The sequence below is a fragment of the Streptococcus sp. HMSC065E03 genome (genome assembly GCF_001815045.1).
In the GTDB taxonomy this organism is placed as follows: Bacteria; Bacillota; Bacilli; order Lactobacillales; family Streptococcaceae; genus Streptococcus; species Streptococcus parasanguinis_AD.
In genome coordinates this window covers 12177-114682 of sequence record NZ_KV818853.1, presented here as the reverse complement: position 1 = coordinate 114682, position 102506 = coordinate 12177, and the positions used below count along the sequence as shown (strand labels likewise).

Here is a 102506-nt window from a genome sequence, read left to right as displayed (position 1 = left end):
TTCTAGCACTTTTCTCACGGCGGAAAGTTTCAATGTATACTTGAATGTGCCTTATATATTCTTTTAGTTTTTCACCACAACTTAGACTCTAAAGTTATTGGCTTTAGGGTCTTTCTTTTGAAACTAGTACCCAAATCCAAACTTTAGTAAAAAAACGTAGCAGAAATTTTTCTTTTTTGTCAGTCAATGCTATACTGAATGTAGCATATCAATATACGGAGTGAACTATGAATCCAATCATTTTTTCATTGACAGTTTTTCTTGCGGGTATTCTGTCTTTCTTTTCTCCCTGTGTCTTTCCTTTGCTACCGGTTTATATTGGAATCTTGCTAGGAAGTGATCAGGAAAAGGCTATCCGATTGTTCGGGAAAAAAATTCGCTGGCATGGCTTGTTGAAAACCCTTTGTTTTATTGCCGGTATTTCTGTTATTTTCCTCCTCATTGGTTTTGGAGCGGGTTTGCTAGGAAAGATCATGTACACCAATTGGTTCCGTTATCTGATGGGAGCCCTCATCATTATCCTTGGTCTTCATCAAATGGAAGTCTTTCATTTTCATTTCCTTGAAAAGCAAAAATCAGTAGATTTTGGAGCCAACAAACAGAAGAATGAATTGTTTTCAGCTTTTCTCCTTGGTCTTGGCTTTAGTTTTGGTTGGACGCCTTGTATTGGTCCGGTATTAGGATCAGTTCTTGCTTTAGCAGCATCAGATGGACAAGATGCTCTTATGGGAGCTATTTATCTCCTTGTTTATACCTTGGGAATGGCTCTTCCGTTTTTACTGTTGGCCTTAGCATCTAGTCTGGTCCTACCTTACTTTAATCGTCTCAAACCCCATTTGTTATTGCTGAAGAAAATCGGCGGAGCCATCATTATTCTGATGGGAATTCTCTTACTTTTGGGACAATTGAACAGTTTGTCATCTATCTTTTCATAAAATAATCCGGAGGTTTAACGCATGATGAAAGGTTTTAAATACGCTTGTTTCTCAGTAATTTCTCTAGCTTTGCTGTCAGCTTGTTCCATGAATCAATCCAGTGAGAGTGGTATGGACAATCAGCCAACAATGAATACAACAACGAATAAGAATCCTTTGGTGGGAAAAGACGCCAGTGACTTTGAACTAAAGGATATGAAGGGGAATACGGTCAAACTTTCAGACTACAAAGGGAAAAAGGTTTATTTGAAATTTTGGGCAACCTGGTGTGGCCCTTGCCGGCAAAGTATGCCCGAATTAGAGAAATTGGTCAAGGATACAGATAGAGACTTTGAAATTCTGACCATTATGGCACCAGGACTCCAAGGTGAAAAAACAGAAGAAGAATTCGTCAAATGGTTTGATCAACAAGATTACAAGTCAGTACCGGTCTTGTACAATCCAGATGGTTCTGCATTTGCAGATTATCAGGTTCGCTCTATTCCTACAGAAGTCTTTATAGACAGTCATGGGAAAATTGGACATGTCCAATTAGGGGCTATTTCAAACGAAGATGCTAAGAAGATCATCAAGGAGTTACAATAAAAAAATGAAGCACGAAGCTTCATTTTTTCTAGTTTCTTAGTTGCTTGCACCAGAAGTGGCATCGGCATCTCCGTGCCCTCCGTCACCATGTCCTCCAGCATCAGAAGCACCAGAAGTTGCATCTGCACTACCGTGTCCACCAGCAGGAGCAAATGGACCGCTTCCGCCAACTAGACGTTGACCTGTTGTTTGCAGGTACCAGTCCAACCATGGTTTGAAGTTGAAGACAATCTCATTGATACCAGCGTAAGAACCATCTTCATAGTACATAGCTTGGTAGTTGTGAGTGTTGATCACGCCTTCAGGAGATCCTGGAACAATGGTCCGAACATAGTCTTGGTTACCGTTACGAAGGGTACCAATCACCCATTCCACGTTTTTCATACGTGCTGGTGGTAGGGAGCCGTGAACGGTTGACATCCGGCTTCCTGATTGAGGTGGCACGCGTTTAGCAAACATGGTATCTGGATCTTGATGGGCATTGTTGTAGTAGAGGAATTGGTTGTTATCATCGGCATAAGTCAATTCAAATGGCATAGCCTTTAAGAACATATCAATTTGGTTAACAGTTAGGATACCGTGGTCGAGTTTGACATAGGTATCGCCAGAAACGGCACCAGTGATTTCAGCTACTTTTTCTACCCAATCTGGATCGTCAGGATCGACTTCAGTAACAGTTGTAGCGATTGGATGATTACAATCCAAGTCTTCTGGTTCAATTGGTTTTGGTTTTTTCAATTTCGATACAACCTCAACGTATTTCATAAAATTATCCAAGCAGGTTTCAAGGAATTTGACGGTTCCCTCGTTGATGATATTGCCGTTTTCGTCAAAAGCTTCTTTTGCTTTTCCAAGAAGGAATTCATTTCCTGGAAGGGTATAAGCATTGACACCTGGGGCATCGAGGATCTTACGGAGGTGAACTTGTGCACGTGAAGTCCCTTGATCGTAGTAAGAAGCACCGACGATCATGACTGGTTTGTTTTCAAATGGATGCACCTCGAAAGATAGCCATTCAAGAACAGACTTGAGAGCAGCAGAGATCGTATGGTTGTGCTCTGGAGTGGCAATGATAACACCATCTGCACGAGTGATTTTGTTATATAAGAGACGTAATTGGAAACTTTCGTCCCATTTTTCATCTTGGTTAAACATTGGAACTTCGTCGATTTCAAGAACTTCCAATTCAAATTTGATCTTAAATTGGCGGCGAATGAATTCCAAAAGTTTACGGTTATATGATTGATCGTAGTTCGATCCTACAAGTCCAACAAATTTCATTCTTTTCTGTCTCCTATCTTACAAGTTTTCCCAGTCAAATTCTTCAGCATCTTTGCGAAGCAATTCTTGGGCGTTGCGCAATTTGTCTGTGATTTTCACAAACACACGGAAATCATCAAAGATGGCATCTAATTTTTGAATGACATCTAAATCCACCAAGTCTCCATTTTGATCAAAGGCTTGCAATGAATGAGAGAGCAAGAATTCATCTGGCAAAACAGTCGCTTTAATTTCTGGAGCATTTAAGATTTGGCGAAGTTGGAGTTGGGCGCGTGAAGATCCCAACGTACCGTACGAAGCCCCAGTAATCATGACTGGTTTATTCAACAATGGGAAGACTCCGTATGAGAGCCAAGCGAGTGCACTCATCAATACAGCTGGAATAGAGTGGTCGTATTCTGGAGTCCCAATAATGACCCCATCAGACTCCTCAATTTTTGCAACAATTTCCAAAACAGCTTCAGGCACTTGTTTGTCAGCTGGTTTATTAAAGACAGGAATATCTTTGATTTCAACTAATTCAATCTCAGCTTTATCAGCAAAATGTTTTTGCATGTATTGAAGCAGTTGACGGTTTGTAGAACGTTTGGAGTTAGTCCCCACAATCGCAATAAGTTTTATCATGGAAAATTCCTTTCTGATAGGAGAATTATAAATAAGATTGAAGCCCACTTGTATAGGCGATCTTGCCTGATTGAGAAACCAATAAGGTATCTATACCAGGAAGTGATTCAACAGTGTTGAGGATAGAAGCAGGAGATTCCCCGAACAGGCGGGTAGTCCATATCTCCCCGTCTACGGATCTATCAGATATGATGGTGATACTGGCTAAGTCTGTCTCAACCGGATAGCCCGTCGCGCTATCAAAGATGTGGTGAAACGACTGGCCGTCAACTTCTAAATGACGCTCGTAGATGCCAGAGGTGACAATAGATTTATCCTTGACTGAGAGGACCAGTAGGTGTTGGCCTCTTTTTTCGACTGGGTTTTGAATACCAATCCGCCAAGGTTGTTGTTTGATGGGGTGTTGACCGACAGTGAGGATATTGCCTCCCAGATCAATCAAGGCATCTGTTACTCCCTGGCTCTTTAAAAAGGTCGCAATGCAGTCTGCACTATAGCCCTTAGCCAAGGCTCCCAAATCAATCTTCATTCCAGGACGCGTCAGAAAGACTGTATGGTTTTCTGGGTCGAGCTGGATTTGGTGAGGATCAATCTTGGTCAGAGCTTGATCAATTTCCCCTTGCTGGGGACGTCTAGCATCTGAAAATCCAATTCGCCAGGTCTGTACAAGAGGACCAATGGCGATGTTTAAATGGCTGTCTTGAGCTTGACTATGCAAGGTACCTAATGCAATCAGTTCAAAAAGATCTGGATGAACTTGGACAGGAGCAATACCAGCTTGGTGATTGACCTCCATGAGTTCAGAACTTGCATCATTAGCACTGAAGCGATGTTCGTAGGAGCGAAGAAGTTCAAAGCAGCGGGCTAAGAGTTCATTCGCTTGTGGGTGACAGATCGAAACAGTGATGGTCGTACCCATCAAACGTTCGGATCGACTACTTAGGTCCACTAAAAATCTATCCTTTCCTATTTTCACTCACTTACAGTATATCAAAAAGATATCGTTTTCACAATCCTTTCAAGCATATTGTTTGACATTTTTTGAAACATGTGAAGTGTGATTTTCTGGAAAATTGAAAAAAAGATCACAAATTCTGAGCAAAATAATTGTAACCGATATCATTTTTATGATATACTCAAGAAGTAAATTAAATTAAAGGTAGGATTTATTCTATGAGTAAAATCGTTGTTGTAGGGGCTAACCATGCCGGAACAGCTTGTATCAACACTATGTTAGATAATTTCGGAAATGAAAATGAAATTGTAGTTTTCGACCAAAACTCTAATATTTCATTCCTTGGGTGCGGAATGGCGCTTTGGATCGGTGAGCAAATCGATGGTCCAGAAGGTCTCTTCTACTCTGACAAAGAAAAATTGGAAGCAAAAGGTGCAAAAGTCTACATGAACTCTCCTGTTCTTTCAATTGACTATGACAACAAAGTGGTAACTGCAGAAGTTGATGGAAAAGAACACAAAGAATCTTATGAAAAATTAATTTTTGCGACTGGATCAACACCAATCATTCCTCCAATTAAAGGAGTTGAAATTGTTCCTGGTAACCGTGAATTCAAAGCAACTCTTGAAAATCTTCAATTCGTTAAATTGTACCAAAACGCTGAAGAAGTGATTGAAAAATTGAAAGACAACAGCAAACACTTGAACCGTATCGCCGTAGTTGGTGGTGGGTACATCGGTGTTGAACTTGCTGAAGCTTTCGAACGTCTTGGTAAAGATGTTGTCTTGGTGGATATCGTGGACACTGTTTTGAATGGTTACTACGACAAAGACTTCACTGACATCATGGCGAAAAACTTGGAAGACCACAACATCCGTTTGGCACTTGGACAAACTGTTCAAGCGGTTGAAGGAGATGGTAAGGTAGAACGCCTTGTAACCGATAAAGAAACCTTCGATGTAGATATGGTTATCTTGGCTGTTGGTTTCCGTCCTAATACAGCTCTTGCTGATGGTAAGATCGAACTCTTCCGCAACGGTGCCTTCCTTGTTGACAAGAAACAAGAAACATCAATTCCAGGTGTCTATGCAGTTGGTGACTGTGCAACAATTTATGACAATGCACGTGGTGAAATGAGCTATATCGCTCTTGCATCTAATGCAGTTCGTTCTGGTATTGTCGGTGCCTACAATGCGACTGGTCATGAATTAGAAGGAATCGGTGTTCAAGGTTCTAACGGTATCTCTATCTATGGCCTTCACATGGTTTCAACTGGTTTGACTCTTGAAAAAGCGAAAGCTGCAGGCTTCAATGCCACTGAAACTGGCTTTAACGACCTTCAAAAACCTGAATTTATCAAACACGATAACTACGAAGTTGGTATCAAGATCGTCTATGATAAAGACACTCGTCAAATCCTTGGAGCTCAAATGGTATCACGTGATAGCGCCATCTCAATGGCTATCCACATGTTCTCACTTGCGATTCAAGAACACGTGACGATTGATAAATTGGCCTTGACAGACTTGTTCTTCTTGCCACACTTCAACAAACCTTACAACTACATCACAATGGCAGCTTTAACTGCTGAATAATAGCTAAAGTTCTATTAAAAACTTTCCTTAGGTGAGTACGGACGTCAGCGAACTTCGAAGAAGTTCCATGACTAATTATTGAGCCTAAGGTCTCAATAATTCCGAGTGCCTGAAACGTTATTGTTTCAGGCACTTTTCTCACAGCGGAAAGTTTTGACTTTTCTTTATTCGTTCCATAAATAGAACATATTTATATTTCTTTGTAGAATTTCTTAACTTATTTTTATTGGATAAAATGGTTTGTCTACATTCTAAACAAAACTAACAAGGGTGGTTTTGTTTTTTTCTGTCTTTAAATGTATTCAGAGGCAGTGAAATAAGGTATAATGAATAGGATAAGAGTTTGAAGGAGTTAGGGAATGTCTGCAAAAGAAGAAGCCTTAAAAAAGGAATTTCATTTTGCCTCTAGTTCGATTGTGGCCCATATTGTCAGAGGTGTCCTGGTTGGGATTGTTGTAGGCTGCATCGTCTCGAGTTTTCGTTTTTTGATCGAACATATTTTTCATTTTGTTCAAGGCGTTTACAAGGAGATGTCTGGTCAACCATTTTATTTGTTTGCGATGCTGTTGGGGTATGGGGTGATCGTACTGATTGCTGGTCGTCTAATAAGCACCAATCGGGATATCAAGGGATCGGGAATTCCGCAAGTCGAAGCAGAGCTCAAGGGTCTTTTGGCGGTGAGCTGGTGGGATACCTTGTGGAAGAAGTATATTCTAGGTGTCTTGGCCATCGGAAGTGGCTTGATGCTTGGTCGTGAAGGTCCTAGTATTCAATTAGGGGCTATGGGTGGAAAAGGAGTGGCCCATCATTTGAAGGTCAGCCCAGTTGAGGAGCGGTCTTTGATTGCAAGTGGGTCTGCCGCTGGTCTTGCCGCTGCCTTTAATGCACCTATAGCGGGGCTTTTATTTGTGGTTGAAGAGGTCTACCATCATTTTTCACGTTTCTTTTGGATTTCGACCTTGGCTGCTAGTTTGACGGCTAATTTTATTTCACTCAATGTCTTTGGTCAAACACCAGTGCTTCATATGCCACAAAATATTCCACCTCTCCATCTGTCTCAGTACTGGATTTATCTTTTTCTTGGAGTCTTTTTAGGGGCAGCGGGTTATGTGTACGAAATAGTGGTTCTCAATATCGGCCGACTCTATCGTTTGCTAGAGAAGATTTTCCATGTTCCTTCTCATTATTCTTCTTTATTTGCCTTTATCTTGATTCTTCCAATCGGCTATTTTCTTCCTCAAATTCTTGGTGGTGGGAACCAATTGGTCTTGGATTTAGCTCGAGTACCGTATCCAGTGCTGACCATCCTTCTCTATTTTGTGATCCGTTTCATCTGGAGTATGTTGAGCTATGGTAGTGGCTTGCCAGGCGGCATCTTCCTGCCTATACTAGCATTAGGGTCACTTTTAGGGGCCATCGTTGGAACCTTCCTCCAAAACATTGGCTTTATCTCTCAAAATCAGCTGCCTCTCTTCATTATTTTAGGCATGAGTGGGTATTTTGGGGCTATTTCAAAAGCACCTTTAACAGCGATGATCTTGGTGACAGAGATGGTCGGTGATATTCGCAGTTTAATGCCCCTAGGTATGGTGACTTTACTGGCTTATATGATCATGGATCTCTTCCATGGAGCGCCAGTCTATGAAGCCATGCTGGAGCAATTGTTGCCGGATAAGGCGCAAGAAGAAGGAGAGTTGACTTTAATTGAGATCCCTGTATCAGAAAAGATTGCAGGAAAGCAAGTTCATGAACTGCACCTCCCTCAAGATATCTTGATCACTACGCAAATGCGAAGCGGTAAGAGCTATACGGTCAATGGTGCGACCCGCTTGTATCTAGGGGATAGCATCTTTGTGGTGGTGAAAGAATCCGAAATCGGACGGGTCAAAGATATTCTTTTGTAAAAGACTGATTCTCAGAAAAGTTTTTCTATTATTAAATTTTCAGACAATTATTGAAAAATGAGAAAATATCTGGTAAAATAAGGGCAAGAACAAATGAGGAGAAGTCTTTCATGAAAAAATATAGTCTACTCTTATTGAGTGTTGCTCTTTTAGCAGGGTGTGCGAATTCTAGTAGCAAACAGTCCAGTCAAAAGACGCAAACCAGCTCAACGGTGCAGTTGTCAAAGGCTGACCAGAAGACCTTGGACAATGCGACAGCTGAATACAAAGACTTTGTTGAAATGCAAATCGACCAATTGCTCAAGGATACAGAAGGTTTCCGAGATACCCTAAAAGCTGGGAATTTGGAAGAAGCTAAAAAACAATATCCCTTGATCCGCATGGCCTATGAACGCTCAGAACCGATTGCTGAAACCTTTGGGGAGTCTGATGTGAAGATTGACTACCGTTTGGTGGACTATGTGGATGAAAATAAATCAGAAGAAGGCTGGTCTGGCTTCCACCGGATTGAGCGCATCCTTTGGGAAAACAATACCACAGATGGCACAGAAAAATATGCAGACCAACTGGTGAACGATATCAAGGAGTTGAAAGCTAAGATCGCAACCGTTGATGTGACTCCTGATGTGATGCTAACTGGGGCTGTTGACCTGCTCAATGAAGTGGCAACGCAAAAGATCACGGGTGAAGAAGAAATCTTCTCTCATACAGATCTCTACGACTTCCGTGCAAATATTGAAGGAGCTGAAAAGATTTTCTCTCTCTTTAAACCTTTGATTGAGAAAAAAGATGCCAAGTTGGTTAAAACCTTGGAAGCAGAATTCAAAAATGTCAATGATTTATTGGACAAACACATGACTGATGAAACAAATTACAAGTCTTACACAGATTTGACCAAGGAAGATACTAAGGAATTGGCTGAAGCTGTGACCAAACTTGGTGAACCTTTGTCTCAAATGGGTGTGATTTTAGATGGGAAATAAGAAAAATGGCTGACGAAAAATTTTTAGATAAAAAAATGGACCGTCGTGAATTTCTTAAAAAAGCAGGTATTGGAGGGGCCGGTCTAGCACTAGGCCTCTCTGGTGCATCTGCTTTTTTCGCTAATCAAGACAGTTCCATTAAAAAAGCTTATGATGGGGATGAAGACATCTCCTTTTATGGCAAGCACCAAGCCGGGATTACGACGGCCATGCAGAAGACTTGCTACTTGGTGGTGCTGGATCTTCACACGACGGATAAAAAAGAAGTCATCCAGCTTTTTAAAGACTGGACCGACTATAGTAGTAAATTAGTCGAAGGAGAATTGGTCAAAAAAGATGGTTCCAATGCCCTCTTGCCTCCAACAGATACAGGTGAAACAGTGGGACTCAACCCCTATCGCTTAAGTCTGACGTTTGGGGTATCGGCTTCCTTTCTAAAGAAACTGGGCTTGGAGTCCAAACGTCCCAAACTCTTTCGTGATTTGCCTCCATTTCCAAAGGAGCAGTTGCAGGACAAATATACAGGTGGCGATATCGTTATTCAGGCCTGTGCAGATGATGAGCAAGTAGCCTTTCATGCGGTGCGAAATCTGATTCGTAAGGGTCGCAATACCATTACCATGAAGTGGAGCAAATCAGGTTTTGCGGCCATTGGTGACCGAAAAGAAACACCCCGCAACCTCTTTGGTTTCAAGGATGGAACGGCAAATGTCACGACTGAGAAAGACTTTGACAAGGTCGTCTGGACTGACAGCAAGGATTGGATGAAGGGTGGTTCTTATATGGCTCTTCGCCTAGTGCAAATGCACTTGGAAACTTGGGATCGAACCAATTTGCAGGAGCAAGAAAACACCTTTGGTCGCTACAAGGAGTCCGGTGCTCCCTTTGGTAAAACCAACGAATTTGATGAAGTAGATTTATCTAAACTACCAGTAGATTCACATGTCCGTTTGGCCAAAGAAGTGGATCGACCGATTTTACGCCGGTCATATTCCTATTCGGATGGCATCAATGAACAGACTGGGCAATTTGATGCTGGCTTGATCTTTATCGCCTTTCAAAAAGATCCGAACAGCTTTGTCAAAATCCAAACCAACTTAGGCGCAGTAGACAAAATGAACGAGTACATCACCCATATCGGAAGTGGACTCTTTGCTTGCTTTGCAGGCGTTGAGAAAGGAGGGTATCTTGGTCAAGCACTCTTTGAATAAATTCTTGATCTTATTAGGCCTTCTTGCCTTGTTCTGGACTCATCCAGTGGCTGCGGACTCTTATAGCGATCTCTTTATCAAGATCACGGATGCAACAACCGCTGTAGAAAATAAGAATCAGGATAAGGCCAAGGCATTAATCGCTGCGATTCAGTCTGATTTTGAATCAAAAGACCACCATGATTCCAAGGCAGGGAAAAAAGTTAGCCAAGCCTTAGCAATAAAAGGGGAGGTAAGAAAAGAGGATCTTACCAAGATCTCATCAGCCTTGCTCGCTTTTGAAAAAGAGCAAAATCCGGTCGATTTAGAGGCGGAAAAAGACAAACTCGTGAGTCACCTCGCACCTTATTTTAAGAACCTACAAGAGGCCATTACAGCTAAGAATCTGGATAAAACTCGTCAAACCTATGCAGATCTCAATAATACCTGGACCCGTAACGAAGCGGTGGTAAGAGATCACAGCACAGCCTACTATGGCAAAATCGAGACGGCCATTTCGCTCTTGCGCAGTAGTATTGAAACAGAGCCTACCGATTTTACCAACATCCAGTCCTCTTATGATGACCTCAAAAATGGGATTGATGCCTTTGTAAAAGGAGAAGCCATTAGCAGTGCTAGTACGGATTTGACGTTGAACGATGGGATCAAGCTTTTGGAGAAGGCGCAAAGCCAATTCCAATCCGGCGACGATAAGTCTGCTGCAGCGACTATGAAGCAGTTCATCACTATCTGGCCAACTATCGAAGGGGATGTCAGCACGACCAATCCCAGTCTCTACACGCGCGTAGAGAGTGAATCTCCGATTATTATGGTCAAGGGGAAAGAAAAAGCCTATCAAGAGAAATTACAGGCCTTGATCCAAGACCTTTCTGCGATCGATACGACAGCTTCTTACAACGCTTTTGATGCCATGTTGATTCTTCTGCGAGAAGGAGTAGAAGCCCTTCTGATCGTTATGGCGCTTGTGACGACCCTTAAGGCTGCTAAGATGAGGAAAGGCCTCAAATGGGTCTACGGTGGAGCCATTGCTGGTGTTCTTGCCAGTGCAGCGATCGCTCTTATTCTTCAAGTAGCATTTCCAGCTGTTACTTCGGGCTCTAACCGGGAAATCATTGAAGGTGGCGTTGGGATTTTCGCTGTGGTCATGATGATCCTCATTGGAATTTGGCTCCACAGCAAGTCCTCTGTCAAACAGTGGAATGCCTTTATGGACCGTCAGATGAAGACCGTGACGGCTACAGGAAGCTTTGTCTCGATGTTTGCCCTCAGTTTCTTAGCAGTCTTTCGTGAAGGGGCTGAGACTATTCTCTTCTATGTCGGGATCATTCCGCGGATTACAACCGCGAATTTCTTACTGGGAATCGGGCTTGCCATAGCCGTTCTCATCATCATTGCAGTGGCGATGACCAAGGCTAGTCAAGCTATCCAACCTCATCGAATCTTTTTCATTCTGACGTGGTTGATTTACGCTTTGGCCTTCAAGATGCTCGGTGTCAGCATCCACGCCCTTCAGTTGACCAATATCCTACCTAGCCATTTGGTCAATGGACTTCCAACCATCGATTGGGCGGGTATCTATCCAAGCTGGGAAGTTCTTCTTCCTCAATGTATCTTTGTAGCCTTGATCGCACTCGTTACGGTGAGACAACATGGCAAAGAGTAGAGCAGATGAAATGACCATTGTTGAGCATTTGGTTGAATTTCGAAAACGATTGATCGCAGTGGTCTTGTGTTATATTATCGTCTTCATCCTAGCCTTTGTATTTGGTGGAGAACTCTATCAAGCCTTGACGGCTAGCCTCCATCAAAAACTGCTGGTACTGGGACCGAATGATATCCTCTGGATCTATGTATCGCTGGCAAATCTCACAGCTTTTAGCCTGACCTTGCCCTTTATTGTCTACCAGATTTGGCAATTTGTAAGACCGGCTTTGAAGGAGAAGGAGGCGCGTGCAGTCTTTGCCTACATCCCAGCTAGCTTTATCTGCTTTGTGCTGGGACTTGCATTTGGTTATTTCTTTGTCAGCCCAGCTATTTTAGAGGTCCTGATGCGCTTGGGAGAAGGGCTGTTTGATACCCAATTGACGGCACAAAATTATCTAACCTTCTTATGGCACACCACCTTGCCTTTAGGGGTCTTGTTTGAGTTACCAGTTTTGGTCGCTTTTCTGACCTCGATCGGGCTCTTGACACCACAGTTTTTAATAACCTACCGACGTTACGCTTACTTTGTCCTGCTGGTCTTAGCCGTCGTGCTAACCCCTGCAGACTTTATCAGTGACTTGGCCATGACACTCCCTTTGATCCTCTTATTTGAAGTCAGTGTCGCCATCAGTAAAGTCATCTATTCAAGAAAAAGGAGAAACTAATGGGAATTTTACGTGATATTGGAGCACCAGGATTGATCATCATCATCCTAGGCGCCCTCTTGATTTTTGGACCAAAACGCCTGCCTGAGTTGGGCCAGTCCATCGGCAAAATGTTTGCTGAATTTAAGACAGCTGTCAACAAAGGCAGTGAAGAAGCCGATCAAGACACCAAAGAAGCTAAAGAAGAAAAAGAATAATCAGACAATTTTCAAAATTCTATTGAGTTCGATTGCATAAAAAGGTATAATAAGACAAGTACTTGCAATCGACGAAGGAGGAAACCATGATTATTACGATTTTGTCACTCATTTTCTATTTCAGCTATATCGGATTCTTATGCTGGTTGGTCGTAAAAATTGTCGAAAAATTGTTCAATTTCTTGTTGAACCGTTAATAAAGAAACAATCCATTTCACCCTGAGTGAGTGGATTTTTTTGTGTATCGTTCATTCAGTATAGAAGCAAATATCAAGAGAGAATTCAATGGTCTCAGATTGAAGAGCTAGTCGTATTAAAAACTTTCCTTAGGTGAGTACGGACGTCAGCGAACTTCTACGAAGTTCCATGACTTAGTTTTGGACCTAAAGTTCCAAAACTCCCGAGTGTTAGAAACACAATTGTTTCTAACACTTTTCTCACAGCGGAAAGTTTCGATATTTTCTCAACTTATTTTACTTTAAGATAGTTTGTTTACATTCTAAGAAACCGTGTGGTCTCTTTTTGTTTATCTAATTCCCTAGCTAGTGACTAACTTGAACTTCAAACTGTATTTCGGTATGATAGTAGGTAATAGATTTACGGTTTGTTTGTTTAGTTTTATGTAATGCCTATGAAAATCTCTATATAATTATTGGAGGATAAGCTGTGAAAAGAGATTCTATTTTTATTGAAGAAAAAATTAATGAACTAATTCAAATTAATAAATCATCCATAGATGAGTGTACTGAAGAATTGGAAAAACTAAAGCAAGGTGTCAATCCATACAAGCGCCCGATAGAAAAAGTTATCAGATCAATACAGCTTGATAACTCTGTTTGCCAAAAAGAAAATATGATAGCCACCTACACTGCAGGATATTCTATTGAGAGATTCAAAGAAGAGTACCTTAAATATGTTGATAGCCTAATACCTGTTTGGCATAGCAATTCAGGATATGATGCAATGCTCTGGGCTCTTTCCATTGGTATTTTGTTAGAGGTTGATGAAACGACTTTTGATAAATTGGTAGATTTGGTAAGGAAAGATGATCCAGAGGACTATTTGATCGATTACCTTATCCAGTCTCGTCATCCAGAGTGGACAATTCGGATAAACTATAATTTCCCAAGACCTTATGGCTTTACCCGAAAGATTATAGAGGAAGAAAATTCTGAAAAGGCTGTATCTCTCTTGAAAGAATACTTGACTAAAAAATGGTATCAGGGATGTAGAGCTGAAGGCTGGTATGATTTGCATAAGCGCAACATTGATAATTATTATGGTTACTGGTCCTTTGAATCAGGCGCTCTCTGCAAGATTAAGGGCTTAGATTATAAACAGTTAGAAGAATTTCCATATTTTCCATATGATTTGGTTGCAGAAGGTGGAATATATAGATAATCTATATAAGGACATAGAAAGAAGATAGAGTTGGAACTAAGAGACACGTTTTCAGATAAAAATAATATCAATGGTCTAATCCAAGTTTTTCAAAAAGCTATTCAAGATTCTGAAGAAAGAATTCAAGCAATTGAACAGGATGAGAAAGAAGGAATCCAAAAATTTTCTTTGGACAATAAAGTTGTCATTTCGAATATAAGATCATCAATATGTCGGTACCAAAAAGAAGTTATGATAGCGACTTATACTGCGGGTTATTCTATTGAAGATTTCAAGGGTGAGTATTTTAAGTATGTAGAGTGTTTGCAACTATCTTGGCATGGCAATTCTGGCTATGAACAAATGGTCTGGGCCCTCTCTATTGGTATTTTGTTAGAGATTGATGAGGAGACTTTTAATCAGCTAGTAGATTTAGTTAAGAAGGATGACCCAGAGGACTATTTGATTGACTATCTTATTAAATATCGTCGTCCAGAGTGGAAGATTCGACTGAATTATAATTTTCCAAAGCCTTATGGTTTTGCCAGAAAAATTATTGAAGAAGAGGATTCTGAACAGGCTCTAAAATTGCTTAAAGAATATGTGGCTAAGAAATGGTACCAAGGGGGCAGAGATACAGGATGGTACAATTTACATAAAACCAATAACAGAAGTTATTATGGTTATTGGTCCTTTGAATCAGGCGCTATTTGCAAGCTCAAAGGCTTAGATTATAAACAATTAGAAGAACTTCCATATTTTCCATATGACTTGGTTGCGGCAGGTGAGACGGAAGAATAAGTCTCATGATGTATGAGTCATTAAATTAAAAAAAGAGAGGAAATAAATTATGATAGAACCTAAGTACGGTGAAAATATTGTTGTTCTTTTTAAACATGAAAATAAATATACTTGGTATGTTTCGGATTTGGAATTCTGGTATATTGATTATGAGGTAGCACGCTATTCACTTGAAACTCTGTATGATGAGCGAAAACGTTCTTCGAAACTGACTCATGAAACATTGCCATATTTCTTAGAAGATATGGAAGCATACAAATGCGAGCGAAATGAGCTAGGCGAAGCTTTTGCTAAATCGTATCAGGAAGATAGATTGAACGCGGTTTATAATTTTAAACCTTCCTTGTTTATTGATATGGATGAGATGGAATTATACTCGCAGTACGCAGAATACGTATCATTTGAAGAATATGTTTCGGAACCATGGAAAGGCCAATATAAATCGTTTTGGGATAAGATTCCAGAAGAAGAAAAATTCTGGTTGACTAGTGGCACCGATGTATACGGTAAAGATTGATTAAAGTCGAAGAACAGAGAGGATAAATATAGGAGTAGGTAGAAGGAGGGGCAACTGATGAGAAGGAAATGGGTAAAAATCATTGCTATTTTAATTTTAATCCTATCCGGTAGTTACTTTGTCTACAATAAACTAACGAAGCCGAATCTTGGACCCAAAACAACTAGATTATACAAGCGAGGCTTTCGACTTCTTGAAGAGCAAATTGGAACCTATATCAAAGACCACTATACTGGGATCGAAAAGATTGAGTTCTCCCCAATCTACGTTACTGAAGAAGGGTCAACATTCTCAAATGCCTATGTGCGTCCGACGATCTATGACAAGTATGGAAATAAAGCTACTCTGGGAGATAAAATAAAGAAATTTATTCCATTAAGTTATGGATTGATTTCAGACATTGTTCTTGATTTTGATGGAGGTGGCAATGAAGTCATTGAGTTACCGGACTCAAACGACAAACCTGTAGACGTTTCAAATGAGGAGCATTTACCTAAGAAAGCTATACTCACAGAGGCAAGAAGTACAGATGAGAACATCTCCTTGTTGGTTGACAATGGTCATTTGAGAGGAGTCGTGAAGGATAAAAAAGGAAGTCCAAATGCTGAAATTGTTTATAATACGGAACTCCACAAAGGAGACGCGAGAGAATAGCGCTAACCAATGAAATAGAATTAAAAACGAGGAAAAAACACATGCAATATTATTTTATCGGTGGCCTCGGTGGTAATAGCTACCATCTGGCGCCACTTATCGATGAGCTCGGCTTTCCGGTAACCTTTCTAGATCCCTATAGGGAAATGATTGAGACAGAAAACGATCTTCGTGATTGGTTTCAAGGTCAGATCGGCCAAGCAGAAGAGATCTGTTTATTGGGGCATTCCTTGGGTGGAGATTTGGCTCGTTTTCTTGTTGCTAAGTTTCCTCAGATTCAGGCTCTGATTCTCTTGGATGGTGGCTATCTGGATATGGAAAAGATCCTGCCTCTTGAAGAAGAACTAGAAGGAACGGCGTCCTACATGCAGCAGCAAGTCTTTGCAACTTTAGAAGAAGCTGTGTTATCAGAACTTGGTGAGGAAGCAGATCCGATGCCTATAGCGCGAAAAGCAGTAGAGGCTAGCTATCGTTGGAATCCAGCGAGTGAACAATATGAATTAAATCTGGATCTTGAAAAGGTCTTGGCCTTATTGCGTCTACGGCGTCAGATCAAGACTTACCATATTCCACTGGCGGACCTTCCTGTCCTCTTTATTGGACCTCGATACCAAGAAGAACCTGAATGGAGAAAAGAAGCTCTGAAGCAACTAGATCCCCAGATCAAGCAAGTCTTGCTAGATGGTTTGGGGCACGAACTGTATACAGAGGCGCCTGAAATTGTAGCTAGAGAAGTGAACAATTGGCTCCAAAATGTTCATAAATAAAACCTGTTTCTCTTTTTGAAACGGGTTTTGTCTTGTAATTTCCGAACGTTATTTCCTATAAAATCATTCCCGTTGCATTAGGTCCGTATCTTTGGTATAATCTATCAAGGAAACGTCAAGAGACGTAGCGATGCGCTTGCGCATAGGTAGGTCAGTTTTTAGAAAAGAGATTTTTCAATCTATGTTAAATGAATTTCCTATTTTCGACTATGAAGATATTCAGTTGATTCCCAACAAATGTATCATCAATAGCCGGTCAGAAGCAGATACAACTGTCCAATTTGGAAACCATACCTTCAAGCTTCCAGTTGTTCCTGCCAATATGCAGACAATCTTGGATGAGAATGTGGCAGAGCAGTTGGCGCGTGGTGGTTACTTCTACATCATGCACCGTTTTGATGAAGCGGGACGGATTCCTTTTGTCAAACGCATGCATGATCAAGGTTTGATCGCTTCCATTTCGGTCGGTGTTAAGGAATACGAATACGACTTTGTGAGTCAATTAAAGGCAGATGCTCCTGAGTATATCACTATTGATATCGCACACGGTCATGCGGATAGTGTCATTCGGATGATTCAACACATCAAGAAAGAATTACCAGATACCTTTGTCATTGCTGGAAATGTTGGAACTCCTGAAGCTGTTCGTGAATTGGAAAATGCAGGAGCTGATGCGACTAAGGTCGGAATCGGTCCTGGTAAGGTTTGTATCACCAAAGTGAAGACTGGATTTGGTACAGGTGGTTGGCAATTGGCTGCTCTTCGCTGGTGCTCAAAAGCAGCTCGTAAGCCAATCATTGCGGACGGTGGTATTCGGACCCATGGAGATATTGCTAAATCGATTCGTTTCGGGGCGTCTATGGTCATGATCGGTTCTCTCTTTGCAGGACATATCGAAAGTCCTGGTAAAACAGTAGAGATTGATGGAGAGTCTTTCAAAGAGTACTATGGATCTGCTTCAGAGTACCAAAAAGGCGCTTATAAGAACGTCGAAGGTAAGAAGATTTTATTGCCTGCCAAGGGTCATTTGCAAGACACTTTAACGGAAATGGAACAAGATTTGCAAAGTTCGATCTCTTATGCAGGAGGCCGGAAATTAGCAGATTTGAAACATGTTGACTATGTGATCGTTAAGAATTCTATCTGGAATGGCGATGCACACTAATTGAATTACTTATTTATTTCACGAATGGGCGTGATGTTTCTACAAGGTGCCGGAACACCTAACAATAAGTAAGTCGGGATTATTTCTCTTTTTAGAGAGATTTCAAGGCTTGCTTAGCAGGCTTTTTTGTGTTTTGTGAATGAAGTAGAGGATTTTTTAAAAAGTAGGAGGAAGTATGAAATTACTTGAAGAGCGCATCTTAAAAGATGGTAATGTTTTAGGTGAGAATATCCTCAAGGTGGATTCCTTTTTGACCCACCAAGTGGATTTTAAATTGATGAAAGAGATTGGTCAGACTTTTGCGGACCGGTTTAAAGATGCTGGTGTGACGAAAGTCGTAACCATTGAAGCATCTGGGATTGCACCAGCCCTTTATGTAGCTGAAGCCTTGGATGTTCCCATGATCTTTGCTAAGAAGGCTAAAAACATCACCATGAATGAGGGTATCTTGACGGCTGAGGTTTATTCCTTTACCAAGCAAGTCACCAGCACCGTTTCAATTGCGGGTAAATTTTTGGATCCATCAGATAAGGTTTTGATCATTGATGATTTCCTTGCAAATGGCCAAGCAGCCAAAGGCTTGATTCAAATCATCGAACAAGCTGGTGCTCAAGTAGAAGCGATTGGGATTGTGATTGAAAAATCCTTCCAAGATGGACGGGGATTGTTAGAAGAGTTGGGATATCCAGTTGTATCCCTCGCACGTTTGGACCGTTTTGAAAATGGTCAGGTTGTATTTAAGGAGGCAGACATCTAATGCAAAAACAAGAAAGCCATTCACAGGCGGCCATTCTAGGCTTGCAACACCTTTTGGCCATGTATTCGGGATCTATTTTGGTGCCGATTATGATCGCAGGAGCTTTAGGCTATAATGCTCATCAACTAACCTACCTCATCTCTACAGATATCTTCATGTGTGGGGTTGCGACTTTCCTTCAAGTGCAGCTCAATAAATACTTTGGGATCGGTCTTCCGGTAGTCCTTGGGGTTGCCTTCCAGTCTGTGGCACCTCTCAGCATGATCGGGGCTAGCCATGGTAGTGGGGCCATGTTTGGTGCCTTGATTGTTTCAGGGATTTATGTCATCCTTGTCTCTGGTTTCTTCTCTAAGATTGCCAATCTCTTCCCATCAATTGTAACGGGATCCGTTATTACAACCATTGGTTTGACTTTGATTCCAGTAGCGATTGGAAATATGGGAAATAATGCGCCAAAACCAACCGTTCAAAGCTTGATTTTGGCTGTGGTGACTATTCTCATCATTTTAGTCGTTAATATCTATACGACTGGTTTTATTAAATCCATTTCAATTTTGATTGGTTTGATCGTAGGTACTGCCATTGCAGCTTCTATGGGCTTGGTAGACTTCACACCTGTGACGCAAGCACCAGTCGTTCACGTTCCAACACCTTTCTTCTTTGGAGCTCCTAAGTTTGAAATCACCTCCATCTTAATGATGTGTATCATCGCGACAGTTTCTATGGTGGAATCAACAGGTGTCTATCTTGCTCTTTCTGATATTACTAAAGATCCAATTAATAGCACGCGCCTTCGCAATGGTTACCGTGCTGAAGGGTTGGCCGTTCTCCTCGGTGGTATCTTCAATACCTTCCCTTACACTGGATTCTCACAAAACGTCGGCTTGGTGAAATTGTCTGGTATCAAGACTCGTCTTCCAATCTACTATGCGGCTGGTTTCCTTGTTCTTCTTGGTCTCCTGCCTAAGTTTGGAGCTCTGGCACAAATCATTCCAAGTCCAGTTCTTGGGGGAGCGATGCTAGTGATGTTTGGTTTTGTATCGATTCAAGGGATGCAGATTCTTGCGCGTGTTGATTTTGAACACAATGAGCACAATTTCTTGATCGCTGCTGTATCGATTGCTGCAGGGGTTGGTTTGAACAACAGCACCCTCTTCAATGGCCTTCCAACAGGATTCCAAATGTTCTTTGCTAACGGAATTGTTGTTGCCAGTGTCTTGGCGATCGTTCTCAATGCTATTTTAAACCGCAACAAACACTAATCTCACATGAACCGGAGGTCCTTGGATCTTCGGTTTTTTGACTTTTAAGGAAACATATAGTAGAGTGGAAGAGGAGAAAATCTTATTTGATGAGAAGAGAGTTAGAATCATGTATGTAACCTATCACTTTAAAGAGCGCTTGCGCTTGTTTTTGAGTCTATTTTTGCCGATTTTAATCTACCAATTAGCCAATTATTCAGCCAGCTTTGTCGATACAGCCATGACTGGTCAGTACCGGACCCTTGATTTGGCTGGTGTTTCTACAGCTACCAGTCTGTGGAATCCATTTTTTACTTTCCTGACAGGGATTGTCTCTGCGCTGACGCCGATTGTTGGGCATCATTTAGGCAAGGGAAATAAAGAACGGATTGCTGGCGATTTTTACCAATTCCTCTATATGTCATTTGGTATGGCCATTCTCTTAATAGGCTTTGTTTGGGGGATTGCGCCCATGATTCTCAGGCAGATCGGTTTAGAAAATGTTGTTGCCCAAATAGCCATTCGCTATTTATATTTCCTTTCTCTAGGAATCTTACCTTTGTTGCTCTTTAGTATCGTGCGGACCTTCCTCGATACTTTGGGAATGACGCGTCTATCCATGTACTTGATGCTCTTGCTCTTGCCTTTGAATGCTTGTTTTAACTATATCCTGATCTATGGGGCATTTGGTTTTCCTGAGATGGGAGGAGCAGGAGCAGGACTTGGAACCTCTCTGGCCTACTGGGTCTTGCTGGTTATTGCGGTTTTGATCTTGTGCAAGCATCCCAAGGTAGCACCTTTCCAATTGTGGAAGCCGCAGCCTTATGATTTTAAAGGGATGAAAGAAGTATTGCGACTTGGGCTTCCAATCGGTGGAATTGTTTTTGCAGAAGTCATCATCTTCTCGTTGGTTGGTCTGTTAATGGCAAAATTCCCATCACTGACCATCGCGAGCCACCAATCAGCCATGAATTTTTCTACCCTGATGTATGCTTTCCCGGTTAGTATCTCTAGTACCATGGCGATTATCGTATCTTACGAACTGGGAGCAGGAAGACCAGAAGTGGTCAAACAATATTGCCGTTTGGGACGACTGACAGCCTTTGGATTTGCCATTGTCACTCTCGTCTTTCTCTATACATTCCGCTTCCAACTAGCAGGGCTATATGGCAAGGATCCAGTCTTTGTGCAGCAAACAGCGATTTTCATGACCTATAGTCTCTTTTTCCAAGTAGCCGATACTTTTGCAGCACCCCTGCAAGGGATTTTGCGGGGCTATAAGGATACAACCGTTCCATTCTTATTAGGCGTTTTTAGTTATTGGTGTATCTCTATCCCACTAGGGATTTTCCTTGATCATGTGACCAACTTGGGTCCCTATGCTTATTGGATCGGCCTTATTTCTAGCCTTGTCGTGAGTGGAATTTGTTACCAGCTTCGGCTTTGGCAGATCGAAAAAAAGCAGGCAAACTAAAATGAAGTCTGGGAAACCAGGCTTTTTATGTGCCGTGAATATTATAAATTTTCTGAAAGTTCTTGACAATTGATGTCAAAGTGGTAAGATTAGGAGGTGGAAATGAAGAACTAGAAGGAGAACAAGATGAGAAGTGATATGATCAAAATGGGGATCGACCGAGCACCAGCGCGTGGTCTCCTTTATGCAACAGGGCAAGTAAAATCAGCAAAGGATATGCAAAAGCCCTTTATTGCCATTTGTAACTCCTATATTGATATCGTTCCAGGCCATGTTCACCTGCGTGAATTAGCAGATGTTGCTAAGGAAGCTATTCGCGAGGCTGGTGGAATTCCTTTTGAATTTAATACCATCGGTGTCGATGATGGGATTGCGATGGGCCATATCGGGATGCGTTATAGTTTGCCATCTCGTGAGTTGATCGCAGATGCTGCTGAAACGGTCATCAACGCCCACTGGTTTGACGGTGTTTTCTATATTCCCAACTGTGACAAGATTACACCAGGAATGATTTTAGCAGCTATGCGGACCAATGTGCCAGCTGTATTTTGTTCTGGTGGCCCTATGAAGGGTGGCGTTGACATGACGGGGCATCAGGCGACTCTCTCAAGTTTGTTTGAAGCTGTCGGTACTTATCAAGCTGGTGATATGGGCATGGATGAGCTGGATTTCTTGGAAAAAAATGCCTGCCCAACTTGTGGCTCTTGCTCTGGTATGTTTACTGCCAATTCCATGAACTGTTTGATGGAAGTATTAGGTCTTGCTCTTCCTGGAAATGGTACCATCCTAGCGGTTTCAGATGAACGTCGTGAATTGGTTCGTCAAGCGGCCAAACAATTGGTAGAGAATATTAAAAAGGATATCCGTCCACGGGATATCGTGACCAAAGAGGCTATTGATGATGCCTTTGCGCTCGATATGGCTATGGGGGGGTCTACCAATACGGTGCTTCATACGCTCGCTATTGCGCGTGAAGCAGGGATTGACTATGATCTCAAAGATATCAACGAGATTGCTAAGAAGACACCTTATCTTTCTAAAATTGCACCTTCGAGTGTTTACACCATGCATGATGTGCATGAGGCTGGTGGTGTTCCAGCCATTATCAATCAGTTGATCAAAAAAGGTGCCATTAAGGGTAATCGTATTACAGTTACTGGTAAAACCTTGAAAGAAAATGTAGCTGGTGCTGAAATCAAAAATGAAGAAATTATCCATCCAATCGAGCATCCGATTTCACCTGTAGGTGGTTTGTCGATCCTCTACGGAAATATTGCTCAGGATGGAGCTGTTATCAAGGTCGGTGGGGTCGATCCATCTGTGACCACTTTCCGTGGTAAAGCTATTTGTTGCGATTCACAAGATCAAGCCCTTGAGTTGATTGACAATGGAACTGTCAAGAAGGGCCATGTCGTTGTCATTCGTTACGAGGGTCCTCAAGGTGGACCTGGTATGCCAGAGATGCTAGCGCCAACCTCTAAGATTGTCGGACGCGGTCTTGGTAAGGATGTGGCACTGATTACGGATGGTCGTTTCTCAGGAGCTACTCGTGGGATTGCTATCGGTCACGTTTCTCCAGAAGCAGCAGAAGGTGGGAATATCGCCCTAATTGAAGATGGGGATGAAATCGTGATCGATCTTCCAAATCGTACCATTGATTTGCTTGTTGATGATGCAACCCTTGCAGAACGTCGCAAATATTTGAAACCTTTCAAATCAAAAATCTCTAGCGGTTGGTTGCGTCGCTATACAGCCTTTGCCAAATCAGCCAATGTCGGCGGAACCTTGATGAGTGACGAAGAATTCGAAGAACGGAAAGCAGAACGTCAAGCACAAGAAAAATAAGAAAAAACCTTTCCTGCTATGTGATATCACAAGCAAGAAAGGCTTTTTTAGTGGAACCATTATTTGGTGCGCATTTCACCTTGAGGGAAGTAGGTTCCTTCAGGCATATCGTTAATGATGACGTGAACAGCTGACTGAGGAGCGCCAGTATTGCGGACAACAGCTTCGGTTACTTCCTTGGCCAAGGCTTTCTTTTGTTCCAAGGTGCGTCCTTCAAATAGGTCAATTCGTACAAATGGCATATGGCCACCTCCTAAATTTTTTATAGGACTATTTTATCACATTTTGGGATACAAAGCTTAGCAAAATTATGGTAAAATGATAATGAAACACATTTTAGAGAGAACAAAAGGAAAATGGCACAATTATATTATAAATATGGGACCATGAACTCGGGGAAAACCATTGAGATTTTGAAGGTGGCCCATAATTATGAAGAGCAAGGCAAGAGCGTCGTCATCATGACCTCGGCAATCGATACACGAGATGGAGTAGGAGTGGTTTCTAGTCGGATCGGTATGAAACGAGAAGCCGTTGCAATTGAAGACGATACGGATATCTTTGGCTTTATTAAAAACCAAGCAATCAAACCTTACTGTGTCTTAATCGATGAAGCTCAGTTTTTGAAACGCCACCATGTCTATGACTTGGCAAGAGTCGTGGATGAACTGGATGTGCCGGTCATGGCTTTTGGCCTCAAAAATGATTTCCGAAATGAACTCTTTGAAGGTTCCAAACACCTCCTCTTGTTAGCCGACAAGATCGAGGAGATCAAAACCATCTGCCAATACTGTTCCCGCAAGGCAACCATGGTCTTGCGTACCCAAGCAGGTAAACCTGTCTATGATGGAGAGCAGATCCAGATCGGTGGACACGAGACCTATATCTCCGTTTGCCGCAAGCATTATTTTAATCCAGACATTCCAACTGAAAGCGTCTAGAACGTTTTAGAGAGGATAATAATGTCTATTTGTTTAAAAGATATTACAATAGAGAATTATTTTGACGTTTTAAATCTAGAAGTTCATCCAAACCAAAGGAATTTTATTGCATCCAATTCCATTAGTTTAGCTGAAGCCTATGTATATGATAAAAATGGTGATTTTATAGCTCCCTTAGCAGTTTATGATAAGGAAGTATTAGTTGGTTTTGTTATGATTGCCTATGACCGGAAAATTGGGATCAGTAAGGGGAACTACTTGTTATTTCGTTTTATGATAGATAAACGATTTCAAGGTTTAGGCTATTTTAAACCGACTATGGATGCAGTCATTGACTTTGTTCGAACAGAGCCAGCTGGAAAAGCAACAAGTCTTTGGTTATCTTATGAACCGGAAAATAATCAAGCGAGATCTTGCTATCTCCATTATGGATTTAAAGAAACTGGCCAAGTCATAGAAGACGAAATTATAGCAATCTATGATCTAACAACCTAGAATTAAGGAGCAAACATGAATATCTATGATCAACTACAAGCTGTAGAAGACCGTTATGAAGAGTTAGGGGAATTATTGAGTGACCCAGATGTGGTCTCTGATACCAAACGCTTTATGGAGCTTTCAAAAGAAGAGGCTTCCACTCGTGACACGGTGACAGCTTACCGGGAATACAAGCAAGTGCTTCAAAATATCGTCGATGCTGAAGAAATGATCAAGGAAGCAGGCGGCGATGCAGATTTGGAAGAAATGGCCAAGCAAGAGCTGAAGGATGCCAAGGCTGAAAAAGAAGAGTATGAAGAAAAACTGAAGATCTTACTTCTTCCAAAAGATCCAAACGATGACAAGAACATTATCTTGGAAATCCGTGGGGCAGCAGGAGGAGACGAAGCACAGTTGTTTGCTGGTGACCTCTTGCAGATGTACCAAAAATATGCAGAAAGCCAAGGCTGGCGCTTTGAAGTCATGGAAGCTTCCTACAATGGCGTTGGTGGGATCAAAGAAGTCGTAGCCATGGTTTCTGGTCAATCAGTCTACTCGAAACTCAAGTATGAATCTGGTGCCCACCGGGTGCAACGGGTTCCAGTGACAGAAAGCCAAGGTCGTGTCCATACTTCAACTGCCACAGTTCTGGTCATGCCAGAAATCGAAGAAGTCGAGTATGACATTGATCCAAAAGACCTTCGGATTGACATCTACCACGCATCTGGTGCGGGTGGACAGAACGTCAACAAGGTCGCTACAGCCGTTCGTATCGTCCACTTGCCAACCAATATCAAGGTAGAGATGCAGGAAGAACGGACACAACAGAAGAACCGCGAAAAAGCCATGAAGATCATCCGTGCGCGTGTGGCTGACCACTTTGCTCAGATTGCCCAAGATGAGCAAGACGCTGAGAGAAAGTCTACTATCGGGACTGGTGACCGTTCAGAGCGGATCCGGACTTACAACTTCCCTCAAAACCGTGTGACCGATCACCGGATTGGCTTGACCCTTCAAAAACTGGATACCATCTTATCTGGTAAATTAGATGAAGTGGTCGATGCTTTGGTCTTGTATGACCAAACACAAAAACTAGAAGAGTTGAACAAATAATGTTGTTGGGACCATTATTAGCCCAGTATGAAGAAGAATTAATAGCCGTTGGAGAGGAAGCAGAAAGCCTCTCCTTCGCGTATCGTGCTTTAAAAAACTGGACTTTTACAGACTTTGTCCTTGCCTTGCAAAAAGAAGTTAAAGTAGAGGATCAGGCCTTGCTTCTATCCATCTTTGAGCAGCTGAAACATCACGTTCCTGCCCAATATATTATTGGTAGCGCAGATTTTTTTGGCCATATTTTTACAGTGGATGAGCGCGTGCTGATTCCACGCCCAGAAACAGAGGAGTTGGTGGCTCTAATTCTCGAAGAAAACGATGAGAAAGCCTTACGAGTTCTGGATATTGGTACAGGAAGTGGTGCTATCGCTATTAGCTTAGCCCTTGCTAGACCTACCTGGCGGGTTCAAGCTAGCGATGTATCAGAAGAGGCTTTAGCCCTGGCTCAAAAAAATGCCAAGCAGCTAGAAGCAGTCCTTGCCTTCAAGTCGTCAGATGTACTGGACGAACTAGAAGGTCCTTATGACCTGATTGTATCCAACCCTCCCTATATCTCTCGGGATGATGTAGAAGAGGTTGGAGCCAATGTTTTAGCCTCTGAACCCCACTTAGCTCTCTTTGCAGACCGTGATGGATATGCTATCTACGAAAAGATTACCCAGCAAGCACCAAGTGTTTTAACACCAGACGGAAAGATCTATCTAGAAATTGGCTATAAGCAAGGAGCCAAAGTAAAAGAGCTCTTTCAAGAAGCGTTTCCTAACAAACGAGTTCGCGTTCTGAAAGACCAATTTGGACAAGATAGAATGGTAGTAGTAGACAATGGATCACATTGAGAAAGAATTAGAAGCAGGACGTGCAGTTATTCTGCCAACTGAGACAGTCTATGGTATTTTCGCCAAAGCTTTGAATCAAGAGGCAGTCGATTATATATACGAATTAAAACGTAGACCGAGAGACAAGGCTCTGAATTTAAATGTAGCCGATGAAAAAGCGATTCGACTTTATTCGAAAAATCAACCTAGTTATTTAACAAAACTAGTTGATTCATTTTTACCAGGACCTCTGACTATTATTCTTCAGGCGAATGACAAGGTGCCAGACTGGATTCATTCAGGATTGGATACAGTTGGTTTCCGTATACCGGCTCACCCAAAAACGTTGGAATTAATTCGTAAATATGGCCCTTTGGTTGGTCCCTCGGCTAATCTTTCAGGTCATGCAAGTGGAACAAAGTATAAGGCTATTATAAGCGAATTTGATCAAGTGGTTCCTGGTATAGAGGATGATGACTTCTTGACTGGCCAAGATTCAACTATTTTGGATATCTCTGGTTCTAAAGCTAGGATTTTGAGGCAAGGTTCGATTACCAAAGTTGATTTGCTTGCACAAGTGCCCGAGATTTCCTTTGAGGAAGATGAACTTCCTCAGTGATAATGTACATAAATAATTTTTTATAAAGGAGTAGACCGATGATTTTTGATAAAGAAGATTACAAAGCCTATGATGCAGACCTATGGAATGCGATCGCTAAAGAGGAAGAGCGTCAACAAAACAATATTGAGTTGATTGCTTCTGAAAATGTCGTCTCTAAGGCAGTGATGGCTGCTCAAGGGTCTATTCTGACCAATAAATATGCCGAAGGCTATCCTGGTCGTCGTTACTATGGGGGGACAGATGTGGTCGATGTGGTCGAAAGTCTCGCGATCGAACGGGCCAAAGAAATCTTTGGCGCTAAATTTGCGAACGTTCAACCGCATTCAGGAAGTCAGGCAAACTGTGCTGCCTATATGGCCTTGATTGAGCCTGGTGATACTGTCATGGGGATGGATCTAGCTGCTGGTGGGCATTTGACGCACGGAGCTTCTGTGAGCTTCTCTGGCCAAACCTATAACTTTGTGTCCTATAGTGTAGATCCTGAAACAGAGCTCTTGGATTTTGACGCCATCTTAAAACAAGCCCAAGAAGTGAAGCCAAAACTCATCGTTGCTGGTGCCTCAGCCTACTCTCATATCATTGATTTCTCTAAATTCCGTGAGATTGCAGATGCAGTAGGAGCTAAGCTCATGGTTGATATGGCCCATATCGCTGGTCTCGTGGCAGCAGGTCTTCATCCAAGTCCAGTTCCTTATGCCCATATCACGACCACGACCACTCACAAGACCCTTCGTGGACCTCGTGGAGGCCTAATCTTGACCAATGATGAGGAATTGGCTAAGAAAATTAACTCTGCTATTTTCCCTGGTATTCAAGGAGGACCGTTGGAGCATGTCATTGCAGCCAAAGCTGTCGCCTTCAAAGAAGCGCTGGATCCTGCCTTTAAAGAGTATGCAGCTAACGTGATTAAGAACAGTCAGGCCATGGCTGATGTCTTCTTGCAAGATCCAGATTTCCGAGTTATTTCAGGAGGAACAGAGAACCACCTTTTCCTTGTCGACGTCACTAAAGTCGTTGAAAATGGGAAAGTGGCGCAAAACTTGTTGGATGAAGTTAATATCACTCTCAACAAGAACTCTATTCCTTATGAAACCTTGTCTCCATTTAAGACCAGTGGGATTCGGATTGGTGCAGCAGCTATCACCGCTCGTGGTTTTGGTGAAAAAGAAAGTCACACCGTTGCTGAACTGATGATCAAAGCGCTGAAGAATGCGGACAAGCAAGAAGTATTAGACGAAGTACGTAGCCAAGTCAAAGCCTTGACAGACGCCTTTCCACTTTACGAGGTCTAAACCATCTTATGGATATTTACGTAAAAAAAGCCATCATTCATCAATTTAGCCCTGACGATACCGATCTCTATCTGGCAGATAAATTTCTCAATATCACGCCTAAAATCGAGGAATACTTGCGTAAGAAGATTGAACGGGTCTATTCCGATGAAGCCAGGACCGGTATTTTCGAAGAGGACAATCCTTTTCTTGAGATGATCTCAGATGACCTATTAGAAACTTCGGTCGCAGTAGCGAATCGCTGGAAGGAAGAATTTGTCGTCTCTGAGAATCAAAAGACCAACGATTTGGTGTTCATTCAATTCTCAAAAGAAGGGGTGGACCATTTTGCCTTTCTTCGGATCGCCTTACGGGAAACCTTGACGCATCTTGGCGGTGAAGTGGACAATCCGATTAAGTTGACGCAAAATAATCTACCTGGTTTTGGGACTGGTGCAGATGAAGCTTTGGTCATCAATCTTCAAAGCCGCAAATACCACTTGATTGAAAAACGGATCAAGTACAATGGGACGTTCTTGAATTATTTTTCTGAGAATCTGTTGCAGGCGCAACCCAAGATCTCTCCAAAAAAATCGATCAAGGCACTGGAAAAAACAGCCCAGAAGATTGCGGAAAGCTTTAACACAGATGATTTTCAATTTCAATCAAAGGTTAAATCAGCTATTTTTAACCATATTGAGGAAGAAAATAAACTCTCTCCTGAGAAATTAGCGGATGATCTCTTCGACGACAATCTGACAGCTCGCCTCAGTTTTATTGACCAAGTCAAAGAAGCTGTACCAGAACCTGTCACCTTTGAAGAGATTGATGCAAGTCGCCAGTTGAAGAAGTTCGAAAATCAGAAATTGTCATTGTCAAATGGAATTGAACTGATCGTTCCGAATAATGTCTATGAAGATGCAGAATCTGTTGAATTTATTCTAAACGAGAACGGGACCTATTCTATTCTGATCAAAAATATTGAGGATATACAGAGTAAATAATGATTAAACGTATAGTGAAGATCTTCTTATTCATCTTACTAATATTTGGAATCTACAAGGGTGTTCAGATCCACCATGATGTCAAACAAGTCATGCAGTACCGCTCCCTGGTTAGAGAAGTCCTTGCTGAGGAGGACACCACGGCCAATGAAAACCTCATTCTGGCTATGATCTATACGGAGACCAAAGGCAGAGAAGACGATGTCATGCAGGCGAGTGAGAGTGCAAGTGGTGAGACCAATACTATTAGTGATAATAAGGCCAGTATTCGCCAAGGAATTCAAACTCTTTCAGATGAGTTAAAAGAAGCCAAGAAAAAAGGCGTTGATAGCTGGACTGCGGTTCAAGCCTATAATTTTGGGAAAGACTACATCGATTACGTCGCAAAACACGGTGGAACAAATTCCCTAGAGTTGGCCCGCGCTTATTCACGGGATGTAGTAGCGCCAAGTCTTGGCAATGTAACCGGTGAAACTTATCTTTACCTCCACCCTATCTCTCTTTTAAACGGGATGGAACTCTACATTAATGGGGGTAACATTTATTATTCTCGTTTAGTAGAAACCAATATGACGATTATGAAGTTATTTTCATGGTTTTAATCATTTTCCAGAGAGCCAATTGGCTCTTTTTTTAAGCTGATCAGTTCTGCCTCCAGTTTTTAGGGAAAATAAAAATGTCATGCATTCTTAAAAAAACTGTAAGCTAGTTTTAAGAAATCAACTGTATAATAAAAATCGAAGTGGGTAAACTCTTTATTTACTTCTTTTTTCATCTCTAGTGAGGTGAGAAAAGTAATAAGAGATGCCCAGAGTTGATTTGAGTTAGAAAGAAGAAAAAGATGAAATTAAAGAAGATTGCATTGTTTGTAACGACGACTTTAGCCTTGTTTACCGCTGTCCCTCGGGTTTCTGCAGATAACAATGTGCAGAAAGTCATCGACGAAACCTATGTCAAACCAGACTATGTTTTGGGCTATTCACTAGACCAAAGTCAAATCGAACAAACTTTGAGTCTCTTGAACTACGATAGTTCGAAAGATAAAGAAGAGTGGAAGACCATGACACCAGAGGTTTATTCTTCGATTATGAACGTTACCAACGATGATAGTTTGGAACTTTATTCCTCTGTTAAAATTCAAAAATTAGGCAAAAATAAGCCACTAGAAGTCAATATCGTGACGCCTCAAAACATCACCAAGGTCACTGCAGATATGTATCGTAATGCAGCCGTTACACTTGGATTGGAGCATGCTCAAATTACAGTAGCTTCACCTATCCAAGTGACTGGAGAAAGTGCTTTAGCTGGGATCTATTACTCGCTTGAGAAAAATGGTGCCAAAGTTTCTCAAGAAAGCAAAGATCTGGCTCAAGAAGAGTTAAAGACTCTATCCGGGATCAATGAAGAAAACGCGGGAAAGAAAAACTTCGATGCGGATAAGTTAAACGTAGCATTGACCGACATAAAAACGGCAGTAGCCAATGCCAAACAGAACAATCAGGATTTAAGCAAGGATGATATTCGAAAGATCGTCGAAGAAACCCTTAAAAATTATAAGCTGGATACAACTGTGACAGGTAATCAGATCAATTTGATCGTAAATTTCGCAGTCAACCTCTCAAAGAGTAGCGTCATCAGCAGCAAAAGCTTTACCAAAACCTTGTCGGATCTGAAAGATAGTATCGTAGACAAGGCAGGCGATACCTTTAACAATATCAATCTCAATTTTGATACCAATGCTATTCTAAAAGACAGTGGAAATTTCTTCACAAATGCGTGGAATGCCATTGCCGGCTTCTTCGGAGCCATCTGGAATGCCATTGTCAAATTCTTTAGTGGTTTAGTTGGCTAAAAATAGCAGGAAAGCACTCTTGACAAGAAGTCAGAGTGCTTTTTGTGTGTTTGCTAACTTGAAATGTATTGAAAATAGTTGCTGCATAGAAGAGAACAGTTGCAAAGAATTGAAAAACATAGTATACTTTGAAAAGCAAATTAAAGGAGGACTTATGTTAAAAGCTTATAAAAAATTTTGGGAAGGCTATGCAGATTTTACTGGTTACTCAACGGTATCTGAATACTGGTGGCCACACTTCATTCATTTGCTTATTACAATGCCATTGTTTTACGCTTTAATACAACTTCAAATCGATCCTAATGATGTGTCTGCTTATCAATTGATTTTTTCGTTACGCCCACTTTATTCTGTATTTGGACTCATTATTTTCCTACCTTCATTAACTCTTTCAGTTCGGCGTCTAAGAGATGCAGGATTGCACTGGTTATATCTTCTTGTTGCCCTTATTCCATACGTAGGTTGGCTTTTCATGCTTCTTTTTATGATCTTACCAACAAATCGAGATGAGGAAGTAGAACCTGATTAAGTTAATAAAAGATCTTGAAATCATAATCATTTCAAGATCTTTTATTGTATAAGTCTTTGCTATTTTTAGGCTCGTGAATCAAGGTCCCCCGGACCTTTAACTCGCTCTGTTATTTCTAAGCTCGTAAAAAAAAGGTCCCCCGGACCTTTTTTTTATTCCCACTCTACAGTTGCAGGTGGTTTACTTGTGATATCGTAGACGATGCGGTTGACGTGGTCAACTTCGTTTACGATACGAACTGAGATTTTTTGGAGGACTTCCCATGGAATCTTCGCAAAGTCAGCTGTCATTCCGTCGATAGAAGTGATAGCACGAATGGCAATAGTGTAGTCGTAGGTACGGCCGTCTCCCATAACCCCAACAGAACGAACGCCTGTGTTAACAGTGAAGTATTGCCAGATATCCCGGTCAAGACCAGCTTTAGCGATTTCTTCACGCAAGATAGCGTCTGATTCACGAACGGTTTCGAGTTTTTCTTCAGTGATTTCTCCCATAACACGGATGGCAAGACCTGGTCCTGGGAATGGTTGGCGCCATACGATGTGGTCTGGCATACCAAGCTCAGTACCAAGCGCACGAACTTCATCTTTATAAAGAGTGTTCAGTGGCTCGACCAGTTCAAATTGCATATCTTCTGGAAGTCCACCCACATTGTGGTGAGACTTGATGGTTTGAGCAGTATCCGTACCAGACTCGATCACGTCAGTGTAGAGAGTTCCTTGCGCCAAGAATTTCACATCTTTGAGTTTGCTTGCTTCGTCATCAAAGACATAAACAAACTCGTTCCCGATGATCTTCCGTTTTTGTTCTGGATCAGATACGCCAGCCAATTTGTCTAAGAAACGTTTGGCAGCATCTGCTTTGACGATGTTCAAACCAAACTTGCCACCAAGCATTTCCATCACTTGATCGGCTTCGCCTTTACGAAGAAGACCGTGGTCTACAAAGATACAGATCAATTGATCGCCGATAGCTTTTTGAAGGAGAACCCCAACAACAGAAGAGTCAACACCACCTGAAAGACCAAGAAGGACACGTTTGTCTCCGACGGTTTCACGGATTTTTTTGATCTGCATGTCAATGAAGTTGTCCATAGTCCAGTCACCTTTAGCACCACAGATGTTCAAGGCGAAGTTACGCAAGATGTCATAACCGTGAACAGAGTGACGTACCTCAGGGTGGAATTGGATTCCGTAGATTCTCTTGTCAGGATTTTCAATCGATGCAAATGGACAGTCAGCAGAAGTACCTGTACGGATAAAGTCAGCTGGAATTTCTGTAACAGCGTCTCCGTGGCTCATCAAGACCAATTGTTTGTCTGGTGTGTCCGCAAAAAGAGCAGAAGATTCTGTCAAGCTGAGTTCAGATTGACCATATTCACGGTTACCAGCGTCACCTGCTGGAACGACCTTCCCACCCAATTTATGGGTCAACAATTGCATCCCGTAACAGATTCCAAGGATTGGAATACCGAGTTCAAAAATTTCAGGATCGATATCAAAAGACCCTTCCTCGTATACTGAGTTTGGTCCGCCTGAAAGAACGATCCCAACTGGATTGATTGCACGAACTTCATCAGCAGAAATCTTGTGGCTCTTCAACTCTGAGAAAACACCAATTTCACGAATCCGCCGTGAAATAAGCTGATTGTATTGGCTACCGTAGTCAAGCACGATGATTTTTTCAACATCATGCAAATCAGTTGATAGGTTTGTCATCTTATCCCCTTCTTAAAGAAATTTACTTTCCTCTATTCTAACACAAAAGCCTTGTCTTTACCAATCTCTGATTGAAGAATTAGGAATTTTACGCTACAATAGAGATAACACAGAGAAAGAGCAAGGTTATGATTCCAGCTTACATTCAAATTCATGATCAGATTAAGTCTGAGATTGATCAAAAAATATGGAAAATCGGGGAGCGTCTTCCCAGCGAACGCGATCTGGCTGAGAAATTTCAGGTGAGTCGGATGACGCTGAGGCAGGCTATTACCCTTCTGGTTGAAGAAGGAGTGCTTGAAAGACGAGTAGGAAGTGGCACCTTTATCACCAGCACGCGCGTCCAAGAAAAAATGCGAGGCACAACCAGTTTTACAGAAATTATGAAATCGCAAGGCAAGGAACCTTCTAGCCAAGTGATATCATACCGTAAAACCATTCCTAGCCTCCAAGAAGTGGACAAATTGGGCATCGATAAGACTGAGACCATCATTCGGATGGAGCGGGTCCGGTATGCTGATGGGATCCCTGTCGTTTATGAAGTGGCCTCTATTCCAGAGAAATTTATTAAGAATTTCAATCGCGAAGAGGTAACCAGCCATTTCTTCCAAACCTTGGAGCGCCATGGTTATAAGATTGGAAAGTCCCACCAGACCATCTATGCGCGATTGGCCAAGGATAAGATTGCGGACTACTTACAGATTTCAAAAGGACAGGCTATTTTAGGTCTGACACAGGTTTCCTATTTTGAAGATGGGACGGCCTTTGAGTATGTAAAAAGTCAGTATGTCGGCGAGCGGTTCGAATTTTATTTGGAAAACAACTAAGCTCGCAATTCACAGTAATAAAAAACTCTTCAGATGTGTGAGAGGCTCACTCTCTTTGGCATTTGGGAGCTTTTTTTAGGTTGAAGTCATTCTTTCTAAATAGTGATAGTACGGTCAAAAATAAAAGATTTAAAAAATTTTAAAAAAATTTTATTTTTTCTTCAATTTTTGATTTTTTTTTACGAATTAATAGATAGAAGCAGGTTTTAAAGCTTAAATAAGAGATATAAGGCAGGAAAAAATGAAAAAAATAAAAATTGATGTGGTAGCTGTTCCCTTGAGTGGGCATCTGTACCCAACTTTAAATCTCGTTAAACCCTTGTTAGATGATCCTTCGATGGAGATCCGAGTTTTCACAGGACCTCAGAAAAAAGCCGTCGCAGAAAGTCTCGGCTTCACAGTCGTTCCGATTCTAGAGGACAAAGTAGAAGAGTTTGAACGTGCGGCTAATAACGATAAGAAACACAATCTATTTTCAGCTTATCGGCAATTGTCTAGGAGTCTTGATTTGATTAATCATGTATCGGATCAATTGCTAGAGGAGTGGCGTGTCAATCGTCCAGATATTGTCATTGCTGACTTTATCACTCTATCAGCTGGTTTTGTGGCAGAAGAGTTAGAAATTCCTTGGATTACCACCATGGCGACCCAATTTGCAATCGAAACTCCTTATGGTCCTCCTTGCTTCTTCGGAGGGATGGGAGTCGCGCGCACGAAGAAGGAAGAGAAGATCCAAGCACTATGCCGTAAACTCACGCGAATTGGAAAATACTGTGGCGCTTTCCTCTTACGCAAACGCTTAAAACGTTACAATTTCAAGTTGTACAATCAAAATGGAGTGGAGACCATCTACTCTCCTTATGCCATCTTTGGAATTGGTATGATGGAGCTAGAGTTAAAAACACACTTCCCTCATCAATATGCCTGGCTTGGCCCTTTGGGGACTTCTATTGAAAAAGCAGAAGATTATCCTTTGGATCTCAGCCCTTATGAAGACAAAAAGAAGGTTCTCGTGACTTGTGGGACTCAGTTACCGTGGGCAAAAGAAAATTTGCTCCATCAAACCAAGCAGTTAGCCAAAGAGCATCCAGAATGCCACTTTTTTGTCACACTAGGAGACGGAGCAAAAGAATTTTCTGAAGAAGAAGTGGCTTCAAATGTGACTCTCGTAACTTATCTCCCTTACAAAGAATACATACCGCAAATGGACTATGTGATTCACCATGGAGGGGCTGGAATCTTTTATCAGTGCATCGAATTTAAGAAACCAGCCTTGATCTTGCCGCATGATTATGACCAATTTGACTATGCCATTCGAGGAGTAGAAGCAGGGATTGCTTTTCAAGCTCATCGAAATCGCACTGAAGAAATTCAAGCAGGTTTTAACGCCCTGTTAGAAAAAGAATCTTGGGAAGAGTTAGCGAGACTAAACAAACTATCAAAAACCTATAAACCGTTGGATACCTTAGAATTTGAAATTCAACGATTATTAAGACGTGGAACGGATGGAAAACTATGAAAATTCTTGTAACAGGCGCGACTGGCTTCCTTGGAAAATATGTGATTAAGGAGTTATTGGATCACGACTATTCCATTGTAGCCTTTGGCCGAAACGAAAAAGTTGGGAAGGCTCTGGAAAATGAGCGCGTCCAATTTGTTAAAGGAGATTTGGGCTCTATCGAGGAACTAAGACAAGCTTTTCAGGAAATTGATGCTGTTGTTCATGCAGGAGCCTTGTCCACTGCTTGGGGACCTTGGAAGGCTTTCTATCAGGCAAATGTCATCGGTACTCAAAATGTCCTTGACTTGTGCCGTGAATATGCGGTAAAACGCCTAGTTTATGTCTCTTCTCCTAGTATTTATGCAGCTGGAAAAGACCAATTAAACATCAAGGAAAGCGATGCTCCAACAGAAAACCACCTCAACAATTACATCCGAAGCAAATTGGCTTCTGAAAAACTATTTCCTGACTATCCAGATGTGCCAAGTATTATCTTGCGTCCGAGAGGATTATTTGGTGTAGGAGATACCAGTATCTTGCCTCGGGTTTTACGCCTTAGTCGAAAAATTGGGATTCCGTTGATTCGAGGAGGAGAGCAGCTCATGGATATGACCTGTGTGGAAAATGTCGCCCTAGCCATTCGTTTGGCTTTGGAAGCAAAAGAAGCACACGGACAGGTTTATAATATTACAAATGGAGAACCAAAGACCTTTAAGTATTTGATCGAAACAACACTAAAAGGATTAGGAGAACCTATCCACTATCGGAACATTCCAGCAGCTCTAGTAGCAGGTGTGGCGTACAGCCTTGAAGGGGTGTATCGATTATTTCATATAAAAGCTGAACCCCCCTTGACTCGCTACACCTATTATCTCCTTCGCTATAGCCAAACTCTTGATATTCAAAAGGCCCAAACCGAACTTGGCTATTATCCAAAAATGACCATTGAAGAAGGGATTGACAACTATGTCCAACATGATCGAGCACATTGATTATTTTCCAGCAGGTTTTTGTAGCAGTCATTCTGGACTCTTATTCAAAGGGATTCCGAATGAAAAAATGCAATTTCCAGCAGGTGTCTTTTTGATTCATCATCGTGAAAAAGGCTATATTTTGTACGATACTGGCTATCATTATGAGATCAAGAAAAAAGCACGGTATTTCTGGTACCGCCTAGCAACGCCTATGCAGATGAAAAAGGAAGACCAGATTGACTACTTATTGCAAGAGCGTGGAATTGATCCAGCAGCCATTTCCTATGTGTTTCTTTCGCATTTGCACCCTGATCATCTCGGCGGAGCAGCACTTTTTCCAAATGCTCATTTCTTTGTAACTCAGGAAGTCTATGAAGTGTACCTGAAGCCGAAATTCAAAGATCTGATTTTTAAAGAGTTTCTTCCAGCTGATTTCAAAGATCGTGTGACTTGTCTCAAAGCAGATCAAACGCATCCTGCTTTCCCTTACCGCCCGACTGCGGACCTATTTGGTGATGGGAGTATTCTCGTATCATCTATCGATGGGCATGCAAGAGGGCAGGGGTGTCTGTATATGGATGAGCTGAAACTCTATATAGGTGCAGATCTATGCTGGGGAGTGGATCTCTTGCCTTACACACGAAAAATGCGTCTCATTCCTTCCTTTGTACAGGACAATAAGAAGGCCTATCTCCAGGGGGCAGATTTGCTAGAGAAACTATTACAAGAGGGCATTCAAGTTGTGGTCAGCCACGACCCGCAAGAACGGATTGAAAGGATTTTAAATGAAAAAAACAGTCTTTCTGAAAACCTTTATTGAAACGAGATGGTGCCATCGATTCCGTTCAAAGGAAACCTTAGAAAAGTACCAAAAAAAGCAATTATCTCGTTACCATGCTTTTATCACTTCTCACTCTCCCTATTTTCAAACCCATTCTCCTGAATCCTTTGGGACTATGGATAAGAATTTCATGATGACGCATTTCAATGAACTTAATACCCTGGGCGTGGATCGAGATCAGGCATTAGAGATGGCCATACGTGGAGAACAAACACGAGATTTTACCGAAATGAATGGAGAAGTAGCAGTAGGCTTGTCCTCTGGAACCTCCGGTCACCGAGGGGTCTTTGTCACCACAGAAAAAGAAAGAAGTATGTGGGCTGCAGCAATCTTAGCTAAGATGTTGCCAAAAGGAAACCTGTTTGGTCATCGCATTGCTTTTTTCTTACGTGCTGATAACGAACTCTATCAAACCATTAATTCGTCCCTTATTCGATTAGAGTATTTTGATATCTTCAAGGATAGTAAGGAGCATTTAGAGCGTCTCAAAAACTATCAACCAACCATTGTAGTGGCGCCAGCTTCCACCTTGATTGAGTTAGCTAACTATGTCACTAATCAGCAACTTGCGATCCAACCCGTCAAGGTTGTCTCTGTCGCAGAGATCCTAGAGGATAGAGATTCTCAGACAATCGCTAAAGCCTTTCAACTAGAAAAAGTTGATCAAGTCTACCAAGCGACAGAAGGTTTTTTAGCTTGTACTTGTTCAGAAGGTAATCTTCACCTCAACGAAGATATTTTGTATGTCGAAAAAGAGTATCTGGATGATAGCCGCTTTTATCCGATTATTACTGATTTTAAACGAACGAGTCAACCCATCTATCGCTACCGACTCAATGATATTTTAGTAGAAGAAAAGTCTCCCTGTCCTTGTGGATCCGTTTTTACTCAAATCTCGAAAATCGAAGGACGATCGGACGATATCTTCTATTTCAAAAAAGTTGATGGAAACAGCCAAACCATCTATCCAGATTTTATTCGCCGGTGCATTTTATTCGTTGAAAATATTCAGGACTATCAAGTAACTCAGTTGGCAGATGGATCCATTACCATTGCCTTGAGTCACCGGACAGAGTCTATGGAGCAAGCGATCTTTACTCAATTTGAACTCTTAGCTCAGCAAAAACAATTCATTCTCCCAAGTATTCAATTTATCGATTACCAATGGGACCCAACACGTAAATTAAAACGTGTTCAACGACTTCAATAAAAGGAGAATCCTATGACTACTGTAAAAAGACATTTGCAAATTAAAGGCTATGGAACAGCGCTTCCAGCTCATACCGTAACTTTCAAAGACCAGACTCGTTACCGCGTGAAAGAAGGAGAAGAAACACAGATTGATCTTGCAGCGCGTGCGATTGAAGCGGCTTTAAACCATGCGGGACTTGAGATGGCAGACATCGACTGCCTGGTTTCGGCTAGTGCTGTTGGCGTTCAGCCCATTCCTTGTACAGCTGCTCTGATCCATGAGCGCGTGGCCAAGGGACTAACGATTCCTGCTATGGATATCAATACCACCTGTACCAGTTTTGTATCTGCTTTAAGCACTGTTTCTTATCTGATTGAAGGTGGTGAATACCAACGGGTTCTGATTGTATCAAGTGAAGTAGGAAGCCTAGGGCTGAATCCCAAACAAAAAGAAAGCTTTGAACTGTTTAGCGATGGAGCTGCAGCCTTTATTTTTGAAGCAACAAAGGAAGATAAAGGAATCATTGCCAGTATGCAACGTACCTGGTCTGAGGGAGCCCATGATACTGAAATTCGTGGTGGTTTGACAGCTTATCATCCGAAATTGTACTCTGAAGCAACCAAGACTGATTTCATGTTTGATATGAAAGGGAAGAAGATTCTTTTGCTTTCTGCCCGTGTTATTCCAGAAATGTTCCAAGAATTCCAAGAGAAATCAGGCATTTCTAAAGATGCTGTAGACTACATTATCCCTCACCAAGCAAGTCGTGCCTTACCACTCGTCATGGACAAATTGGGAGTTGGCAAAGACAAATACCTCAATATTGTCAGTGATTATGGAAATATGGTTTCGGTGGCCGTGCCTTTCGGCCTAGCCTATGCACTGGATCATGGCTATGTGAAGGAAGGAGATACTATCTTCTTGATGGGAACTGCAGCTGGGATGACGGTCAATATGTTGGCACTGAAACTCTAATGATGTATCCTCTTATTTCAAGCTCAAAAAGCATCAAGTCCCGCTAGTCTTTAGCGGGCTTTTTTGATATAATGAAAGGTATGGAAATTGAGAAAACCAACCGAATGAATGCGCTCTTTGAGTTTTATGCAGCGCTCTTGACGGACAAGCAGATGAACTACATCGAGCTCTACTACGCTGATGACTACAGCTTGGCTGAGATTGCAGAAGAGTTTGGAGTGAGCCGTCAAGCGGTCTATGACAATATTAAACGTACAGAAAAGATTTTGGAAGATTACGAAATGAAACTCCATATGTATTCCGATTACATTGTACGCAGCCAGATTTTTGATCAGATTTTAGAACGCTATCCGGAAGATACTTTTCTACAAGAGCAGGTTGAAATTTTATCAAGCATTGACAATCGGGAGTGATTATGGACAGTCTCGTCATTTATCAAGGGATACCTTGCAAACTATTAGTCGCAGAGGAAGTATTTCCTACTCGACTACAGATTATCTCGCCCAATGATATCTCCAAAGCTATGCAAATAGGTTTTAGCTGTTGGGGATATCCAAATGAAATCATGAAAGAAGTCACACCCGAAGAACTAGAATGTTTGCAACATTTCGGACGATTTCCACTGAATTGAAAAAATAGGAGAAAATAATGGCATTTGAAAGTTTAACCGAACGTTTACAAAACGTCTTTAAAAATCTTCGTAAGAAAGGGAAAATCTCTGAAGCGGATGTCCAAGAGGCAACCAAAGAGATTCGTCTAGCCCTCTTAGAGGCCGACGTTGCTCTCCCTGTTGTAAAAGACTTCATCAAACGGGTCCGCGAACGGGCTGTAGGTCATGAAGTCATCGAAACCTTGAACCCTGCCCAACAAATCGTGAAGATTGTCGATGAAGAATTGACAGCGATTTTGGGTTCAGAAACAGCAGAAATTATCAAATCTCCAAAGATTCCAACCATTATCATGATGGTCGGTCTTCAAGGGGCTGGTAAAACAACTTTTGCGGGTAAATTGGCTAACAAATTGGTCAAGGAAGAAAACGCACGTCCTTTGATGATTGCGGCCGATATCTATCGTCCAGCAGCCATCGACCAGTTGAAGACCCTTGGTCAACAGATCAATGTTCCTGTCTTCTCACTTGGTACAGAAGTCCCTGCAGTTGAGATCGTTCGTCAAGGTTTGGAGCAGGCGAGAGCCAATCACAATGATTATGTCTTGATCGATACGGCTGGTCGTCTGCAAATCGATGAAAAACTTATGGGCGAGTTGCGGGATGTTAAAGCCCTTGCCGAGCCAAATGAAATCCTCTTGGTTGTCGATGCCATGATTGGTCAAGAAGCAGCCAATGTGGCGCGTGAGTTTAACGAACAACTCGAAGTGACCGGGGTCATTTTGACCAAGATCGATGGGGATACCCGTGGTGGTGCAGCCCTTTCTGTCCGTCAGATTACTGGGAAACCAATCAAGTTCACTGGTACTGGTGAAAAAATCACTGATATCGAAACCTTCCACCCAGACCGTATGTCTGGCCGGATCCTCGGTATGGGGGATATGCTGACGCTGATCGAGAAGGCTTCTCAAGAATACGATGAGAAACGCTCCCTTGAACTCGCTGAGAAGATGCGGGAAAATACCTTCGATTTCAACGATTTCATTGATCAATTAGACCAAGTTCAAAATATGGGACCAATGGAAGACCTGCTCAAGATGCTTCCAGGTATGGCCAACAATCCAGCCATGAAGAACCTCAAGGTCGACGAACGAGAAATTGCTCGCAAACGTGCGATCGTATCATCCATGACCCCAGCTGAACGAGAAAATCCAGATTTGTTAAATCCAAGCCGTCGTCGTCGGATTGCTGCTGGTTCAGGAAATAGCTTTGTCGAAGTCAATAAATTCATCAAGGACTTTAACCAAGCCAAACAGATGATGCAAGGCGTCCTCTCTGGCGATATGAACAAGATGATGAAACAAATGGGGCTTAATCCAAATAACATGCCGAAGAATATGCCTGGTGGAATGCCTGATATGTCTGCCCTCGAAGGTATGATGGGACAAGGTGGCATGCCTGACTTGTCAGCTCTTGGTGGAGGCGCTGGAATGCCTGATATGAGCCAAATGTTTGGTGGTGGTCTCAAAGGAAAAGCCGGCGAATTTATGATGAAACGGGCGATGAACAAGATGGCCAAACAAATGCGCAAGAATAAGAAAAAACGGAAATAATCGTTTCTAATATGGGCCTGGAACACACTGTTCTGGGTTCTTTTAGAAACTACTACTAGAGGAAACATGTTAAAAAAACTATTTCAACAAGTCATTCGTTTCTTTGCAAGATTGTTTTCTTCGCACAGCAAGCCCTTTGAATTCCCAAAAGGGTCGAAGAAACCTCCGATCAGACCGATTATCTTTGTACCTGGGAGTTCAGCCAGTATCCAGCGATTCAATGGAACCATCCGCATGCTCCATCGATTTTCTAGAAAAAAGCAAAGTCTTTTAAAAATAAAAGTCAACAAAGATGAGTCTATAGAGATGGAAGGAAGACTGAATACGAAAGAGCCGAATCCGATGATTGTGATTGGCTTTGAGAACAATCGAGATGGCTACAGCAATATCAAGCAGCAAGTTGAATCCCTTAAGATAGCTCTAACCTACCTTCTTGATCACTATCATTTTTCAGAGTTCAAGGCAGTAGGGCATTCTAATGGTGGACTGGTTTTGACTGGTTTATTGGAAAGTGGCTTTTTAGAGAAAAAGAAGGTAACCGTCAGCAAGTTGGCTATTATTGGCAGTCCTTACCAATTCAATCAAGAAATGTTTGACGATTTTCAAAAATGGAAGCATCGCCTGGGAAAAGAAGTACAAGTCCTTAATTTTGTCGGTAGCTTTGCTGGAAAATCAGATGGCATCGTCCCTCTTTCTAGCGCACAAGCAGCACAATCTATTTTTGACAATCAGGCCTATACAGAAGTGAATTTAAACGGTCGTAAGGCTCATCATTCAGCTTTACCCACTAATCCAGATCTAGTGAAACAATTAAGTCTATTTTTGAATCTATAATTAAATTACATAATTTCGGTTATGTAATTTTTATTTGTCTCTTGCAATCCTTAAGTAAATATGGTACATTTTTGGTAGCGATTACACATACCTAAGGAGGATTTTATGAAGGATCCTAAATTACTAGAGACAATGAAAGTTTACAAGGGACGGGATGATGTTCCTGATGATTTTGATAGCTTTTGGGATCAAGCCCTAGCAAAGATGACTGAACTGCCTGAATACAAGCTCGAAGAACGAGATTTCAGCATTCCAAATGTTCAATGTTATGAATTAACCTTTAAAGGAACACGAGATGGGCTTGTTTATGCGCGGGTTGTTCTCCCCAAAACGGATCAAAAAGTTCCCGTTATTTTCCATTTTCATGGCTATATGGGCCGTTGTTGGGATTGGACAGACATGCTGCCTTATACACTAGCTGGCTATGGAGTTGTGTCTATGGACGTAAGAGGTCAATCAGGCTATTCAACAGACGGAGATCGCTCACCACTTGGAAATACGGTAAAAGGACAGATTATCCGCGGAGCTGTGGAAGGTCCAGATGAGCTATTTTATAAGGATGTCTACTTAGATCTTTACCAGTTAATAGAAATTGTAGCTAGCTTTCCTCAAGTTGATAACAGCAAACTTGCCAGCTACGGAGCCTCTCAAGGTGGTGCCCTGGCCCTGGTAGCCGCCGGATTGAATCAAAGAATTCAACGAACAGTAGCCATTTATCCATTCTTATCAGATTTCAGACGGGTATTAGAGATTGGAAATACTAGCGAGGCCTATGACGAGCTTTTCCGTTATTTCAAGTTCCATGATCCTTTTCATGAAACGGAAGATCGTTTGATGCAGACTTTAGCCTATATTGATGTGAAAAATTTTGCTCATCGGATCAAAGGACAAGTTCACATGATTACAGGACTAGATGATGATGTTTGTTATCCTGAAACGCAGTTTGCCATTTATAATCGCTTAGAATGTCCAAAAGAGCATTTAATTATGCCAGAATATGCGCATGAAGCTATGAATGTTCAAGTCAATGATCGAGTCTTTAATTGGCTCTGTGGTAGCAAGATTCCATTTCGATATGTAGAAAAATAAGTTAGAGAAGAAAACAATCAGTAAATCCATGAGGTTTGCTGATTTTATTGTGTTTAAAAGGGATCTAGTATAGAAAGGGATACAAAACAGTCCTATAGATACCCTATGACATCTTTCCGAAAAACTATAATTTTCTTGAAAAATATATCCGGCTATGCTATACTACTAGTATAGAAAGATTTGGAGAAAAACATGAAACGCGAGATCTTATTAGAACGGATTGATAAACTCAAAAAAGTCATGCCTTGGTACGTTTTGGAATATTACCAATCGAAACTGGCTGTTCCATACAGTTTTACGACCTTGTACGAATACTTAAAGGAATACGATCGATTTTTTACCTGGGTCTTGGAATCTGGTATTTCGAATGCTGACACCATGGCCGAGATCCCTTTAGACGTTTTGGAGCACATGACCAAGAAAGACATGGAATCCTTTATTCTTTACTTACGTGAACGTCCTCTGCTCAATGCCAATACGACAAAAAACGGGGTTTCCCAAACAACGATTAACCGTACCCTTTCTGCACTGTCTAGTCTTTATAAGTATTTGACCGAGGAAGTTGAAAATGAGCAAGGTGAACCTTATTTCTACCGCAATGTAATGAAGAAGGTTGCTACTAAGAAAAAGAAAGAAACCTTGGCGGCCCGAGCTGAAAATATCAAGCAAAAGCTCTTTTTAGGAGATGAAACAGAAGGTTTTCTAAACTATATCGACCAGGAGTACCCTCAAACACTCTCAAATCGCGCCTTATCCTCTTTTAATAAGAATAAAGAGCGAGATTTAGCCATTATCGCGCTCCTTCTTGCATCTGGTGTCCGTCTCTCTGAAGCAGTTAACCTAGACCTTCGTGATCTCAATCTTAAGATGATGGTCATTGATGTCACACGAAAAGGTGGAAAACGTGACTCGGTTAATGTTGCTGCCTTTGCTAAGCCTTATCTAGAGCAATATCTTGCTATTCGAGACAAACGTTATAAGACAGAAAAGACTGATACAGCCCTCTTTCTGACCCTGTATCGAGGTGTTCCAAACCGAATTGATGCTTCTAGCGTTGAAAAAATGGTGGCCAAGTATTCAGAAGACTTCAAAGTCCGCGTGACGCCCCATAAATTACGCCATACGTTAGCAACGCGTCTCTATGATGCAACCAAATCACAGGTTTTGGTCAGCCACCAGCTGGGACATGCTAGCACCCAAGTTACAGACTTGTACACGCATATCGTTAATGATGAGCAAAAAAATGCCTTGGATAGTTTATAAGATACATAATATAAATTATGTAATATTTTGGTGTTAGAAAAAGAGCGTAAGATTTTTTATGGAATCTTACGCTCTTTTATACTTTCTATAAAAATTCGATCCAATAATTTCGGTGTGGCTCAATAATAACTGGCTTTCCCCAAAATGATTTTAGATAGGCCAGATTTGCTGGGGTGACTGGTCTTTTTTCACCATTATACTTTTCTGCACTTTCTTCCGTTAAAAAGCATTTAACTGCTTCATATTGTGTTCCGTCACTCGCTATTCGATCAATTCCTAAATAAGCAATTTCATCACCGGCCTTCGGAAAATCTGTAAATAGTTTACCAATAAAATAAACCGTCTTATCTTTCATTAATTCATAAGCTTTACTATTTTCCAATCTGTTATTCGCTGCAGCGTACATAATACAAAAGCTATCCACAATATCTTTCAAAGGCATTAATTCTTCTTTGCTGACTATAATTTCGTCGGGAGCAAGTCCACCAATGATTAAGTTTTCATAATGAGGTTGCTGGATGATATTATCTAAAGCCATTCCTAATGGTAGTTTGACAGCTTGATAGCCTAATGGTTCGAGCTCTTGCTTTTTCTGGTCAAGGTGTTCTTGTGTAATACTGACATTCAAATCATAAGGACTTGAAGATTGTTGCTTTCTAAAAAAAGCCACGACTATACGATCTAACTGTTCAAATAGACCAAGATTTTCCACTGGAACTCTCATCATCGAATATAATCCCCTTTTGTGTTCAGATTTCCTCTATATTGTACACTCATAGTTTTCGAATATCAAGAAAAGAGACCGTGTCATGAACTAACTTACGTTTTACGACTATATTTTCTCACCAGGCATAATTTTTCTCACCACACGTAGCCATTGCTGCTAACAACTCCTCTGGTGTCAGCTTCTTCAAACCTCCATAGCTAGGATCCTGTACATGTGTATCGGGGTCTAAATAATAGATTGCTGCGATGTCCTTGCCATCTACTGTCAATTCATAGCCAACTCCAATCACATTATGTTCCCCACTTTTTCCAGGATAGATTTGAGCAACATTAAAGGTGTAATAGAGAGGGTACCCATCATCAATATCTTTGCGAACGCGTTCTTTAAAGAGGCGGATATCTTCCGAATCAGGACTACCATCTGTGACAGTAGCTAGTCGATAACCAGCCTGATTTCCACTTGGTTCTGGATAGCCAAATAGATTCTGATTCAAGACGCGAATGGCATCTCGATTATGAGTCCCATAGGGTTCAAAAGTCCCCATTTCCTTAGCCAATTGATGTTGAGAGACGCTAACCCCTCGACTAGCCAGGATCATTTGGACTGTCGCAGGAGCACAGAAATACCATTCTTCTTGAAGTTTTAAAGAAATAGGCAATAGTTTTCGGATTCCTTGATTCTCTTTGGACGATGTTTCTTGTGTGACCGATTGAGAAGGTTTCGTATTCTCTTTCAATGAAGCTTGTTCCTCGCTTGAAGATGGCAATGTTTCCTGACCACCGGCTTCCGTATTGCCTTCCTTAATTTTTAATCGCTCTGCTACCTCTGCTGGCATTGGTGGATTGGGTTCCGTACGCTCCTTTGTTTCTACACTGACTCTTGTTGATGAAGCAGATGTGACCTTACGAGAGCTGGAAGGACTTGTTTTACTTTCTTTTGGTGTCTCTGTGCAGCCAGATAAACCAAGCAAAGTCAGAAGTACAAGGAATAAATGAACTTTTTTCATGATTTTTCTCCTTTAAGAAAACGATCACGAGACTAAATAAAATTAGGATACAGGGATTAGCAAATACACTTTTCCACCTTTACTATACTACAAAATCCTTCGTAAAACAATAATTTCTATGTGAAACTAGTTTCAAAAAAGAGATTCGCTACTGCGAATCTCTTTTGACTTTATTCCACCACTGCCTCAGCAATTTCTTCTGCAGTGATACCTGCAAAGTAACGACCTAGATTAATGGTTTGAAGGGCTTTGAGGACGTCTTCACGTTCGTATTTAACGCCACGAAGAACATCTTCTACTGCTGCAACATCTTCGATACCAAAGAAGTCACCGTAAATCTTGATATCTTGAATTTTTGATTCAATGACATTAGCGAAGATTTCCACCTTACCGCTTGTGAATTTTGTGCCACGACGGACATTGAATTCAGGAGACTTCCCATAGTTCCAATCCCAGGTACCGAACTTGGTTTCCTTGATACGATTGATTTCAGCCAATTCTTCATCCGAGAAGACATATTCTGTCATCTCAGGGTATTCTTTCTTCATGTAGTCCAAAAGTAGGTCACGGAACTCTTCAACCGTGATTTTTTCTGGCAACTCATCGATGATATTGGTCACACGAGCACGGACTGATTTAACCCCTTTTGATTCAAACTTATCTTTAGACACTTTAAGTGCGTTAGCTAGGACTGACAAATCCACGTCAAAGAGAAGACAACCATGGTGCATGATCCGGCCATTGATATAGGCTTGGGCATTCCCACAGAATTTCTTACCGTCGATCTCTAAGTCGTTACGGCCTGTAAATTCAGCTTTAACACCAAGTTCAGCTAAAGTATTGATAACTGGAGTAGAGAAGCTCTTGAAGTCAAAGGCCTTGTTTTCATCTTCTTTAGAGATGATTGTATAGTTAAGGTTGTTCAAATCATGGTAAACAGCTCCACCACCACTGATTCGACGGACTACTTCAATTCCATTTTCGCGTACATAGTCACGATTGATCTCTTCAATGGTATTTTGGTGACGACCTACAATGATCGATGGTTTGTTAATCCAGAGAAGGAAGATTTGATCCTCATCCAATAGATGCTTAAAAGCATACTCTTCTAAAGCAATATTAAAAGCAGTATCATTTGAATAATTAATAATGTATTTCATAGTAATTCCAAAAAATTCGTTTTATAAATCCTACTCTTAGCAGGATGAGCATTAGACAGAAATAGTTGAATTTCACTTAATTTTTTGAAGTAGTAAAAAGAAATGTAACGATAACTCGTTACATTTCTCGGAAAAATTGAGACAAGTGGCTCAATTTTTAGGCATGGAACTCTAAGAGAGGTCGCTGCCGTCCGTAGTACGTTTAGAAAATTTAGTAGAAAGAATAATATTATTTCTTCTTAGGTGAATGAACAGCCAAGCCAAGTACATCCGCAAAAGCTTCGTACATCACTTCTGAGAAGGTTGGGTGCCCATGGATAGTCTTGAGCATTTCTTCTACAGTGATTTCCATCTCAATGATGGTTGAAGCTTCGTTGATTAATTCAGCTGCTGCTGGACCAATGATGTGAACCCCAAGAACTTCACCGTATTTCTTGTCTGCAATAACCTTAACAAAACCTTGAGCTGCATCTGATGCAATGGCACGACCGTTCGCCGCAAAGTTAAACTTACCGATTTGAACATCATATTTCTCACGAGCTTGTTCTTCTGTCAAACCAACAGCTGCAACTTCTGGAAGGGTGTAGATCGCTGCAGGAGTCAAGTTCAATTTTGCAACAGCATGATTTCCCTTAAGAGCATTTTCAGCCGCTACTTCACCCATACGGAAGGCAGCGTGAGCCAACATCTTGGTACCGTTGATATCGCCTGGCGCATAGATGCCTGGAACAGATGTTTCCATGTATTCATTGACCTTGATCCGTCCACGATCCAATTCAAACTCGACTTCACCGATACCTTCAAGGTCTGGAACACGTCCGATTGATAGAAGAGCTTTGTTAGCAATGATATCATCTTTGCCTTCAACCTTGATACGGAGTTTTCCGTCTTCTTCAATGATTTCTTGCAGTTTTGTATCGGTCAAGATGGTCATCCCCTTGCGTTCAAGAATCAAACGAAGGTTCTTAGATACTTCCGCATCCATGGCTGGCACGATGCGATCCATCATTTCGATGACCGTAACCTTAGAACCAAAAGTCATGAAGGCTTGACCAAGTTCGATCCCGACAACCCCACCACCGATGATCACAAGGCTTTCTGGAACTTCATTCATTTCAAGAATATCGTCACTGGTCATGACAAGGGATGATTCCATACCTGGAACGTTAATCTTGCTAACTTTTGAACCACCGGCAAGGATGATTTTCTTCGTTTCAAGCAATTCAGAACCATTAACCAAGACATTCTTATCTTTCGTAATGGTACCGATACCCTTGTGAACATCCACTCCGTAGCTGCGAAGAAGTCCTGCAACACCACCGACGAGGGTATTTACGACCTTGTTCTTGGTTTCAAGAACCTTATCCATATCTACTGAGAAACTTGGATTTTCAATGATAATACCACGGTTTGCTGCATGACCAATATTTTCAATAATTTCAGCATTGTGGAGGTAAGTCTTAGTTGGGATACATCCGCGGTTCAAGCACGTTCCACCAAGTTCAGATTTCTCAACAAGAGCAACCTTACCACCTAATTGAGCTGCCTTAATGGCAGATACGTAACCAGCAGGGCCCCCACCGATCACTACGATATCATAAGCATCATCACTCTTATTGTCATCGTTTGAAGCACTTGCTGCAGCTGGTGCTGGGCTCGCTTCTGGTGCTGCTGCTCCAGCTGTAGGGATATTTTCCCCTTCTTCACCAAGGTAACCGATTACTTCTGTTACAGGAACAGTTTCTCCGTCCCCTTTCAAGATAGCGATCAAGTAACCGTCTTCTTCTGCTTCCAATTCCATGCTGACTTTGTCTGTCATGATTTCAAGGAGCACTTCTCCTTCTTTTACAAATTCGCCGACTTTTTTATTCCACTGAACGATTTGTCCTTCGGTCATATCTACGCCGGCTTTTGGCATAATTACTTCTAAGGCCATTTTATTTCCCTCTTTTTCTTGTCTCTATTCTCTCTCGTTGATTAGACCAACATTGAAATCGGGTCTTCAATCAAGGCTTTCAAGTCTTTCATGAATTTGGCACCAGCCATTCCATCGACAACGCGGTGGTCAATGGTCAAGCCCAAGCTCATGATTGGACGAATAACGATTTCACCATTCACAACCACTGGTTTTTCAACCGTTGCACTAACTCCAAGGATGGCAGAGTTTGGTTGGTTGATAATCGGTCCAAATGATTGAACGCCAAACATTCCTAAGTTACTGATGGTAAAAGTTGAGTTTTGCAATTCACTTGGCGCAAGCTTACCATCCAAAGTACGTCCGATAACGTCCTTGAAGGCTACCACCAACTCTGACAAGGTCATTTTTTCTGCATTGTAGACAACTGGAGTCATGAGACCATTGTCCATCCCAACTGCCATCGCCAAGTTGACATAGTTGTGAGTGATGATAGTTTTGCCATCTTCCGTCAATGACGCATTGATGTATGGGTGTTTCATCAAGGTCTTAACCACTGCTAAAGAAAGCAAATCTGTTACAGTGACTTTCTTGCCTGTGGCTTCCATGATTGGATCCAATACTTTCTTACGAAGGGCCAACATTTGAGACATATCAACGTCATAGTTCAAAGTAAAGGTTGGTGCTGTCAAGTAAGATTCCACCATCCGTTGAGCGATCACCTTCCGCATTGGTGTCATCGGAATCCGCTCGATCTCACCATAAGGTGTCACATTATCTGGAGCTTCCTCCACCTTCTCGATTTCAGCAGGTGACTTAATGGTCTCATTCTCAATATTTTCAGGAAGGAAAGCAAGGACGTCCTTCTTCATGATCTTACCACGATGACCAGTTCCTTGAATCTCTTGCCAAGCAATATTGTGTTCTAAAGCAATTCGTTTTGCAAGTGGTGAAATGCGAACCACATTTGTGTCTTTATATGTTTCCACGTCTTCTTTGTGGACACGACCGTTTGCGCCTGAACCAGAAACATCATAGAGGTTGATCCCAAGATCATCCGCTAATTTTCTAGCCGCAGGAGTCGCTCTTAGCTTATCATCAGCCATGACCTCTCCTATTCTATTTATGATGCAAAGGGCGTTTAAAAGCGACCGAAAAATAGGAAATCAACGCAGACTTCGATGAAGTCAAGGAGATTTATCTTTTTTCCGAGCTTTTAGCCCGTGCTCTAATCTAAGATATCAAGGACACAGAGAACTTTGTACCTAAAAAGATACAAAGTTTCCTCGTCTAATTTAAATGACATTACATAATTTATGTTATGTATTATTCTTTGTTATATGTTTTACGAATGGCATCTTTGATGCTTTCAACTGTTGGAATCATTGCATTCTCAAGGTTTTGTGCGTAAGGCATTGGCACATCTTCCCCCGCACAACGGCGGATTGGTGCATCCAAGTAATCAAATGCTTCTGATTCAGAGATAATAGCTGAAATTTCACCAATATAGCCACTTGTCTTGTGGGCATCATTGACAAGAACTACTTTTCCTGTTTTCTTGACAGAATTAATGATGATCTCTTTATCGAGTGGGAGCAAGGTCCGTGGGTCTACTACTTCTACTGAGATGCCTTCTTCTGCCAATTCTTCAGCTGCTTGCATCACACGACGAAGCATTTTCCCGTAGGTTACAACAGTAACGTCAGTTCCTTCGCGTTTGATTTCTCCGACACCAAGTGGAATCGTGTAATCTGGATCAACTGGCACTTCCCCTTTTTGGTTGAATTCTGATTTGTACTCAAGAATGATAACGGGGTTGTTATCACGGATAGATGACTTGAGAAGTCCCTTCATATCCGCTGGCGTACCAGGAGCAACAACTTTCAAACCAGGAATATGAGTAAACCATGATTCCAACGATTGGGAGTGTTGGGCTGCAGATCCAACTCCATTCCCAGCAGCACAGCGAATGGTCATCGGCACTTGCCCTTTCCCACCAAACATATAACGAGTCTTAGCAGCTTGGTTGACAATAGCATCCATGGCAATCACAGAGAAATCCATGAAGGTCATATCAACGATTGGGCGAAGTCCAGTCATGGCTGCACCTGCTGCTGCACCTGAAATCGCAGCCTCAGAAATCGGACAGTCACGGACACGTTCTGGACCGAATTCCTCAAGCATTCCTACTGAAGTTCCGAAGTCTCCACCGAAAACTCCGACATCTTCCCCCATCAACAATACATTTTCGTCGCGACGCATTTCCTCAGACATAGCAAGGATAATGGTATCGCGGAAAGACATTAATTTAGTTTCCATAATTCTCTACTCCCCCTTAGTCTGCGTAAATATCTTCGAAAGCTGATTCAAGTGGAGGGAATGGGCTTTCTTCCGCAAATTTCACTGAAGCTTCCACTGCTTCTTTTACTTCTTCTTGGATCTGATCCAATTCTTCTGCGCTCGCAATCTCATTTTCAAGGAGATACTTGCGAAGGTTTTCGATTGGATCTTTCTTCTTCCACTCTTCTACTTCTTCACGAGTCCGGTATTTACCAGGGTCAGATGAAGAGTGACCAAGCCAACGATAGGTGACACTTTCAATCAAGACAGGTCCTTTACCAGAGCGAACATGGTCGACTGCCTTCTTAAACCCTTCATAGACATCAATAACGTTGTTCCCATCAGGAATAAACATACCAGGAATGCCATAAGCAGCACAACGCTCATGGATATGCTGGATATTGGTCATTTTCTTGATATCGGCAGAGATTCCGTAACCGTTATTGATACAGTAGAAAATTACTGGCAGATTCCAGATGGAAGCCATATTGACTGCTTCGTGGAAGACACCTTCGTTGGTTGCGCCGTCCCCAAAGAAGCAGACGACAATCTTACCAGTCTTTTTCATTTGTTGTGTAAGGGCAGCACCTACTGCAATTCCCATACCGCCACCAACAATCCCGTTGGCACCAAGGTTTCCGGCATCCAAGTCAGCGATATGCATAGAGCCACCTTTCCCTTTACAAGTACCCGTATATTTCCCCAGGATTTCAGCCATCATGCCATTCAAATCGATTCCTTTAGCAATGGCTTGTCCGTGACCACGGTGGTTAGATGTCAGCAAATCATCGTCGTTTAAAGCCAACATCGCTCCAACGTTAGCCGCTTCTTCCCCAACAGAAAAGTGCGTCATTCCTGGCACTTTCCCTTTTTTTACTAACTGTGCAATTTTTAAGTCCATGCGACGGATTTCTTCCATTTTACGGAACATTTCCAATAAGAGACTTTTATCTAATGTTGCCATCATTTCGCCTTTCTTAGCATTTATTCATTCTCTTTTATTCTAGCCAAAAATGAAAGCACTGTCAAAAATAATGCTCAAATGATTTCACAAACTATATACCTTGGAGGAAGGTTTTATAAGCATTTTCAACTTAAAATAAACTATTTCACAAACTTTTCTTTCATGAGATTGCATTAAAATATAAAAAACCGATAGGATCCTATCCTACCGGTCGTTATCTTATGATTGGCGTTGACCAAAGTCATGAATCATTTGTTCTAATACTTCACGACTAGGCGTTGTTAACATGTAAAGGTAATCACCTTGAAGCTCAGCAAAGGCTGCAGGCATATCTTTCTTGACACGGAATTGATCATGGTATTTAGCCAAAACTTCTTCTTCTGACAGAGCATAGGCTGCATTGGCACGACGAGAAGTTGCCAAGCAATAAAGGGGTTCAAACTCAGAAGCCGGGAAGGGTTCCCCTGCTACGATGGCAGCATAGCCACGGTACAAATCAATCGAGTGAGCGTAGTTGTAGACGTCGATGGTAAAGCCACCTGCAGGGCGATTATTGTACTCGATCGCAATATAGTCATCCCCATCGCGGAAGAACTCAATGTGGAAGAAACGTTCCTTCATACCAAAGGCTTTGACAATCGCTTCCCCGTATTGACGCAATTTTGGATCCATCTCTTTAAGAACATAATAAGAGTTGTCCATCTTGTAGAGCATCAAATCGAGTGGCGTATAAGCATAGTCAAATGTAGTTGAAAAAACAATGTTGCCGTCACGATCCACTAGACCATCAAAGGTACAAATCTCACTAGAAGTGACGAATTTCTCAAAGAAATACTCAGTATTGCCATCCCATTCTGCCTTGAAATGGTCCACATCTTCTGGCGTTTCGATCTTGAAGGTTGCTGCTGCTCCTACCCCATTGTCAGGCTTAGCAATCAATGGTAACCCAATCTTCTTCACAGCCTTATCAATGTCTTTTTCTGTTTTAACTACTGCACCAGGTACGACTGGGACTCCAGCCTTCTTGAAGAGTTTCTTCATTTCTGATTTGAACTTGGTTTTCTTCAAATCTTTCGGCTTAGCTCCGAAGACATTGAATTGCTCCCGAAGCGCCGCATCCAATTCCAACCAGTATTCATTATGAGACTCAATGCGATCGATTGGTCCATGCTTGTAAAAGAGAAAGGCTACTGCACGCTTCACTTCGTCCAGATTTTCCAAATTTTCAACTCGGAAATACTCTGTTAAACTGTTGCGCAAAGGTTCGTCTAACTGTTCATATGGCTCTTGACCAATTCCCAAGACAGTAATCCCTTTATTAGCTAGTTCGATGGTAAATTGTTGGAAGTTTTGTGGGTAATATGGTGAAATAACGATATAATTCATTGAGGTCTCCTCCCTTTTTACTTATAGATGCATTTGGCCTAGGAAATATGGCATTTGTTTGCGCCACCATTCCCAATCGTGGGCGACATCATGTCCCCATTCAGCGAACCATGCAGGAATATTTTTGTGATCAAAGGCTTCTTTCAGTTTGTAGAAAGATGGAAGTCCATCTTGTTCCCAAGCTCCTAAACCAGTACAAACAACGATTTCGGCCTGACGGTAACGATCGATAAACCAGCCATCATTTTGGTTCCAAATATAATCAGATGGCGAGTTTTGATAAATGGCTTCATCGCCTCCAAAATCACCAACAAAGAAACGAGCGTCATAGACACCACTCAAGGCAATCACTTTGTTAAAGACATCTGGATGTTGCAAGAAGAAATTAAGCGCGTGGTAAGCTCCCATAGAACAACCAGTTGTCATCATCGGATCAAACCAGCCTGTTTTGTGTTTGATAAAAGGAATGGCTTCTTCAATCACATAGCGTTCATAAGCACGGTGCATTTCGGCACGATCGTGAGGATTCTTCCAATTACAAAGCCAGCTATCGCTGTCCACACTAGAAAGGGTGAAGAATTGAACCCGTCCTTCTTCGATAAACTGAGCACAAGCATCAATCATACCAAAGTCATAGTATTCGTTATGGCTTCCACCTGATGAAGCAAAGACCACAACAGGAATTCCTGCGTGTCCATAACGGTTCAAATACATTTCACGGTTGAGTTGGCCACTCCAGTGGCTTAAATGTTCAATATTCATAAGTTTCCTCTTTCCTTTATTTCTTTAATTTACAGTCTATTAATCCCATTTTTCTGCCAAAAAACGAAGGCATTCTGGTAAATGTTCGGCCCATGCTTCTTCGTGGTGAATAGCCCCAGATTGAATCCGAATGGCAATATTTTCCAAAGCCACCCCTTGTTGAATGACATCGTGATAGTAACGAAGGGATGAATCGATATAGGCTTGCTTGATGTTTCCTGCCATCAAAGTTTTATCCGTATCATCCGCCTCTTCAGTCCCCACATAGATGTAGATCCGTTGATCTGCATATAATTTTTTGCGTTCGATATAATGATTAAAGGCATCTTGGTGTAGCCAGTTAGCAGATGAAAAGACACCTAAACAACCAATTTGATCTTGGTACTCTAAGCCCAAGAATTGGGTAATATTCCCACCCAAGGAAGATCCAATCATGGACGTATGTTCTCGATCAGCAAGAGTCCGGTATTCTTGGTCGATAAAAGGTTTCACCACCTCCATGACAAATTCGCCGTACTCAACTCCCTTGCCACCAAATTGCATGCCAGGAATATTGGATTCCTTGTACTTCCAGGCAGAGTATTCATTCATGCGTTGGAAACCATCATTATCGATCGCAACAACAATCATGCGACTAATATCTGGATTCCGCTTAATGGCTGGAATGACTTTCCAGGAATGACCCGCATAAGCTTCCTTGCTGTACAAAACGTTTTGCCCATCGTGGAAATAAACCACAGGGTAACGTCTATCTGTATCCGTTTCATAATTCTTAGGTAATAAGACTCGCACACGACGGAGTTTTCCGGTATAAGGCACTTTCAACTCGTGTGTCTTCATATCTAAATAAAAATAGGATTTGTTCATTGTCAGAAAACTCTCTATATTCTAAATTTTATTCATTATACCATTTTTAGAAGAAAAAGTCTGGATTTTCTCCAAACTTTTTCCTTTATTGGGTTATTTTTCCATAAACTGAGCCAAATCTTGTAAAGAACGTTCGGCAATTTTCTCATACCGTTCCTTTTTATCCCGAATGCGTGGTCCTTCTAGCTCCTTGATAATCCCGAAGTTGACATTCATGGGTTGGAAATGTTTGCTATCGGCATGGGTGATATAGTGAGCCAAACTTCCGATAGCTGTTGTTTCTGGGAAAATCGCTGCTTCTTCTCCTTTGAAAAGGCGAGCGGCATTGATTCCAGCTACCAAACCTGAGGCAGCTGACTCAACATAGCCTTCTACCCCTGTCATTTGACCCGCAAAGAAGAGGTTTGATTGTTTCTTCGAACGGTAGGTTTGTTCAAGCAGATTTGGAGAATCCATGTAGGAATTGCGGTGCATGACACCATATCTCACAAATTCCGCGTTTTCCAAACCTGGAATCATTTGGAAGACCCGTTTTTGTTCGCCCCATTTAAGGTGAGTTTGGAAGCCAACGATATTGTAAAGGCTGGCAGCCGCATTGTCTTGGCGCAATTGGACTACCGCATAAGGGGTCTTAAACTCCCCATCACGTGGCCCTTTGTAATCATCAGGATACTCGAGCCCAACTGGTTTCATAGGGCCATAGAGCATGGTTTTGATGCCTCGTTTGGCCATGACTTCAATGGGCATACAACCTTCAAAATACTTTTCTTTTTCAAAAGAGTTGAGCGGGGCTTCTTCCGCATTGACCAAGGCCTCGTGGAAGTCCATAAACTCTTGCTTGGTCATCGGGCAGTTGAGATAAGCTGCTTCTCCCTTGTCATAGCGTGACTTGAGATAGACCTTGTTCATATCGACAGTATTGACATCGATGATTGGAGCTGCTGCATCATAGAAATAGAAACCATCGCCACCATTAAGGGCATGGATCTTTTCTGCCAAGGCATCACTGGTTAGAGGGCCTGTTGCGACCACTGTGATGGCATCTGTCGGCAATTCCGTAATTTCATCACGAATGACTTCAATGAGTGGGTGTTGGGAAACCTTTTCCGTCACTCGATTAGCAAAACCTTCTCGGTCCACTGCCAGTGCTCCACCAGCTGGTACACGAGTCGCTTCTGCTGCTTCAAGGATGACAGAACCCAGACGACGCATTTCTTCTTTGAGGAGCCCGACAGCATTGGTGAGAGAATCCCCACGAAGAGAGTTGGAACAAACTAGCTCCGCAAAGTTGTCTGTTTTATGTTGCGGAGTGGATTTGACTCCCCGCATTTCATAAAGCTTGACCGGAATTCCCTGTTGGGCAATCTGGTAAGCTGCTTCCGAGCCAGCAAGGCCTGCACCGATCACATTGATATAAGATTGAGACATGACACTAATACCTCTTTGGGTATCAAAACACCCCACTGGACTGTTAGACACCCACAAATCTTTCTAATTTTCTACTTGGTCCATTATACCAAAAAGCCAAGTAAAAAGACAGGGAGGCTTTTCCTTCCTGTCCAACGAATGTCTATTATAACAGACATTTATAAAAATTGCTGTTATAACAGACATTTAATAACTTATTTCACTTTTTCTTCTTCGTAGTCACCATTGCTACATACGACTTGTTTGCCACCGCCACGGACTTTCTTCTCAACTAAGTAATGACCACATTTTGGACAATCCCGGCCGATTGGCTTGTCCCAAGAAGTGAATTCACAGTCTGGGTAGCGATTACAGCCATAGAAAATACGATTTCGTTTGGTTTTACGTTCGATGATTTGTCCCTGATGACAGTCAGGACACTCCACACCGATTTCTTTGACAATCGCTTGGGTATGGCGACAATCTGGGAAATTACTACAAGCATAGAACTTACCAAAACGTCCTAATTTAATCACCATCGGGCTGCCACAGACTTCACAATCAAAACCAGCCGGTTCATCTTTGATTTGGATTTTTTCCATCTCTTCTTCAGCTTTTGCGACTTCTTTGGAGAATGGTTTGTAGAAGGCATCAATGACTTTTTGCCACTCTTCTTTTCCGAGTTCGACATCATCGAGTTTCCCTTCCATCTCCGCTGTGAAGGTCACATTGACAATATCTGGGAAAAACTCAACAATCAGTTTATTAACGATCTCCCCTAATTCCGTTGGTTCAAAACGTTTAGCTACCAGCTTCACATAATAACGTTTTTGAATGGTCTCAATCGTCGGAGCATAGGTTGAAGGACGACCAACACCGTTCTCTTCCAAGGTCTTAATCAAGGTTGCTTCAGAATAACGGGCCGGTGGTTGGGTAAAGTGTTGCTCCGGCTTGCTATTGACTTGCTTGACGATATCACCTTCTACCATGTCCGGCAACATCTTGTTCTTATCTGAATCATTATAAATCGCCAAATAACCATCAAACTTCACCTGGCTCCCATTTGCCGTATACTGAACCCCATTTTGACCTAAACGGACATTCATGGTATCAAAGACAGCTGCTGTCATTTGACTAGCCACAAAGCGGTTCCAAATCAAGGTGTAGAGTTTCAATTGGTCTTTGTCCAAGTATTTAGCAATGCTTTCAGGAGTATTGAAGACGCTGGATGGACGAATCGCTTCGTGGGCATCTTGGGCACCAGAGGCGTTTTTCACACGGCTTCCATGCTTAGAATATTTCTCACCGAAGCGATCCACGATAAAGTTAGCTGCCTCATTTTGCGCAACCGGACTAATCCGTGTGGAGTCGGTACGCATATAGGTAATCAAACCTTGAACACCAGAACCAATATTGATTCCTTCGTACAATTGCTGGGCGACCATCATGGTCTTACGTGTACGGAAGTTGATCTTATTGGCAGCATCCATCTGCATAGAAGAGGTGGTGTATGGAAGTGGCGCATTGCGACGACGTTCTTTCTTTTCAACTTTTTCAACGGTAAAATCTTTGCCATCTAAGCGTTCAAGAACAGCTTTCACCTCTTCATTGGTGTTGAGCTTCATCTTCTTGCCATCAATCCCATAGAAGCTAGCTTGGAATTGTTTGGTCCCTTTTTTGAAGACACCATCAATGGTCCAGTATTCTTCCGGCTTGAAATCATTAATTTCGTTTTCACGATCAATGATTAATTTGAGGGCAACAGATTGCACGCGCCCTGCAGAAAGTCCTTTTTTGACCTTTTTCCAAAGAATAGGCGAAATTGAATACCCTACAATCCGGTCCAAGACCCGACGTGCTTGTTGGGCATCAACCAAATCCATATCGATTTGACGCGGTTCTTTAAAGGCATTTTTTACGGCATCCTTGGTGATTTCATTAAAAACCACGCGGTTCTTTTCTTTGGCATCCAAGTTCAAAATATGAGCCAAATGCCAAGAAATAGCTTCTCCTTCTCGGTCCGGGTCACTTGCGAGAAAGACTTGTTTGGCTTTTTTAGCTTCTTTTTTCAAATCATTGATCAAGGGACCTTTTCCGCGAATATTGATATACTCCGGTTCATAGTTATTGTCGAAATCAATCGACATGGTTGATTTTTTCAGGTCCCGAATATGGCCAACACTGGCCATGACTTTGTAGTTACGACCAAGGTATTTCTCGATTGTTTTCGCCTTCGCAGGAGACTCCACAATCACCAAATTTTTCTTGGTTGTACTGCTTTTCTTTTTTGTTACCACGTTTTATCCCTCTGTATTGTATAAATCTCATTGAGTTTAATACATTTTAAGAAAGATGTCAACTAGGAACTTCTCCTATAGGAAAATCACAATTCGTATTTCAATTCATCAAGAATGTCCTGGCCTGAGGTGACAAGCTTTGCGCCTTCTTGAATCAGGTGATGGCAGCCTGCAGATTTACCATCTAAAATATTTCCTGGAATAGCAAAAACGTCTCGTCCTTCTTCCATAGCACGCTCACAAGTAATCAAACTGCCTGAACGGAGTCGCGCCTCTGCCACAATCACAGCCTGACAGAGACCTGCAATGATGCGATTTCTCTCAGGAAAATGAAACTTAAGAGGAGCCTGTCCTGGACCATACTCGCTCAAGATCAGATGGTGTTCTCCCATATGGGTCTGTAATCTCTGATTGTTCTTAGGATAAAAGACATCCAGTCCCGTTCCAATCACCCCGATGGTCTTGCCACCATTGCGGATACTGGCATAATGAGCTGTCGCATCAATTCCCTTAGCAAGTCCACTAACAATGACCAATTCATTACCAAGTTCCTTAATAATCTTCTCTACAGAACGAACCCCTTCTCGCGTGGTCTCCCGAGCTCCAACAACTGCAATCTTCGGTCTGGTTAACAGTTGCAAATCTCCCTGGTAAAAAAGGAGTACAGGAGGATTGTAGATCTGTAGCAATTCCTCAGGGTATTCAGGATCAAAAATGGATAGAGATGGGAACCGTTCAAACTCCTCGTGTAAATGGTCTTCATCTAGTTGTCGGTATTTGTCTACAAAATGAAGGATACTGCGACAGCGAGCGATCCTTGCTATCTCTTCTAAGCTTGGTAAGACTTGCTCTTTCCTACAGTAGTCCAAGACTCTCAAGACTTGCTCATTTGATAAACCGGCTTCTTTTAATTTAAAGATTTCAAATTTCTCCATGGTCACCTTCTACTTCCTCTCACTTATTTATTCGAAAAAGAAAAGGAAAAAGCTCTATTTCTAGAACTTTTTTTAATGTGTCGAAGAATAAAAGTAAGATGCAGCACCAATCAAGTTACTTTCATTGTGGAAGCGAGCCGCTTGAATGGGCAAAGCTTCAAATTGTTTATGCCCTTTTTGAGAGAGTAGGTCATGGTATTGTCGACTGATCTCATCGATCAGTAGTGGTTGACTACTAATGCCCCCTCCAATCGTCACTTTTTCAAGCAAGAGCAAAGATTGAAGATTAAAAATCAGAATAGCAATATCATGGCAATACTCCTGAAACAAGGATGTTAGCTCCTCATGGCCTCCTTGATCAAGAGCTTTGAAAACAGCTATACCGTCTGTCTTTTCTTGGTTCAAGATGTGACTAGCCTTCTCAACAAATTGAACAGCTGAACCGGTGTTTTCCAAAAGATTGGAAATGCCTTGCAAAAAGAGTTCGCGATGAAAGCGGCGATTTTCTGGTGTTCTTTCTGCCTTATCAATAGACCGAATGTATTCTGTCAGTTGCCATCCTCTCAATAGGTCACCATTAGAAAGAAGAGCGAGACCTACTCCTGTCCCCAAGACCAAGGTCGCACCACATGGACAATCTTTTAGATTACCAAGCCTTGCTTCCGCTAGACCAGCGGCTTCTCCATCATTAAGAACAGTGACTGGCACTTGAAATGTTTGTTGCAATCTACTAGCTAGAGGAATTCCGCGTAAATATGGGATGAGACCACCTCGAAAGACAAAGCCAAGGCTCTTTTGGATCTCACCAGGGCATGAAATGGCGATTCCCTCGATTTCTTCCCGTACAGGAGCAACGATTTCTTCTAATCCTTGCCAAAACTCCTCAATCGTAGATGGTGTTGGGATCTTGTCTGTACGGATCAATTGATAGTCTGCGTCCATCAGACCGTACTTTATAAAGGTCCCTCCGATATCGATGGTAAATAGCATAGCCTAATCCTCACACATTGATTTGACGGGTTCAAATGAACGTCGATGGATCGGAGTTACTCCCAACTTTTGGAGCCCAGCCAGATGCTTAGCTGTTCCGTAGCCAGCGTTCTGCGCAAAATCATACCCCGGATATTCTCGATCAAACTCTTCCATCATTTGATCCCGAGTCACCTTAGCTACAATAGAGGCAGCAGCAATGGATAAGGAATTAGCATCTCCTTTGATGATACTAGTTTGGGGAATAGAAAGATCCAACTTCATGGCATCAATCAAAAGATGCTGGGGTTGAGGATCTAGCTGACCAATGGCCTCCATCATGGCTAGTTTCGTAGCTTCATAGATATTGACCTGATCAATCACTTGGTTGTCCTTGACGCCGATGCCGATCGCAATAGCTTCTTGGAGCACAGCCTCATAGATTTCCTTGTGTTTGGATTTCGGAATCTTTTTACTATCGTTGAGCCCTGGAATCTTAGAGCCTTTGGGTAAGATCACAGCAGCTGCAACAACTGGTCCCGCTAATGGGCCACGTCCCACTTCATCCACTCCTGCAATGAGCTCAATTCCACGTGCATAGCATTCCTTTTCATAGGCCAGCATTCCTTCCAAGCGCTCATCTTCATCTAAACATTTTTGGATTTCTCTTTTTCGCTTTGCGATTGCTTGGATAACACCAGATCGGCTATCCTGTTCCAATTCAGCCAATAAAGGATCGTCTAACTGCTGAATGTCTGCTAATTGTTCTTTAATTTCCTTAATGGTTGCCATCAATTTCCCCTACGCGATCCAGCGTATACCGTCCTAATTTCCCATCGCGCACATCTTTAACAAAGAGTTGGTAAAAACGGTCGTAATCCTCGCGAAATCCCAATTTCTGAGTCATCTCCATAATAATTTCAGGAGCTTCATGCTCCAGGTCCATTTGTTTAAAACGCTCTTGTAAAACTGCTGGATAGTGCTCTTTAAAATAGTTAAGGCCAAAGATGGTCACTTCATCCATTGGAAGCAACTGATCCTTGATAGCTCCTGTTAAGGCCAGCTTTAAGGCCACTTCTTCATCTTCAAATTTGGGCCAAAGAATCCCAGGAGTGTCCAAGATTTCGAGATCCTTATTGGTTTTTAACCATTGTTGCCCCTTGGTCACCCCTGGTTTATTGCCAACAACAGCAATCTTTTTCCCTGCTAAGCGGTTCATAAGAGTGGACTTTCCAGCATTTGGAATCCCAATAATCATGGTTCGAAGGGTTTCAATCTGAATCCCACGTTCCTTTTGACGAGCAATTTTATCGGCCATCAAGCTCTTAGCAGCATCTGTGACCTTCTTAACCGTCGACTGCTCTTTGGAGTTGATCGCCAAGGTTTTGATGCCTTGCGATTCAAAATAGTCCTGCCACTCTTTTGTTGCCACAGGATCTGCTAGGTCTACCTTGTTCAGAATCATCAATTTAGGCTTTTCGCCAACAATTTTTGTTAACATGGGATTTTGGCTCGATAGGGGCAATCGAGCATCTACCAGAACCGTCACAAAATCCACGAATTTTAAATTTTCTTGTACTTGTCTTCTAGCTTTGGACATATGTCCAGGAAACCATTGAATAGTTGCCATAATCTCACTTCCTTTCCAGTTCAATCCCCTCTATTATACCATGTTTTCTTGAATTCTCAGTGATTAATAAAAACACTAAAAAGAAGCTACCGAAGTAACTTCTATTAGTATTCTAGCGAATTTGCTCAAAATGCAAATGCACGGCGATATGATCACCATAGCCACTCCGTTCCAAATCACGTTGCAAGCGATAAGAAATGTAGTGTTCTGCAATGGTAATATAACCAGCACCAAGTAAACGGTGCTCAACCATTGATTGGATCATGCTGATGGTTGCGCGTTCTACTTGTGCTTCATCCAAATCCATAGCAACTTTCTTGGTCACTTGAGCTAGGTTTTGTCGCAAATCATCTGTCAAAACATAGACAACTTGCGCAGCTTTCAAAATAGCTTGGTAAATTTTATCTGGGTTGAATTCAACCACTTCTCCACTACGTTTAATGACTTCCATCGGAGTCTCCTTTATGTTTAAATTTTCATGAATACTCCATTTCCCTTAGAAAGAAATGAAGACCTACTACTTTATTATATAATTTTTTTGCCAAGAATCAAAGCTCTTTTCAGGACTTAGAGTAGATGATTGGATGAAAAAATCTAACGATCACTTTTTTCCATGACCACATCTTCTTTTTTATAGCTGTAGGTCAATCTCCAAAGATTGTCAGAGACATGATCCAAACGGAAGGTCTTCAAAATCTTCTTCAGAGGTAACTTCTCCATCTCTACTTTTCTAATGAGTTCCACTAATAGTTCACCACCAGCATTGACAGCAATCAGCTGATCTTCGTCACTATCATATTGGAGAAGGATAGTTTTAGTCGGTTTATAGAGAACATTATAGAGATTATAGGCTCTATCAATTTCAAAATGTTTATCCTTATCAGCTTCTCTTGAGTAGCGGTGTATTGTAAGGGGACCAATTTGAAAAGCCCCTGCTAAACTAAAAATGAATCCTAAAGCTGCTATCGATTCCCAAAGAAGGTTGAGGAGCTTGGAATCGAAGTCAAATATGAAATGAAGGAGCAACAAAATAATTCCTGTACCAAATCCAATTAAAAGTAAGAGTGCACCGATGCATCCAGCTTTTTCGCCTGTTTTAATGGTCGGTTTATCATAGATTATCACACCATCTAACTTATCAAGGCTATGACGTTCTTTAAATTTTTCTAGTTCTGATTTTTCTGAATCCGTTTTTTCTAACTCTGACATACATTCCTCATGACAATTTTATTAATAATCCGGACGAAGAACTCCCGTAATGATCTCTTTGGTTGCATGGTAATCCCCATCTACTACAACCTTGATGATGCGCTTCGCTTCTTCTGCTGGTGCTGGCACCAATGGCAAACGAGTTGGTCCTGCTTCAAAGCCCATATAGTTTAAGACAGCTTTGACAGGAGCTGGACTCGGATATGAGAAGAGAGCATTGACTTTAGGGATAAACTGACGTTGGATAGCCGCAGCCTTTTTAATATCGTTGTGTTCAATAGCTTGGAACATCTCATGCATTTCATCTCCATTTGTATGAGAAGCCACTGAGATCACTCCATCTGCACCAAGATTCATCGCATGGAAAGCATCTCCATCTTCCCCTGTATAGACGAGAAATTCTTCTGGCTTGTGTTCAATCAAATAGGCCATATTAGCAAGGGTTGTACACTCTTTGACCCCAATAATATTTGGGTGTTCCGCCAAACGAAGCATGGTTTCAGGCGTCATTTCCACAACCACGCGTCCAGGAATATTGTAGATAATGATCGGAAGATTGGATGCATCCGCAATCGCTTTAAAGTGTTGATACATGCCTTCTTGAGATGGTTTGTTGTAGTAAGGGACGATAGCCAATCCTGCCGCAAAGCCACCAAAAGCATCCACTTCTTTCACGAACTCAATTGAGTCGCGGGTTTCATTGGTTCCGACACCAGCGATCAAAGGAACTCGGCCATTGACAATCTTTTGAACGGCCGCAAAGAGTTGCAATTCCTCATCGTGGGTCAGAGTTGGACTTTCTGCAGTCGTTCCAGCTAAGAGAATCCCGTCTGTATGATGTGCCAAGAGGTGCTCAATCAAGTCAGGAAGAGCGTCAAAATTAATGCTCCCATCTTCATGAAAGGGGGTGATAAATGCAGTGATGATTTTACAATCTTTTAAATCTTGATAAGACATAGGAAAACCTTTCTCTATATATAAGAAAGAGGCTGGGGCATACTTGCCTTTGCCTCCTGTTCTGTTTGTAAAATAAGTAAATTCGCTAGATAGCGAAGGAGAAATCAAACTCTTCGAGTTACTGATTTCTGTTTTACTCCCTATTTCAATTCGAATTTCAATTCAGCTGTCGGGCGTACGAGTCCACGTTCATGAAGTGTTTCAGCAATTTGAACTGAGTTCCATGCTGCACCTTTAAGAAGGTTATCTGAAACCACCCACATGTGGATTCCTTTTTCAGCATCTAAATCTTTACGGATACGACCAACAAAGGTATCGCGTGAACCTACAGCATTGACAGCTTGTGGATAGATTTGGTGAGCGACATCATCCTCCAAGACTGCACCAGGAAAGGCCGCAATCGCCGCTTTCACTTCGTCAATTGGTGCTACTTCTTTTGTTTCAATATAAACTGACTCTGAGTGAGCTGACAAGACAGGAATACGCACGCAGGTTGCTGAAACAGCGATACTTTCGTCTTCCATGATTTTCTTGGTTTCGTTTGTCATCTTCATTTCTTCATAAGTGTAGTCATTATCAGTGAAGACGTCAATTTGAGGAAGGGCGTTGAAGGCGATTGGGTAGTGTTTTTTATCACCACCACATGGCAAGATTTCTGCTTTGACATCGCGTGGGTTGATCCCATCGTTCAAGACTTCCTTCAACTCACGTTGGGTTTCAAGAATAGCTCCCATACCAGCCCCTGAAACAGCTTGGTAAGTAGACACGATGATCCGGTCCAAGCCCCATTTTTGACGGACTGGTTCAAGCGCTACCATCATTTGAATGGTTGAACAGTTTGGACAAGAGATAATTCCGTTATGAGCATCAAGCGCATGTGCATTCACTTCAGGAACAACCAGTGGAACATCCGGATTTTGACGGAAATAAGAAGTGTTATCAACCACTACTGCGCCTGCTTTTACCGCATAAGGTGCATATTTGGCAGATGTTGAACCACCAGCTGAGAAAAGAGCAATATCAACGCCTTCAAAAGCATCTTCAGTCGTTTCCTCAATGGTCACGTCTTGCCCTTTAAATTGCAAGACTTTTCCTGCAGAACGTGCAGACGCAAGGTAGCGAATCTTATCGATTGGAAGAGTAGATTCTTCCAACATTTTGATCATTTGAGCACCAACGGCACCTGTAGCACCGACAACAGCAACTGTGTATCCCATAGTAAATCCTCTTTCAAAATTTTCTAAAAATTGAGTATTTGTACTATTATACAATTTTTTGGCATAAATGAAAAGTACCAACAGTAGTAAAAAATCCTGATTCTAAGACCAGGATTTTTAATGGTTATTTATCATAAAAGCTCTTTAATTCAGGTCATAGTTCAAATCACTTAAATCTTTCTTACCTTGTGTTTCTTCAGCAAGAAATGGAACTTGATGGATCCCCTTTACACCTGCTACGATAGACGCTGGAAAGGAAACAATTTCTTGATTGATGTGGCTGACATTACTGTTAACAATTCGCTTCGCTGCAGCAAGATCTTCATTTTCGTCAGCAATTTCCTTTTGTAGGGCCAAGAATTGGTTAGAAGACAAGAGCTCTGGATAGTTTTCACCGACTGCACGAATTTGTGCCAAGACATCATTTTGATTGGTAATGACTTGATTGGATTCTTGAATAGTCGCTCCTTGGCGTAAAGAAACTAAATCAGTGAAAATCTGTTGCTCGTGCTTTGCATAGGCTTTGGCTACTTTTAGCATTTCCGAAATGGTATCATAGCGTTTTACGAGAACGATATCGACCGTTCTCTTTGATTCTTCAATGGTCACTAGATAGCGATTGAGACGATTTCCTACACTAATAAACCAAATAGCCAATAGGGCAACAAATATGATTAAGCCGATAATGAGATTCATGATGCTTCTCCTTCAAAAATTGCTGTTATTTCTTTAATTAAAGCTAGTTCTCTACATAATTTATGATATTCAGACACCAAAGATAGTTGATCAATATCTTCTGGTTTTTGGGGTGTCGGAAAGATATAGCGATCGGTATACAAAGAAATAAATAGTTTCTTGTCTTTCAAAAATACACACATGGCATTTTGAGAAATTTGTCGATCAAACCATTCCAACATCTTAGGGGTGAGAAATTTACGGGCAGACAGTTCATCCGTGCAGTAGATATTGTAATTTTCGTTATTGCGAATATCCTCGGTTTCAATCTGAACTTCATCTCCTCTGGCTCCAGGATAAACCCCATTCACCTCCCTCTTAAAAAGAAATGATTTCTTGGTCGGAACCACCCGAAGATGACCCGAGAAATTGATCGGTAGACATAAAGAGAACACTTGTCCAAGGAAATCTGTAACTTCCACATGTTCCGTCCTCGTATGACCATTAGATGTCCGGTAACGAGTCTCTGTATGATGGGCATAGAGATTTGACACCGTCAGCTCTTTGTCATCATGAAATGATAGCTCTTTGAAACACAGAAAATCAGTCGACCGAGGACATAAATGCGAGAGAGCTTCAGAAGGGATGGAACCGTCCTCTTTGATCGAAGCCTTAGGAAAAACTTCCTTTAATACAGGCGACAAGATATCATCAAGATAGATTTCATCGTTCGAACGAATTCGATCCCCAAACAAGGCTTTTCTTTTTTTATATTGTGGCCAATAATACAAACCAACAACTAAAAGGATCAAAGGAATAGCTGCAAAACGCAATAAAATGAGAGACAGTATGGCGCAAATAATACCAAAAGATCGCAAAACATTCCACTGAAGATTGTTCTTCATCTGTTCTCGGATCAATCCGATTGCATCCTGAAATTGTTTGGAGTTTTCAAGATCCTCAATTTTCTGCGAATAGTCTGTAGATGCTGAATCATTAGAATGATAGAAATCTCCCAATCAACTCCACTCCTTTCTGACACAAGGCACTTTACTATATTATAACACCAGCATAACTTTGTAGCAACTGTATTATAATAGTTTTCAGTTCTTTGAAGACACAAAAAAATCCTGATCCGAAGACCAGGATTTGAGGCACCTTTCGGTGAGAACAGCCGGTTCACACAACTGTTCAAGGTCCGCTCCTGCGTTACAATTGAATGTAGACCTCCTCAGCGCAAAAGGCTCCTAAGAGCCAATCGACTCATCGCATGAAACTAGTTTACCATGAACATCCACAAACTGTCAAGAAGGTAGGTACTTGCTTCCTTCCCGAATGCTTAAAGGTGACAATTGATCTCGATAGCGGTCGATAAAGGCCCCTACCCAATCCGGATTAACCTTGGAATAACTGCGTAAACTCCAGCCGATTGCCTTATTTATAAAGAACTCGCTTTGACCTAGATTATTGAGGATCACTTTTTCTAACAAATCCGTATCAGTTTTTTCTTTCCTCATAAGCTGGTGATCAATGGCAATCCGCCTCAACCAAAAGTCCTGATCCTTACTCCAATCCAGCATAACCTGCTTGGTTTCTGGATAGTGAAAAGTAATCTCTCCGATGATAAGGTCCAATTGATCTATACTGTCCCACCATGATTTGGTTTGAGCCAATTCCTTTAGCTTTGGAAAATCTTCAGGTATAAGCTCCTTCTTCTTTTTATCCAGATAATCCATAGCAATATATTGGAACTCACGGTAGGGTTGCTGCCAACACTCTTCCACAAAAGCCCAATCAATTGGATTCTTTATGAAAAGCTTAAAAAAATCTCTTTCAATCTTTTTGAGAATTGGTTTTTGAACGCCAAGAAAGCTGAATTTATTTTTCATATAAGCTTCCATTGCTGGGACTTTCGCTGGATCAACTTGGTCTTCTAACAATTTCAAAAGAATTTTTGTATCCATATGATGCCTCCTTTTTTACATCAAAGGTCCAATCAAAGAAAAGAGATAGCCACCCAGACGATGAGTTATAGGCATTTTAGACAAGCTATCCAGAGTAACTTCCTCTGAGAGAGCCTGGGTTTTCTCAAAATCTTCTTCAATCTTAAGCACTTCCAGATTTTTGTAGAGATAAACCCCATCTTCAAAATTTTGATAGAGACTTCGGTAGTCTGTATTAATGGTTCCTACCACCGCTTGTTGGCTATCAGAAACATAAACCTTAGCATGGACAAAGCCTGGGGTATAACGGAAAATACGGACGCCAGCATCCAAGAGGGCTTTAAAATAGGTCGTCGCAATATCAAAGGCATACTGTTTATCTGGAATCCCTGGCATAATGATACGAACATCCACACCTCGTCTGGCCGCAAATGTCATGGCTCGAACCAATTCATCATCCAAGATCAGATACGGCGTCATGATATAGACATAATTAGTAGATGTATTCAGAAGATGTAAATAAACATTTTCTGCAACCTTGTGGTAGGTCAACGGTGAATTGCCATAAGGAAGAACCAAGCCCTGGCTCTTTCTTTGTTGAGGTTTTTCTTGTAGATAGCGCTCCATATCCGCTTTGTCTTCTATTCCGGTCACTGTCCACATGGTCAAAAAGAGAGCTTTTAGCGTTTGAACTGCTGAACCATCTAATCGAAGGGCCGTATCCTTCCAATGACCAAAGCGTTCTAGTTTATTGACATACTCATCAGCGATATTAACGCCACCAGTGTAAGCAACTTGACCATCAATCACTGTAATCTTTCGATGGTCTCGGTAATTGTAATAGGTTGATAGAATAGGCTTGACTGGTGAGAAGGCCTGAGCTTTAATGCCAACCTTGTGCAATCGCTCGATATAATCGTAGGACAAGGTAGTCATCTCATTCATCCCATCAAACATGACACGAACATCCAGACCTGCCTTGGCCTTCTCCTCCAAAATGGCTAAAATCTCGCCCCACATGATCCCTTCGTCAATAATGAAATATTCCATGAAGATATAACGTTCCGCCTTTTTCAAATCCTCCAACAAGGCTGGAAGCATGTCATCTCCAAGTGGAAAATAGGTAACCTCTGTGTTGCTGTAGATAGGAAACTGGGCAGGACTATGCTCCAAAAAATAAGCTAATTTCTGTAATTGGCGATCACTTTGGGATAAATAATCAGCAACTTCTGGATCGGTGCTTAAATGGTCGGATGCCTGCACTGTAGCATCCTCAAGCCGTTTCTTCAAGCGTCTTACACCCAAATCAGCTAACGAAAAATAGAGCAGAGCCGTCCCAAAAATTGGAAAGAGGGCAATGATAATTATCCAGGACAGTTTGGAACGAGAATCCATGGAACGATTGAGCAAGTAAAAGAAGGTAAAGACACTCAACAAGTGTTCCCATAAGATAATGGATTGGAAATGCTCTTGTAGGCTGAGATATGAAAAGACAAGAAAGGCCAATTCCAGTAAGAAGAACAGGAAAATGGGAACCTTTCGGTTAAGTAGAATTTTGGCCCATCTGGAGGGTTTTTGAGGTAACAGCCTAGCACTTTGTTCTTGAGGCATATAGGCTCCTTTTATGTAGGAGAGACCATTACAACTTTCCGGTCTCTTTCAGTAATTTTATTAGTATCGTTTTAGCCTATGAAAAAGGCTGTGATAATTAGCCATTGTGGTTTACAAATGTCGTGATTTCTACTGTATTTTCCTAACAGGACCATCTATGGTCTTTTGCATCCAGATGATATCATGCCATTTGTTAAACTTATAGCCAATCTTTGGGAAATGAGCCACTTGGACATACCCTCGCTTTTCATGCATGGAAATGCTCGCTTCGTTCGGAACTGCGATACAAGCCAGAAAGCGTAAGTAGCCTCGTGCTTGCAATTCTTCTTCTAAGGCAGTATAGAGGGCCGATCCAATCCCTTGTCCACGCGCTTCTTTTGCGACATAAATAGACAATTCAGTGGTCCAATCATAGGCAGCTCGTGCATAATAGGTCGAGGCATAGGCATACCCCACAACTTTCCCATCCACTTCTGCGACCAAATAAGGGAATTGAGTCAACGTTTTTGTGATGCGGCTTTCAAACTCCTGGACAGTCGGCACATCAACCTCAAAGGTAATGGCTGTCTCTGTCACATAAGGTTGGTAAATCGCTCGGATAGCTGCTGCATCGCTAAGCTGAACGGGTCGAATCATCATGGTGGCCTCCTCATTAGATTATACCTAGTATACCGATATGCCTTCTCACTGTCAATGAAAGTCTAGCAGCAAGCAAAAAATCCTGGAAATGTATCCAGGATTTCCATCCTTCTTAAACCGTTTGAGTTAACCCCATCATCCGGTAAAGGAATAAAGCGCTCGGAGCTTTCAAAAAGCTCTTTTGCTTGGAATTTGTTGCCTTTAAGACATAGTTCGGTTTGACTGTTTTAGTGACTGTCTTTGCTTGTTTAAGATTCAGACCGGTTTGTTTTTTAGACGGTTGAACTTTCGATGGTTGAAGGGAAGCTTTCACTGCGCCTGTTTGAAGGGGTTTTTCTTTCACCTTCAAGGCTTGTACAACTGGTTTTGAAGCAGGAGCAGATAGTCCTGCTTGAGCTGAATGAGAGAGTTGACTCATGGTTTGATTGTTTCTGACTTCGACATGATTTAGGATACCTCCATTTGGATTGAGGTGATCGGTCATACCTGTATCAAATGGCGCTACAAATACATTGTCCTCAATGGTGACATTTTTAATATCTCCATAGCGCGTTTCAACATCAATCGATCCACGATGCTTGTTGTAGATATCGCTCTTCGTCCCTGTACGCTCCAAGAGATTGTGGTGAACCCGAATTCCTTCTTCATTCAGATCAAAGTTATGGCCCTTAAAGACAGTCGTCAAGCGAATTCCGGCATCACCGATATTGTCTTTAATCCGATTGTAGGCAATCTCATGGCCTTTTCCACCAAAGATCCCAACACCACCAGCACGCCAACCAAGTTCAATCGTATTGTGCAAGAATTTATTATTTTCTGCTACTGCTGATTCTGTTCCATCTGCAATACTTGACCAGCTGGCTAGTCCGTCATCTCCATTTCCACGAATACTAGAATTGCGGACAATCGAATTCTTAGTCCCTTGGGCAAAGTTGACTCCGTCAGCCAGGTTATTGCGCAAACGGACATTTCCTACTACTAGACCATCAGTGTACTTCATATCATTTTTTCCAGCATAATCGCCAATCCACATGCCGACTTCAAAATGTTCGGCCCAAATATCGTGAATATGAGAGTTCTTCCCTGGCGTTCCAGAAATGGCCTTGTACTGAGCATTTTCACCATAGCGTGAACGAAGGTTGGAGGACAGATAGACATCGCTAAATTCAACATGGTTGTCTTGGTGAAGGAAGTCAAATCCACCGCCACCAGCTTGGTCACTAGTAAAATGCAGTTGGGTATGCCAGATACCAGCCCCTGAAATCTTCATATCAGAAGCATCGATACCGACTTTTCGATTGAGATTAAATCGCCCAGCTGGGATATAGACATTCTTTCCGGTTTGTTTGGCCTCATAAATCGCATCATAGAGGGCCTGGCTGTCATCAGTATCGTCGTTTGGCGTAGCTCCTTTAGAAACAATATTGATAGCATTATCCCCTTGATCAATCGGGTCTGGAGCTTGCTCAAATTCCACAAAGTCAAGACCATAATGGACGTCATCTGACTTGTTTTTCACCAGTGAAACCACATCTCCTTTTTGAAGCTGAAGTCCTGGAAGGAGGCTATGCACTTCATCAAATTGGAACCGAGCGCGTGTATCTGCCTGGGCACTATCATAAACACCTTTGTCATTCAAGTACTGCCAGTTAGACGAGGACGAAAGATCCAATTGTTTTACACTGTGACCATTCACCTGTACATCAAGTTGTCCACTGGCACCATCTGGTACTGTATAGCGTACAGTTAAGGCATTGGCTGGTTCATTGACCTTAAAGGAAACACCATCTCCTTTTTCTTTTAAAGCGACATAAGTCTGATCAGAAGCTTCAATAGCTGTTGAGTGACTATCTTGAGACTGCTCTACCTCTGCCTTTCCAAGGAGGTTCCCTTTGTCTGCCTCATAACGGATGTAAGGCATAGATGCTCCATATTGGCTGGTATCTACTTGAGAGCTTGCGGGATCAGAGGTTGTCGCTTCTTGCCCTTGTGTTTGGACTTGGGCCTGCTCTCCAGCTTGATCAGCTGCCACAGATTGTCCAGTTAAAAAACAAGCCCCCATGATCGCAATCACGACAGAAAAGACTCCAAGCTTAGACTTACGAATGCCAAAAATGATATCTTTGTTTAAATGATTCATCACTCATTTCTCCTTTTATTTTTTACAACGATTCTATCCTAATAAAAATTATCATGACAAACAAGGTGAATTGTGTGAATATTCTGTATCAATTTGTTGCAGAAATGTTAACCTTTTTATGTAGTAATAAAAGTGAGTAAGAAAAAAGAGGCTGAGAATGCTTTCTCAAACCTCATTTGATGACACGAGCTTATTCCGCTTTTTTATTTGAAAATTGGCTATTGTAGAGCTCATAGTAGAATCCTTTATCTGCCAACAAGGATTGGTGATTTCCTTGCTCGATGATTTGGCCATCTTTGAGGACAAGGATTTTATCTGCTTCTTGAATGGTAGACAGGCGGTGAGCAATGACAAAGCTAGTCCGCCCTTTCATCAAATTCTTCATGGCTTTTTGAATCAAGAGTTCTAAACGCGTATCGACAGAAGACGTCGCTTCATCCAAAATCAAGATTTTAGGATCCGCTAGGAGCGCACGCGCAATAGTTAGAAGTTGCTTTTGCCCTAGAGAAATATTGCTAGACTCCTGGTTCATTTCCATATTGTAACCACCAGGAAGCGTCCGGATAAAGTGATCGACATTGGCTGCCTTTGCAGCTTCCACAATTTCTTCATCCGTTGCCTCGAGATTACCAAAGCGAAGGTTTTCTTTGATGGTTTCTTCATATAACCAAGCATCCTGCAATACCATTCCAAATTGCTTGCGGTAATCTTGGCGAGATAGATGACGAATATCATGACCATCCACCGTAATCGATCCTGCAGTCACATCGTAAAAGCGCATCAGCAGATTAATCAGAGTTGTTTTCCCTGCTCCAGTTGGTCCGACAATGGCCACCATTTCACCTGGTTTAACTTCTAGGTTGAAATCACGAATCAAGGGTTTGTCCGCTACATATTGGAAATCAACGTGTTTAAAGCTGACCTGACCTGTCAAATCTCCAGAAAGGGGTTCTGTCACATCTGCTACTTCATCTGGTTCATCCATGACTTGGAAAATCCGATCTAGAGACGACTTAGCACTTTGTAGCTGTCCTGCCAATTGGGTCAAGTTTTGAATCGGTTGGTTGATTTGCCAAACATATTGAACGAAGGCCTGCATGTTCCCGACAGTCAAACGACCTGCTATCACTTGCAAGCCACCAAACAAAGCGATAATGAGATAAGTCAAATCTGAAATCCCATTTAAAATCGGCATCATTAAGCCGGAAATGAAATTAGCCTTGAATCCTACCTTTTGAAGGTGATGGGTAATATCATGAAACTCTTCCTGAGAAGATTTTTCCCGGACGTAGAGCTTAAGGACATTAAAGCCTGTTAAATTTTCTTGCACAAAGCCGTTCATTGCCCCCAAAACATCTGCCTGCTCTTTAAAGTAAGGCTGAGATTTTTTCATGATAAATCGAGCACTGAAATAAGTGATCGGAATGGACAAGATGACCACTAGCCCCAGCTGGATGTTTAAGTATAAGACCATGCTGATGACAAAGAGCAAGGTAAAGATAGCATTAACGATTTGTAAGAAGGACTGTTGCAAGGCATTCGAGACGGTTTCGACATCGCTAGTAAAACGTCCTAGTAAATCTCCGAACTGATGCCGGTCAAAATAAGAAACAGGAATGTGATTGATTTTATGAGACAAATCATTTCGCATGTCCTGAACGGTCTTTTGAACAGCATTGGTCATGAAGTAGTTGGAATAATAAGACCCCAACTCATAGAGGACCCCACGGAATAGATAGAGCGTCATAATGATCGCGATATAGGAGGTATTAAGACCAGCCCCTGCAAGGCCTTTTGCCATATCCATAAGATTTTTTGTCAACTCAGTAATCGCAAGCCCCAAAACAAAGGGTTCGACAACACTCATGATGACACTTAGGATTTTTAAGAAAATGGACAAGCAAACTTCCAAGCGATAGGCTCTCAAATAAGTCCATAGTCTACTAAAACTGTTTTGTTCTTGTTTCATCTGCTTCTCCTTTCTATTCCTCTGTTAATGATGGACTATCGAGCTGCGAATTGGCAATTTCACGATAGATCTCATTGCTTTCCATCAATTCATCGTGGGTTCCTCGACCAACGATTTCCCCTTGGTCCAAGACAATAATTTGATCCGCATCCATAATGGTTCCCACACGTTGCGCTACGATCAAGACGGTCGCATCTCCTGTAACTTCTTTGAGACGCTTCCGCAAAGTGGCATCCGTCTTGTAGTCCAAGGCAGAGAAGGAATCATCAAAAATAAAGACATCTGGATCTTTGACAACAGCACGTGCGATGGACAAGCGTTGTTTTTGACCACCTGAAAGATTGCTACCACCTTCTGCTAAATGCGTATCAAAGCGCTCCTCACGACTGTCGATAAATTCCTTGGCTTGGGAAATATCAGCCGCTTGTTCTAGCTCTTGTACAGAAGCATCTTCTTTCCCATAACGAAGGTTCTCAGCAATGGTTCCTGTAAAGAGCAAGGCCTTTTGTGGAATAAAACCAATCTTTTGGCGAAGGGCTTTCAGATTGTAGTCACGGACATCCACACCATCGACCAAAATCTTCCCAAGCGTTACATCATAGAATCGAGGAATCAACTGCACAAGTGAAGATTTCCCAGAACCGGTCGAACCGATAAAGGCAATCGTTTCGCCAGGTTTGGCCTGAAAGGAAATGTTGTGAAGAACTGGACTCTCTGTCTCACCTGGATAAGCAAAGGTAACATTGTCAAATTCCAAATAGCCACGAGATGCTGTTTCTGTTACACCATTCTCATTTGGATCGATCGAAATGGGCATGTCCATGATTTCCTTGAGCCGACGACTAGAAACCGCAGTCCGAGGATACATGGTAAAGAGATTGGCTAAAAAGAGGAAAGATAAAAGCGCGTGGAAGCTATACTCAATAAAGGCAACCAAGTCCCCAATTTTCAAACTACCGTCATGAAGAGGATCCAAAGCAAACCAGACAATCGCCACAATCATAGCAATGATGATCTGCACAAATAGGGGTTCTGTCAAACCAGTTAGTTTGAACAATTTATTCGAGTTCTCTGCGTAGACTTCATTTTCAGCCGCAAATTTCTCTTCCTGGAATTCTTCACGGGCAAAGGCACGAATCACACGAAGTCCTGTCAAATTTTCACGGGCAAACTGGTTGAGATGGTCGAGGGTCTTTTGTTGCTTCTCGGAAAGTGGACGTGTCTTAACTGCTACATACCAGACGACGACAGCAAGAAATGGTACAGATACCGCTACAATCCACGCTAAAGAAGGACTGGTCGTCAGAATCAAGAGAACACTAGAAACCATCATCAAGGGTGTGATGACCCCCATCTTCAACATAGAATCCGCAAACTGCATCAAAACAAAGGCATCAGAAGTCAAGCGAGTGACCAATGACGATACCCCGATTTGCTCATACTCGTGATGCGAGTACTCCTGTAACTTAGCATAGAGGTCATTACGCATATCGCGAACCATGGTGGTCGTTAGCTGGCCAACCGCGTAAGACAAGATAATCCGTCCCACAATCCCGAGCAAAATGATCGCAAACATGACCCAGCCCCAGAAATACAGCCGATCCACATCACGCGGGTTAATTCCTTCATCAATCATGCGAGCTAGAATCGTTGGCAAGCCCAAATTGACAATAACAAACAGGACCGCTGAAAATAGATTCAGGGCTAGCCACTTGGGATACTTTTTCAAGTAAGACCAAATATAAAGCATAGATGATTCTCCTTTTCCATAAATAATAACCTTGATCACACAGAAAAGAGGGAGCGAGACGAAATCATTTTCAAAGAAAATCATTCCTGCCCCAGTCCCATCTGTAGTCTCATTCATTATACCAAACTAGTCATAAAAGTAAAGCAAAAGAGCAGGTTTCCCCACTCTTCATATGCATTATTTCGTGCGTTTGAATTTAGCGTTTTTAAGAATCATAAGATCCCCTTGGTTGCTATTACTTAACTTAGAAAGATCAAATGTCAAATAATCACCATCGACCTTGTATGTAATCTTTTCTCCTTTACCATCATTTGACGAGATTGTTTTCTCTTTTTGATTGATTTTGACATCATAAGATCGCTCATTCTTTTGACCAGCGACTTCACCCGCGATGCTGAGGGTTCCTTTAGAATCTTTGATCTTAATAGAAACTTCAAAATTAATAACGTTTCCAATAGACTCTAATTGACTACCTGATAAGCCTTGCTCCTCAAGAATTTTCTTGAGTTCAGTTTTTGATGGTTTGTAGACATAAGTCCCATTATCACTTTTTGCACCACATGCCACCAAGAGGACTGCTGCAAAAACTGCAACGAAAGCTAAAAGAATACGTTTAATATTTTTCATAATCAATCTCCTAATGTATTTTATAATCAGATTTTACCACTATTTTAATACCGATTCAAGATGTTTTAAAGAAGAAAAAGAGCAGATACTCTCTGCCCTTCTCTTGTATTATTTTGTACGTTTGAATTTAGCGTTTTTGAACATTTCCAAAGCAGCTTCATGACCTGAACTCTTCTCACCAGATAAATCAAAAGTGAACACATCGCCTGAAACTTTGTATTTAACCTTCTCACCTTCACCTGTTTTAGATTGAAGAGTTTTCTTTTGTTGGTCAACTTTCATATCAAATGATTGGTCAGTCTTTTGTCCCATCATTTCACCTTTAATTTTAAGGCTACCTGTTTTATCTTTAATGGTCACTGAAACTTCCAATTTAACATTGTCGATCAATGCATCTACACTTGAACTTGGAGCACCTTGTTCTTCAAGGATTTCCTTCACTTCAGTTTTTGATGGTTTGTAGACATAAGTCCCGTTATCACTTTTGGCACCACATGCCACCAAGAGGACTGCTGCAAAAACAGCTACTACAGCCAAAAGAATACGTTTAAAGTTTTTCATAACTTCTCCTTTTTAGTTAGATTAACACTATTATATCAACAATTCAGGTACACGGCAATGAAAGTTTATAAATGTCATATTCTTGTAATATTTCTTGTATCAACAAAGAAATAGAATAAGGCGGAATTTAAATCCCGCCATGATTGCTTATTTAACTTTTTTGAACTTAGCAATTTTCATGTAGTTATTAAACATGTCTGTGTCACCCATCAAAGAATTCTTCACATCCTTAATCGTTAACACATTTCCTGAAACTTGATAAGTAATTTCCGCTTTCCCATACTCATTTTCTGAGACAAGAGTTTTAGCTTTTTGGTCTACTTCCAAATCAATCACTTGATTTACATTTTGACCACCTGCATTGGTGTCTACTTTCATCTCACCTTTCTTATCATTGATTGTAATCGAAATAGTGAATGAGTAATTATCACCTATCAAAGATTGAAATTCACTTGGCATAATATCTTTGATCTCATCCTTAGTAGGCTCAAACACGTAAGTCCCATTATCGCTTTTAGCGCCACAAGCTACCAAAAGGACGGCTGCAAAGACAGCTACAACAGCTAACAAAAGACGTTTAAAATTTTTCATCATCTTCTCCTTTATGATATGATTTATAGCCATTATAGCAACAAATTAGCAACATCTCAAGGGAATATAGCAAATGTAACATCATTAAAACTGCACTATTTAGTAGGTTTAGAGAAAATAAAGAGAGCTACACATGTTAGCTTTATAAAAGTCCTCTATTCACATTCTATCATCATTTTTTTCAACGACAAAAAAACCGAGGCCTAAACCTCGGTTTTCATTTTGATTGGAAACTCTATTATTTAAGAGTAACTGAAGCGTCGTTGCTTTAGTTGTTCTCACACAGCTATTTTTTACTTGGTTTCTTTACTTGGCGGGATTGTGGCGGGATTTGCAGTTAATCCCAGCTCTCCTAAAACCTCTGTTATCTCAGCACCACCAGAGACAACTTGTCTATCATAGAAATGAGAATAGGTGTTTAGAGTTGTAGCTTTGTCCGTTCTTCCTGAACGAGCCGAGACATACAAAACATCTTTTTTTAGAACGTTTATCATAAATGAATCATGACTATGACGTAGACCTTTCCCAGTAATAACCGGAACCTTAGCCGCTAGTGCATGCCTTTTTAACATTCGATTTAAGGTAGATTTGTTCATGGGAGAGTTAAACCGTGCTAATACAAAATTATCTTCTCTATTATACACTTGTACAGTTCTCCAATTTTGCAACACTTTAACAGTTTCGTCATCTATTTCTAAGAAACGCATGCCTGCCCTAGTTTTTGTCTGCTCTTTTCGAACGTATTTCCCATTCCCTTGATATTCAAGGGTAGACTGAATATGAATAACCTTATTTTTAAGATCTATGTCTGACCACTTTAAACTAAGACCCTCAGAGACTCGCATCCCCGTCATAAAATAAAGCCAGATAGCCGTATAAAACTGCCTCTCTTCATAAACTGTCTGATCAAAAGTTTTTAATACCTTATCAAGTTCCTCCACAGTCCAAAATTCAGTTTTCGATTTTTCTCCTTTAGGATTGTCTAACTTTCGACAAGGATTATTCTCGATGTATTCCAAGCGTTCTGCATAATTTAAACACTTCTTCAGTTTACACCAAAGTCCTTTTGCGTAGTTTGGAGAGTAGTCTTCCATTAAAGATAATCTAAAATCTTCACATTCCCGAACATTGATTTCAGACAATTTCTTGTCAGCAAAAACTTCAATAAAAGTCTTATACTGAGGATAAGCAGTTTGATAGGTTACGGGCTGAACAGTTTTCTTATAATAAGGCAAATAGACATCTTCCATAAATTTTGAAAATGGAATATCTAATTGTGGTCTTTTTGTACTAGCACTAGCTATTTTAGCATTGTATTCAGTTCTTATCCTACAGACTTCGTCAAAGGCTTGCTTTTCTGTTTTAAAATCAATCCCGAATTGATCTTTATAAGATTTAACCCTAAACCTCTTTCGGTCACCCGTAGATGGATCTACACTGAATTCAACCTCATAGTAAATTTTTCCTTTCTTATTTCGACTTACGCATTTATATTTTTTACTCATTTTGTTCCTTTCTTTCAGAAAGCAACTTAAAACCGAGTAATTCTTCTACAATATAAGTAGGAGCTAAATTAAGACGAGAATTGTCAAAAGGTGATTTACTTAATTCTACCATATTATTTGATAAAGCTCTAGATTCTTCAAATTGTCGGACAGCAATTAACTTGGCTTGTCTTATAATATCCCGTGCCGTATGTTCAGGAAAACCTAATTTCATTAATTCTGTATGATTTATTGTTTGCATTATCTCTTCCTTCTAATTCTTAATTACAGAGATTTCCATCTTTTGATAAGGCTTAGAGTAATTCAACAAATTAGATCATTAACCAAAAGCCTTATACTACTTTTCTTTAAAATAATTGTACATCGCATAATAGTCAAATTCCATCTTAATGCCAGTTCTTCCATTACGATTTTTTAAAACCACTAGCTCAATTTCTCTAGGATTTCTCGACTTAGCTTCATTAACATCAAAATTTGCTGGTCCAGTCCCCTTAAGTTGTAGTCCAATCAAAACATCGCTAGAATACTCGATTGCTCCGCTCTCCTTGAAAGACTGCATACTTACAACAGATTTGTAGTTTTCTCTATTAAAAGAAGAAATAGCAATTACTGGTGTTTTAAAGTCTCGGCTAATCCTTTTCAATTCTATTACCGATCTATCTGTGTTTTGTTTTTCAGTTAATCGTTCATTCACCGGGTATAGAATCTGTAAGTAATCAATAATAACGACAGGTACTTTTCCAGTATATTTGAGATGATTTTCAACAGTTTTCCGAATTAGCTCCACACCAATAGGTCCAGTACCTTCGACAATGTAAATATTTTTGCAGTATTGAGAGTAATTTTCTCCAGCTTTTTTAATCAAATCAATCTCTGGGGTGCTGTAACCTGCATATCTACTTCCCTCAGTAATTCCTCGTGCTGTTTTTGCATTTCTGATATCACTATTAGAGGCAATAGATTCGATAACAGTGTGACGACTAAGACTTTTACTAATTATTTCCCATCTCGACATTTCAATACTAAAAATCAAAACATCTGTTCCCTGTGCTGCAATTTGATCAGCAATCTGAGTTACAAATGTTGTCTTTCCAAGGGAGGAAATTGCACCAACACAATACAAGCCTTCGTAAAGACCACCTTCCAATAGATCATCTAAACCTTCAAAATTTGTTTTAACACATGAAGTATTTGAACCATTCGTAATATCATTAAAAAACTTCGGAAGATGATTAGCTGTTGAATATTCAAGATACCGCTCTTTTTCACTTTTTGTTTGATTGATTGCATATTCTACCATTTTGTTAAATACTCCTTTATTTTTCACTAACATATCGTTAGGATCTTTTACATCATCAATAGTTAATTTGAAAGAAATAAATTTAATTTTCTTATTTCTAAATTGCTCTGCTAATTTTAGTTCAGCCTCTCTCCCCTTTTCGTCTTGGTCCAATGAGAGAATGAATGTACGATCAATTTTAAGATCAGAAACAAGATTAATTAATTTATTTATATTTCCAATACTGCCAAGTGCTACTGCCTTTCCACCAACTTCAACGATGCTCATGGCATCTATTTCGCCTTCTACAATAAAAATGGGATCCGTAGATTTTTTGAAGAGTTCGCTTTTATTAAAAATATCGCTCCCTCCCACCTTCTGCTTAATATAGTTCAATTGAGGTTCGGGTACAATATCTCTTGTATCACGAGCAAAATAACAACTACCGCTTAAAGGGATAATTAATCTTGGTGTTTCAGGGACATTTGGATTAGTCACCTTGGGATGCTTCCATTTTTTTACGTAGCCAACTTTAAACCGTTGGACTGTTGAAAAACTCAACCCTCGTTTAAGAAAATAGTCAGTTTCACAAAGATGCTTTGTTGCCTCATTATAAAAGCTTGAATAATTATCTTTTTTCTCTTCTTCCTTTAAAGGAAAAACAGCATTGGAATTCAAATATTCACTCTTCTGGTAATTGAATCCATCACATTCAGTTGATAGATTAAACAACTCTCTGACACGCTTCAATTGATCCTTAAATTTAACAAGTCCTTCTACATAGCCGATAAGATCAAAGATATCTCCACCTCTATCGCAAGAGAAACATTTCCACTGGATTTCATCGTAAATGTGAAAAGCACCAGTTCTGTTTCTTCCTTCACCACTGTGGCAAAGAGGGCAAATATATGCTCCCTTACCACCTTTACGACTTTGTTCAGAGATTTGTTCAATGAATGCTTTCAAATAAGATTTTTCTTCTTCAAACATATTTGTACTCCTTTTTTCATTTCCTGTAAAAAAATAAAATCCGGATTTTTTTCTTTACAGGAAAAATTATAGCATTGCCTTCAATACGAAAATTGAAGGCATATGCTGCTTATTAATATTATTAGTATTGAAAATCAGAGATGCTAAAATATCAGTTATACCAAGGGTGAAAATTTTTTTTACAAAATCAACATACCCCCTATTCTAATTCAACATACCCCCAATTCTAATTCAACATACCCTATCCATAAATCCTGATTTAATCGAAGCAAATCAATAAATCAGTGAATTTAAATCCCTGAAACCTTAAAATGAACCCTATATTTTTGAAAATCAAAAAAAGAATCCATCTTTATCTGTTTTTTTGATAAAGGTTCACAATTTGGATTACAGTATTCCCAACAAACTAGGATTTTATCATCGGCTAGTTTATCAAGTGAATTAGTTAAGCTCTCCTCAATTCTTGAACGCCAACCACCTTTTTTCAATCTAACTTCTTCTATTGCTGGAATTTTAGGACATACATTTAACAGAGCTTCAACTGATATGACTTCATGAATTTTTTTCTTTCTATTATTATTGAGACTTTGATGATAGACTAGTTTCTTTGCGATAGAATAAACATTTTTACTACGTTCATCAATTTTAAAAAGTCTGAGAGGGAAATTTGTCACATAAGAAGTAATTAAATATCTAACGAATTTTTCAGTCAATTGAACTGTATAAACTCCTTTTTTGCATTTGAATTCCTCAATCAGTTTCATATCTTTGAATTCTTTGATTTCCGATTTTCTCTTTTCTGCGGTACTAATAGAAAGATCGTTTAGCAAACTTAATGCCTCTTCAATGATACGACGTACATTTTTCTTCGTTGAAGTACTTTTTAGATTATTTTTCCCCATCAGTTCTGCATACTGTTTAATTGAAAATTCAACCAAGCAATTAACAGCCTCTTCTTCACTTAGTCTATATTGGTTCTTCTTCCCTACAAGCAAAATTAATAAATCTAACATCTTCAAAACTCGGAGTTTGAAATAATCTTTGTTAGCATCAAAATTTTCAATATGAATCGTACCAGGCCCTAAATGAATCGATGTTCGATTAGTGATTCGATCCCTTACTTTGTCATCTGTTTTCAAATTAACAGAAGGTAGCAAATTCAAAGTCGGTGTATTTAAAATCTTCTCGATTTTCTTGTTTTTATCAACAGGCATTATATAACCTCTTTTTTTATTTATTTGAAAAGATTATTGAGGGCACAAAAAAAGAGCTGTTAGCTTGGCTTGTTTGCTAACAACTCTCTTGCTCTCAATAAATTTTTTTCTTTCCATACTAATAGTCTGCCATTTTTTGATGAAAGTAAAAAAAAAGAAAAATCAAAAAAAGTCGCTTTTTCTACCAAAAATTGCTCAATTTTCTACTAAAATTTAAAAAGGACACTTTACAAAGTGCCCTTTAAAATAGCGGAAATAGTGATATTTTAAGGATTTTAATACACATTATAAGATCTTCCATATAGGATTAAAATTTTTTTGAGCAAATTAAAAAAATTTTTATTAATTTTTTCTAATAACCTTAGACAGGTTATAACCCTAAACGGTCAGAATCCCAATTTCCATAATCATCGTATCCAAAACCATCGGGATCCATTGCATCAATTCCAGCCTGCTCAAGTGAATTACTGCAGAAATTACAATAATAGAAACCAGTTTCTGGATCGCTAAATTCCCAATCAATATCATCTTCATCAAAGTCGTTTCCACATTCAGTACAAACATATTGTCCTACAAATCGATGCATCTCTCTAAATTGCTGCTTTTGTTCATCCGTTCCTCCTCGAACGAAGATTTTACCATTTTTACTATGGCAAAAATGACAGTCTGGAGATTTTCTGTTTTGAGGATAATTTTTATTATTTTTAATTTGTGGTTCCTTCAACACAACCTGCTCATCATTTATAGTACTTATATAGCTTGACTCATTTATATTAGATTCAAAACTCTCATTATAATCATACTCATTCTCATATATTTCTTTCCTATTCCTATCTTCATTTAAAACTTAAACAACACTTTTTAAGATAGTAATAGCTGCATATTCTATAATTTCTACACGATTATCTTTAACCCACTTAAAACTTTTTTGACTCACATCAACCGTTTTGTCTACTATCGCTTGTGATAAATCCTTCATCCCATTTATAAATTTCATCTTTCTCCAAACCCTTCTAAATATAAAATTTTAACGAAATAGTATATTCCTTAAGATTTTTCATTTTATCATGCTTTTGTCTCTTAATAATTGTTGGATTTTCAATTTGCTTTTTCCACATCGCAATTCCCTTTCAGTTCGATATATAAATTATAACTCACTTTTACATATTAAGTAATCACTTTTGGGATATTTAGGTCCCGAAAATAGAACTGACATATAATAACTAATCTACATCAAATATAAAATAACACAATTTTAGATTTAACTAAAGTATATTAAAATAAAAATGACATTCAAGAAAGTCATCTTGAATGTCTATATAAGTTAGTATTAGCTTATTTATTAACGTTTTGAGAATTGTGAAGCTTTACGAGCTTTCTTAAGACCTGGTTGGAAACACTTTTATTTGAATAAGTTTCAATATCCGCTTAAAATCAATGTTTTCCCACGTTTTCAGAAAGAACAATTTCATCTAATTTGAATATATTTCATTTGAATGGTGTGAATTTTACCCTAAAAATACACGAATTGAGCTAGATTTTACCAAAAAGTTCACACCATTTTTGTTATTGTTTTGTAAATTTTGTATTTATATTTTTTCAAAATCAGTTTTATAATATAATGGTATCTAGGAATCAACTAGAATTACTTTACAAGTATAGTCCAACATAAATTTTCTAATTACAAAAAATGAAAGAGTAAAACTTCATAAATATATGTCTAATATGAATTTAAATTGTGAATTTCTTGAAAAATATCCTTTATATTCGCTAATAAATTTTCTGGAGTATTATTTTTATAAATTACATAAAGATTTTTCTTGGCTCTTGAAAAAGCAACATATAAAAGATTGCGAACTTCTTGAAATTGTGGATCAGAATCAATTGAAGTATTATATTTTTCAAAAAAATACTTACAATAATTTTCTTTTTTTGCAAATTTATCTTGTAGTACAACAACTACATTATCAAATTCTAGCCCCTTTGAACCATGCAATGTGTAATAGCTAATTCCTTCATTTTTTAAATCATCAAAAATATAATTATACCACTTGATAAATTGAGAAATATCTAGATTAAAAAATTCATCAACAACTGTCATTTCTCTTTCTGATTCCTCCGAATCTTGAGAATAGTAAAAATAATCATAAGCGCGATTCTTTATATTCAACAAAATGTTCTCAGTGGTATCATCTATCAAGAATATTTTTTTTAGAATATCATTACCTGAGATTGGTTCCTGGATATTAGCAATTTCATCAATACATTTATCAATTTTCAATGTTGATAAATTAAGGTCTCTCAAACTATTGATAAATTGTTTCATCTCTGCAAATGTTAGTGTTGATTTATACGGAATTGCGAACTGGACAATCTCCCTGACAGTTGAATTATCATCCCCTGCCCTTTGAATAAAGTCTATGAAAGTTAAAATCTCTCTCAAAAACCATCCCATATGCTGTAAATTTTTCTGCAAAAATTCATTAGACACATTATCAAAGTTCGCACCACTAAATCGAGGGAACTTTTTCAACACTGATAATATTTCATCAAATCCTCTTGCTTTGGAAATATCATCATTTTTCATAAGAAGACAAGCCGTTTTATTAATCAGGTGATTTTCCTGTAAAAAAGTATCTATATTAAAATCATCACCTGAGATATAAAAATTATAAGATCCATTATCAAAATCAGTATATATGGACTGCTGACCAAAATCGTCATTCCTAATTTTTTCAATTAACTCTACTATTTGCTTAGATGAACGGCGATTAAAAACTTTTTCAATACTCTTATATTTTTCTTTATTTGGCAGGACACCTATACCTGAACCATAAATATTTTGTAAGGAATCACCAAAAAAACCTACTACTAACTTTTTCCTAGAATTTGAATATTCCCTTATACTATCAATAATAGCAACAACTTTTTCATCTGTATCTTGGTACTCATCAATTAAGATATATGGATATCTATCTGAAAATAATCTCTTTAATATATCTTGATTAGTAATTATATTTTTACAATAAAGTAATAATGTATCATGACTAATGACATAATTTTCAAGTTTATCACGGTTTTGAACTGGATTATAAATGATTTTTTTAGATTCTTTGTCTTCAATTTTCTTTAATGATATTTCAAGTTTATACTTTTTATTAATATCCTTAACTAAACTGCTAAACTTATTAACATTACTTAAATATGATTTAAAGTTTTTATTATAGCCTATAATCTTCTCTTTGAAATCTTTTGCTGGACTACTAGGTGTATTGTAGAAAATTTTCATAAATTTGTCATCATTAATCATATTCTGGAAATCAACCAGATTAACACTATTAGAAAGAGAATTTTCATTTATTTTATGATCAATAGTATCAAGTTCATCAATTATTTTATTCCTATGTTCTATAGTCAGTAACTCTTGCTGAATAGAAATAAATTCCCATAAAAATTCATGGATTGTAGAGACCAGTATAGCAGAATTTTTACCAAGCCGACTAAGAATCTCATCTTTTGCGGCATTAGTGTATGTGATACATAAGATTTTTTGATTCCGTAATTTTAAATTTTCTCCCTCCATCTTCAAAATATGTTCAATTGATTTTTGTAATGCATAGGTTTTCCCTGCACCAGCACCAGCGTCGAAACAAAAGCTCTCAAAATTATCTAAACAATCATTAATTTTTTGCTGAATATCTAACTCTAATTGTTTATTTTCTGGATTAATTGTATATATCATTATTTACTCCTCAAAATAATCACAAAGTAATTTCAAACCTGATTCAATATACTTAGGTTGTTTAAGGTTAAAGTCATCATCGGTTACAGATAAATATACAATTCCAGTAGAAAACTTTGATTTCCCATCAGATAATTTAGCTTGATACATATAAGACTTATCTGCTATTTCTGAAGATTCATCAATATCTCTAAAATATTTCTTCTTTGGATGAACAAATTGTAGAAGTTTAATAAGTGATTGTTTATTTTTATGGCTACCTTCACTGTTTTTAGCATTCGTTAAAACAATTGCTTCCTCAAAGCTAGTAGCATAGTACTCATTTATTTTACCTTGAGAGAACAGAGTGATGTTATTGTAATCAATAATTAATTCTTCATTGTTATTAAGCTTTTCGATTATCTTGTTATTAATCTCACCATATTTAGCTTCTTCATCTTTTAGCTCCTTTTTTATAAAATATTGCAGAGTACCGTTCGTACTCAAAGAGCTTACCGCAGTTGCAAATTTTTCTAAATCTGATATGTTTTGTGGAATCACATCAGGTTCATCATTATCTTTTATATCAACTTTCTTTTCATCTTCAGATCTTTTTAAATCCAAATCTGTAAAAATAACCGTTTTGATTTCTAACAAATCTAATAAACTAATAAACTGGTGAGCATAAGCTCCATCAATTCTATAAACTTTAATATGATGATTTTTCAATATTGGATGTTTATCAATTTCATATCTTAAATAGTTTTCTTCTGAAACACCCTCAACTAGAATGACTGCATCAGCAAAGAAAACATCTGATACCTCTAGCCTTAAGTATTTCTTGATATATTCATAAGCTTTTTTGTCAATATCTCTACCAGATACTATTGCGTCATCACTTATGTTTTTTATAATATTATTTGTACCTGCTTGACCTAGATAACTAATATTATTTAGAGTGTTTCCTGATTGAATCTTACTGTTTAAAATATGGGTTGAGTGAGTTGTGATGATAATTTGAAAGGTATCTAGTTGTTGTTTTTTACCTAGTAATGTCGCAATTGCTTTTGAAATATTTTTTATAAATAATTCTTGCATCTGTGGATGCATAAATGACTCTGGTTCTTCAATACAAAGAATATTTACTGAACCATTAATATCTTTCTCACTGTATAGCTCAATATAATCAACAATTTTTGCGATAATTACCATCAAATTTGTATACCCCATGCCAAACTGGCTCTCAGGTATGTTGTTATTTCCCTCTTGGTACTCATAAATAATGCTATTTGCAAAAATTTTCTCTAAATTTACATCTGGATGTAAATTCATCTTTAGATTCTTAGTTGATTCAATACTAGACACGGCACTTTGAAGAATATCCTTTATATTGGCATCAACCATCCCCTTTACTTGATAATTAATACCACCAACCAAACTATTAATCTCTTCAATATCATTATTTTTTATATAAGTTGAAACTATTCTATTGTAAGCTTGCGAAAGTGTCTTGTCATTTTTAACCGTATTCGCTTCTATTGTATCCACCTTTAACAATGAGGATAGAGAAAACTCTTTAGCTGGCTCCTCTCTTCCTATAGGGTAAAAATTTAATACAAAGTAATTACTGCTAAATAAAGCTAAAAATTGTCGATATTGAAGTTCTTTTTTATATGGTTCATCGTACTGTTGACTATCATTAAAATGGCTAGTCTTAATTTTAACCAGATCTTCTAAAAAAGCCACTTCATCCGCAACTTCATACTTAACATCGATAGTCACTTCAGCGATCTCTTGATTCTCTTGAGTTTCTACTGTTTTTATACCACTTACAACTAATATATCTTCGAAACTTGAAATCAAATCATTTCCATCATCAATTCCTAATATCAACCGAAACTCTAGTTTAGGAAAATGAGATCTATCAATACTTTTTATCTCTTCTTCAGATTTATTGTCAATATTTTCATGATACCAATCTGATAATATTTTTAAATTAAAATCGGTATGTTTAAAAACACTACGGCTGCCTGATTTACTATTTTGTAGTGTATTCAATAATTTAACAATTGTACTTTTACCAGAATTATTTTTACCTACAATTAATGACGAACTTTTTGATATATACTCTTCTGTTATATTTATTTTCTCTGTTTCATCTTCATCTCCTGGAATTTCTGGCCATTTGCTATGAGCGAAGTTAATTACCTGAACCTCTTCGCCATATTTTCTATAATTTTTTATTGATAAACTTTTTAAATACATAAAAATTCTCTCCTATTTTGGAGTTCTCATACTTAACTCCCTCAACCGTTCCTGCCCTATCTTCAACATCTCCTCCTCTACCTTACTCCATTTTCCGAAGAGGCATTCTTGTAAAACTTCTGCTGCTGAAATTTGATCTACTTGCGAATTATAAACGCACGATTGATCTCTTTGATAAATTTGAATTTGTCTAAAAAGCTGATCCTTTTCCAACTCCCGTAAATTATCAACCAAATGTTCTACAATTCCATCATGGTGTGCTTTAGGAGTTGCTCTGGCTTGACTAGGATTTATAGCATAGAGCTCTTCATAACGTATCAAAGTGCTGAGATAGGACAATTCAGGCTTGGTCGCAATCAGTGCTAGTGAGACTTGGTAACCTCTAGTTGTCAATAATTGTGCCGTTTTTCGAGGAACTTCTGTTGTTCTCAAGGTGCCCTCGATTAACAAATGATAACCTTGTTTACTCAATTCATCTACGAGATATTCAACCATCCGACCCGCAAATACTTTAGTATAATCCACACTATCTTTTCCATACTTTTCCTGTAGGCCAAGGTAGTTCGGATGAAAAGAGCGATAACTATCTCCATCAATGATAATGAGATTCCCTTGAAATTCCCTTTGTTTCACACGATGAATCGTTGTTTTCCCAGCACCACTCTGTCCACCTAGCAAGATAGCCTTGGGCTGAGACGAAGTTGTTTTACCACGAGTTAAAGAACGAACGAGTCGTTTGGAGGCTCGTTCAAAATCACCTTGACTAAATTCTTCTAGTTTCATTAAGCCACCACCAGATGAGTAGCTTGTTCTAGCATACGTTCAATGCCATCCAAATAGCCATTAAACCGCTCTATATCCTCAAAACTTGCAACAAGATAAATCCTCGTGTTCAGCAAATCAGACAAATCATCGCTCATTAGAACCCAAGGATTAGAAGTATCATCAAATGCAATTCCTTGTTCATCTTGAAAACGATAAAGTTGTGCTAAGATATTCGCCCCTCGTTCTTTAATCACTTCAATTTTCAGAGTTAACTGATAATCTTCTACTGGTGTGAGCAGCTTTTCCTCTCCTACGATATCGATATAGGAAACATTAAATTTCTGGCAGATACGGTCTATTAATTCTGTCGAAACTGAACTTGTTCCATTTTCATAACGACTCAAGCTATTTCGAGAGATACCAACAATCTTTGCGAACTCAGGCTGGGTTAGATCATGTGTTTTACGTAACGCTTTAATATTTTCTCCGATCATGAGAGCCCTCCTTTTATTTATTTCTATTATAGCACAAAAAAGATGAACGCACCATTTTTGGTGCGTTGTTGCTAATGGATAGAATACCACATATTTAGTTATTGAAGAAAAAGTACTATGAGGCTGTTCAAAAAGTCTTTAAGAATATAAAAAAGTAAAAAAACTACAATCGAAAACATATTGGAGATATGAATCTATGGTATACTAGTGATAATAAATAGTTATCGCTAGGAGAACATTGTATGAAAATTCTATTCTTAGCCCAATTTGCACCTAATCATGATTTTTATATCGAACCACAGAATGATATGGAAGTTTTCTATGCTGAAACTTACCATCATAAGATTTATGAAGTATTATCCAAAACAGGCCATAAGATAATCACATCAAATAATGTTGACTATCTAATTAAAAACTATGAAGAAATTGATTTGGTATGGTCATTTTACAATAGGATTGGATTCAGAAATTCAGAGATTTTTGTACAATCATTGTGTGAATATTTAAAAATACCATATATTGGAGCAGCACCTAATGTCAGAGCTTTGGTAGAAGACAAGAATTTATCAAAAAATCTGGCTGAGCATTTGGGAATAAATACTGCAAATTGGCAAATTGGTAACATAGAGTTTCCATTGGTAGAACATCCACCATTTTCTGGCCCTTATTTCATAAAACCACGATTTGGTAGTGGTTCAGAAGGTATTGATGAATCATGCTATTGTGAAACATGGAAAGAAGTTAAAGAAAAAGAGAAAGAATTTTATCTCAAGCAAACTGAAATAATTGTTGAAGAATTTATTGATGGAAGATTGTATGGTGTTCCATTCATTAAGGGGGTCAATGGTGAAATTATTATAGGAACTCCGCATTTTTCAACTTCAGATAAAAAAGGAAACATTATCAGTACAAGTCAAAAACGAAGAACTGAAGCAGGTCTGAAAACAGAAATAAGTAAGGATGAAGAATTAAACAAGGAATTGTTTACTTTATCAATGAAATATTTCCAAAGTATGCAACCATCTGACTATGGAAGAATAGACTTTATTATAGGGACAGATAGAAAACCATACTTTTTAGAAGTAAATACTATGATGAACCTTGGTATTCATAGTGGCTCTGTGCTAAGCTTCTTAAACAGTGGTTTTGAGACTTATGAAGATATTATTCTCACTCTATTACAAATTGGTATAGAACGAGTAAAACATCCAATAAAGTAAAAAAATACCAGTTTACCCCCACAGTTGATTTGGTTGTAAACTGGTTATCTTTATTTAATAGCATAATTTTTCAGGAAACAACAGTTTTACATCATAATATCTATAAAAAAGATAACCTGGGCAAAATAATTTTTTCCAGTCCGAATCAGTATATTTTTGACCATCCTCAATTTTTTGTAAATAGTGAAAGGCTAGCTCCTCAACATAATGATCATCGTTTCTAAATGGACTTGTATCTAGAGTATCCAGATATTCAGAAATATCTACATCGTTCATATAGAAGTAGAGAAGTTGATTAATCTCAAAAAATCGCTTGGTTTGATAAACAGGAGAATTATCTACCAGAGATTTAACTTGAGAAAATAATTTATTTGCTTCTAAAGATGAAACTTTAGCTAAGTAGAGTGTTAGATTGATCCTAGAGTAAATAAAGGGAGTCTCCGAACCAGTTTCATCTTCTGATATCATATTGAAGTATAGTGTAGGATTTTGATTTGTAAAATTCATTAAATATAAGGAAAAGTTATTATATAAATATTCATATCTACTATCCTTTAGCAATAGTATTTGCTGTATTTCAGTTTCTAAATTTTGCAACTCTTCTCTAGCATTTTCTATTGTACTAAATTTCATTAAGAAGCAAATATAATTCGATAATGTTCGATTATAATTAATATCGTCTGTTCCTTTGAAAATCTCTAAAATATTCTTATAGGCTATCATCCCCTCTTCAAAAGGAAGATAAAATGCAATATTTCGTAATAAGTAAGGATAATATTTAGAACCGACAAAGTTTTTATAGAAAAATTTTCCTGTTCCATTAAGTATTTCTCGATACCCAGTGGAATTATTCCTGTTAATATAAGCAACGAATAAGTTTGACAATACTAAGCATTGCTCATCTTTGTCTACTGAAGTCTCTAATAGATGTTGTAAAAGGTCAAGGTGGTCTGACGACCGCAATCGCTCTTTGACTAAAGCTTGTAGTAGCAGATAACTTCTTTCATTACTATATTGCGGATATTTTTGAAGTAGGTGAAAAACTTCATTGAAATAGAAACGATTATACAGTAGTCGACCAATTGTTAAGAGCTCAGTTAAATTATCTAATTCACAAGAAACTAATTGTAACAAATAATCAGTATCTATTTCATCTCTCTGAAGTTTTAGGAGACCTAATAGAAAATATTTTTTCTTTGATAATTGCTTATTGGTATAACTAATTCCATATTTACAAAGTTCTACAGATAACTCTTCTGTTTCGGAGATTACATCAACAAGCGTATTTATAAGCAATGTTTCTTCAATTTTGTTTTGTGTATAGGAAAAACCGGTATTAGCTAAAATTATCCTCCCTGAATCTAAATATTCTATAAATCCATCCTGTGATAGTTTACGAATTAATTCCGAAACGTCAGAGTTCTCTTCATTTAGAGTTAATGTTTTTTGGAGATAAGTCCGATAAACTTTATCTAAGAATTTTAATGACAAGGGACACCTTAATTGTGTTAGAGAACCTAAAACGATTTGTTCAAAGATAGTCAATTCACGCTCGAAATCATATTTCTTTATGCATGACATAATAGCATGTATGCTAAAATTTGAAGCTGATATTTTAGACAAACTCTTTTCATCTAATTCGGCTTGATAGCTCTCGAAAAAATGGTATGTTTCTTGATTATCTGGGCGTAAAAATTTCTGTTTCCACGTATATGGATTAGTAATTTCAGATTTTGAAAGGAACTTAATAACTTCATTTTTGTCTTTATTTGGTACCGCGACTATTAAGTCAACTTTATGCTGTATAAGTATTTTTAGGAAATCAATATTTCTCTCATCTAATTCTTCTATGATAAGAGCAACTCTTGGATTAATCTTATTTAGGTATTCAATAAGAGCTCGTTCGAGCTTATAGTCTTCATAATGTATCGCATCTACGCTAAGTGTACTATCAATACAATCAATAATATTTACAATTGTAGAACCTATATTGGGAATAAAAGGGATGCAATCAAGTGGATATACCATTGTCTTGAGTATCGTCAAAATAACTTCTCGTTTAGGATACTTTGATATTTTTTTCTCAACTTCTTCAATAGTGATAGCATTAAAAATCTGTCTGAAAATTTGTTTTGCAATATTTTCACTACCACTAATATAAAAACTTGTTAATTCCTGGCTATTAAAAAACTCGGTTGTATATTTTAAAAAGTAACTTAGTCCGCTCTCATCATCAGACTGGAGTAAAATAATTCTCTTATCTACATTATTTAGAAGGTCTTCCGGAGTAATTTTTCGATTTACGTAGACTTCATTCATATGCAAATTCTCCTTCTCCTAGCGATAACTATTTATTATCACTATACAAAGCATTCAAATAAGTATATAATAGCATGATTATTGATAAAGGAGTTATTCATGGATTATAAACATATTTCTACTTTCTTAGACTACTGCAAAACCCATAGACGCTTGAGTTCACATACGATTCGAGCTTACAAAAATGATCTTTTGCAATTTTACAATTCAAATTACAGCAGTGTGGAAACCTATGTTGAACATTTGACGAAATCCAATATTAAATCTAATACATTACGTCGCAAAATTGCTAGTTTGAAGGTGTTTTACAGCTACTTAAAATATCATAATTTAGTTGATGAGAATCCTTTTAATCAATTACGTTATCAATTTAGAACGGAAAAAATATTACCTAAAACGATTCCTTATGATATTTTGAAAAGTATTTTTTTACATCTAGAACAGAAAATTACCTATTCAAAAACTAAATATCAAAAACAAAAAGCTGAAAGAAATTTGCTAATCATTTCCCTATTGCTTTCAACTGGTATTAGGATTTCCGAACTTTGTCATATTCATCTTAAAAATATTAATCTTTCAAATAGGACTCTCCATATTATGGGAAAAGGTAAGAAAGAACGTATCCTATTTTTAGGAGATCAAATAACATTTAGCTTACTAGAAACATATATAAATAACTACTGTTTTCAACCCAGTAACTACCTATTCTCTGGAAAATATTCTTTCAAACCATTGTCAGAGCAAAGTGTACGTTTAATTCTAAATACCCTTATTAAACAACATAACTTAACTACACCTATTACCCCCCATATGTTTAGACATAGTTTCGCAACAATGCTTCTAGATAGTGATGTAGATATTCGATACATTCAACAAATTCTTGGACATAGTTCTATCTCAGTCACACAAATCTATACTCATGTATCTCAGTCAAAGCAAAAAGAAATTCTAACTCTGTGTAATCCCATTGCTTCGATTCATTCACAGTCAAAAAAATAGGGCTACCTTCATAGAGGTAACCCTATCCTGAATAGTCAAGTCCAGTATCGTCACGGGCTTTGCCGTTATAGACAAAGGGATTCCCTGTTGTGTCTGTACTTGCCTTGCTTGCCCCATAGAGATGATATCGACTGATCCTTGGCTCATTGTCAACTGTAGTGGGTTGATATAAAGTTACAATCTGGAGAGGACTAAATCGGTTCTCTCCTTTTTAATGTTCAAAGTGATGAGAATTATTCCTATAACCGTCAATTTCTTGTAAACCTTTTCATTTTTTTGTATAATATATTTGAAAAAGGGTGACATAAAGTAGTAATACCCAATTTGTAAAATTAATAAGATGCGCAAGTTTTAATTAATTTGGGCATTTTTGATTACTCCAAAGGGCTGCCATCCGATATTGACTTCATTGACATGAAGGTGTTCATTATACTAAAAAAGCAAAGACGAGGTAATTACTTCGTCTTTGCTTTTTTACGATTTTCCACTATACATATAGTAGAATACTTTTCCTGATAAAATTCTTTTTCTTATATTTTAGTGAACTCCATGCTGAATCACTGAGTCAAACAAGTTCTAAAATCTTGAAATTCTAACAAATGCCACGTAACCTCATCGTCATCTAAGACTGTCACAGTCTCGCCTTTAAAACAATGTGGGATAGGGACAGTTTTCTTTTGAAATGGATGTAAAACAACCATATCTTCTAATTTATTGTTGAAAATTATATGCAGACAAAGGATGTCATCAATATGATTTTCAACCACTAGATAAGTTTATAACTCTAGATGATTGTACAAACTTGGCGGTTGTGTCATATAGTATTCAAAATTTTTCATCCTTAAACTTCCACTTCCTTCATTGTTCTATAGACTAAAATGATTATCTCAGTTGTAAGTGAGTAGACTAATTTACAAAAGCTGATTTCAACGAGACAATTCGATCACATTGTTTCGCATGGTCTAAATTATGTGTGACGATTAGAATTGTTTTTCCAAACTGATCTCTCAACGACCGAATTAAGTCAAATGATTTTTGAGCCATATCAGGATCCAATGAACCTGTTGGTTCATCTGCCAAGATGATATCACCTGGTTTTAGAATAGCTCTCACGATGGCGATTCTCTGCTGCTCACCTCCAGATAATTCATTGACCTTGCTATCTAGTCTATTTTCCAAACCAACAAACCGCAAGGTTTCTTTAATCTTTTTCTCCTTCTCTTCCTTAGAGAAATTAGTAAAATTCATAGCAAGCATGAGATTATCTTTTACACTGGATGTAGAGATGAGTGCATTTGATTGAAATAGATAGTTGATAACATTCTTTCGATAGTTAACCGCAGAACGCGAATTCACTTTTGGTAAGATCTTCCCGTTGATTAAAATCTTACCACTATCAATATTATCCAAAAGGCCAATCATATTAAGTAACGTAGATTTTCCAGAACCAGATGGCCCTACTAAAGCTACAAATTCATTTTCCTCAACATCAAAACTTAAGTCTTTTAAAATCTCACGTGACCCAAATTTTTTTGACACATTTTGTACGGAAATCATAGACATTAAATCACCCCTTAAACGATTGTATGAGACTTTCTACTTCTTTACGGAATAGATTGAAGTAAAGAAGTAATAATTGGAAAGCAAATGTAACTAGTGTTAAAACTATTCCCAACTTAGAACCTAGTAAGATAGAAACAAGTAGTTCTATCGCAGAAACACCAACGACAAGAGAAAGAACACCGCTATACCTCTTCCAAGGAGAAAAGCCCATGAAGTATTGTACATACAGTTTTTCTTCGAAAAGCAAGCGATAAATCAAGACAAAACTCCAAAAGATAGCCATCATAGTAAAGACAATAATAGCAATGATACTTCCAAATAGGTAGAAAGTATAGCCGAGATCTTTCTGAAGTCCATTGATATAATTCTTAACCGTTGTAAATTTCAGTGCATTGTCTGATAAATCAGGGAACTCATTTTCTAAAATTGATTTTACCTGATTCATTGTTTCCTTATCACGAACTTTCAAAATTCCGTCATATCCACTCACAGATAGGTTTGCTGATTCCATGAAGTACAAGTTTTCAGGAGCTGCTACAAAAATAACAGGTTCTTCACTAGTTACACCTCGATCGATTGATCTTGACCAAGTAAAAATGGACTTAGATGGCTGATAGGTTCTAAATAAAAATCTTGGATTTTCTGTAAACTTAGTCCCTATATCCCCTGGTTTTACTCGAACAACTTCTTGTAAATAAGCCTTCATGGTTTCAACATCCGCTGAACCTAGAGTATCAGGAATAAGGTACAATCTGGCACCATTACGTATTTCGGATAATTCTTCATTACTTAACTCAACTCCTAGTTCAGATAAGTAATTATAAGAATAGGTTAAATACCAAAATGGTTTTTTAGGAACATTTTGATACGTACCATAGATTGTATCAAGGTATTCTTGCCCGAGATATTCTCCCTGAGCAATATAAACACCTGGAATCTCTGAAATTCGTTGGTAAAAGTGATACATGCTGCTTTCTAATGAATTTGTATTACCAGAGTAGGTTCCTATATCATCCCCTTCTACAAAATCCGAAATAACATACATATTTTCGACACTTTTCCACTCCCTAGCTACTTTGACATTATCAATGAACTGATTCATTGGCGCATCTAAGGAATGACTAACTGCTATTAATAAACCAGCTACTAAAGTATAGAATAACAAACTGGTTGCCATTAATGGTTTCATTGGTAACCGTTTATGAATTGCAGCTAATGGAGAAACCAAATAAACAACAATACTTGGAATAATTAATGTTAGCAATAGTAACAAGATTGAAAGACTTGTACCCGCAAAGACTAACACAAATGATGATAATCCAAAACTAGCCCAACCTGACAAAAACCAAGTTGCTAGTGCGGAAACAGGTGCAATATAAATAGAAAACAGAAGAGAATCCTTGAAGAGGGCAGACCACAACTCCTTCCTATCCCATCCAAGTAGTATCAATGTCCCAAAATGTTTAAAGGATTGTAAAACACATATTAGGAAAAGAACAAGAAGAACCATAGCATTTACTGCAATACTAGCAGCTAAAACGATTGGCACAATTCCCTCAACAGTATTACTGCCAAAACTCTCTCTAATCAAGTCTTCAACAGAAATCCCAGTAATGGATGAGAGATTTGATAAAAACGTTTCTCTTGAGAGGTTGTCCTGAAGACCATTGATATGATATATCCCGTTTATTGTATTTGTTTCTTGAAAAATATGGTCTAACCGATTAATAACAACAGGGGTTGTAAATAACAAGCTCGGTAATTCATAGAGCATATTATCAGTTCCCTTATCAAGTCCAATAGTCAAGTTATTGTCACTATGGGATAATAAATCTGAAATTTGTTGGCGTGATAAAATTATTTTACCACCGTTTGTAAAATCTGAAAAACCTTCAGGATTGCCAAGAACATCTAAATATATTCTATTTATTGAACCATCCCTACTACTATTTGTAGTACGTTTCGTCCAAATAGACAAGTCACTTTGTTCCAAAAAGTATTGGTATACACTTTGCGACTGTTCTTCAGATAATCTTTGAAGATAAACTGTAACTGTCCTAGAATTACGGTTATAACTTTGCCATGCCTCCTCATACTGAACACCTGTAAAAAAAATTGCCATCAGAGCAAGTAGTACGCTCTGAATGGCAATCAAAAACAGGATTAAGTACTTCATTTTACCTAATAACATGTTTTTGTATGTCATAGGCGCTTACCTACAATTCCAGTAACATTGTGCTGTACCACTTCCAATATATCTAGATGCACGTGCTTCAATTCCTGGCCGTTTCCAACCTGAGAAACCTCCGTTAGCACTTGCTGCGTGTTCATACACACCAGATTGAACGTGTGAGTAACTCCAAAGTCCTACTGTACGACCATAGTTCCAATAAACGGCAGAACCTTTATAATAAACTGTTGCGGCAGAAGCGATTGAACCACCTGCACCAGCTAGGGTAAGAGCAAGTAACGATGTTGAAATAATCTTCTTAATTCTTTTCTTCATAACATAGTCTCCATTTCATTTTTGACTAAAACTAACAATTACAACTCTTTTTTAGTAACTTATGACAACTTAGTACATTGGCAACTATCCTTTCTTTGAACTGGTAATACTACCAGCTTATTCATAAAATTTTACAATTCATATTTTAAAATTTTACAGAATATAATTCTCCAGGATCAAAGCCTAAAGGGGCGGGAGCGGGATTTATCGATGGTTTACCAACAATAACTAATAAACCCGCTAATAAAACTGCGACAACAAACTTTTTAGTTGCTTTCTTCATATCTTGCAACCCCTTTCATATTCCTTGATTGTATTCTATCACGCAGAAAATTATTTGTCAATTGTATTTATAAAGATTTTTTTATTTTATTTTTTTATTATGAATATGTTTATTTTAACCGTAGAAATAACTCGTTTCATGAGAGATGTTATAATAAATGCATATAAAAAACAACACAGTAAAGACTGAGTTGTCTATAACAATTATGCTGGGAATGTTTCATTGATAAAACGCTCAAGGTCTAAAGCCATCTTATCATTTCCCTCTAGCAGGTATGCACGCTGCGCTGTTACAAAGTACTGTTTAACGGCATCTTTATGGGCAAAACCTTCACTAACATTCCCAAGTAAACAGTAAAGATTAGCTAAACAGTAGAAACTATTATTTTTGAGACAAATACCAATCGTTTCAAAAGTCTCACTTATCGCTCTCTCTGTTTGCTGGTTTAACCATAGATACCGACAAAAGTTATACCGACATTTAATCAGAATTTCAAGTTCATCAATTGTCCGAACCTTAACACTCTTAAAAAGATTGGTCATGCGATTATAGACTTCTTCAAATTTTGAGAGTTCATCCGTCTGAAAGTAAAAGTGTAATAAACTATTTGAGATATTCAAATATTCCCAATCATATTCGCTATATTTTGACAAAATAGCTTCTAATTTTTTGATCGCTTCATTCTGTTTAAGGTCATGGTTAAACAACACAATAGCCTCTATCCACTGAAGGTATAACTGATCGGAGAGAGGGAGTTTTACTGTCTTCGCAGCTTCTAACTCATAGATATATTTTAGTGAATCATAATCTCGTAAGTCTAAGAATTTCTTAGATACAGCACGAAATTGAGTCAAAAACTCCGATTCGACATGGATATCCTCGTCAAAAAAGTAGTCCATTGATACATTTAGCTTTTTTGCAAGGGCATATATTAAGTCTGAGCCAGGACTATAGTCTGCATCTCGCTCAATTTTACTGATTTGGGCCTGTTCACAGATACCAGCAGCCAATTCAACCTGAGACAAATTCAGTTCTTTTCTCCGACTACGCATTCGGCTCGCCAATAGTTTCCCCATATGGCCACCTCTATTCTATGTAATATTTATCTTTATATCACAAATTATAACATTATGACTTTTATTTTTCAATTATTCATACTCACCTAAAATCAAAAACTAATCCAACTTCTATGAACAATAGTACTGTCCAATGCAAGCTCCTAATCACTTCTTGCAACTTATCAATGACTTCATTGAGAGTTTTAAACATCTTGTTCTTGAACCCTCGCTTCCGAATCTCTGCCCAGACTTGCTCAAGAGGTAAATTCTTATCCCCAAATTCATGGAATTTCATATTTCAACTCCTTACTGTAGGACTTTCACTAGCTACATCCCTAGTTTGATGTTATTGTACTGATATTTTTAGACAGAGTTTTTATTATCCAACCTACAAAAAAGAGAGAACTTGCCACTCCTTTCTGAAACCTATACCTCCACCTATTTCTCCAGTTTTATCACCTTATCATAGCGCTTCAAGTCCTCTTCACTATAGTGATGAATCACTTCTACGAGTGTTTGAGGGAGCGAGAAGAGAAGTTGACTGATTTTCTCTTGATTTTTAAGGTCCAGATTGGCTTTGACTTCATCAGCTAGGATAAATTGGCGATTGTGATAGAGAGCACGTGCAATTTCTAACCGCTGCTTCTCACCGCCCGACAGAGTCTGGTTACTAGGGGTTTTGCTTTGAAGAGCTTTCAAACCAGTTTGTCGCAGGATTTCATCCATCTTTACGGAATCCAGTTCTTGTCCCAAAGCAATATTTTCCTCTAGGC

The 102506-nt window shown here is 39.5% G+C and carries 96 protein-coding genes, 1 pseudogene and 1 riboswitch; of the genes and pseudogenes, 43 read left to right on the top strand and 54 right to left on the bottom strand.

Features of this window, described 5'->3' with window-relative positions:
* Positions 1-227: 227 nt before the first annotated feature.
* A complete protein-coding gene (gene ccdA2 / locus HMPREF3002_RS07175) occupies positions 228-935 on the top strand; it encodes a thiol-disulfide oxidoreductase-associated membrane protein CcdA2 (RefSeq protein ID WP_003007221.1) in 708 nt (235 codons plus the stop codon).
* Between the two features lie 21 nt (positions 936-956).
* Positions 957-1520: a TlpA family protein disulfide reductase gene (locus HMPREF3002_RS07170; RefSeq protein ID WP_083312671.1), complete on the top strand. Its 564-nt coding sequence runs from the start codon at positions 957-959 to the stop codon at positions 1518-1520.
* Positions 1521-1556: 36 nt separating this feature from the next.
* On the opposite strand, the gene HMPREF3002_RS07165 is transcribed toward HMPREF3002_RS07170, so the two are convergent.
* Genes HMPREF3002_RS07165 through HMPREF3002_RS07155 form a run of 3 tightly spaced genes read right to left on the bottom strand, consistent with a single transcriptional unit; the run spans position 1557 to position 4374 of the window.
* Positions 1557-2801, bottom strand: a complete 1245-nt coding sequence (locus HMPREF3002_RS07165; RefSeq protein ID WP_049507732.1) for an NAD(P)H-dependent oxidoreductase — start codon at positions 2799-2801, stop codon at positions 1557-1559.
* 18 nt (positions 2802-2819) lie between these two features.
* Positions 2820-3425 (bottom strand): NADPH-dependent FMN reductase, encoded by a 606-nt coding sequence (locus HMPREF3002_RS07160; protein ID WP_070665847.1) that lies wholly within the window; start codon positions 3423-3425, stop codon positions 2820-2822.
* Between the two features lie 25 nt (positions 3426-3450).
* Positions 3451-4374, bottom strand: a complete 924-nt coding sequence (locus tag HMPREF3002_RS07155; protein WP_305366836.1) for an FAD:protein FMN transferase — start codon at positions 4372-4374, stop codon at positions 3451-3453.
* 224 nt (positions 4375-4598) lie between these two features.
* Between HMPREF3002_RS07155 and nox the strand changes: the two genes are divergently transcribed.
* The 17 genes from nox to ilvD all read left to right on the top strand — a co-directional run bounded on the left by nox (position 4599) and on the right by ilvD (position 23240).
* The gene (nox, locus tag HMPREF3002_RS07150; protein ID WP_049507738.1) at positions 4599-5975 is read left to right on the top strand and encodes a H2O-forming NADH oxidase; all 1377 of its coding nucleotides are present in this window, start codon (positions 4599-4601) and stop codon (positions 5973-5975) included.
* Between the two features lie 359 nt (positions 5976-6334).
* Positions 6335-7879, top strand: coding sequence for a ClC family H(+)/Cl(-) exchange transporter (locus tag HMPREF3002_RS07145; protein WP_070665845.1), 1545 nt, complete (start codon positions 6335-6337; stop codon positions 7877-7879).
* Between the two features lie 110 nt (positions 7880-7989).
* Positions 7990-8862, top strand: coding sequence for an iron uptake system protein EfeO (gene efeO / locus HMPREF3002_RS07140; RefSeq protein WP_070665843.1), 873 nt, complete (start codon positions 7990-7992; stop codon positions 8860-8862).
* Between the two features lie 5 nt (positions 8863-8867).
* Positions 8868-10073: an iron uptake transporter deferrochelatase/peroxidase subunit gene (gene efeB, locus HMPREF3002_RS07135; protein ID WP_070665841.1), complete on the top strand. Its 1206-nt coding sequence runs from the start codon at positions 8868-8870 to the stop codon at positions 10071-10073.
* Positions 10051-11736, top strand: coding sequence for an FTR1 family iron permease (locus HMPREF3002_RS07130; protein ID WP_070665838.1), 1686 nt, complete (start codon positions 10051-10053; stop codon positions 11734-11736). The genes efeB and HMPREF3002_RS07130 overlap by 23 nt, the downstream gene beginning before the upstream one ends.
* Positions 11723-12442, top strand: coding sequence for a twin-arginine translocase subunit TatC (gene tatC, locus HMPREF3002_RS07125; RefSeq protein WP_070665834.1), 720 nt, complete (start codon positions 11723-11725; stop codon positions 12440-12442). Before HMPREF3002_RS07130 ends, tatC begins: the two co-directional genes overlap by 14 nt.
* On the top strand, positions 12442-12639 hold the full coding sequence (locus HMPREF3002_RS07120) for a Sec-independent protein translocase subunit TatA/TatB (protein ID WP_003007243.1): 198 nt from the start codon (positions 12442-12444) through the stop codon (positions 12637-12639). Before tatC ends, HMPREF3002_RS07120 begins: the two co-directional genes overlap by 1 nt.
* Before the next feature lie 666 nt (positions 12640-13305).
* Positions 13306-14040 carry a PoNe immunity protein domain-containing protein gene (locus HMPREF3002_RS07115; RefSeq protein ID WP_083312670.1) on the top strand — a complete coding sequence of 245 codons (735 nt, stop codon included), beginning with the start codon at positions 13306-13308 and terminating at the stop codon, positions 14038-14040.
* Between the two features lie 30 nt (positions 14041-14070).
* A complete protein-coding gene (locus HMPREF3002_RS07110) occupies positions 14071-14820 on the top strand; it encodes a PoNe immunity protein domain-containing protein (protein ID WP_070665831.1) in 750 nt (249 codons plus the stop codon).
* A 49-nt stretch (positions 14821-14869) separates the two neighbouring features.
* On the top strand, positions 14870-15337 hold the full coding sequence (locus HMPREF3002_RS07105; protein WP_070665828.1) for a hypothetical protein: 468 nt from the start codon (positions 14870-14872) through the stop codon (positions 15335-15337).
* Between the two features lie 57 nt (positions 15338-15394).
* Entirely contained in the window at positions 15395-15991 is a 597-nt protein-coding gene (locus HMPREF3002_RS07100) for a hypothetical protein (RefSeq protein WP_070665824.1), read from the top strand.
* 41 nt (positions 15992-16032) lie between these two features.
* A complete protein-coding gene (locus HMPREF3002_RS07095) occupies positions 16033-16758 on the top strand; it encodes an alpha/beta fold hydrolase (protein ID WP_070665821.1) in 726 nt (241 codons plus the stop codon).
* A 181-nt stretch (positions 16759-16939) separates the two neighbouring features.
* On the top strand, positions 16940-17923 hold the full coding sequence (guaC, locus tag HMPREF3002_RS07090) for a GMP reductase (RefSeq protein WP_037607889.1): 984 nt from the start codon (positions 16940-16942) through the stop codon (positions 17921-17923).
* A riboswitch (purine riboswitch) is annotated at positions 17913-18008 on the top strand. It overlaps the preceding gene by 11 nt.
* Positions 18009-18098: 90 nt before the next feature.
* The gene (locus HMPREF3002_RS07085) at positions 18099-18680 is read left to right on the top strand and encodes a xanthine phosphoribosyltransferase (RefSeq protein WP_003001484.1); all 582 of its coding nucleotides are present in this window, start codon (positions 18099-18101) and stop codon (positions 18678-18680) included.
* The gene (locus HMPREF3002_RS07080) at positions 18680-19942 is read left to right on the top strand and encodes a nucleobase:cation symporter-2 family protein (RefSeq protein WP_021153180.1); all 1263 of its coding nucleotides are present in this window, start codon (positions 18680-18682) and stop codon (positions 19940-19942) included. The genes HMPREF3002_RS07085 and HMPREF3002_RS07080 overlap by 1 nt, the downstream gene beginning before the upstream one ends.
* Positions 19943-20051: 109 nt before the next feature.
* Positions 20052-21395 carry an MATE family efflux transporter gene (locus HMPREF3002_RS07075; protein WP_049507765.1) on the top strand — a complete coding sequence of 448 codons (1344 nt, stop codon included), beginning with the start codon at positions 20052-20054 and terminating at the stop codon, positions 21393-21395.
* A gap of 126 nt (positions 21396-21521) precedes the next feature.
* A complete protein-coding gene (gene ilvD, locus HMPREF3002_RS07070) occupies positions 21522-23240 on the top strand; it encodes a dihydroxy-acid dehydratase (RefSeq protein WP_049507766.1) in 1719 nt (572 codons plus the stop codon).
* Positions 23241-23299: 59 nt separating this feature from the next.
* Here ilvD and HMPREF3002_RS07065 read toward each other — a convergent pair whose 3' ends face one another.
* Positions 23300-23482, bottom strand: a complete 183-nt coding sequence (locus HMPREF3002_RS07065; protein WP_001117401.1) for a 4-oxalocrotonate tautomerase — start codon at positions 23480-23482, stop codon at positions 23300-23302.
* A gap of 114 nt (positions 23483-23596) precedes the next feature.
* Here HMPREF3002_RS07065 and HMPREF3002_RS07060 point away from each other — a divergent pair, with 114 nt between their 5' ends.
* The 10 genes from HMPREF3002_RS07060 (at position 23597) to HMPREF3002_RS07015 (ending at position 31864) form a co-directional block, all read left to right on the top strand.
* Positions 23597-24181 (top strand): thymidine kinase, encoded by a 585-nt coding sequence (locus HMPREF3002_RS07060; protein WP_003001444.1) that lies wholly within the window; start codon positions 23597-23599, stop codon positions 24179-24181.
* 21 nt (positions 24182-24202) lie between these two features.
* Positions 24203-24676 (top strand): GNAT family N-acetyltransferase, encoded by a 474-nt coding sequence (locus HMPREF3002_RS07055; protein WP_070665818.1) that lies wholly within the window; start codon positions 24203-24205, stop codon positions 24674-24676.
* 15 nt (positions 24677-24691) lie between these two features.
* Positions 24692-25771: a peptide chain release factor 1 gene (gene prfA, locus HMPREF3002_RS07050; protein ID WP_003007273.1), complete on the top strand. Its 1080-nt coding sequence runs from the start codon at positions 24692-24694 to the stop codon at positions 25769-25771.
* Complete coding sequence (prmC, locus tag HMPREF3002_RS07045; RefSeq protein ID WP_023918103.1) at positions 25771-26607, top strand: peptide chain release factor N(5)-glutamine methyltransferase; 837 nt, start codon at positions 25771-25773, stop codon at positions 26605-26607. The genes prfA and prmC overlap by 1 nt, the downstream gene beginning before the upstream one ends.
* Positions 26594-27205 carry an L-threonylcarbamoyladenylate synthase gene (locus tag HMPREF3002_RS07040; protein ID WP_070665815.1) on the top strand — a complete coding sequence of 204 codons (612 nt, stop codon included), beginning with the start codon at positions 26594-26596 and terminating at the stop codon, positions 27203-27205. Before prmC ends, HMPREF3002_RS07040 begins: the two co-directional genes overlap by 14 nt.
* A gap of 38 nt (positions 27206-27243) precedes the next feature.
* Positions 27244-28500, top strand: coding sequence for a serine hydroxymethyltransferase (gene glyA / locus HMPREF3002_RS07035; protein WP_070665812.1), 1257 nt, complete (start codon positions 27244-27246; stop codon positions 28498-28500).
* 8 nt (positions 28501-28508) lie between these two features.
* A complete protein-coding gene (locus HMPREF3002_RS07030; RefSeq protein ID WP_023918106.1) occupies positions 28509-29483 on the top strand; it encodes a nucleoid-associated protein in 975 nt (324 codons plus the stop codon).
* Positions 29483-30085 (top strand): lysozyme family protein, encoded by a 603-nt coding sequence (locus tag HMPREF3002_RS07025; RefSeq protein ID WP_023918108.1) that lies wholly within the window; start codon positions 29483-29485, stop codon positions 30083-30085. Before HMPREF3002_RS07030 ends, HMPREF3002_RS07025 begins: the two co-directional genes overlap by 1 nt.
* 239 nt (positions 30086-30324) lie before the next feature.
* Positions 30325-31335, top strand: coding sequence for a DUF1002 domain-containing protein (locus HMPREF3002_RS07020; protein WP_023918110.1), 1011 nt, complete (start codon positions 30325-30327; stop codon positions 31333-31335).
* A 154-nt stretch (positions 31336-31489) separates the two neighbouring features.
* On the top strand, positions 31490-31864 hold the full coding sequence (locus HMPREF3002_RS07015; protein WP_023918112.1) for a DUF805 domain-containing protein: 375 nt from the start codon (positions 31490-31492) through the stop codon (positions 31862-31864).
* Between the two features lie 152 nt (positions 31865-32016).
* On the opposite strand, the gene guaA is transcribed toward HMPREF3002_RS07015, so the two are convergent.
* Positions 32017-33582: a glutamine-hydrolyzing GMP synthase gene (gene guaA, locus HMPREF3002_RS07010; protein WP_070665808.1), complete on the bottom strand. Its 1566-nt coding sequence runs from the start codon at positions 33580-33582 to the stop codon at positions 32017-32019.
* 128 nt (positions 33583-33710) lie between these two features.
* Between guaA and HMPREF3002_RS07005 the strand changes: the two genes are divergently transcribed.
* The 12 genes from HMPREF3002_RS07005 to xerS all read left to right on the top strand — a co-directional run bounded on the left by HMPREF3002_RS07005 (position 33711) and on the right by xerS (position 45298).
* On the top strand, positions 33711-34409 hold the full coding sequence (locus tag HMPREF3002_RS07005; protein WP_003016564.1) for a GntR family transcriptional regulator: 699 nt from the start codon (positions 33711-33713) through the stop codon (positions 34407-34409).
* A 241-nt stretch (positions 34410-34650) separates the two neighbouring features.
* Positions 34651-35928: a glycosyltransferase gene (locus HMPREF3002_RS07000; RefSeq protein ID WP_070665805.1), complete on the top strand. Its 1278-nt coding sequence runs from the start codon at positions 34651-34653 to the stop codon at positions 35926-35928.
* Positions 35925-36902 (top strand): NAD-dependent epimerase/dehydratase family protein, encoded by a 978-nt coding sequence (locus HMPREF3002_RS06995; RefSeq protein WP_070665803.1) that lies wholly within the window; start codon positions 35925-35927, stop codon positions 36900-36902. The genes HMPREF3002_RS07000 and HMPREF3002_RS06995 overlap by 4 nt, the downstream gene beginning before the upstream one ends.
* Positions 36877-37704 carry an MBL fold metallo-hydrolase gene (locus tag HMPREF3002_RS06990; RefSeq protein ID WP_070665799.1) on the top strand — a complete coding sequence of 276 codons (828 nt, stop codon included), beginning with the start codon at positions 36877-36879 and terminating at the stop codon, positions 37702-37704. Before HMPREF3002_RS06995 ends, HMPREF3002_RS06990 begins: the two co-directional genes overlap by 26 nt.
* Positions 37670-38935: a F390 synthetase-related protein gene (locus HMPREF3002_RS06985; RefSeq protein WP_070665796.1), complete on the top strand. Its 1266-nt coding sequence runs from the start codon at positions 37670-37672 to the stop codon at positions 38933-38935. The genes HMPREF3002_RS06990 and HMPREF3002_RS06985 overlap by 35 nt, the downstream gene beginning before the upstream one ends.
* Positions 38936-38947: 12 nt before the next feature.
* Complete coding sequence (locus HMPREF3002_RS06980; protein WP_070665794.1) at positions 38948-39892, top strand: 3-oxoacyl-[acyl-carrier-protein] synthase III C-terminal domain-containing protein; 945 nt, start codon at positions 38948-38950, stop codon at positions 39890-39892.
* An 80-nt stretch (positions 39893-39972) separates the two neighbouring features.
* Positions 39973-40305: a putative DNA-binding protein gene (locus HMPREF3002_RS06975; RefSeq protein ID WP_003001435.1), complete on the top strand. Its 333-nt coding sequence runs from the start codon at positions 39973-39975 to the stop codon at positions 40303-40305.
* 2 nt (positions 40306-40307) lie between these two features.
* Positions 40308-40523 (top strand): hypothetical protein, encoded by a 216-nt coding sequence (locus HMPREF3002_RS11345; protein WP_042766187.1) that lies wholly within the window; start codon positions 40308-40310, stop codon positions 40521-40523.
* Positions 40524-40540: 17 nt separating this feature from the next.
* The gene (ffh, locus tag HMPREF3002_RS06965) at positions 40541-42112 is read left to right on the top strand and encodes a signal recognition particle protein (protein WP_024055635.1); all 1572 of its coding nucleotides are present in this window, start codon (positions 40541-40543) and stop codon (positions 42110-42112) included.
* Positions 42113-42178: 66 nt separating this feature from the next.
* Positions 42179-42946, top strand: coding sequence for an alpha/beta hydrolase (locus HMPREF3002_RS06960; protein ID WP_070665792.1), 768 nt, complete (start codon positions 42179-42181; stop codon positions 42944-42946).
* Positions 42947-43051: 105 nt separating this feature from the next.
* A complete protein-coding gene (locus tag HMPREF3002_RS06955) occupies positions 43052-44035 on the top strand; it encodes an acetylxylan esterase (RefSeq protein ID WP_070665789.1) in 984 nt (327 codons plus the stop codon).
* Between the two features lie 192 nt (positions 44036-44227).
* On the top strand, positions 44228-45298 hold the full coding sequence (gene xerS / locus HMPREF3002_RS06950; protein ID WP_070665786.1) for a tyrosine recombinase XerS: 1071 nt from the start codon (positions 44228-44230) through the stop codon (positions 45296-45298).
* Between the two features lie 85 nt (positions 45299-45383).
* Here xerS and HMPREF3002_RS06945 read toward each other — a convergent pair whose 3' ends face one another.
* The 41 genes from HMPREF3002_RS06945 to pezA form a co-directional block, all read right to left on the bottom strand.
* On the bottom strand, positions 45384-46025 hold the full coding sequence (locus HMPREF3002_RS06945; RefSeq protein ID WP_070665783.1) for a hypothetical protein: 642 nt from the start codon (positions 46023-46025) through the stop codon (positions 45384-45386).
* A gap of 115 nt (positions 46026-46140) precedes the next feature.
* The gene (locus tag HMPREF3002_RS06940) at positions 46141-47031 is read right to left on the bottom strand and encodes a C39 family peptidase (protein WP_070665780.1); all 891 of its coding nucleotides are present in this window, start codon (positions 47029-47031) and stop codon (positions 46141-46143) included.
* A gap of 170 nt (positions 47032-47201) precedes the next feature.
* A complete protein-coding gene (locus HMPREF3002_RS06935) occupies positions 47202-48191 on the bottom strand; it encodes a lipoate--protein ligase (protein WP_070665778.1) in 990 nt (329 codons plus the stop codon).
* Between the two features lie 229 nt (positions 48192-48420).
* Positions 48421-50127 (bottom strand): dihydrolipoyl dehydrogenase, encoded by a 1707-nt coding sequence (gene lpdA, locus HMPREF3002_RS06930; RefSeq protein ID WP_070465924.1) that lies wholly within the window; start codon positions 50125-50127, stop codon positions 48421-48423.
* Between the two features lie 41 nt (positions 50128-50168).
* A complete protein-coding gene (locus HMPREF3002_RS06925) occupies positions 50169-51212 on the bottom strand; it encodes a dihydrolipoamide acetyltransferase (protein ID WP_070665775.1) in 1044 nt (347 codons plus the stop codon).
* A gap of 220 nt (positions 51213-51432) precedes the next feature.
* The gene (locus HMPREF3002_RS06920) at positions 51433-52425 is read right to left on the bottom strand and encodes an alpha-ketoacid dehydrogenase subunit beta (RefSeq protein WP_070665772.1); all 993 of its coding nucleotides are present in this window, start codon (positions 52423-52425) and stop codon (positions 51433-51435) included.
* A gap of 16 nt (positions 52426-52441) precedes the next feature.
* Positions 52442-53410, bottom strand: coding sequence for a thiamine pyrophosphate-dependent dehydrogenase E1 component subunit alpha (locus HMPREF3002_RS06915; RefSeq protein ID WP_070666546.1), 969 nt, complete (start codon positions 53408-53410; stop codon positions 52442-52444).
* A 219-nt stretch (positions 53411-53629) separates the two neighbouring features.
* Positions 53630-54796 carry an ATP-grasp domain-containing protein gene (locus HMPREF3002_RS06910; RefSeq protein ID WP_070665769.1) on the bottom strand — a complete coding sequence of 389 codons (1167 nt, stop codon included), beginning with the start codon at positions 54794-54796 and terminating at the stop codon, positions 53630-53632.
* Positions 54797-54817: 21 nt separating this feature from the next.
* Complete coding sequence (locus tag HMPREF3002_RS06905; protein WP_070659233.1) at positions 54818-55558, bottom strand: esterase family protein; 741 nt, start codon at positions 55556-55558, stop codon at positions 54818-54820.
* 39 nt (positions 55559-55597) lie between these two features.
* A complete protein-coding gene (locus HMPREF3002_RS06900) occupies positions 55598-56425 on the bottom strand; it encodes an alpha/beta hydrolase (RefSeq protein ID WP_070665766.1) in 828 nt (275 codons plus the stop codon).
* 93 nt (positions 56426-56518) lie between these two features.
* Positions 56519-57853 (bottom strand): methylenetetrahydrofolate--tRNA-(uracil(54)-C(5))-methyltransferase (FADH(2)-oxidizing) TrmFO, encoded by a 1335-nt coding sequence (trmFO, locus tag HMPREF3002_RS06895; protein WP_070665763.1) that lies wholly within the window; start codon positions 57851-57853, stop codon positions 56519-56521.
* Positions 57854-58047: 194 nt separating this feature from the next.
* Positions 58048-60129, bottom strand: coding sequence for a type I DNA topoisomerase (topA, locus tag HMPREF3002_RS06890; RefSeq protein ID WP_049522998.1), 2082 nt, complete (start codon positions 60127-60129; stop codon positions 58048-58050).
* Between the two features lie 86 nt (positions 60130-60215).
* Positions 60216-61064, bottom strand: coding sequence for a DNA-processing protein DprA (gene dprA / locus HMPREF3002_RS06885; RefSeq protein ID WP_070665760.1), 849 nt, complete (start codon positions 61062-61064; stop codon positions 60216-60218).
* Positions 61065-61136: 72 nt separating this feature from the next.
* Positions 61137-62054 carry an ROK family protein gene (locus tag HMPREF3002_RS06880; protein ID WP_070665757.1) on the bottom strand — a complete coding sequence of 306 codons (918 nt, stop codon included), beginning with the start codon at positions 62052-62054 and terminating at the stop codon, positions 61137-61139.
* A gap of 3 nt (positions 62055-62057) precedes the next feature.
* Complete coding sequence (locus HMPREF3002_RS06875; RefSeq protein WP_070665753.1) at positions 62058-62825, bottom strand: ribonuclease HII; 768 nt, start codon at positions 62823-62825, stop codon at positions 62058-62060.
* Positions 62812-63663, bottom strand: a complete 852-nt coding sequence (ylqF, locus tag HMPREF3002_RS06870; RefSeq protein WP_070665750.1) for a ribosome biogenesis GTPase YlqF — start codon at positions 63661-63663, stop codon at positions 62812-62814. Before ylqF ends, HMPREF3002_RS06875 begins: the two co-directional genes overlap by 14 nt.
* A gap of 112 nt (positions 63664-63775) precedes the next feature.
* Entirely contained in the window at positions 63776-64114 is a 339-nt protein-coding gene (locus HMPREF3002_RS06865) for an ATP cone domain-containing protein (protein WP_049514815.1), read from the bottom strand.
* A gap of 143 nt (positions 64115-64257) precedes the next feature.
* The gene (locus HMPREF3002_RS06860; protein WP_070665747.1) at positions 64258-64872 is read right to left on the bottom strand and encodes a hypothetical protein; all 615 of its coding nucleotides are present in this window, start codon (positions 64870-64872) and stop codon (positions 64258-64260) included.
* Positions 64873-64893: 21 nt separating this feature from the next.
* Positions 64894-65829 carry a 4-hydroxy-tetrahydrodipicolinate synthase gene (dapA, locus tag HMPREF3002_RS06855; protein WP_021153238.1) on the bottom strand — a complete coding sequence of 312 codons (936 nt, stop codon included), beginning with the start codon at positions 65827-65829 and terminating at the stop codon, positions 64894-64896.
* A 140-nt stretch (positions 65830-65969) separates the two neighbouring features.
* On the bottom strand, positions 65970-67046 hold the full coding sequence (locus HMPREF3002_RS06850; protein ID WP_070665744.1) for an aspartate-semialdehyde dehydrogenase: 1077 nt from the start codon (positions 67044-67046) through the stop codon (positions 65970-65972).
* Positions 67047-67190: 144 nt separating this feature from the next.
* Entirely contained in the window at positions 67191-67742 is a 552-nt protein-coding gene (locus HMPREF3002_RS06845; protein WP_045759475.1) for a LemA family protein, read from the bottom strand.
* Positions 67739-68740 (bottom strand): DUF3137 domain-containing protein, encoded by a 1002-nt coding sequence (locus tag HMPREF3002_RS06840; protein WP_049523003.1) that lies wholly within the window; start codon positions 68738-68740, stop codon positions 67739-67741. The genes HMPREF3002_RS06845 and HMPREF3002_RS06840 overlap by 4 nt, the downstream gene beginning before the upstream one ends.
* 285 nt (positions 68741-69025) lie before the next feature.
* The gene (locus tag HMPREF3002_RS06835) at positions 69026-69685 is read right to left on the bottom strand and encodes a DNA alkylation repair protein (RefSeq protein WP_070665741.1); all 660 of its coding nucleotides are present in this window, start codon (positions 69683-69685) and stop codon (positions 69026-69028) included.
* 15 nt (positions 69686-69700) lie between these two features.
* On the bottom strand, positions 69701-71275 hold the full coding sequence (cls, locus tag HMPREF3002_RS06830) for a cardiolipin synthase (protein ID WP_070665739.1): 1575 nt from the start codon (positions 71273-71275) through the stop codon (positions 69701-69703).
* A 129-nt stretch (positions 71276-71404) separates the two neighbouring features.
* A complete protein-coding gene (locus tag HMPREF3002_RS06825) occupies positions 71405-71914 on the bottom strand; it encodes a GNAT family N-acetyltransferase (protein WP_070665737.1) in 510 nt (169 codons plus the stop codon).
* Between the two features lie 112 nt (positions 71915-72026).
* Positions 72027-74054 (bottom strand): glycosyl hydrolase family 28-related protein, encoded by a 2028-nt coding sequence (locus tag HMPREF3002_RS06820; RefSeq protein ID WP_070665734.1) that lies wholly within the window; start codon positions 74052-74054, stop codon positions 72027-72029.
* Between the two features lie 190 nt (positions 74055-74244).
* The gene (locus HMPREF3002_RS06815) at positions 74245-76023 is read right to left on the bottom strand and encodes an ABC transporter ATP-binding protein (RefSeq protein WP_070665731.1); all 1779 of its coding nucleotides are present in this window, start codon (positions 76021-76023) and stop codon (positions 74245-74247) included.
* 13 nt (positions 76024-76036) lie between these two features.
* Positions 76037-77773, bottom strand: coding sequence for an ABC transporter ATP-binding protein (locus HMPREF3002_RS06810; protein ID WP_070666543.1), 1737 nt, complete (start codon positions 77771-77773; stop codon positions 76037-76039).
* A 177-nt stretch (positions 77774-77950) separates the two neighbouring features.
* Positions 77951-78400 carry a hypothetical protein gene (locus HMPREF3002_RS06805; RefSeq protein WP_023918199.1) on the bottom strand — a complete coding sequence of 150 codons (450 nt, stop codon included), beginning with the start codon at positions 78398-78400 and terminating at the stop codon, positions 77951-77953.
* 108 nt (positions 78401-78508) lie between these two features.
* Positions 78509-78961 (bottom strand): hypothetical protein, encoded by a 453-nt coding sequence (locus tag HMPREF3002_RS06800; RefSeq protein ID WP_003007432.1) that lies wholly within the window; start codon positions 78959-78961, stop codon positions 78509-78511.
* A 147-nt stretch (positions 78962-79108) separates the two neighbouring features.
* Positions 79109-79552 (bottom strand): hypothetical protein, encoded by a 444-nt coding sequence (locus HMPREF3002_RS06795; protein WP_023918201.1) that lies wholly within the window; start codon positions 79550-79552, stop codon positions 79109-79111.
* A 293-nt stretch (positions 79553-79845) separates the two neighbouring features.
* On the bottom strand, positions 79846-81057 hold the full coding sequence (locus HMPREF3002_RS06790; protein ID WP_070665728.1) for a tyrosine-type recombinase/integrase: 1212 nt from the start codon (positions 81055-81057) through the stop codon (positions 79846-79848).
* The gene (locus HMPREF3002_RS06785; protein ID WP_049492926.1) at positions 81050-81298 is read right to left on the bottom strand and encodes a DUF3173 family protein; all 249 of its coding nucleotides are present in this window, start codon (positions 81296-81298) and stop codon (positions 81050-81052) included. Before HMPREF3002_RS06785 ends, HMPREF3002_RS06790 begins: the two co-directional genes overlap by 8 nt.
* A gap of 96 nt (positions 81299-81394) precedes the next feature.
* The gene (locus tag HMPREF3002_RS06780) at positions 81395-83326 is read right to left on the bottom strand and encodes a DnaB-like helicase C-terminal domain-containing protein (protein ID WP_049492930.1); all 1932 of its coding nucleotides are present in this window, start codon (positions 83324-83326) and stop codon (positions 81395-81397) included.
* A 290-nt stretch (positions 83327-83616) separates the two neighbouring features.
* On the bottom strand, positions 83617-84540 hold the full coding sequence (locus HMPREF3002_RS06775) for a hypothetical protein (RefSeq protein WP_049492934.1): 924 nt from the start codon (positions 84538-84540) through the stop codon (positions 83617-83619).
* A gap of 370 nt (positions 84541-84910) precedes the next feature.
* Complete coding sequence (locus HMPREF3002_RS11340) at positions 84911-85264, bottom strand: hypothetical protein (protein ID WP_239682714.1); 354 nt, start codon at positions 85262-85264, stop codon at positions 84911-84913.
* A 123-nt stretch (positions 85265-85387) separates the two neighbouring features.
* A complete protein-coding gene (locus HMPREF3002_RS11200; protein WP_161800830.1) occupies positions 85388-85537 on the bottom strand; it encodes a hypothetical protein in 150 nt (49 codons plus the stop codon).
* Between the two features lie 723 nt (positions 85538-86260).
* Positions 86261-88282, bottom strand: a complete 2022-nt coding sequence (locus tag HMPREF3002_RS06765; protein WP_049492937.1) for a UvrD-helicase domain-containing protein — start codon at positions 88280-88282, stop codon at positions 86261-86263.
* 3 nt (positions 88283-88285) lie between these two features.
* Positions 88286-90526 (bottom strand): AAA family ATPase, encoded by a 2241-nt coding sequence (locus tag HMPREF3002_RS06760; protein WP_049492941.1) that lies wholly within the window; start codon positions 90524-90526, stop codon positions 88286-88288.
* 12 nt (positions 90527-90538) lie between these two features.
* Complete coding sequence (gene pezT / locus HMPREF3002_RS06755; RefSeq protein WP_049492945.1) at positions 90539-91309, bottom strand: type II toxin-antitoxin system toxin PezT; 771 nt, start codon at positions 91307-91309, stop codon at positions 90539-90541.
* The gene (gene pezA, locus HMPREF3002_RS06750) at positions 91309-91785 is read right to left on the bottom strand and encodes a type II toxin-antitoxin system antitoxin PezA (RefSeq protein WP_049492949.1); all 477 of its coding nucleotides are present in this window, start codon (positions 91783-91785) and stop codon (positions 91309-91311) included. The genes pezT and pezA overlap by 1 nt, the downstream gene beginning before the upstream one ends.
* A gap of 242 nt (positions 91786-92027) precedes the next feature.
* On the opposite strand from pezA, the gene HMPREF3002_RS06745 reads away from it, so the two are divergent.
* Positions 92028-93005 carry an ATP-grasp domain-containing protein gene (locus tag HMPREF3002_RS06745; RefSeq protein ID WP_021154572.1) on the top strand — a complete coding sequence of 326 codons (978 nt, stop codon included), beginning with the start codon at positions 92028-92030 and terminating at the stop codon, positions 93003-93005.
* A gap of 54 nt (positions 93006-93059) precedes the next feature.
* On the opposite strand, the gene HMPREF3002_RS06740 is transcribed toward HMPREF3002_RS06745, so the two are convergent.
* Positions 93060-95324: a hypothetical protein gene (locus HMPREF3002_RS06740; RefSeq protein WP_049492952.1), complete on the bottom strand. Its 2265-nt coding sequence runs from the start codon at positions 95322-95324 to the stop codon at positions 93060-93062.
* A gap of 99 nt (positions 95325-95423) precedes the next feature.
* Here HMPREF3002_RS06740 and HMPREF3002_RS06735 point away from each other — a divergent pair, with 99 nt between their 5' ends.
* Positions 95424-96323 carry a tyrosine-type recombinase/integrase gene (locus HMPREF3002_RS06735; protein WP_049492955.1) on the top strand — a complete coding sequence of 300 codons (900 nt, stop codon included), beginning with the start codon at positions 95424-95426 and terminating at the stop codon, positions 96321-96323.
* Between the two features lie 906 nt (positions 96324-97229).
* Here the strand turns inward: HMPREF3002_RS06735 and HMPREF3002_RS06730 are convergent.
* From HMPREF3002_RS06730 to HMPREF3002_RS06705, 7 genes and pseudogenes are all read right to left on the bottom strand, one after another.
* Positions 97230-97886, bottom strand: a complete 657-nt coding sequence (locus tag HMPREF3002_RS06730; RefSeq protein WP_049492958.1) for an ABC transporter ATP-binding protein — start codon at positions 97884-97886, stop codon at positions 97230-97232.
* 4 nt (positions 97887-97890) lie between these two features.
* Positions 97891-100092 (bottom strand): ABC transporter permease, encoded by a 2202-nt coding sequence (locus HMPREF3002_RS06725; protein ID WP_023919384.1) that lies wholly within the window; start codon positions 100090-100092, stop codon positions 97891-97893.
* Positions 100093-100098: 6 nt separating this feature from the next.
* Positions 100099-100392 (bottom strand): hypothetical protein, encoded by a 294-nt coding sequence (locus tag HMPREF3002_RS06720; protein WP_023919386.1) that lies wholly within the window; start codon positions 100390-100392, stop codon positions 100099-100101.
* A gap of 145 nt (positions 100393-100537) precedes the next feature.
* Positions 100538-100675: a hypothetical protein gene (locus HMPREF3002_RS11195; RefSeq protein ID WP_155167719.1), complete on the bottom strand. Its 138-nt coding sequence runs from the start codon at positions 100673-100675 to the stop codon at positions 100538-100540.
* A 203-nt stretch (positions 100676-100878) separates the two neighbouring features.
* Positions 100879-101751, bottom strand: a complete 873-nt coding sequence (locus HMPREF3002_RS06715; protein ID WP_023919388.1) for a helix-turn-helix domain-containing protein — start codon at positions 101749-101751, stop codon at positions 100879-100881.
* A 92-nt stretch (positions 101752-101843) separates the two neighbouring features.
* Positions 101844-101995, bottom strand: a pseudogene (locus tag HMPREF3002_RS06710) (IS630 family transposase); the annotation flags it as partial.
* Between the two features lie 176 nt (positions 101996-102171).
* Positions 102172-102506, bottom strand: a 335-nt coding sequence (locus HMPREF3002_RS06705) for an ATP-binding cassette domain-containing protein (protein WP_141754508.1), incomplete at its 5' end; no start/stop codon positions are given.

Coding starts and splice junctions, on each gene's coding strand:
- HMPREF3002_RS06845 (WP_045759475.1), bottom strand. CDS start 67,742: ATGAATCTCATTATCGGCTTAATCATATTTGTTGCCCTATTGGCTATT.
- tatC (WP_070665834.1), top strand. CDS start 11,723: ATGGCAAAGAGTAGAGCAGATGAAATGACCATTGTTGAGCATTTGGTT.
- HMPREF3002_RS06985 (WP_070665796.1), top strand. CDS start 37,670: ATGAAAAAAACAGTCTTTCTGAAAACCTTTATTGAAACGAGATGGTGC.
- ilvD (WP_049507766.1), top strand. CDS start 21,522: ATGAGAAGTGATATGATCAAAATGGGGATCGACCGAGCACCAGCGCGT.
- HMPREF3002_RS06775 (WP_049492934.1), bottom strand. CDS start 84,540: ATGCCTGTTGATAAAAACAAGAAAATCGAGAAGATTTTAAATACACCG.
- cls (WP_070665739.1), bottom strand. CDS start 71,275: ATGCCTCAAGAACAAAGTGCTAGGCTGTTACCTCAAAAACCCTCCAGA.
- HMPREF3002_RS07080 (WP_021153180.1), top strand. CDS start 18,680: ATGCAAAAACAAGAAAGCCATTCACAGGCGGCCATTCTAGGCTTGCAA.
- efeB (WP_070665841.1), top strand. CDS start 8,868: ATGGCTGACGAAAAATTTTTAGATAAAAAAATGGACCGTCGTGAATTT.
- HMPREF3002_RS06740 (WP_049492952.1), bottom strand. CDS start 95,324: ATGAATGAAGTCTACGTAAATCGAAAAATTACTCCGGAAGACCTTCTA.
- HMPREF3002_RS07065 (WP_001117401.1), bottom strand. CDS start 23,482: ATGCCATTTGTACGAATTGACCTATTTGAAGGACGCACCTTGGAACAA.
- HMPREF3002_RS07100 (WP_070665824.1), top strand. CDS start 15,395: ATGAGAAGGAAATGGGTAAAAATCATTGCTATTTTAATTTTAATCCTA.
- HMPREF3002_RS06785 (WP_049492926.1), bottom strand. CDS start 81,298: ATGCAAACAATAAATCATACAGAATTAATGAAATTAGGTTTTCCTGAA.
- HMPREF3002_RS07025 (WP_023918108.1), top strand. CDS start 29,483: ATGATTAAACGTATAGTGAAGATCTTCTTATTCATCTTACTAATATTT.
- HMPREF3002_RS07030 (WP_023918106.1), top strand. CDS start 28,509: ATGGATATTTACGTAAAAAAAGCCATCATTCATCAATTTAGCCCTGAC.
- HMPREF3002_RS07015 (WP_023918112.1), top strand. CDS start 31,490: ATGTTAAAAGCTTATAAAAAATTTTGGGAAGGCTATGCAGATTTTACT.
- HMPREF3002_RS06765 (WP_049492937.1), bottom strand. CDS start 88,282: ATGATATATACAATTAATCCAGAAAATAAACAATTAGAGTTAGATATT.
- xerS (WP_070665786.1), top strand. CDS start 44,228: ATGAAACGCGAGATCTTATTAGAACGGATTGATAAACTCAAAAAAGTC.
- HMPREF3002_RS07165 (WP_049507732.1), bottom strand. CDS start 2,801: ATGAAATTTGTTGGACTTGTAGGATCGAACTACGATCAATCATATAAC.
- HMPREF3002_RS11200 (WP_161800830.1), bottom strand. CDS start 85,537: ATGAAATTTATAAATGGGATGAAGGATTTATCACAAGCGATAGTAGAC.
- HMPREF3002_RS06805 (WP_023918199.1), bottom strand. CDS start 78,400: ATGAAAAATATTAAACGTATTCTTTTAGCTTTCGTTGCAGTTTTTGCA.
- efeO (WP_070665843.1), top strand. CDS start 7,990: ATGAAAAAATATAGTCTACTCTTATTGAGTGTTGCTCTTTTAGCAGGG.
- HMPREF3002_RS06940 (WP_070665780.1), bottom strand. CDS start 47,031: ATGAAAAAAGTTCATTTATTCCTTGTACTTCTGACTTTGCTTGGTTTA.
- HMPREF3002_RS07020 (WP_023918110.1), top strand. CDS start 30,325: ATGAAATTAAAGAAGATTGCATTGTTTGTAACGACGACTTTAGCCTTG.
- HMPREF3002_RS06735 (WP_049492955.1), top strand. CDS start 95,424: ATGGATTATAAACATATTTCTACTTTCTTAGACTACTGCAAAACCCAT.
- HMPREF3002_RS06925 (WP_070665775.1), bottom strand. CDS start 51,212: ATGGCTGATGATAAGCTAAGAGCGACTCCTGCGGCTAGAAAATTAGCG.
- nox (WP_049507738.1), top strand. CDS start 4,599: ATGAGTAAAATCGTTGTTGTAGGGGCTAACCATGCCGGAACAGCTTGT.
- HMPREF3002_RS07055 (WP_070665818.1), top strand. CDS start 24,203: ATGTCTATTTGTTTAAAAGATATTACAATAGAGAATTATTTTGACGTT.
- HMPREF3002_RS06980 (WP_070665794.1), top strand. CDS start 38,948: ATGACTACTGTAAAAAGACATTTGCAAATTAAAGGCTATGGAACAGCG.
- pezA (WP_049492949.1), bottom strand. CDS start 91,785: ATGATCGGAGAAAATATTAAAGCGTTACGTAAAACACATGATCTAACC.
- HMPREF3002_RS06865 (WP_049514815.1), bottom strand. CDS start 64,114: ATGGAAGTCATTAAACGTAGTGGAGAAGTGGTTGAATTCAACCCAGAT.
- trmFO (WP_070665763.1), bottom strand. CDS start 57,853: ATGTCTCAATCTTATATCAATGTGATCGGTGCAGGCCTTGCTGGCTCG.
- HMPREF3002_RS07085 (WP_003001484.1), top strand. CDS start 18,099: ATGAAATTACTTGAAGAGCGCATCTTAAAAGATGGTAATGTTTTAGGT.
- guaC (WP_037607889.1), top strand. CDS start 16,940: ATGTTAAATGAATTTCCTATTTTCGACTATGAAGATATTCAGTTGATT.
- ffh (WP_024055635.1), top strand. CDS start 40,541: ATGGCATTTGAAAGTTTAACCGAACGTTTACAAAACGTCTTTAAAAAT.
- pezT (WP_049492945.1), bottom strand. CDS start 91,309: ATGAAACTAGAAGAATTTAGTCAAGGTGATTTTGAACGAGCCTCCAAA.
- HMPREF3002_RS07105 (WP_070665828.1), top strand. CDS start 14,870: ATGATAGAACCTAAGTACGGTGAAAATATTGTTGTTCTTTTTAAACAT.
- HMPREF3002_RS06880 (WP_070665757.1), bottom strand. CDS start 62,054: ATGCTATTTACCATCGATATCGGAGGGACCTTTATAAAGTACGGTCTG.
- HMPREF3002_RS07170 (WP_083312671.1), top strand. CDS start 957: ATGATGAAAGGTTTTAAATACGCTTGTTTCTCAGTAATTTCTCTAGCT.
- prfA (WP_003007273.1), top strand. CDS start 24,692: ATGAATATCTATGATCAACTACAAGCTGTAGAAGACCGTTATGAAGAG.
- HMPREF3002_RS07060 (WP_003001444.1), top strand. CDS start 23,597: ATGGCACAATTATATTATAAATATGGGACCATGAACTCGGGGAAAACC.
- HMPREF3002_RS06760 (WP_049492941.1), bottom strand. CDS start 90,526: ATGTATTTAAAAAGTTTATCAATAAAAAATTATAGAAAATATGGCGAA.
- HMPREF3002_RS06875 (WP_070665753.1), bottom strand. CDS start 62,825: ATGGCAACCATTAAGGAAATTAAAGAACAATTAGCAGACATTCAGCAG.
- HMPREF3002_RS06915 (WP_070666546.1), bottom strand. CDS start 53,410: ATGGCAACATTAGATAAAAGTCTCTTATTGGAAATGTTCCGTAAAATG.
- HMPREF3002_RS06715 (WP_023919388.1), bottom strand. CDS start 101,751: ATGGGGAAACTATTGGCGAGCCGAATGCGTAGTCGGAGAAAAGAACTG.
- HMPREF3002_RS07005 (WP_003016564.1), top strand. CDS start 33,711: ATGATTCCAGCTTACATTCAAATTCATGATCAGATTAAGTCTGAGATT.
- ylqF (WP_070665750.1), bottom strand. CDS start 63,663: ATGGCAACTATTCAATGGTTTCCTGGACATATGTCCAAAGCTAGAAGA.
- HMPREF3002_RS06850 (WP_070665744.1), bottom strand. CDS start 67,046: ATGGGATACACAGTTGCTGTTGTCGGTGCTACAGGTGCCGTTGGTGCT.
- HMPREF3002_RS06795 (WP_023918201.1), bottom strand. CDS start 79,552: ATGAAAAATTTTAAACGTCTTTTGTTAGCTGTTGTAGCTGTCTTTGCA.
- HMPREF3002_RS07120 (WP_003007243.1), top strand. CDS start 12,442: ATGGGAATTTTACGTGATATTGGAGCACCAGGATTGATCATCATCATC.
- HMPREF3002_RS06820 (WP_070665734.1), bottom strand. CDS start 74,054: ATGAATCATTTAAACAAAGATATCATTTTTGGCATTCGTAAGTCTAAG.
- HMPREF3002_RS06995 (WP_070665803.1), top strand. CDS start 35,925: ATGAAAATTCTTGTAACAGGCGCGACTGGCTTCCTTGGAAAATATGTG.
- HMPREF3002_RS06990 (WP_070665799.1), top strand. CDS start 36,877: ATGTCCAACATGATCGAGCACATTGATTATTTTCCAGCAGGTTTTTGT.
- HMPREF3002_RS07000 (WP_070665805.1), top strand. CDS start 34,651: ATGAAAAAAATAAAAATTGATGTGGTAGCTGTTCCCTTGAGTGGGCAT.
- lpdA (WP_070465924.1), bottom strand. CDS start 50,127: ATGGCCTTAGAAGTAATTATGCCAAAAGCCGGCGTAGATATGACCGAA.
- dprA (WP_070665760.1), bottom strand. CDS start 61,064: ATGGAGAAATTTGAAATCTTTAAATTAAAAGAAGCCGGTTTATCAAAT.
- guaA (WP_070665808.1), bottom strand. CDS start 33,582: ATGACAAACCTATCAACTGATTTGCATGATGTTGAAAAAATCATCGTG.
- HMPREF3002_RS06825 (WP_070665737.1), bottom strand. CDS start 71,914: ATGATGATTCGACCCGTTCAGCTTAGCGATGCAGCAGCTATCCGAGCG.
- HMPREF3002_RS07040 (WP_070665815.1), top strand. CDS start 26,594: ATGGATCACATTGAGAAAGAATTAGAAGCAGGACGTGCAGTTATTCTG.
- HMPREF3002_RS06835 (WP_070665741.1), bottom strand. CDS start 69,685: ATGGATACAAAAATTCTTTTGAAATTGTTAGAAGACCAAGTTGATCCA.
- HMPREF3002_RS06790 (WP_070665728.1), bottom strand. CDS start 81,057: ATGAGTAAAAAATATAAATGCGTAAGTCGAAATAAGAAAGGAAAAATT.
- glyA (WP_070665812.1), top strand. CDS start 27,244: ATGATTTTTGATAAAGAAGATTACAAAGCCTATGATGCAGACCTATGG.
- HMPREF3002_RS06955 (WP_070665789.1), top strand. CDS start 43,052: ATGAAGGATCCTAAATTACTAGAGACAATGAAAGTTTACAAGGGACGG.
- prmC (WP_023918103.1), top strand. CDS start 25,771: ATGTTGTTGGGACCATTATTAGCCCAGTATGAAGAAGAATTAATAGCC.
- HMPREF3002_RS06920 (WP_070665772.1), bottom strand. CDS start 52,425: ATGGAAACTAAATTAATGTCTTTCCGCGATACCATTATCCTTGCTATG.
- HMPREF3002_RS06860 (WP_070665747.1), bottom strand. CDS start 64,872: ATGTCAGAGTTAGAAAAAACGGATTCAGAAAAATCAGAACTAGAAAAA.
- HMPREF3002_RS06780 (WP_049492930.1), bottom strand. CDS start 83,326: ATGTTTGAAGAAGAAAAATCTTATTTGAAAGCATTCATTGAACAAATC.
- HMPREF3002_RS11195 (WP_155167719.1), bottom strand. CDS start 100,675: ATGAAGAAAGCAACTAAAAAGTTTGTTGTCGCAGTTTTATTAGCGGGT.
- HMPREF3002_RS06975 (WP_003001435.1), top strand. CDS start 39,973: ATGGAAATTGAGAAAACCAACCGAATGAATGCGCTCTTTGAGTTTTAT.
- HMPREF3002_RS06720 (WP_023919386.1), bottom strand. CDS start 100,392: ATGAAGAAAAGAATTAAGAAGATTATTTCAACATCGTTACTTGCTCTT.
- HMPREF3002_RS07075 (WP_049507765.1), top strand. CDS start 20,052: ATGTATGTAACCTATCACTTTAAAGAGCGCTTGCGCTTGTTTTTGAGT.
- HMPREF3002_RS06945 (WP_070665783.1), bottom strand. CDS start 46,025: ATGATGAGAGTTCCAGTGGAAAATCTTGGTCTATTTGAACAGTTAGAT.
- HMPREF3002_RS06910 (WP_070665769.1), bottom strand. CDS start 54,796: ATGAATTATATCGTTATTTCACCATATTACCCACAAAACTTCCAACAA.
- HMPREF3002_RS06725 (WP_023919384.1), bottom strand. CDS start 100,092: ATGACATACAAAAACATGTTATTAGGTAAAATGAAGTACTTAATCCTG.
- HMPREF3002_RS06900 (WP_070665766.1), bottom strand. CDS start 56,425: ATGAACAAATCCTATTTTTATTTAGATATGAAGACACACGAGTTGAAA.
- HMPREF3002_RS07145 (WP_070665845.1), top strand. CDS start 6,335: ATGTCTGCAAAAGAAGAAGCCTTAAAAAAGGAATTTCATTTTGCCTCT.
- HMPREF3002_RS07095 (WP_070665821.1), top strand. CDS start 16,033: ATGCAATATTATTTTATCGGTGGCCTCGGTGGTAATAGCTACCATCTG.
- HMPREF3002_RS06800 (WP_003007432.1), bottom strand. CDS start 78,961: ATGAAAAACTTTAAACGTATTCTTTTGGCTGTAGTAGCTGTTTTTGCA.
- HMPREF3002_RS06815 (WP_070665731.1), bottom strand. CDS start 76,023: ATGAAACAAGAACAAAACAGTTTTAGTAGACTATGGACTTATTTGAGA.
- HMPREF3002_RS06935 (WP_070665778.1), bottom strand. CDS start 48,191: ATGAAATACATTATTAATTATTCAAATGATACTGCTTTTAATATTGCT.
- HMPREF3002_RS06745 (WP_021154572.1), top strand. CDS start 92,028: ATGAAAATTCTATTCTTAGCCCAATTTGCACCTAATCATGATTTTTAT.
- HMPREF3002_RS11345 (WP_042766187.1), top strand. CDS start 40,308: ATGGACAGTCTCGTCATTTATCAAGGGATACCTTGCAAACTATTAGTC.
- HMPREF3002_RS07160 (WP_070665847.1), bottom strand. CDS start 3,425: ATGATAAAACTTATTGCGATTGTGGGGACTAACTCCAAACGTTCTACA.
- HMPREF3002_RS06810 (WP_070666543.1), bottom strand. CDS start 77,773: ATGCTTTATATTTGGTCTTACTTGAAAAAGTATCCCAAGTGGCTAGCC.
- HMPREF3002_RS06960 (WP_070665792.1), top strand. CDS start 42,179: ATGTTAAAAAAACTATTTCAACAAGTCATTCGTTTCTTTGCAAGATTG.
- HMPREF3002_RS06905 (WP_070659233.1), bottom strand. CDS start 55,558: ATGAATATTGAACATTTAAGCCACTGGAGTGGCCAACTCAACCGTGAA.
- HMPREF3002_RS06730 (WP_049492958.1), bottom strand. CDS start 97,886: ATGTCTATGATTTCCGTACAAAATGTGTCAAAAAAATTTGGGTCACGT.
- ccdA2 (WP_003007221.1), top strand. CDS start 228: ATGAATCCAATCATTTTTTCATTGACAGTTTTTCTTGCGGGTATTCTG.
- dapA (WP_021153238.1), bottom strand. CDS start 65,829: ATGTCTTATCAAGATTTAAAAGATTGTAAAATCATCACTGCATTTATC.